This is a genomic window from Christiangramia sabulilitoris (genome assembly GCF_007050985.1).
In the GTDB taxonomy this organism is placed as follows: Bacteria; Bacteroidota; Bacteroidia; order Flavobacteriales; family Flavobacteriaceae; genus Christiangramia; species Christiangramia sabulilitoris.
Window position 1 is genome coordinate 1268774 of sequence record NZ_VHSF01000001.1, and the last position, 115343, is coordinate 1384116.

Sequence of the window (115343 nt, forward strand, 5' to 3'; positions counted from 1 at the left end):
ATATACCGCAATAGAAGAGGTTTTAAATGAAATAAAAATTGAAGATATTCAGGGAAGTATCTATGCGATCGCGGGTAATTTAAAAGCGCTTTCAAAAAATAAGAGATTTCTGGATTATGATCTAAACCGAATGTGGACCTCAGCCCGCATGGACAAAAGGTCCTACGAAAAGAAGATTTACCGGGAAGATGAGGAACAACTTGAAATTCAAAAAATTCTTGACGAAATTATTCAAGAACAACATGCCCAGCTATATTTTATAGATCTGCATACCACTTCCAGTGATACTCTTCCATTTATAACCATCAACGATAGCCTCATTAACCGCAGGTTTTCAAGACTTTTCCCGGTTCCTGTAATTCTTGGGATAGAAGAATACCTGGAGGGACCATTATTAAGCCATATCAATAAAATGGGTTATGTTTCCCTGGGATTCGAATCTGGACAACATGCATCTAAACAGGCTATAACCAATGCCCGGGCTTTTATAAGACTGGCCCTGCATTTTGCCGGGGTATACAGCTTCGAAAATAGTGAAGAGGATTTTAGAAGCCTGCGTATATCTGCGAAAGAGAATGAGCATTTTTATGAAATCGTGTATCGCTACAATATTTTAAAAAATGAACATTTTAAAATGAAACCCGGTTTTTCCAGTTTTGAAGTTCATCAAAAAGGTACATTACTAGCAACTAGCGATGACAGGGATATTTATCTTTCTAAAAAGGCCACCCTATTTATGCCGTTGTACCAGAAAAAAGGAGAAGATGGCTATTATCTAATCCGGAAAATTAATCCCATTTTCTTGAGCTTGTCTGCCTGGTGCAGAAAGATCCAGGCAGATGGAGTTTTGGCTGTTTTACCCGGTGTTAAATGGGCAGATGCAAATAGATCTGAATTGCTTATAGATCTTAAGATTGCCAGGTTTCTGGCCAAGCCAATCTTCCATTTATTGGGCTATCGGAGTAAAGAAACTGGTCCTCATTTTTTAAAAATATCCAGCCGGGACAGAGTATCTAAAACCTGGTTATACGAAGACCAGTACTGGTACAAAAAAAACCCTTTCCGTTGAGAAAGGGTTTATGAGTTTCAATCTAAAAACAGATTAATTGCTGGAAGATCTTTGTTCAGGATTTTCAGAACCCCTCCATTTATTGTTGGAACGATCTATATCTGCCATTAACTGAGAAGCATCGATCTCAATACTTTCAATTTTTGATTTAGCAACCGGGATCTCCAACTCATATTCAGGGAATCCCCAGGCCCAGTCTTTAACCACGGTTCTGTTCGATCCTTCTTTCGCAGGTTTTTCCCACCTCATCATTTGTAATGGAATATAAAATGTTTCAGAAGTTCCATCCTTATAAGTTACATTAATATCTAAAGGCATTGGCATTAACGCTTTTCTTTGTAAGCCAACCTGGGTAGTTTCCTCCTCACCTTCAACAGAATCTATGGCGTAATCTATGGTATTCGTAGTCTGCGTCCAATCTTGCAGATACCAATCCAGCTCGGCCCCTGAAACCTTTTCTGCTATCCTGATAAAATCATTAGGGGTTGGATGTTTGAACTTCCATTCGTCATAGTATCTTTTAAGGGTCTTAGCTAAGTTTTCCTCTCCAATGATATACCCTAATTGTGCCAGGAATACTGCTCCTTTAGAGTATGCAGATGCTCCGTATAGGGCATTCATGGCATATCTGTCTGCATGGGTGGTTTGGGGTTGTTCCTTGCCAGATCCGGCTAAATAATTGTAACCCCTGTAAGATCCCTTGTGTGGATTTTCAGCATTGGTACCAAGCACAATATTTTCAGCTTCAGAAGAAATGTAGGAAGTAAAACCTTCATCCATCCATTCGTGAATACTCTCATTGGTCGCTAAAAGGTGCTGAAACCAGGCATGAGCCATTTCATGTGCCGTCACCCCTACCAGGCTGCCGAAAGATCGTTCTCCGGTGATCAATGTAAGCATGGCATACTCCATTCCACCATCACCACCCTGTACTACTGAATATTGATCCCATGGATATGGTCCAATATGTTCATTGAAATAAGCCAGTAATTCTGCAGTTTTAGGTTGTAGATTTTTCCAGTTTTCTTTGATGTCTTTGTTATCCTTGTAAAAGAAATGAAGAACAGTACCATCTTCTGCGGTAAGTTTATCATGGATATATTCAGGATCTGCAGCCCAGGTAAAATCATGAACCTGCGGGGCTACAAAATGCCAGGTAAGTTTATCACCTTTGATCTTAACCCTGGTACCTTCTTTTTGGTAACCATGACCAATCTCCTGCGGGTTCTGAAGGTATCCCGTGCTCGCAACAGTATAATCTTTATCAATGGTTAATTTTACATCAAAATCTCCCCATACCCCGTGAAATTCGCGGGCGATATAAGGATCTGCATGCCACCCCTGAAAATCATATTCGGCTAATTTTGGATACCACTGGCTCATGGAAAGCGCAACTCCTTCAGTATTATTTCTACCAGATCTTCTTATCTGCTCCGGTACCTGACCTTCGAACGTCATATTGAAGGTGGTTTTTTCTCCGGGAAGAATTGGCTGCGCCAGTTCTACTTCTAATACTGTTCCTGCTACCTCATAGGTTAAATTTTCACCGTTCTGAGTGAGCGAATTTACCTTTAAATAACCCTGTTGTGCCGGTGAAAGCCCCGTGATCCTGCTAACGATCTCGGGATTTTCTTTAGTTCCCTTATTCATGGTCATCCTGCCATCGGGATCTGGAACACTTTCCAGGCGCGCGTTCATTTCGCTATCTGGCTGAAAGGCATTGAAAAAGAGGTGATAAAATACTCTGTTTAGGGTATCTGGAGAATTGTTGGTATAAACCAGTTCCTGAGTACCGGTATATTTAAAGTTCTCAACATTCATATCTACTTCCATGGCATAATCTACATGTTGCTGCCAGTAAGAAGTATTGTTCTGGGCCTGTATAAACCCTGTTGTAATTAATAAAAGGCTAAAAAATATTTTTTTCATTTTAATTGCTTTTTGAGATTTGGTCGGCTAAAATTAATGCGTTGTACAGGTTGGCCATTTTTCCTGAGGTTGAAAGGTTCTGGAATTTTTTGGTATTTGAATTGTCCCCGGCTACGATCACTGTTGCGTTAGTAGTTAAACCGCTGTCCATGATCACCTGCTTAACCTGGGCCGCACTTAATTTAGGATAATATCCTCTTATAATTGCTGCAATACCTGCAACTGCCGGAGAAGCCATAGAAGTACCCTGTAAATATTCATACTCATCATTTGGAGTGGTAGACCATATTTTGGTACCTGGAGCGAAAACATCTACGTTGGTTTTTCCGTAATTTGAAAAATCTGCCACCAATCCTGCACCGTACTCATAATTTAATGCCCCTACAGTAAGAAAATTATCTGCGATTTCCTGAGTATTTACGGGATCCTGATCATTTGGGTAAACTCTTTTAGTATCGAGGTCCAGGCCTTCATTACCGGCAGCATTTACAATTAGCACATCATTTTTAGCAGCATATTTAATCGCATCTATAACCCATTCAGGGTTAGTAGAGAAATATTTTCCAAAACTGGTATTGATCACTTTCGCACCATTATCTACGGCATACCTAATTGCAAGGGCAATATCTTTATCGTATTCATCACCATCTGGCACCGCTCTAACCGCCATAATTCGTGCATTGCTCGCGATTCCTTTTAAACCGATGTTATTGCTGCGGTCTGCGGCAATTATTCCGGCTACATGGGTTCCATGTTTTGCATTTTTCTTTTTATCTGAGCTGGGTCCCGAAACCTGGTTATTACCATAGTTTACATCTGTAATATCATAAGGATCATCCCCGGTTTTAGCACGGCCGTTCAGGTCCAGGTTAAAATGGGTGGTTAACCTGTCTTTGTAGTAATCTATAGCCTCCTGCAGTTCGCTAATAGCTTCCGGTATATTTTCATTTATATTATACTGGATCTGGGAGAGTATGGATTTATACTGTTTCATTTCCTGAGTTTCAGCCTTAAATTCTGAAAGCTCTTCCTTGGTATAATCCTCTTTACCTAATTCGCTGGAGATAGCATTATGTGCAGTCAAAATCTGCTCTTTGATCTGCAGGTACTGGTCACGGGTTTGAACAGATTCCTGGTACTCCTTTTCGTATTCGGCTTTTGCCGCTTTATACAGGTTGTATTCCGCACGATCTGCTGTACTTACACTGCTATCAGACTTACCTTCATATTTAGGTTTAAGTCTTTTATAGATACGGGTGTATTCCATGTTTTCTGCTACGGCATCGCCAAGAAAATTCCATCCGTGGATATCATCTATATAACCGTTCTTATCATCATCTTTTCCATTGCCTGGAATTTCATCAGAATTGGTCCAGATCACCCCTTTCAGGTCTTCATGATCAATATCAACCCCGCTGTCCACAACTCCAACGATCACCGGAGAGGGCTGGTTGTTTTTGATTATTTCGGCATAAGCCCGGTTTACGCTCATTCCCGGAATAGTATCTAAAATAAGGTCCCGGTTGGTCCAGTCCTTTAATTCTGAATCTGAGAGATCCCTTACTTTTAAAGGGATGGAATCTATTTGTTTTACGGGTGTAGAAACAATTTTTGGGGCCGTACTGCTACATCCGGTAATAATTCCGGCAGCAAGCAGCGATAGAAATGGTTTAAAAAAAGGTATTTTCATATTTGGATTTAGTTAAATATTTCAGCGAAAGTATGGGTTTTGTCAAGTCTCACCCCTTTCTCTGTATGTTTTAAGGTTATAATTTCATTATGAGCATCATGTTCCAGGAATAGGTAGTAGTTTTCGCTGGCCGCAGTCTCCAGGAAATTCTTTTTTTCCGGAAGGGTTAGCAACGGCCTGGTATCATAACCCATCACATAAGGTAAAGGAATATGACCGGCTGTGGGTAAAAGGTCGGCCATAAAAACCAGTTTCTTCCCTTTATAATCTATATGCGGGATCATTTGTTTATCTGTATGTCCATCTACAAATAATACGCCAAACCCCAGCTCCTTGTAGTTTTGTATACGATTATCTCCTTCTCTTTTCAGGAAGTTCAACTGTCCGCTTTCTTGCATGGGAAGGATATTTTCTTTTAGAAAAGATGCTTTTTCCCGGGCATTGGGTTTAACAGCCCATTCCCAGTGCTCTTTGTTGCTCCAGAACCTGGCATTTTTAAAAGCAGGCTCATAACCGGTCTTGTTCTTATTCCACTGAATACTTCCGCCACAATGATCAAAATGCAGGTGGGTCATAAAAACATCGGTGATATCATCTCTATGAAAACCATATTTTTTGAGGGATTTGTCAATGCTGTGATCGCCCCACTGATAATAATAACTAAAGAATTTTTCGCTTTGCTTGTCCCCCATTCCAGTATCTATTAGAATTAGCCGGTCGCCATCCTCAATTAGTAAACACCGGGCTGCGATATCTATCATATTATTGGAATCGGCAGGGTTTGTCCTGTTCCAGAGGCTTTTAGGGACCACTCCAAACATAGCGCCGCCATCAAGTTTAAAATTTCCGGCTTCTATTGGATATAGAGTCATGGTTAAAGTTTTTACAAATTCTCCGCAAAATAGAAAAAGTTAAAGCCTTTTCGAATTATTTTCATTTCATTTAACAGGATGTTACTATAGAAAGCCTTTATGTATAAAGCTTTCAGAATAAAACATTTTTAATATTTTTAGCTTTTATAAGTAAACTAAACGGTATGATAGAATTAGCAGGAATAGTGATTTTAGGTATTCTGGCCCAGTGGTTAGCATGGAGATTTAAAATTCCGGCTATCCTGCCGCTAATACTTATTGGACTCGCTGTAGGTCCTGTTTCGACCTTTTATACTGCAGACGGTTCAAAATTAATAGAACCAATATGGAATGGAGATTCGGGATTGTTTCCAGGTGATAGCCTGTTCTATTTTGTCTCCCTGGCAATTGGGATCATACTTTTTGAAGGTGGTTTGACCCTGCGAAAAGGTGAAATACTGAATGTAGGACCTGTTATTCTAAAACTTATCACTGTTGCGGTGATAGTAACCTTTTTTGGTGCCGGGATTGCTGCTCACTTTATTTTTGATCTAAGCTGGCAGATTAGTTTCTTGTTTGCAGCATTAATAATCGTAACCGGTCCAACGGTAATAACCCCAATCCTGCGAAATATTCCATTAAAAAAGGATGTTTCGGCTATTCTGAAATGGGAAGGTATCCTGATAGATCCAATTGGAGCTTTGGTTGCGGTACTGATGTTTGAATTTATTAGTGCCGGTACAGGTACAGAATTCACAGAAACAGCTCTGTTGGAATTCGGTAAGATTGTGCTGTTCGGATTTACTTTCGGATTTACTTTTGCCCATGCTCTCGCTTTTGCGATCAAGAAAAACGTGATCCCTCATTATCTATTAAATGTCTTAACCCTGGCTACGGTACTGGGAGTTTTTGTGCTGGCAGATCTGTTTGCTCACGAAAGCGGACTTCTGGCAGTAGTAGTGATGGGTATGGTTATGGGAAATATCAATCTACCTAACCTCAAGGAACTGCTTTATTTTAAAGAATCCTTGAGTGTCCTCCTTATCTCTATTTTGTTCATTCTTCTGGCGGCCAATATCAATGTAGAAGACCTGCTACTGGTATATGATATCAAAGCACTTATTTTATTTGCCATGGTGGTTTTAGTGATAAGACCTTTGGGTGTATTTGTTAGTAGTATAGGCTCTTCTTTAAAAACCAATGAAAAACTTTTTATCAGCTGGGTAGGCCCCAGAGGTATTGTGGCTGCGGGTATTGCTTCCCTTTTTGGGCTGGAACTGGCCAACCAGGGAGTGGCGGGTGCTGAATATATTACTCCGCTGGTATTTATGATCGTGCTGGGAACTGTATTGTTAAATGCGACTACGGCCCGTTTATTTGCTCAACTGGTAGGGGTCTTTTTAAAGAATTCTCAGGGTATCTTGATCGTTGGAGCATCAACAATTTCAAGATTGATTGGTTCATATCTCAAGAAGAATGAAAGACATGTCGTTTTAGTTGATAGTAATGGATCTAACATTAAAAAAGCAAGGGAACTTGGCTTGGATGCGATCCAGGAAAATGTATATTCAGACGATCTTATTAATAATATAGAACTTAGTGATGTGGGTTATTTAATGGCAATGACCGGGAATACGGAAGTAAACCTTAATGCTATTGAAAAATTCAGGAAGCATTTTGGTGAAAATGGATCTTTCAGGGTAGTTTCTTCAGACGAAATGTATGATCCCGAAAATAATCCCAAGGAAGGCCTGTTCTCACAGACAGATGATTATATCAAACTAACGAATCTCGCCAGAAAATATCCATCAATTCACGAGCTGGAATTAAACTCTAAAGAACATTATGAAGGCTTAATCGAGATCAGTAAAACAGATCCTGATATTATCCCGCTTTTTGTGAAGGATACCGAAGGAGAGCTGAGTATTATTCCTTCTAATAGTATGGAGGTGGAGATCGAAGAAGGCTATTTACTTGTATATCTGGGTAAGCAGATCGAAAATGGTGAAAGCGAGGAAAAAGAGAATATTGAAGAAAATATAAAACAGGACTAAGCCTGCTCTTTTTCCATTTTTTCAATTAGCTCATCTGTGATTTCCAGATTGTGATACACGTTCTGTACGTCATCGTCATCTTCAAATTTTTCTACAAGGTCGAGTATTTTTATGGCATCATCCACAGGTAACTCGACCGTATTTACAGGAATTCGTTGTACTTCTGAATTCTTCGGCTCTAGGTTGAGCTCTTCCAGCTTGGAAGACATGCTGCCAAAATCAGTGAATTCTGTATATATAGTAAGATAATCATCTTCCTTTTCAATCTTGCTGGCACCACCTTCTATAAGCTCCAGTTCAAATTCCTCCGGGTCCATTTCGATCTGCTCTTTTTCTAGGACAAACACTCCTTTTTTGTCGAAAAGAAACTCTAAAGACCCGTTAGTGCCCAGACTTCCCCCATTTTTTGAAAATATGGAGCGAACTGAAGCAACCGTTCGGTTGGTATTATCTGTCGTACACTCCACAAAAATAGCAATGCCGTTAGGGCCGTATCCTTCAAAGGTGACCGTTTCATAATTATCGGCATCTGCGCCACTGGCTTTTTTTATAGCTCTTTCTATAGTTTCCTTAGGCATGTTTACACCCTTGGCATTCTGAATGGCATTTCTAAGGGCAGGATTTGCTTCCGGATCTTCGCCACCTCCCTCTTTTATCGCCACTGTGATCTCCTTGATCGCCCTGGTGAATTGTTTGGCTCTCTTCTTATCCTGTGCTCCCTTTCTGTGCTTTATATTCGCCCATTTACTATGTCCGGCCATTTTTAGAAATAAGTTTATAGTTCGTAGTTCGGAGAATTCCGATTCTTTAGAAAAACAAATTTAAAAAAACTATAGAGAGACTTAAAATAGAAATCTAACTAACTGAAAGTTTATGGGTTAAGAAGTATATTGGTTATAAAGAACGTAAGAATGGGTTCTTTAATCTATAATAGTATGGAATATTTCAATTTTGAAAAACTCGAGGTTTATAATAAATCAATATTATTTACCGATTTAGTATACCGAATTACCAGAGGCTTTCCACGGGAAGAAATATATGGTTTGACCACTCAATTTAAAAGAGCAGCAAATTCAATTTCATCATATTGCTGAGGGTACTGGAGGTTCCATAAAGTTTTGCAGATTGCTTGTATCTCTTTCAATTCTTTGTGGGAATACGGAAAAATACAGGTACTGAAGATCAAACGCAAAAGCGTTCAAATTTGACTGAGATATCAAAAATGATATCGGGTCTTAAAAAATATCTTTTAAGAGAATAATCTATCTATGAATTCTGAACTAAAATCTCTGAACTACAACAATTAATCGTTCAGCTTAAGAACCGCCATAAATGCTTCCTGCGGAATCTCTACATTTCCAACCTGGCGCATACGCTTCTTACCTTTTTTCTGCTTTTCCAAAAGCTTTCTTTTACGAGAGATATCTCCACCATAACATTTAGCGGTAACATCTTTACGAAGAGCTTTAACGGTCTCTCTGGCGATGATCTTGGCTCCAATTGCAGCCTGGATAGGAATATCGAATTGCTGGCGGGGAATAAGCTCTTTTAGCTTCTCACACATTTTCTTACCTATATCGTAAGCATTGTCAACATGTAATAATGCTGAAAGTGCATCTACAGTATTACCATTCAATAAAACATCAACTTTTACCAGTTTAGACTGGCGCAAACCTATTGGAGAATAATCGAAAGAAGCATATCCTCTTGATACAGTTTTTAGTCTGTCATAAAAATCGAAAACGATCTCTGCCAAAGGCATGTCAAAAGAAAGTTCCACTCTTTCTGTGGTAAGATAAGTCTGGTTGGTGATCTCTCCCCTTTTTTCAATACAAAGTGACATTACATTACCAACATAATCGGCTTTTGTAATGATCGTAGCCTTTATAAAAGGTTCCTCCACGCGGTTCAAACTTGATGGCTCGGGAAGATCTGATGGATTGTTTACCAGGATCACATCATCGGGATTCTTATTGGTATAAGCGTGATAAGATACGTTAGGAACCGTAGTAATCACGGTCATATCGAATTCGCGTTCCAGTCTTTCCTGGATGATCTCTAAATGCAGCATTCCCAGGAATCCACAACGAAAACCAAATCCAAGCGCCGCAGAGCTTTCAGGAGTAAAAACCAGTGAAGCATCGTTTAGCTGAAGCTTCTCCATGGAAGCTCTCAACTCTTCATAATCTTCAGTATCCACAGGATAGATTCCAGCGAATACCATAGGCTTAACATCCTCGAAACCGGCAACGGCTTCAGTGGTAGGATTGACCGCACTGGTGATAGTATCACCTACTTTTACCTCACGGGCATCTTTAATACCGGTTATAAGATATCCAACATCGCCTGTTTTGATCTCTTTACGCGGAAATTGCTTTAAACGAAGTGTACCTACTTCATCTGCATCGTAGGTTTTATTGGTCGCTACGAACTTAATTTTTTCACCCTTTTTAATAGAACCATTGATAACCCTGAAATAGGTTTCAACTCCTCTAAAGGGATTGTAAACAGAGTCAAAGATCAGGGCTCTTAACGGCGCATCCACCTTTCCGCTTGGAGCCGGTACTCTGTGGATGATCGCATCCAGGATCTCTTTGATCCCAAGACCTGTTTTGGCACTGGCCGGGATTACTTCAGATGGGTCACAACCTAAAAGATCTACGATATCATCGGTAACTTCTTCCGGATTCGCACTTGGAAGATCCACTTTATTCAACACCGGAATGATCTCGAGATCATTCTCCAAAGCCAGGTATAGGTTTGAAATTGTCTGGGCCTGGATACTTTGTGCAGCATCCACTACCAGTAATGCCCCTTCACAGGCGGCGATTGAACGGGAAACTTCATAAGAAAAATCCACGTGTCCGGGAGTATCAATAAGATTCAGAGTATATTCTTCACCTTCATGCACATAGTCCATTTGTATGGCATGACTTTTTATGGTGATGCCGCGCTCACGTTCCAGATCCATGCTGTCCAACAGCTGTTCCTGTTTTTCCCTTTCAGTTACCGCACCGGTATAATCCAATAAGCGATCTGCTAGGGTACTTTTTCCGTGATCGATATGTGCAATTATGCAAAAATTCCGAATATTCTTCATCTTCAAGTTTTGAATCCATTTTCCACTGCAAAAAATCAGTGGAATTTAAGTGTACAAATATAATTGATTTAAAGGTCTTAAATAAAATTTCAAGTTTATGTTTATTTACTTGCGGAATCCACTATAGATATAGAAATTTAGTACCTATTTTTAAATCGTCTTAACCCTTAATTCTATTCGGTTTAGGCTTAAAAAACGTTAATGAAAGAGCATAATCCCGATACCGAGAAAAGTTCTAAATATGATCATCTGGAAAAGATGAATACCACAGAACTACTGGAAAATATCAATAAAGAAGACCAGACGATCGCCAAAAGTGTTGAAAAAGTGATTCCGAAGATCAGGGAATTAGTAGAGGTTATTGTTCCTAAAATCGAGCAGGGAGGAAGGCTGTTTTATATAGGTGCCGGTACCAGCGGTAGACTTGGAGTACTGGATGCTTCAGAATGCCCGCCTACCTTTGGGGTAAGTCCCGGAATTGTAATTGGATTGATCGCCGGCGGTGATACAGCGCTTAGAAATGCCGTGGAAAATGCTGAAGATCACACCACCCAAGCCTGGAAAGACCTTCAGGAATACGATATTTCAGAAAAAGACGTCCTGGTAGGGATTGCCGCATCAGGAACTACACCTTACGTGATTGGAGGGATAAAGCATGCCCGGAATCATAATATTGTTACCGGATGCATTACCTGTAGCTCTAACAGCCCACTGGCACAAGCTTCGGAATACCCGGTCGAGGTAATTACAGGACCTGAATTTGTCACCGGCAGTACCAGGATGAAAGCAGGAACTGCCCAGAAAATGGTACTTAACATGATCACAACCTCAGTAATGATCAAATTAGGCAGGGTAAAGGGCAATAAAATGGTGGATATGCAATTATCTAACGACAAACTCGTTGGCCGTGGTAGAAGGATGATCATGGAGGAATTAAAGATCGAAGATAAAGAGGCTGAGGGATTACTACTAAAATATAAAAGCGTTAGAAAGGCTATTGAAGCTTATAAAAACAAATTGCATTAATGAACAAACCCCAGGACTTTTGCAGATATTTTCTGAAACTTACAGGTATGCTCTGTCTTTTTTTAAGTCTGAATGCATGTAAATCCACCCAACCTGCAATAGTTAAATCTCCAGAAAAAGAAGCCATCGAAGAACCAGCTATAGTAGAAGAATCTGAAGTTAAAAAGAAACAGGAAAAATCAACTATTCAGGAATTTGCAATTCCACCGCTTGATATTGCAGAGTTCAGGGCAGCCTGGATCGCCACAGTGGCTAATATCAACTGGCCAAGTAAACCCGGCCTTAATTCTGAAATTCAGAAAAATGAAGCTCTGGAACTACTGGATTTTTTAGAAGAGCTGAACTTTAATGCGGTAATCCTGCAGGTTAGACCTCAGGCAGATGCCCTTTATCAAAGTGACCTTGAACCATGGTCTTATTTTCTTACCGGAAAAAGTGGAAAAGCACCGGAGCCCTTTTATGACCCGCTGGAATTCTGGATTGCCGAAGCACATAAGAGAGGAATAGAACTTCACGTCTGGTTAAATCCATATCGCGCCCATCATACCACTGGCAAAGAGATAGGGGAGAAGTCCATAATAAAGACCAATCCAGAACTGGTCAATGAATTAAAGAATGGTATGTGGTGGATGGATCCTGGGAGTGCGAAAGTACAGGATCACGCTGCTAAGGTAGTCCTTGATATTGTAAAAAGATATGATATAGATGCTGTTCATTTCGACGATTATTTCTATCCTTATGCTTCTTATAATGGGAAAAAGGATTTTCCGGATGCCCGCAGCTGGCAGAAATACCTGGATACCGGTGGTGATCTTTCCAGGTCTGACTGGAGGAGAAAGAACGTTAATGATTTTATTGATAGAATAGCCGGGGATATTAAAAGTGAGAAGGCCTATGTAAAATTTGGGATTAGTCCTTTTGGTATCTGGAGACCGGGTTTTCCAAAAGGCATCAGTGGGATGGACCAGTATGAAGAGCTATATGCCGATGCCAAATTATGGCTGAACAAAGGCTGGATAGATTATTTCACACCGCAATTATACTGGTCTACTAAGAAGATAGGGCAGAGTTTCCCGGTTTTATTAGGCTGGTGGGAGTCTGAAAATGTTGTGGGAAGACATGTTTGGCCGGGGATAAATATTGGGCTCGAAGCCGAAGCAGAGAATAAGGGAGAAATTGTATCACAGATCATGATCTCCAGGGGTATTCTTCAGGATGATCCGGGAACGGTACATTGGAATATAGGATTATTAAAGCAGAATTCAGAACTTACAATTGCCCTGAAAAAAGGACCTTATCAAAAAAATGCCCTTGTACCTCCAAGTCCATGGCTCGATGAGGAACTGCCAGAAGCTCCGGAAACTAAGCTGGATCTTGAAAAAGAAATCTTAAAGATAAGCTGGAACCATGATGATCCTACAGATATTTTCAGATGGGTGCTTTATTTTAAGTATTCCGGGGAAGAATGGGATTACAGGATCCTGAATTCTTATTCCAGGAATTCAGAATTATCCATACAAAAGCATGGAAAAAAATTAGAGAAAGTTGGGATGACTGCTGTGGATAGAACAGGAAATCAAAGTAATTTCAAATTCATCGACCTTTCAACCGTTAAAATGAATGAAAATACATTTTAAACAATTTGATCTGCAGTTAAGGGACACTTTCAAAATAAGTCACAGCTCCCGCGATTATCAGCCTACCCTGATCCTTGGATTAGAGGATGGTAAATTCACCGGCTATGGAGAGGCTGCTGCCACCAACTATTACGGGATCACCGTAAATAAAATGATCGCGGCAATTCAGAGAGTTTCCCATATTGTAGAACAAAATATACATAGGACACCAGAGGAGCTTTGGGAATTAACTTTTCCTCATTTAAAAAACGACCTGTTTGCCCAATGTGCCCTGGATATGGCGCTTCATGATCTTCACGGGAAAAGAAAAGGACTTCCGCTGTATAAATTGTGGCAATTGGATCATACCAGAATACCTGTCACTAATTACACAATTGGGTTGGATTCTGTAGAGAAGATGATTCAGAAGATCAATGATTTTCCCTGGCCAATTTATAAGATCAAACTTGGAACTCCAGATGACATCAGGATCATTAAAGAACTACGTAAATTTACCAACGCTGTATTCAGGGTAGATGCGAATGCTTCGTGGAAAGTAGAGGAGACGATTAAAAATAGCGGGGAATTGAAGAGGCTGAATGTAGAGTTTATTGAACAACCCCTGGATCCCGAAGATATTGAAGGCCTTCAGAAGGTATATAATAATTCTGTGCTGCCGCTAATTGCCGATGAAAGCTGCATCAGGGAAGAAAATGTGGAAAAATGTGCAAATTATTTCCACGGGGTCAATATTAAACTAACCAAGTGTGGAGGTATTACCCCGGCAAGAAGAATGATCTCGAAGGCGCGAGATTTAGGCCTAAAAGTAATGATAGGCTGCATGACCGAGTCCAGTGTGGGAATTTCAGCGATCGCCCATCTTGCTCCTTCCCTGGACTATGTAGACATGGATGGGGCGATGTTATTGAAAAAAGATATTGCTGAAGGAGTGAAAATAACCAAAGAAAAAGTAATTTTTCCAGACCGTAACGGGATGGGAGTTATACTAATAGATGATCAAAAAAATATTGAAAATGCAGACAAGATCTAAATCCTGGATAAAATTTATTTTAATCCTGAGTACAATTTTTGTGATCTCTTGTTCAGAAAAGACTGAAGACGATCAGGAAATCGAAACCCTGGTTGCCGGGGTTAAAAATGAATTTGCCCCAGATAAAAGAATAGCAATATTCGATATTGACTTCGAAAAGAAGGACGGTGCTTTTGAAATAAAAGGAGAAACCAATATCCCCGAAGCAAAAAACCGGCTACTTGAAAAATTAAAGGCCAGGAACATAAAATATTCTGAGAGTATAAGTGTGTTGCCAGATAGTAGTGTGGCCGGTGAACAATACGGGGTTATTTCGAATTCTGTGGCGAACCTCAGGGGAGAAGGCAAACATTCTGCAGAACTGGTTACCCAGGCGACATTGGGAACACCTGTGAAGATCTGGAAGCGCACTAAAGAATGGCTTTATGTGCAAACTCCAGACGGCTACCTGGCCTGGGTAGACCATGGTGGGATTACTGCCATGACCCGCGAGGAATTTGATATGTGGAAGTCTTCAGCAAAGGTGATCTATACAAATACCTATGGGCAGTCCTATAAAGAGGCATCAATTGAATCTAAACCGGTTTCAGACCTTGTAATTGGGGCTATTCTCGAACTGGAGGCCGAAAACTCTGACTTTTTTAAAGTAAGATATCCAGACGGCAGACCGGCTTTTATTTCCAAAAACGAAGCCGCGGTTTATTCAGACTGGCTTTCACAAATGGAAACCGGGCAGGCAGAACTGGTAACAACCGCCGAAAATTTAATGGGGTTGCCTTATCTCTGGGGTGGTACCTCTTCTAAAGGTGTTGATTGCAGCGGATTTACAAAAACTGTCTTTTTTATGAACGGGATGATCCTTCCCCGGGATGCTTCTCAACAGATAAGAGAAGGAAAATTAGTTGATTCCATAGGTCAGTTTGAAAAACTTGAGGTTGGAGATCTACTATTCTTTGGCAGACCGGCAACAGATTCAACTTCAGAGAAAGTGGTGCATGTGGGCATGTGGATAGGGAATAATGAATTTATACATGCTTCCGGAGATGTGCATATTAGCAGTATGGACACGGCTTCTGAGAATTTTGATGAATTTAATAAGAACAGGTATCTGCGAACAAAACGTATGCTTGGGCAAAACTCTAAGGGCTTAACCTATTTAAGCGAAAAGGACATTTATATGGTTTCAAATTCTAAGGATACGATAAGCAATTAATCCTAATATTTTGCTCTAAATATTTTATATCCAGCTCTATATTGTGAAAAAACTTGCTGAAAAGCCTATATATTCTATATTTGCTACGCTTTTGCCCAATTAACCCAAATCTTTCATGAAATTATCGAAGATCATCCCCCTGATATTCCTTATGTTTTCCCTCGTTATAAATGCACAGAGTGATCTTAAAGGGAATATTGAAAATATAAATAAAGAACCGGTAGCATTTGCCAATGTAATTCTTCTAAATGCCCAGGATTCCACAAGTGTATACAAGGGTACAATTTCTGAGGAGGACGGGAGCTTTCTGCTTGAAAACGTGGCAGACAGCACTTACCTGCTAAAAGTATCATTTGTAGGTTATGCTGAAAATTTGCGGCTAGTGAAAGTAAAAGGGGATACAAAACTTAAAACTATTAGTCTTGATGTAAGTTCAGACGCGCTGGATGAGGTAGTATTGAACGCCAGGAAGCCTACAGTGAGCCGGCAGGTGGATAGATTAATATTTGATGTGGAGAATTCTACCTTATCCACCGGGAATACCTATGAAATCCTTAAGAGAACTCCGGGTGTGATCGTTAGCCAGGGACAGTTACTGGTCAAGAACAATGCTGCCACTGTATACATCAATGACAGAAAGGTTTACCTTACGTCTCAGGAGTTGCAGCAGTTGCTGGAAGGTTTTTCGGCAGAAAATATCAAGTCTGTAGAAGTGATCACTAACCCTCCGGCGAGGTATGATGCTGAAGGAGGTGCGATCCTTAATATCAAAACTTCTAAGAACATCTCCATTGGTTACAAAGGAAGTTTTAACGCTTCCAATACCATCGCCGTCGTTCCCAAATATAACGTGGGAACCAGCCACTATTATAAAACCGATTGGTTGAATGTATACGCCAGTTATAATTACAGCCAGCGTGATCTTTTTAAAAGAGACGAAGGTTTTATTGAATTTTATAGACCTAACGGTAATGTGGACTCAAGGTGGCTAACAGATTTTGAAAAGGATACCGAAACCTATTCTCATAATATCAATTCAATTCTTGATTTCACCCTTAGTGAGGTAAGTACTTTAAGTTTAAGTGCAAATATCCAGGTAAGGCCAAAATCTGAAAATGATATAAATGGTCTGACCAATATTCTGGATAGTGCGAATTCCCTCGATTCATTATTTACTACAAACAGCAGTTTGAACAGTGAAACAGATAATATTCTTCTGGCGGCAACTTATAATACAAGCCTTGGCGAAAATGCTACGCTCTCTGCCGTGGCAAATTATATAAATTATGATAATCGCCAGAGACAGGATATCATGACGGAGTATTTTGAAGATAACGGAAACTTCCTCAGAGATAATTCATTTGAAACCCTTGCCGAGCAAAATAGCAATATATACACCGGGCAAATCGATATTAGCTCGCCAATTGGAGCTTCTAATTTAGAAACCGGGATCAAGTATGCCGGTCTTAGAACCAAAAGCGGACAGGATTATTTTGATACAAATACGGGAACCAGGCAGTTTTCTCCGGATTTATCAGATTTGCTGAATTATGAAGAAGATATCTATGCGGCTTATGCCAGCCTGACCAGGGATTGGGAAAAATGGGCTTTTAAACTTGGTATTCGTGGAGAGTACACCGATGTGCAGGGAAATTCTGAAAGCTTCGGACTGGTAAATTCGCAGGATTATTTTCAATTATTTCCCACTTTTTATCTAAGCTATAATGCTTCAGATGTGCATTCTTATGGTTTGGAATACAGCCGAAGGATCAACAGACCTAGATTTGAGAATTTAAATACCTTCAGGTATTTCCTGAATGAGAATAATTTCCAGGACGGAAATCCAGATCTGAATCCGGCAATTTCAAATATGGTCAAGTTCAGTTATGCCTACAAAAACAAGTTGTTTTTCGATATTTACTGGGACAGGGCAGAGGATGCAATTGGAAATTTACCTTTTCAGGATAACCTGAATAAGACTTTGCGCACCGTAAGTCTTAATATGAATTATTCAGAGCAGTATAGTTTTGATGTTAGCTATTATGATTATCTCACAGACTGGTGGATATTGTCTGGTTATGCATCCTTCTTTTATATGCAGGACGATTTTCCTGCACTCGAAAGTAGTGGACAGATAGTAAACAATGATGTTTTCAGCACTTATATTTCAGCAGGGAATTACCTTACTTTATCCAGGGATGGTACTTTTAGCGGGGATGTGACGGGAATGCTCCTGCCAGATTTTGTGGTTGGCTCTTACAACTTCGAGGAAGCTCAATTTGGACTTAATTTCGGTTTAAGAAAAACCTTCTTCAATTCCAGGTTGGTGGCCACGGTAAATGTGGATGATATTTTTAATAGTATGAACGTACCTATGCGTTCTGAATATCTAAATCAAAATAACTCCTTTTTCGCTATGCCTGAATCCAGAATGTTGAGATTTGGAGTAACCTATAAGTTTGGAAATTTCAAACTGGGCGATAATAAAAGGGCGATTACGGCTGAAGAAAGTGAGCGTTTAGGCTCATAAGATCAATAAATTAGCTGTGTGAAGAACTAATTTTCAGGCATTAGAATTATTTAGTAATTTTGCGACCTGAAAAACAGCAGCTTTGGCAAAAATTGGAAATATAGATGTAGGAGACTTCCCGTTGCTTTTGGCACCGATGGAAGATGTGAGTGATCCGCCATTCCGTGCACTTTGCAAGGAACAGGGAGCAGATGTGGTATATACAGAATTTATCTCTTCTGAAGGGCTTATTCGCGACGCCGCGAAAAGCACCATGAAACTTGATATTTACGAAAAAGAACGTCCGGTTGGAATCCAGATCTTTGGAGCCAACCTGGAATCCATGCTGCAATCTGTGGAGATCGTTGAGAAATCAGGGCCAGATATTATTGATATCAACTTTGGTTGCCCGGTAAAGAAAGTGGTTTCCAAAGGAGCAGGAGCTGGTATTCTTAAGGATATAGACCTTATGGTTTCGTTGACCAAGGCTATGGTAGAATACACCAAACTACCTATTACGGTGAAGACCAGGTTGGGATGGGATCACGATTCCATTAAGATCGTTGAAGTCGCAGAAAGACTCCAGGATGTAGGTTGCCAGGCCATATCCATTCATGGCAGGACCAGGGCGCAGATGTATAAAGGCGAAGCCGACTGGGCTCCAATCGCCGAGGTTAAGAATAATCCCCGTATGCATATTCCTGTATTTGGAAACGGAGATGTCGATTCACCTGAGCGCGCCGTAGAAATGCGCGATAAGTTCGGGCTTGATGGCGCTATGATTGGAAGAGCCAGCATAGGTTACCCATGGTTTTTCAGGGAAGTAAAACACTTTTTTAATACCGGCGAACATATGGCACCACCAACCCTGGAAGAACGGGTGGATGCAGCCAGAAGGCACCTGCAAATGGCTATCGACTGGAAGGGAGAGCGTTTAGGGGTTTTTGAAACCCGTCGTCATTATACCAATTACTTTAAAGGTATTCCGCACTTCAAGGAATATCGAATGAAGATGGTCACCAGCGATGATTCTATAGATGTATTCAAAGCATTTGATGAGGTAGAACGTGAATTTGCCGGTTACGAATTCGCTTAAGCGAGGGCTTTTTTACTTCTTCCGGCTGCGATATAAGATGCGATCAAGCCAAGGGTGAAAATCGTTATAAGGACTATCAAAATATTTTCCACCTTCATTTGTACAGGATAGGGAAGACTTGGTGTGATCATCACCAGGTCATAATTCATTTGTAGCAGGATAAGAATTATAGCGAAACTAAGGCCTATAACCCCGCCAAGACCGGTCATTAACATACCCTGAAGGAAAAAGATATTCTTGATCTGGTTAGGCGTAGCGCCAAGGCTGTAAAGTGTTTTAATATTCTCCCGCTTATCCAGGATCATTACGATAATAGAACCTACCACGTTAAAAAGGGCTATGGTTAATACCAAAGTAAAGATGAGGTAAACGAAGAGATTTTCAGAATTCAGCATCTTATTCAAAGCATCATTCAGCTCTGCCCGGGTTTTTATAATAGCATTACCTTCGAAAATAACATTGATTTTTTCTGCTACTTCCGCTAGGTCAGCTTCAGGGGTAAGTTTAAATTCAATAGCCGAAAATTCAGTTTCTTCCATATCCAGTAGTTCTCTGGCATAATTGATATGGGTAAATACATATTTATCGTCTAATTCTTCATTAACGCTGTAAATACCGCTTACAATAGCTTGTTTCGCCCTGAAAGCATCCTGAAGATTGGTCATGTTTATCGCAGCCTTCCCGGGTTTAGGCACCATGATCTTCAGAAGATTTTGATAATTAAAGGTACCTACATCCAGCAATCTTGAAAGACCGTTTCCGATGACTACCTGCGGTTCACTACTGGTAAGCCAGGTGCCGAATACGATCGCGCTGTCTATTTGATTTACCCGCCGGTAGTTTTCATCCACCCCTTTGATATAAGCAGGATTGGTTTTGGATTTGTAACTTAAAATGACCCTTTCTTCAATAATCTTACTAAAATTAATCACCTCAGGGATCTGTTGAATTTCGGCTAATTGTTCTTCAGATACATTCAGGACCTTTCCCTGTGCGGGAATAGCCTTTAGATCGGGATCAAATTCATTCGAAAAAGAAAGACTGAAATCTCTAAGTCCAGAAAACCCGCTCAGTACTATAAATAGGGAAAAGGCTCCGGCAAACACTCCAATCGCGGCAATGATCGTAATGATATTGATCGCATTGCTTTTGCTCTTGGTAAATAAATACCTTTTGGCGATATAGAGCGGGAACTTCAAATTAAGATTTTTTCCTCTTGTCTAAAAGATCGGGATTAGCCACAGGATCTTCTTTGCCTTTGATAGATTTTTCGATGCCATCGATATATTCGAGCGAATCATCTATGTAAAAGCTAAGATCGGGCATCTTTCTAAGCTGGTGCCTGGTACGCTGGGCGATCTCATGTTTGATCTGTGATTTATTCTCATTGATCTCTTCGATCACCTCTGCCTGGTGTTTCGAAGGGAAAATGCTTACATACGCTTTGGCGATAGAAAGGTCTGTAGTTACTCTAACTTTAGAAACAGAAACAAGAATTCCCGTTCTGCCGCTGTCTCTTAAAGAATTCTGTAGGACATCAGCCAGATCCTTCTGCAATAATCCACCTATCTTTTTTTGTCTGTTTGTTTCTTCCATGCTACAAAAGTAAAATTTTTAACTGTCATTTATCTTCATATAAATGAATTTGAATCATATATCATTATTTATTGATATTTGTTTTACTAATTTGAAGATACATGAGGAGAATAGAACATATAGGAATCGCGGTAAAAGACCTGGAAGCGGCCAATAAAACCTACAAAGCTGTTTTAGGAGCTGAACATTATAAGACTGAAACGGTGGAAAGCGAAGGAGTGTCTACTTCTTTTTTTAAAATTGGAGAAAGCAAGATAGAATTGCTGGCAGCTACACGAGCTGATAGTCCGGTGGCGAAATTTATTGAAAAGAGGGGAGAAGGGATACACCATATGGCCTTTTACGTAGATGATATTAAAGCTGAAATAGAACGACTTAAAGGAGAGGGATTTAGATTGCTTAACGAACAACCTAAACCCGGAGCCGATAATAAAATCGTTGCGTTTATGCATCCAAAAGATGCTAATGGCGTGCTGGTGGAGCTATGTCAGGAAAAATAGGAATATTTTTGTTTGGTGCATAAGTTGCAATTATCTAAATTTGCGCTCGCGATACCAATATGTATCCGGTCCCATAGCTCAGTTGGTTAGAGCACCTGACTCATAATCAGGTGGTCCCTGGTTCGAGCCCAGGTGGGACCACGAAGAAAAACCTGCTTTTTTAAGCAGGTTTTTTTTATTCTATTTAATGGGCGAGAAGTTTATCCTGAGCGGAGTCGAAGGAAGCCCAGGTGGGACCACAGGTAAACAGAAGCCTTGCAGAGATGCAGGGCTTTTTATTATGCTTAATATATGCTCCTTTAATTTATTAAAATCCTGAATTACGAAAGGCTTTAAAAGAAAGGTAATAATCACCCCTGAACGAAGCTGATAAATTTATGGAAAGGGTTCAACAATTGCTAAAATACTGCCGGTTTGAAAATAAGCTGTTATCTTACCTTAAATTCTATAGTGATTAGAAAAAAATTAAGGCTTATTTGTTGAATGGAAATCACTAATTCTATAAATTTGAGAAGTGATTGGTATTTAGACCAATAGGTTGGGTTACCAATAAATATCAGGCTCCTTTTTTTATTTGAAAAACTTTGATGCTATTTATTACGTATATTTTAGGAAAGTGAGACTTCTAAGCGATAACTTTCATCAGTAAAAAGATGCGCAATCGTGTTAAAATCTTACTTTAGCGCCATATACTATTGTAAAATATTGAAAATAAAGTCTTTGACTAAAAACGCTAACCGATTATCAATGAGGCAACTTAGAACTATATTGCTTGCGTTGACTCTAATTCTAGGGGTTTCGATTACGTCTTTTTCTCAAAAAAATGGCCCGCCGGCGCCTACTGAAAAGCGGCATAAAGGACCGCCTTGTGATCCCGGTACTTCCGGTAATGGTAGCGGTAACGGGCAGGGTGTTCCTCCGCCACCCGGGCTTTGTTTACCCATAGATGACTATGTCTATCTTTTAATGGCTGTGGGAGTGATGTACGGTTGTTATAAGGTGAGGAAGTTCGAGATTACCTAAGCTACTTCCGTAATCCTTTTTACATATTTTCCTATAACATCAAATTCCAGATTCACAATATCTCCTTCTTTGAGATTTTTAAATGTGGTGTGCTCATACGTGTAAGGTATAATAGCTACACTAAATTCGTCCTTTTTGGAATTCACTACCGTTAAACTAACCCCGTTAACCGTTATCGATCCTTTTTCTATAGTGATATTACCAATAGCAGGATCATATTTAAAAGTAAATTCCCAGCTGCCATTAGCCTCTATAATTCTTTTGCATGATGCTGTCTGGTCTACATGACCCTGGACTATATGTCCATCGAGCCGGTCTCCCAGCTTCATGCCGCGTTCAAGATTTACGGGATCTCCGGTTGCAAGGGAACCCAGGTTGGTTTTATCCAGTGTTTCCTTCACTGCGGTTATAGTATATTCGTCACCATTTATAGAAACTACGGTTAAACAGGTTCCATTATGAGCTATACTTTGATCTATCTTTAGTTCCGGCGTCATTTTTGCCTTTACCGTAATATCCAGATTACTACCCGATTTGCTAAGATTGGTGATTTTTCCTATTTCTTCTACGATCCCTGTGAACATTCCTTTCTATAATAATGGTTACATTTGTGTGTAAAATTAAAATATTATATCGGGAAACTTTATGAAACAGGCCGAAATGATCAAATTAGGAATTAGTATTGGTGATCTTAATGGAATTGGAAGTGAAATTGTACTTAAAACCTTTGATGATTCCAGGATGCTGGATTTTTGTACCCCGATTATCTTCGCGAATTCCAAGATCCTCAATTTCCTAAAAAAGCAATATAAATTATCTGTTCATCTCCAGGTAATCGACCATCCGGCCAACGCTGTGGATGGAAAAGTTAACGTAGTAAATGTCTGGAAGGAGAACGTAAATATTAATTTTGGTGAAGAAGATCCGGAGATTGGTAAATTCGCTTTCAGATCACTGGAAGCTGCAACAGCCTCACTGAAAAAAGATGAAATAGATGTCCTGGTGACAGCTCCTATTAATAAGGCTACCATCCAATCTGATAGTTTCAGCTTTCCGGGTCATACAGATTACCTGGCCAGGGAACTTGGCGGCGAAAGCCTGATGTTAATGATCACAGATAATTTGAAAGTAGGACTGTTAACAGATCATGTTGCCCTTAAAGATATCGCGAACGTTATTACCCCTGAATTGATCATTAAAAAGATCAAAATTATACAGGAAACCCTTAAAAGTGATTTCAGGGTTAGAAAGCCTAAAATTGCCGTTTTGGGTATTAACCCGCATAGTGGCGATAATGGACTCATAGGGAAAGAGGACGAAGAAGTTTTAAAACCTACCATCAAAAGACTAAGAGATAAAGGAGACCTGGTTTTTGGACCGTATGCGGCAGATAGTTTCTTTGGCACCAAGAACTACAAGAATTTTGATGCGGTGATCGCATCTTACCATGACCAGGGTCTTATCCCTTTTAAAACGCTATCCTTTGGGATGGGCGTGAATTTTACAGCCGGTCTTAATAGGGTAAGGACTTCGCCAGATCATGGTACAGCTTTCGAGATCGCGGGTAAAAATGAAGCGAATATCAATTCTTTTAAAGAAGCCGTTTTTAAGGGAATAGAAATCTTTAAAGCAAGAAAAGAATATAAAGATCTCACCGAAAATCAGCTGCAAAAACAGGGTAGGAAGATATAAACATAAATTTGTTTATAAAAAGAACATAATTAATTAATTTTTATATCTTTGCACCCGCCTTAACGGAAACGTGGGCACTCAAAACTGTGGAGAAATGAGGAATTTAGCAGAGTTTACGATTCCTTTTAAGGGATTAAAGCTTGGAAAGCACCAGTTTGAGTATGAGTTAGATAACAGGTTCTTTGAACATTTTGAGTACGAGGAATTCAATAAAGCCGGTGTTAAGATCGATTTGTTGTTCGAGAAGAAAAACACCATGATGGAGTTAACCTTCAGAGCAACCGGAACAGTAAACGTTAATTGCGATCTTACCAACGAGCCTTATGATCAACCTATAGAAAATGAATTGTTTCTGGTGATCAAATTTGGCGATGAATTCAACAATGAAGATGAAGATTTGCTCATTTTACCACATGGTGATTATGAAGTAAATATTCAGCAGTATATCTATGAATTGGTCGTACTTTCGGTGCCTCAAAAGAGGATACACCCGGGAGTGGAAGACGGTACATTAGAATCTGAAGTACTTGACAAACTGGAAGAACTTAGTTTGAAAAATCAGAAAAAGAAAAATGAGGACGATACAGATCCTCGCTGGGACAAATTAAAAAATTTACTAAACGAATAATTAATAGGAAGCCATGGCACATCCAAAGAGAAAAATCTCGAAAACCAGAAGAGATAAAAGAAGAACACATTATAAAGCTTCAGCTCCAAAAGTGGCTGTAGATTCTGTAACAGGTGAAGCACACCTTTATCACAGAGCTCACTGGCACGAAGGTAAACTTTATTACCGTGGTCAGGTATTAATAGATAATACTGAAGAAGTAGAGGCTTAGTCTACGCTTAGAGCTTCAATAAAATACAGGAACTCTCACATTGTGGGAGTTTTTTGTTTTTAGTTGATTAAGTCCTAAAAAGACCTTAATTTGCACGCCGGTTATATTTTAATTTAGTAATTTCCTGTAGATGGAAATGAGTGATAGAAGGCTGGCGATGGGTGAATTAAATCCAAATTTATGAGTAAAATCACAGCAGCAATTACAGCTGTAGGTGCTTACGTGCCTGAGGATGTTCTAACCAACAAAATGTTGGAAGAAATGGTAGATACAAATGACGAGTGGATCACCAGCAGGACAGGAATCAAAGAAAGACGTATACTAAAAGATCCTACAAAAGGAACTTCATATTTAGCAATCCAGGCAGCAAAAGATATTCTTCGAAAAACCAATCTGGATCCCAAAGAAATTGACCTTATTATAATGGCCACGGCCACTCCAGATATGCCCGTAGCTTCTACCGGTGTACATGTCGCCACGCAGATAGGTGCTACCAATGCTTTTTCTTATGATCTGCAGGCAGCATGTTCCAGTTTTTTATATGGAATGTCAACGGCTTCAGCTTATATAGAGTCCGGGAGATATAAGAAGGTACTTTTAATAGGTGCAGATAAAATGTCATCTATTATCGATTATACAGATCGTGCAACCTGTATTATATTTGGGGACGGGGCTGGCGCTGTTTTAATGGAGCCTAATACCGAAGGACTTGGACTGCAGGATGAATTATTACGCAGTGATTCCATAGGTAGAGAATCTTTGAAGATCGAAGCCGGTGGATCTATTACTCCGCCGACCGAAGAAACCGTTGCAAAAAAATTACATTTTGTTCAGCAGGATGGGAAAACGGTATTCAAATTTGCTGTTTCCAATATGGCCGGGGTGAGTGAAGAGATCATGAAAAGGAATGATCTAACCAACGAGGACGTGAACTGGCTGGTGGCACACCAGGCCAACAAGCGTATCATTGATGCAACTGCAAACCGCATGGGGCTGCATGATGAAAATAAGGTATTGATGAATATTCAGAGATATGGAAATACCACCTCTGCGACTTTACCGTTATTATTAAGTGATTACGAAAAGAATTTTAAGAAAGGAGATAATTTAATATTTGCCTCTTTTGGAGGTGGCTTCACATGGGGAGCTGCTTACCTTAAATGGGCTTATAACTCATAAAAACCAACATCAAATATTATGGATTTAAAGGAAATTCAGAACCTGATTAAATTTGTTGCCAAATCTGGTGCAAGCGAGGTGAAACTTGAAACTGGTGATGTTAAGATCACTATTAAAACAGGTTCAGACGATAAAGAAACTACCATAGTACAACAGGTTCCAATGGGAGGGCACCAAATGCCACAGCAAATGCCGGCCCAGCAACCACAGCAACAACAAACACCTACACAACAGGAAAGCGCTGCTCCGCAAAAGGAGTCTAAAGATTCCGGCGATGATGACTCGAAGTATATCACTGTGAAATCTCCAATTATTGGTACTTTCTATAGAAAGCCTTCTCCAGACAAACCGACATTTGCTGAGGTTGGAGATACAATTAAAGAGGGAGATGTACTTTGTATTATTGAAGCGATGAAACTTTTTAATGAGATAGAAAGTGAAGTTTCTGGTACGATTGTAAAAGTACTGGTAGACGATTCTTCTCCGGTAGAATTCGACCAGCCATTATTTTTGGTTGATCCTTCATAATTTACTGCCCGTTTTAACCACTGTGAGCCCTATTTGGGCTCCAGAACTTTAAAAGCAACTAGGTATGTTTAAAAAAATATTGATTGCAAACAGAGGGGAGATCGCATTGCGTGTTATCCGTACCTGTAAAGAAATGGGTATAAAAACAGTGGCGGTTTACTCTACTGCAGATGCTGAAAGCCTGCATGTAAGATTTGCAGATGAGGCCGTCTGTATAGGACCGGCACCGAGTAACCTTTCTTATTTAAAAATATCGAATATCATCGCTGCGGCTGAAATTACCAATGCAGATGCGATTCATCCCGGATACGGATTTTTATCTGAAAACGCTAAATTCTCCAAGATCTGTGAAGAGCATGACATCAAGTTCATTGGTGCTTCACCTGATATGATCAACAAAATGGGGGATAAGGCAACGGCAAAAGCTACCATGAGAGCTGCCGGAGTACCATGTGTTCCTGGTTCAGAAGGAATAATTAAAGATTACAAAGAATGTCTTAAGCTGGCCAAAGAGATCGGTTTCCCGGTAATGCTTAAAGCTACCGCCGGTGGTGGTGGTAAGGGAATGCGAGCAGTTTGGAAAGAAGCAGATCTTGAACCGGCATGGGAATCTGCCAGAAAAGAAGCAGATGCCTCTTTTGGTAATGACGGAATGTATATGGAGAAGCTTATTGAAGAGCCTCGCCACATCGAGATACAGATAGTAGGAGATAGCAGCGGTAAAGCCTGTCACCTTTCAGAAAGAGATTGTTCTGTTCAAAGACGTCACCAGAAACTTACCGAGGAAACTCCGTCGCCATTCATGACAGATACTTTGCGTAAGAAAATGGGAGACGCAGCTGTAAAAGCGGCAGAATATATTAAATATGAAGGAGCCGGTACGGTAGAATTCCTGGTAGACAAGCACAGGAACTTCTATTTTATGGAAATGAATACACGTATACAGGTGGAACATCCAATTACCGAGCAGGTAATAGATTACGATCTAATTCGTGAGCAGATACTTGTAGCGGCAGGAGTGCCGATTTCAGGAAAGAACTATTTCCCGCAATTACACTCTATAGAATGTAGAATCAATGCGGAAGATCCTTATCATAACTTCCGTCCATCTCCAGGTAAGATCACGAATCTGCATGCACCCGGAGGTCACGGTATTCGTATAGATACTCATGTTTACAGTGGCTATACTATTCCGCCAAACTATGACTCCATGATCGCGAAATTGATCACCACGGCTCAAACGAGAGAAGAGGCGATCAACAAAATGAAACGTGCACTAGATGAATTCGTAATTGAAGGGATCAAGACCACCATTCCTTTTCACAGGCAACTGATGGATCATCCAGATTATATAGAAGGTAATTATACCACTAAATTCATGGAGGATTTTAAAATGAAACCTCTGGATGCCTAATAAAATCAACCCCGGTTCTGCCGGGGTTTTTTATGCGCAATATTTTGTAATTTCAGCCGAAGAAATACTAACCTATGAATTTTTCTTTCTGGGAAACCGACTCCTGGTTCTCTGATATTGATTACTGTATTATTGGTAGTGGAATCACCGGGCTTAATTGTGCCCTGACTTTAAAGAAGGCGAAACCATCTTCCAAAATCCTAATCCTGGAAAAAGGAATCTTACCCGAAGGAGCCAGCACCAAGAACGCCGGATTTGCCTGTTTCGGGAGTATTTCTGAGATCCTGGACGATCTAAAGTCACATTCTGAAAGTGAAGTTGTAAAGCTTGTAGAAAAGCGTAAAAAAGGCCTTGAGCTGCTTCGGAAAAACCTAGGAGATGAAACCATAGATTTTCAGCAGAAAAAAGGATACGAATTATTTACCCTGGCAGATGAGGAGCTTTATGAGGAATGCTTACAAAGGATACCAGAGATCAATGAGCTTCTAAGACCTGTTTTTCCAGAAGATGTGTTTGAGGTGGCTGAAAATAATTTTGGTTTCAGGCAGATACAACCCAGACTGATCGTTAATAATTTCGAAGGCCAGATAGATACCGGTAAAATGATGAGTGCTCTGGTTAAGAAAGCCGGCGAAAGTGGCATCCGCATTCTTAATGCCATCACTGTAAAATCCTACAAAGAGACGGCTGAAGGCATTGAAATAATAACAGATAAATTCAATTTAAAAACTTCCAGCTTATTCATCGCGACGAATGGGTTTGCCTCCCGATTAGGCATAGAAGGCGTGAAACCTGCCCGGGCACAGGTGCTGGTGACCAAGCCTATCAACAATCTTCCTTTTGAAGGGACCTTTCACCTGGATAAGGGCTATTATTACTTCCGTAATATAGGAAACAGAGTGCTTTTTGGGGGTGGAAGAAATCTTGATTTCAAAGGGGAAGAAACAGATGAAGCCGGTCTGACAGACCTGATTCAGAATAGATTAAAGGAACTTCTAAAAACCTGTATCCTGCCCGACACCGAATTTGAAATTCAGCAGTCCTGGAGCGGGACCATGGGTGTTGGAGAACAGAAAAATCCTGTGGTAAAGCAGATCGCTGAAAATGTATATTGCGGCGTTCGTCTTGGTGGTATGGGCATCGCTATTGGAAGTTTAGTAGGAAAAGAACTGGCAGAACTGGCATTAAAATCATGATAAAAAAATTCTTCAAATTAATATTTAAGATTCTCCTGGGATTATTTCTATTCAGCATCATGATCGTAGTGATCTATAAATGGGTGCCGGTTCCCTTTACACCTTTGATGGTGATCAGGTACTTCGAAAATCCCGGGGAACCTGTTGAACATGACTGGGTGCCCATAGAAGATATATCGAGGCATCTGCAACTGGCTGTAATTGCGAGTGAAGACCAGAACTTTGCGAATCATAGCGGATTCGATTTTGAAGCCATACAAAAGGCGATGGATAATAATCGCAGTGGCAGGAAGATCCGTGGTGCATCCACGATCTCGCAACAGACCGCTAAAAATGTATTTCTTTGGCCCGGAAGGACCTGGTTTAGAAAAGGAGTGGAAGCTTATTTTACCTTTCTTATCGAGATGATCTGGAGCAAGGAAAGGATACTTGAAGTTTACCTGAATAGTATAGAAATGGGTAAGGGTGTTTATGGAGCACAGGCCGCTTCACAGCACTGGTTCAAAAAAGATGCTATAAAGCTCGGGCCTTATGAAGCCGCTGCGATTGCCGCCGTTTTGCCCAACCCCAGGGAATACCGGGCAAACCCTGCATCAAATTTCATTCAGAGAAGAAAGAACTGGATCGTGAGACAGATGCAGAATTACGGAAAATTCATGCTGGAATAATGGAAGGAGACAAGCGAAATGATTTAATAAAAGCCTGCTGGGAATATCTCCAAACCAGGATGTCTGTGGTGAAAAAAGCCATGGAAGGACTCAAGGAAGACCTGGAGAACGAATCCAAGAGCAGCGCCGGCGATAAATTTGAAACCGGCAGGGAGATGATCAATATTGAATGGAATAAGTTAAGCGTTCAGTTAAACGAATATGACCGGCTGGGAAATATTCTTAACAGGATCCAGGAGTATAAACCCAATGGCAATGTTGTTCTGGGAAGTATTGTGGTGACGAATGTTGCGAATTATTTTATTTCCATTCCGGCAGGAGAGATTTCCAGTGGAAAAGAGAAATTCTATGCTGTTGGTATCAAATCACCTATTGCCCGGTTACTACTTGGTAAAAAAGAAGGCGATAAAGCTAATTTTAACGGTCGTGATTTTGAAATTCTAAAGGTTATTTAAGCCTGTCTTCAATCAGTTTTTCAGGAACGCTTAAAGCGATGATTTCCCCGGGTTTGATATCCGTTTTGTGTTCAACAAGAATATCCTCGCCATTTAATTTCGCCTGAATAAGAAAATTTTCACCCTTAAAATAAGTATTCTTTACTTCAGCTTTAATAGGTGAACTTTTCACAATGCTAATGTCATGAGGATATAATACCACTCTTTTGCGGCTGGTCTCCTTATCTTTCAAGTTTTTCAGCATGATATGGTTCACATCACCAAAAAGGGCGGCGATATATTTATTGGGCGGATTTCGATATAAATCTTCAGGGCGGCCATCGGCATAGATGCTCCCGTTCTTTAAAACAAAAGTTCTATCGGCAAAAGATAAGGCATCTGTACTGTCATGGGTAGCGACTATGCAGGTTATGTTTTTCTCCTTGAGGTAGGCAAATAATTTTCTGCGTAGATTATTTTTTCTAAAGTGGTCTATATGGCTAAAAGGTTCATCTAGAAGGATGATCTCCGGCTCTTTAGCCAGGGCCCTGGCCAGGGCAATTCGCTGTTGCTGGCCACCGCTTAATAATTTTGCTTTTTTATCTGCCAGGTCTTCCATCTCAACCACTTCCAGCAATTCTTTAATACGTCGTTTCTTTTTTATAGGATAAAAATTGCTAAGATGTTTACCTACATTATCTGCCGCAGAGAGTGGAAGCATCAGGTCAAAATCCTGGGCCAGGTATTTTATAAAGGATTCCCCGGGCACCAGGTTGAAATTGGGCCCCAGCATTTCTTCTCCCTTCCAGGTAATCTTGCCATCTGTATGCAGAAGTCCATAAATGAGCTTAAGCAAAGTACTTTTACCACAACCGCTTTCCCCGATCACGGAAACATTTTCACCTTGTGCTATCTCAAAACTAATATTCTTAAGGACCGGTTCTTTATGATAAGCAAAGGATACTTTCTGAAGTTTCAGCATAGAGCAAAATAATATTCCGGCTCAAAGTAATAATATTTCCCGACGGAAAATAAAAATTTATATATTTAGCTATATCTCAACTCATTACTTCTTACCTCATGGAAAACACTATTCCTAAATCCAGGCCTGTTGCAGACAAGTCAGCATATCCCAGATTAACTTTAAAGGAAATAAAAGATGAAATTTGCAGTCACCTTTATCTTGAAAAGGGATTACTCTTTACTTTCTGGAATATGCTAAAAAGTCCTGCAAACACGTCAAATATTTATTTGTATGAGGATAGAAAGAAAGTACAGAATCCCTTTAGATATCTTATTATAGCCGTTGCCTTTGCGACTTTTATAACCTTATCTAATCCCGCATTTCAAAATTTTATTTCTGAAACCCAGGATGCCAATAAAGGTAAATACGAAAAACTTGAACAGGGAGTTGGAGTACCCGTCTGGGAAACGTTCAGAGAGGCACAGGATATCTATATATCTTACCAGAACCTGGTAGTGTTGCTGGCAATTCCATTTATTAGTCTCTTTACCTATCTGGTATTCAAAAGGAAGGGTTTCAATTTTGCCGAAAATATGGCGCTCAATTGCTTTATTTTTGGAACTATCTACTGGATATCTGGCATCACGAATTTGTTTTTATATTCTCTGGATGTCAAAATTTTAATGGCTTCCGGCTGGATAATAATGACAATCCTTGGGTGCTATTTCTATTTTAGAATATTCTCCATTAATATTTTCAAGGCGATATTAACCACAATAGGAAGTAATGTATTGTTGATGATCACAGGGGTAACTTTCCAGATCATCGTCTTTTTTATATTATTGATGCTATAAAAAAAGCGCGAACCTAAGCCCGCGCTATTAATTTTACCAGGATGAAATTTCTTATCCCTTAAGTTCTTTTTTTAGTTCATTAGGCAGTTTTTCATAACCCATATTATATAACGTAAAACCGAAAATATCGGCATACTCATCAATGATCATGCTTGTTGGCTTCCCTGCTCCGTGACCGGCCTTAGTTTCGATCCTGATCAAAACCGGTTCATCTCCTGCATGCTTTTCCTGCAATTCCGCAGCAAATTTGAATGAATGCGCAGGCACCACCCGGTCGTCATGGTCTCCGGTAGTCACAAGAGTGGCGGGATAGGCCACACCTTCCTTCACATTATGAACGGGTGAATATCCCTTCAGGTATTCAAACATTTCCTTGTTATCTTCAGCCGTTCCATAGTCATAAGCCCATCCGGCGCCTGCCGTGAATGTATGGTATCTCAGCATATCCATAACTCCCACCGCCGGCAGAGCTACCTTCATAAGATCTGGCCTCTGGGTCATGGTTGCCCCTACAAGTAGTCCACCGTTAGAGCCACCTCTTATCGCCAGGTGTTCGCTGGAAGTATAATTGTTCGCAATCAGGTACTCTGCTGCTGAAATGAAATCGTCAAAAACATTCTGCTTCTGCATTTTGGTACCGGCATCATGCCATTCTTTACCATATTCACCTCCACCGCGAAGGTTAGGTACAGCGTAAATTCCTCCCTGTTCCAGCCACACGCTCATTGCGGTGCTGAATCCCGGGGTTAGGCTCACATTAAAGCCACCATACCCATATAACATCGTGGGGTTCTTCCCGTTCATTTCAGTCCCTTTCTTGTAGGTAATGATCATAGGAACCTTAGTTCCATCCTTTGATTCATAAAAGACCTGCTTGCTTTCATATACTTCAGGATCAAAATCGATATTTGGTTTATTGTAAACCTCTGAAGTACCATTTTCGATATCATACTTATAAATCGTACCCGAAGTCACATAGTTGGTAAAGGAATAATACAGCACCTTTTCGTCCTTTTTGGCGCCAAAACCACCGGCAGAACCAATTCCGGGTAGTTCTACATCTCTTATAAGCTTACCGTTATAATCATATTGCTTTACTTTAGAAATGGCGTCTACCATGTACTCTGCAAAGAAATATCCGCCACCATTAGAGGGGCTCAGAACATGCTCTGTTTCAGGAATAAGATCCTTCCAGTTCTCAGGTGCTGGATTCGATGCGTCTACCGTTACGATCCTTTTGTTAGGAGCATCAAGATTCGTTACTATAAATAACTTACTTCCCTGGTTATCTATGACGAAACTGTCTGAATCGAAATTGTCCAGGATCGTTACCAGTTCGGGATCTTTTTCACTTAGATCCATGAGGTATAATTCACCACCTGAGGTAGAATTTCGGGCAGAAATGATAAGAAATCTGTTATCTTCTGTGGTATACCCACCAACATATCTTCTTTTCTGTTCCGGGGTATTTCCAAAGATGACCTTATCCTCGCTTTGGGCAGTCCCCAGTTTATGGAAATATAATTTGTGCTGATCTGTCTTAGCTGATAGCTCACTTCCATCGGGTTTATCATAACTGGAATAATAAAAACCCTCGTTTCCTTTCCAGGAGAGTCCGCTGAATTTCACATCCCTGATCGTGTCTCCAAGGATCTCCTTGTTCTCAGCATTCATTACGATCACTTTTCTCCAGTCGCTCCCGCCTTCAGAGATGGCATAAGCCAGAGTTTTTCCATCTTCAGAAAAGCTAAGACCGCCTAGAGAGGTAGTGCCATCTTCACTGAATTTATTCGGATCAAGAAAAACCTCGGCTTCAGAGTTTTCATTCTTTTTACGATAGAGCACGCTCTGATTTTGTAATCCATCATTTTTATAAAAATAGATATGATCACCTTCAATAAAAGGAGCTCCTAATTTTTCATAATCCCAGAGCTGGGTAAGTCTTTTCTTCAGTTTATCGCGGTAAGGAATATTATCCAGGTAATTAAAGGTCACCTTGTTTTGTGCAGCCACCCAGTTGCCCGTTTCTTCGCTGCGATCATCTTCCAGCCAGCGATAAGGATCTTTAACATTGGTCCCGAAATAATCGGTGACGGTATCTACTTTTTTGGTTTCTGGATAATTCAAGGCGATTTCTTCGGTTTTTTTAGTGTTATCATTACAGGCAGCGATTAACCCGGCCGCAGCAACGATAGTAATCATTTTTTTCATAATGGTAGTTTGGATTTAGCCTAAAATAAGTATAAAAAATGCCTGAAAGTTACATTCCTTCAGGCATTTAAATCTATGATTATATTAAATATTTCTATACCAGTTTATTTTGAATGAGATATTCAGCGATCTGTATGGCATTGGTAGCAGCACCTTTGCGCAGATTATCTGCAACTATCCACATATTCAGAGTGTTTGGCTGAGAGTGATCCCGTCTTATCCTGCCAACAAAAACATCATCTTTTCCTTCAGCATATATGGGCATAGGATAAGTGTTTACCGCGGTATTATCCTGTACGGTCACTCCGGGAAATTCACTTAACAACTTCCTTACATCAGCTTCTTCAAAATCCTTGCTGAACTCAATATTTACTGATTCTGAATGCCCTCCAACCACAGGAATTCTAATCGCCGTTGCCGTTACATTTACAGAATCATCTCCAAGGATCTTTTTAGTTTCCAGGGTAAGTTTCATTTCTTCCTTGGTATAACCATTATCCTGAAAAACATCGCAATGCGGAAGAGCATTCCTGTGAATAGGATAAGGATAAGCCATTTCACCTTTTTCGCCGGCATATTCGTTTTCAAGCTGTTTTACTGCCTTGACTCCGGTACCGGTTATAGACTGATACGTGGATACTACTACCCTTTTAATATTATAAACATCATGTAATGGTTTTAAGGCCATTAAAAGCTGTATCGTAGAGCAGTTTGGATTCGCTATAATTTTATCGTTTCTATTCAGCAAACTTGCATTGATCTCAGGAATGACCAGTTTATTCTCGGGGTTCATTCTCCATGCTGAAGAGTTATCTATAACCGTGGTTCCTGCCGCCGCAAACTTCGGGGCCCATAACAACGAAGTCTCACCTCCCGCAGAAAATAAAGCAATTTCCGGTTTCATAGAAACTGCTGTTTCCAGGCTCACTACTGAATATTCATTATTTCCATATTTGACCTTCTTCCCTACAGATCTTTCGGAAGCGACAGGGATCAATTCGGTCAAAGGAAAATTCCTTTCTTCCAGTACTTTGAGCATAACATTACCTACCATCCCGGTGGCTCCTACAACAGCTACTTTCATAAGTGTAATTTAAATTATTGGTCCAAAAATATAGAGTTTAAACAGTCTTACCACATTTTTATGCAAATTTCACTAAATCATTGGTTTCGTTATTTTTGATATAACATCTTTAAAACTAAGCATTTTTGAAGGGAAAAAACCTGTAGATCCTGTGGTGGCTTTTATAACCCAGGATATTGCGGGCTTGCGGAGAAAAATCCGGGTGTATCCAGGTTTCTAAGAATACGAGCAATTTTTTAAGTCTCTGGTTATTGTAAAAAAAGACCCCGACTTGCATCGGGGTTTATGGTTAAAAATGAATAGTGTAGCGGTAAGCGTACGTCTTTATGGGTTTTGTTTTCTCAATTCGTCTCTTATCTCCAACAGAATTTCTTCCTGGGTTGGTCCTTTTGGTGCCGGAGCGTCTTCCACATTTTCTTTTTTCTTGGTTTTCTCGTAAGATCTTAGGACCAAAAATATAAAGAATCCAATAATGATAAAATAGATAATTGCCTGAATAAGATTTCCGTAGGTGATCACGGCCGCCTCGGCTTCTTTGGCCGCCTCCAGGTTGGCATACCTCTGGCCATCAAGGGCGATAAATTTTTGAGTAAAATCTATACCACCTGTGATAACACCTATAATAGGCATGATCACGTCGTTTACCACAGAAGTAACGATCTTGTTAAATGCCCCGCCAATAACTACCGCTGTGGCCAGCATTACGATGTCCTTCTGCATTAGGAAGGTCTTAAAATCTGAAAAAAAGCTCATTTTGATTTGTTAAAGTTAGTTGAGCTCTAATTTAGAAAAAAAAAGTTACTGGAGGTTTAAAGCTATTCCGGGATAACTTTTCTGGTTACCCTGCGTTGCACACCCGTAATAAGTTCATAAGAAATAGTACCCCCGGCTTCAGCGAATTTAACCGCGTGTTGAGGTCCGCCAAATACGATCACTTCATCACCTTCTTCACATTCAATACCGGTAACATCTATCATGATAATATCCATACAAACATTCCCTACGATGGGAGCGTATTTACCATTTACAATTACCCCGGCCTTTTGTTTGCCGTAGATCCTGTTGATCCCATCTGCATGGCCGATGGGAAGGGTGGCAATTCGCGATGGACCTTCTACTTTATAAACCCGGTTGTACCCTACGGTGGCTCCTTTATCCAGTTTTCGTATCTGTGAAATAATAGTTTTAAGGGTCACGACCGGTTTTAGTTGAGGATCTACGGTTTTGTCATTTCCAAAACCATACAGGCCAATTCCAGATCTAACCATGCTAAAGGCTGCTTTTGGATAATTGATGACCCCCGAGGTATTACATATATGAAGTATTGGCTCATAATTCAGATCGGCAACCAGTTCCCAGGTCATTTTCCTGAAAAGATCTATCTGGCCTACTGTAAAATCCCGTTCCTGCCAGTCATCACTCGCGGCAAGGTGGGAAAAAATAGAAGCGATCTTTATAGTGGAAGTATTTTTTATCAATTCCCTGATTTTGGGAATTTCGGGTTGGTCAAAACCAAGACGGTTCAGACCGGTATTGAATTTAATATGAACGGGATAGTTCTTTTGGTTTAATTTTTCTGCGGTGGAAATAAATGACCGCAGGATCTTCTCACTGTAAAGGTTGGGTTCCAGGCAGTGCTCTATGATCTCTTCAAAATGCGTGAATTGAGGATGAAGAACCAAAATTGGTTTGATGATCCCGTTTTCCCGAAGCCTGATTCCTTCTTCCACGTAGGCCACGGCAAAATAATCGGTACCCAATTCCTGTAGTTTTTTGGCGATCACTACAGAGTCGCTTCCGTAGGCATGAGCCTTTACTACCGATAAAAACTTAACGTCCTTATCTATTTTAGATCTTAAAAAATGATAATTATGAGCCAGGTTTCCAAGGTCGATCTCCAGAACGGTTTCTTTGGCTTCAGGCATTTTCTTCTTTTGGTTTAGATTTCAATTCTTCAGGGTCCTGCACATCGAGTTTTTTCACTCTTTCCTTAAGCATAGCCTTATAATATGCGGCGCGGCTTAAAGGTTCATATTCTTCATTTTCCCCAAGGAATACCAGGTCATCATTGATCGCTTTTCTATAGCTGAACTGCGCCAGGTTTCCTGTTCTGGTGCAAACTGCATGCACCTTGGTCACATATTCTGCGGTAGCCATAAGATTAGGCATTGGGCCAAAGGGGTTTCCTTTAAAATCCATATCCAGACCAGCAACGATCACCCTAACCCCACGGTTAGCCAGGTCATTACAAACCGTGACGATCTCATCATCAAAGAATTGTGCTTCATCGATACCAACCACATCACAACCGTCTGCCAGGATCCTGATATTGGAGGCTGAAGGCACCGGAGTGGAACGTATTTCATTGGAATCATGAGATACCACCATCTCTTCATCATACCTGGTATCTATCGCAGGTTTAAAGATCTCTACGTTCTGTTTGGCAAATTTCGCACGTTTGAGTCTTCGGATCAGTTCTTCGGTTTTACCGGAAAACATAGAGCCGCAAATAACCTCAATCCAGCCAAATTGCTCTTCGTGATTTACTGTATTTTCGAGAAACATTTTGTATTTTTCAAGTCGAAATGGGGAAATACCTCATTCGCATAAAGGTGGAACAAATTTATTAAAAATACAACCCTGGTAAAGGGGGAATCCTTAAAGTTATGAAATAATGAAGGCATATTTTTCCACAAAAATCGGGAATATTGGTGCCGGCCTGCTTCTAACTTATAATCGAAAAAATTAATTACAGATGAAAAAGAAAATTGAAGCAAATTTGATCAGCATTGCCGAAAAGATCCTTCAGGAAAAAGGCAATATGGACGCTGCTCAGCTTAAAGAAATGGCGAAAGATCTTTACGAGAAGCTTACCATTTTATCTTTTACAGAAAAGCATCTGGAAGAAGAACCAAAAAAGGCCAGGAAAAGTGAAGTTAAAAAAGAGCCTAAGTTTAAAGCTCAAAAAAATCTTTATGACGAATTCTATCCTGATGGAACTGAATATAATGAAGATTCTGATGCTATTACCGAGCCGAATACAGAAAAGATCAAGGATATAGTAGCGCAGATGCCTCCGGAATCTGAAAATGTAGATTTGATCATGGAAAGTATTAATGCCGCTCCCCCGGCTCCGGAAAGGACCAGTCCTAAGAAAGATAAATCTGATTTTAGAAATATCGGCGTAGATTATGACAATCTTCCCGATTTTGAGCCGGTTAATAATGTGGAAAAAGCGAATAAACCAAAATCACTTAATGACCGTCTTAAAAAAGGTATCAATATTGGCTTAAATGAACGTCTGGCTTATATCAAGCACTTGTTCGATGGTAATACGGCAGATTATAACCGGGTTCTTTCTCAGTTAAATACCTTCAGCAGCCTCGAAGAGGCCAGTAAATTTATAGAATTGGTTGTAAAACCTGATTATAATCACTGGGAGGGAAAAGAGGAACATGAAGAAAGATTTATCGCGCATATCGAAAACAAGTTCGACAAATAGCAGCATTTAATCTATGGGAAAATTGTTTCTGGTACCAACACCAATTGGTAACCTGGAGGATATTACTTTCAGGGCAATAAAAGTTCTGAAGGAGGTTGACCTTATTCTAGCAGAAGATACCCGCAACAGCGGTAAATTATTAAAACATTTCGAGATCAATACCCCTATGCAAAGCCATCATATGCATAATGAGCATAAGACGGTAGATCATGTGGTTTCCAGGATTCAGTCAGGAGAAACCATTGCATTGATTAGTGATGCCGGTACGCCGGCGATCTCAGATCCGGGATTTTTGCTAACCCGGGCCTGTGTGGAAGCAGGGTTGGAGGTAGATTGTCTTCCCGGGGCCACAGCGTTTGTGCCCGCCCTGGTAAATAGCGGACTACCTAATGACAAATTCATTTTTGAAGGTTTTCTTCCTGTTAAAAAAGGAAGACAAACCCGGTTGAAAATCCTTGCAGAAGAAAACCGTACTATGATCTTTTATGAATCTCCTCATAAGCTTATAAAGACATTAGGCAATTTTGTAGAATATTTTGGAGGAGAACGAAAGGTATCTGTATCGCGTGAGATCACGAAAATGCATGAAGAAACCATTAGGGGTACTGCCGCTGAGGTTTTGAAACATTATACAGATCGTCCGCCTAAAGGAGAGATCGTGGTCATTGTAGAGGGAAAATCCTGATATTTTGAAAGACCTTTTATGCGAAATAAGGGATTGCAGGGTTTGTGCAGAACATCTGCCACTTGGTCCCAGGCCAATCATAGAGGCCAGTGAAAAATCAAAGATTATCCTTATTAGCCAGGCCCCCGGAAGAGTGGTCCATGAGTCTGGAATCGCCTGGAAAGATCAAAGCGGAAAGAAATTGAGAGAGTGGCTGGGGGTGGATGATGATACTTTTTATGATACCTCAAATTTTGCGATCTTACCGATGGGATTTTGCTATCCGGGGAAGGCAAAAACAGGGGATTTGCCTCCGAGGAAAGAATGTGCCCCGCTATGGCATGACCAGGTTTGGAATCAACTTTCAAACACTAAATTAAAGATCCTGATAGGTTCTTATGCCGCAAATTATTACCTGGGAAAAAAGGAAAATCTTACTCAAAAAGTGCAGAATTTTGAAGAGTTTCTACCTGAGTACTGGACATTGCCCCACCCGTCTCCGGTGAATAGATTCTGGAGAATGAATAATCCCTGGTTTGAAGACGAAGTCGTACCCCGACTACAGAATAAAATTGCTGAAATTTTAAGTTGAGGAATTAAAATCCTGTAACTTGTTTTTGCTAATTTCGGCATCCAAAAATAATTTATCAGATCTATGCGCTGGACCTTAAAACCCAAACCCGACCCTATTACTGTAAATGCCCTGGCAGACAAATTAGGAGTAGGTGTGCCGGTTGCAAAACTTCTTGTTCAGAGGGGGATTACCACTTTCGAAGAAGCTAAGAAGTTCTTCCGGCCAGACCTTAAGCTATTGCACGATCCTTTCCTGATGAAGGATATGGAGAAAGCAGTAGACCGCATAGAACTAGCCATTAAGAATGAAGAAAATATCATGGTCTACGGGGATTATGATGTGGATGGTACGACCAGTGTTGCCTTGATGTCTTCTTACCTGAAATTCAGGTATCCAAATGTGGCAACTTATATTCCAGATCGTTATGAAGAAGGATATGGTGTGTCCTACAAAGGGATAGATTATGCTGCAGATAATGATATAAGTTTAATTATTGCTCTCGATTGTGGAATTAAGGCCATTGATAAGGTGGCATATGCTAAGGACAAAGGGGTCGATTTTGTCATCTGTGATCACCACAGGCCCGGGAGCGGGATTCCCGACGCTGTAGCAGTACTGGACCCTAAAAGGGAAGATTGCAATTATCCCTATGACGAACTTTGTGGTTGTGGTGTAGGTTTTAAACTTATCCAGGCGATCACTCAAAAAAATAATGAACCCGAGGAAACATTATTGCCTTACCTGGATCTCGTAGCTACCGCAATAGGAGCAGATATAGTGCCTATCACCGGGGAAAACAGGATACTTGCCTATCATGGTTTACATGTTATAAATGTGGCGCCGAGAAAAGGTATCAAAAGTTTACTGGGGGACAAGAAGAATGTAAGTATCACCGATGTTGTTTTTATCGTGGCTCCAAGGATCAATGCTGCTGGAAGAATGAAACACGGCTTGCATGCGGTAAATCTCCTTACGGAAGAGGATGAGGAAATTTCAAAAAAATATACTGAGGAGATCGAAGTCTATAATACAGACCGCAGAAGTGCCGACAAAACTATTACCGAAGAGGCAAAGCGGCAGATCATAGAACAAAAAGAGGAGCAGAGATTAACTACAGTGGTTTATGATGAGAACTGGCATAAGGGAGTTATCGGGATCGTAGCTTCCAGGTTGACCGAAACCTGGTACAGGCCAACGCTGGTATTTACCCGGAGTGGAGAGCGACTGGCGGCTTCGGCAAGGTCTGTAAAAGGATTCGATGTGTATGAAGCACTGGAAGGATGTAAAGATCATATAGAGCAGTTTGGAGGCCATAAATACGCCGCCGGCCTTACTTTGCTGGAATCTGAATATCTTAATTTTAAGAATAAGTTTGAACAGGTAGTTGCTGAAACAATAGACCGGAACCTCTTAACGCCGGAGATCACTATTGATGAAGAATTGAATTTAAAGGATATCACTCCTAAATTCTACAGGATACTTAAACAATTTGCGCCATTTGGTCCCGGCAATATGTCCCCGGTTTTTATGACCCGCGGTTTGACCGATACCGGTTTTGGGAAATGTGTGGGAGAAGATAAAACCCATCTTAAATGCCAGGTGAAACAGGAAGGCTCAAAGGTCACTTTTGATGTAATAGGATTCAATCTGGGAGATAAACTGGATCTAATAAAAGAGGGTAAAAAATTTGACGCGGTTTACAGTCTCGATGAAAATACCTGGAACGGGAACACCAAAATCCAGCTGAAATTAAAGGATATCAGGGAAAGTATTTAATCCTCAAGCTTCTTAAGGCTTAACTTTTCACCGTCGAATTCGGCATAAGTGTAAAAATTGATCCAGTCACCGGTATTCACGTAGCTGGATTTTCCATTAAGCTCAATTTCCAGGGGGAGATGACGATGTCCAAACAGGAAATAATCATAATGCTTTTCCTGCAGTTTTCTTCGGCAATACTGAATAAGCCATTCCTTTTCTTCGCCAAGAAATTCCTGATCTTCATCCCCGGAGATCATTTTATTCTTTACAGAAAAATATTGCGCCAGGGGTACTCCAAGGTCCGGATGCAGCCATCTATAAAGCCATTTTGACAAAGGATTTGTGAATACTTTCTTCATCCTTTTGTAACCTTTATCTCCCGGGCCCAGGCCATCACCATGGCCAATAAGAAAAGTCTTGTTATTGAACTGGAATTCTTTAGGTTGATGAAAAACGGGAATATTTAGCTCGGTTTCAAAATAATCGTTCATCCAGAGGTCATGATTGCCCACGAAAAAATAGACGGGGATGCCGCTGTCTTTAATTTCAGCAAGTTTCCCCAGGGTTCTTACAAAACCTTTTGGAACAACGTGCTTATATTCAAACCAGAAGTCAAAAAGGTCTCCTAAAAGAAAAATAGCCGCTGCATCTTTTTTGATTTCATCCAACCACTTCACAAAAATAAGTTCCCTTTCACGGCTTTCCTCCATAGTAGGAGCGCCAAGGTGATTATCACTGGAAAAATAGATCTTTTTGCCTTTCGGGATATCCATAGATGATTTGTTCGGGGTAAAGATATAAGATTTCTCGCGTTGGTTGAAATGTCAGTTATTTTTTACAAAATTTAGTCATCGTCAACTTATTTAATGGTCCTGAAGAAAGACGAATTATTTGCAGAAAATAAGGCTCGGTAAATATTTCATTTCGAACAGAGAGAAAGGTTTAATTAAAATATGGTTCACTAAAGAGATCTCTCAGATAAATAAAAAGCGACACTTATTTCGGCAGGCTCAGAGCAACAATTAAATAAATTCAACTGCCTGCTGCGACTTAAAACTGTATACTGATATTTGCGCAAGGGATAGCAGCGGTTAGCTCCCGCATTTGCGGGACTATAAGCGCATAGCCCGACCCGTTAGGGTTGCGGCCTAATTATTATCACTAGCGTACCATTCTGCAAAAGAAGTCTCTGTCTCCTGAAGTTTCAAAGAATGAAGATTGATGTGTGTGGGTAAATGCTTTTTGATCTTTTTAGCAAAATCTATGACCATATTCTCGCTGGTAGGCTGATATTCAACGAGGATCACATGGTGGCCACGATCTTTTAATTCTTTGGCCAGCTCAACGTGGGGAGTATTTTTATTGAAGACCGTAGCGTGGTCGAATACATCCACGATCTCAGATTTCACGATCTTTTTTAGATCACCAAAATCTATCACCATCCCGAATTTTACATGATCATGATCTGTAATTGGCTGTCCAATCACGGTAACACTGAGTTTATAACTATGACCATGTACATTGCGGCATTTCCCATCATAGCCATAAAGGGCATGACCGGTTTCGAAGGTGAATTGCTTGGTGATTCTAATGTTACTCATTCCAACTAATTTTGCTGCAAAGATAATTGAAATTTTCAGCTTGAATTTTTAACTTTTTTGAATTGAAATATAATTTACATTTGCGAAATTTCTCCAGGCAATGACTACTTGTATCCCTGAACTGTATGACCAATTAGAATTTACTGAAAATCCGCTTTATGAGAGGATTATTGGTGAAATTATTGACAAGAAGTATAGTATCATCGATGACTTTTTCGACCTTGAAGAAGTTCAGCTTTTGCGGTCGTCACTATTGCAGAAATATGAGGAAGATGATTTTAAGAAGGCTGCCATTGGCAACCGTACCAATGAGGTAATTGCCAGGTCTGTGCGTGGTGATTTTATTCTCTGGATCAATGAAGCCAATGCAGGCCCGGCAGAAAATGTGTTCTTTAATAAGATAAATTCCCTGGTAGACTATTTAAATAAGACCTGTTTTATGGGTATTTTACATAAGGAGTTTCACTACGCGGTTTATCCAGAAGGAACCTTTTATAAGAGACACCTGGACACATTCCAGAATGACGGTAGAAGAAAACTTTCCATGGTTTGTTATTTGAATCATGAAGACTGGAAACCTGAAAATGGCGGGGAACTGGCTATTTATTTAAATAAGGATACGGGGGAAGAGCAGGTGACGGTATATCCCTATCCCGGGAGAGTGGTCATTTTTGAAAGCCAGGAGCTAGAGCACGAGGTGAAACCGGTTAAAACACCAAGGTTAAGTATAACCGGATGGTTAAAAACGCGCTAAATTATTTCCTGAATTTTTTATAAGCGACCACTGCTATAAGAACTATGGCCAGGATCAACCAGAAGCCCATGCCGCTTATAAAACTGAAAAATTCCCAGGTATCCTTGTCCATTAGTTCTTAAATTTTCTGGAATTTCTAACTTTCCAGCGATGTCTTGCGTAATAGAAAAGCGCCAGTAAAATGAGAATAGCGAGAAGATACCAAAAGTTTTCTGTGATGAATTCTTCCAGAGTCCATCCCCATTCCTGCACTTCGCTGGGATCTTTATCTTTTGGTAAATGTTCCTGCATCATGGTTTTGCTTTCAAATTCTTTCTCATGATCACCGCTACAATGATTCCTATGAGCAGTCCTGCCATAAGGTATATATTTTCGCCGATAAAATTTCCTATCGAATAACCAAATTCATAGGCTTCAGTATTTTGAGTAGCGAGGAATAAGCTTGTGATTTTCATCTTTTATTTTTTAAATTTTGCCAGTGCTTCTTTTGTAAAGTCAGACAGTACCAACTCTCCCGAAATAGAAGCCCTTTCGTCTAGAAGTTCATTCCAGTGATCTGTACCTTTCCAAAGGATCTTTTTCATTTCCATTAATGCCTTTGGGTTATAAGATGCAAGTTTAGAAGTAAAGAGATCAAGTTCCTTATCCAGGTCTGCAATAGTTTCAAATACCCGGGCATATAATCCTTTTTCTTTAGCCCAGTAGGCATTCTTCCATTCATGGGCGGCCAGGGTCATTTCAGCGAACGCATCCACACCCATTTTACGTTCTACGGCTGGAGCAATTACAAAAGGGCCAATGCCAATGCTAAGTTCAGAAAGTTTGACTGCAGCAGCATCTGTTGCCATCGCGTAATCACAGGCAGATACCAGCCCAACACCGCCGCCAACAGTTTTGCCCTGAACGCGGCCTACGATTAGTTTTTTACACTTTCGCATGGCATTGATAACCTTAGCGAAACCGGAGAAAAACTCTTTTCCGGTTTGCAGATCTTCAATTTCTATAAGCTCGTTGAACGAAGCGCCGGCACAAAAAGCCTTTTCTCCTTCAGATCTAAGGAGGATGATATTTACGCTGTCGTCTTCAGACAATTTATTGATCTCTTTCTCCAGTCGGTCCAAAAGCACCGATGGAAACGAGTTACTAGCCGGGTGACCAAATTCTATCGTAGCGATCTTGTTCGAGATTTGGGTATACAGGCTTCCGTTTTCGCGGCTGGTTGTCATAAAATTCAGGTTTTCATCAAAGTTAATGATAATGATGAATAATAAAACCTGAAGTTACGGTTCTAAACCTCTTTCAGGAGATATTTTCTTCGGAAATATATGACCAGGGTAGTACTTCTTATAAGCATCCAGACAAAAAATGCGATCCAGATACCGTACAGCTGCAACCCAAAGTAATCTGAAATGAGAAGCACAGGCGTGAAACCCAGGAAGGTGGCGGCCAAAAGCACGTTGCGAAGGTATTTGGCCTCCCCAAGGCCTTTAAAGATCCCATCGAACATAAAAGCGATGGCATTTACCGGCTGCATTAGCAGTACGATCCAGAATACTGAAGAAAATAAAGCAAGAACACTCGCTTCTTTATTGAAAAGCAGACCGATCTGTTCATAAAATAATGCGCAAACGGCCATTAAAATCAGCGCAATTAGTACTGCATATTTACTTATCTTTTTACTTAGTTCCCACAAATTTTTATAATCGAGTGCACCTAATAGCTTCCCGCCAATGGCATTCCCTGCATTAGCGTATCCATCTATAAAAAAGCTGAAAAACAACCAGATATTCATTAATATACTTTGAGCGGCGATATAATTTTTACCGTAGTCTGTGGCATAGGCATTTGCCAGGTAAATGGCAAAGTTCAGCGCTGCAGTCCTGATGAACAGGTTGGCAGCCATTAGTAACAGCCCTTTCATTCTGGGATTTATGGTAAAACTCAGTTTTAAATGGAATGGTGTTTTTTTAAAGAAAAACCATAAAGCCATGATGAGCATGGTGGCCTGAGCGGCCAGGGAAGCATAGGCGGCACCTTTGAGATGCAATGCAGGTATTAAGCCTTCAATTCCGTAAACTAGTACATAATCCAGGAAAACGTTCACTGCTGCACCGGTAAGACTACACTTCATAGCCCATAATGTATTCTGTAGACCTCTAAAGACTCCGAAGATGGCAAAGGTGACCAGCGTAAGAGGATAACCCAACGCCCTGATCTGGTAATAGTCTTCTGAATATTGCAGGATTAGACCATCAGCATTGTAGGCGCTAAATATTGCCCTGGCAAAATAGGCCGTGGAAACATAGATTACGAGGCTAAAAAGAAAGTTAAAGAATATAGCCTGGGGGATAAGCGTTTTCACGGCATGCAACCTGTTAGCCCCTAAATGTTGAGAAACGATCGCAGAGATCGCTGTTTTGGTCTGGGCAACAATCCAGATAATAGCTGAAAGGAAGGAACCTACGATCCCTGCTGCCGCTAATGCCTCGATCGAATTTTCATCTACATTGCCTATGACCGCAATATCGGTTAGAGAGATCAATGGTTCAGCAATACCCGCAATTATGGCCGGGATGGCAATTTTGTTGATATTCCTGAAGCTAATCGAGTTGTTCAATGGTGAAACGGGTGAAGGGCAAATATAAAGGCCAGGACATTAAAAAAGCAATTCGTAACAATAAAATGGATGTTCGCTTTGCTTTGGGAAGTAAATATTACCCAGGCGCTGATACCCCCTGTCTTCATAAAACCTTTGGTTTCTTGAATTCCGGCTGAAGGTGTCCAGTCTTACAGATTCAAAATTATGAGTACGGGCATAGGTCTCAGCAAAATCCATAAGTTTTCGAGCATATCCTTTTCCCCAGTGATCAGGATGGGTTGCCAGCCGATGTATATAAAGACTGTTTTCTGTTTTACTTCGCCAGTCTACATGCTCATATTCCTTGTCCTTATCTGGGGTGATAACAATAATTCCCACAATTTTCTGACCTGTGAGCAGGACATATAATTCGTCTTTGCGAATATCTTCCCTGAGTCTTTCTAATGAAGGATAATGCTGGTTCCATTGGAAAATACCCTTATTAATCATTGCTTCAGCACAAGCTTCCGTCAATAATTTGATGTTGGGCAATTCTTTTTTAGCTGCTTTACGGATCATTTTAAAGTAGAAAAATAAACATTTCCAGATTTAATAAAAATTATTACATTTGCTCCCAGTCGGGGGATTAGCTCAGCTGGCTAGAGCGTTTGGCTGGCAGCCAAAAGGTCATCGGTTCGACTCCGATATTCTCCACAAGAAACCACTGCATCGCAGTGGTTTTTTTATTTAGGAAGGTCATCGGTTCCCCCGACGCTTCGGGGCGATATTCTCCACAAGAAACCACTGTATCGCAGTGGTTTTTTTTATTTAAGAAGGTCATCTGGTTCCCCCGACGCTTCGGGGCGATATGTTCTACATAGACCATTGCGTCGCATCTGTTCTTATTTAGGAAGGTATTCAGATCCTTCAAAGCTTCAGGGAGAATGATACTTCACCATAATTTAATGCCTAATCATCTTCAGTTTCACCATATTCATCCCAGAGCACTTTTGAATCTGTCTTCAGAAAATCTATAGTTTTAGATATCACATGTTTGAATTCCTTTGGTAATTCCTGCTCATTCCAGGGATGACTTATTCCAAAAACATGATCTGCATTTTCTACCAGTAATAATTTAGGAGCCGGGCTCCATTCAAAAAGATTTCCAGCCTCTCCAATAGATACACTGGTATCACTGCTCCCGTGGGCAATAAGGTGTGGTATTTGCAGTTTTTTGGCAGCTTTTTTAATATTTAGTCTTTCCTTATTTTCCTTATAGGATTTATAGAATTGGTAGTGGTGGGGCAGTTTACGGCCGGTCCTTGTATTTAAAATATAACGCACGCCTTTTTTCTCCCAGGCTTCCAGTTCTTTTCCCTCAGGAAAACGCGAACCATAATCTGAAACCGATGCCAGCGTAATGATCTTAGTGATCCTTTTTTCTTCTGCAGCCTTGATCAAAACGATGCCGCCTCCACGTGAATGACCTATAAGACTAATTTCATCGGGTTTTATTTGTTGCGCAAATTTAAAATCGGGCATCAGTATCCAATCCAATACCGATTGCAGATCATCCAGTTCTATGATAAAATTGTTATCCCCGAATGCTTCAATATCTCTGAATTCGGTTAAATTTTCAGGATCTGTTCCATTATGACTGAAATTGAACTTAACAAACATGAAACCGGCCTCCGCAATTTTCTCTCCCATGACTTCCCAGGCGCCCCAATCCTTGAAGCCTTTGTATCCGTGGGTAAAAATCACGATCGGTTTTGGTTTACCGTCATCTTTAAAAATAAGATCTGCCACAATTGGCTTATTGTGTTTACCTTCTATGACGAGGTTTAATTCTTTAGAAACTTCCATAACTTTTCTTTATTTCCTTTTCAACAAATGGAATATCCGGATCACAGATCTCCATTATCAATTTTTTTAATTCTGCCTGGAACAGGTCCAGGGTCTCTTCGGTGATCATTGAATCCTTATTTCTACTGCCTTCTTCTTTTTTAGCAAACTTTAAAAAACCCGATTTCAGATTTTTGAAAGAAACGATTCCTGCCTCAGCCGGGAATTTAAGGTCTTTCTGCAGTGCAATCAAGCTGGTATAAGTTAAAACCTGAAAACTTTTGGAGTAATTGTCATAATCTTTTGTTATTTCACTCCAGTCGCTAACCGTGAGATGTCTGGATTCCACCTTTCCGGTCTTATAATCTATAATACGGGGTATCCCATTTGATCTTTCAAAGCGATCTACTTTCCCGCGAAGATAGACTGAAAATGGTAATTCTTTTATAGGAAGAGCAACCTTAAGGTCTTGTTCGATCTGAATAATTTGAATTTCTTCACCGGCCTTTAAACGCTTTAATTCGAACCTAAGGAAATTGTGCAGATACCTTTTCGCTACTTCAAATATTAAAAGGTTCTTTCCCTTTTCCAGCGGAAGTTTACTATAAGTCTCTGAAAATTCCCTGGAGATCTGAGCATCTGCCTGCTTTATAAAACTTTTTATGATCTCCTCATTGATCAACTGGCCTTCGAAACCCTTATAAAGGTTTTCAAGAGCATTATGAACCACTGTACCCAGCGTATTGAAGGCAACCGTTTCTTCCACCTCCTCCTGGTCTCTTACGCCTAAGACATATTGATGGTAGAAATCAAGAGGGTTCCTCACGTAGGTAGTAAGAGCCGAAGGCGAAAAACCCGATCCTGCCAGAGCCTTTAAGCGATCCAGCATAGCCGGCGTTTTTTTTATCTCCCTGAGTTTATTTTTTACCTGTGGAACTTTAGGCCCTACCAGTATCTTTTTAAGTTCGTGTTGAGGTTGCTTTTCAATTTCCAGTTGAGTAAGAAACCTGCTCTTTTCTCCTGAATTAAGTCCATCTGCCTCAGTATTATAAAGTAGATAGACATTTTTAGCTCTTTGCAGTAATCTGTAAAAGTGATAAGTATAAACCGCATCCTTCTCACGATAGGTAGGTAATTTATATTCCTGTTTAAGATCATATGGTATAAAAGAGTTATCAGATTTCCCTGCGGGAAGTACCCCTTCATTAAGAGAGGTGATAATCACCGTTTCAAAATCCAGGGCTCTTGATTCAAGCATTCCCATTAACTGCAATCCTTTAAAAGGTTTTCCCTGAAAATCGAGGGTTTCTGTAGATAATAGTTCCTTATAGAAATTGTACAGGGATTTGATGGATTTCAGGTGAGGATACAGATCGTTAAGATTTTCCAGCTTATTGAAAAGTACATGAAAATGATATAGAAATTCAAGGCCTATTTTATCTTCTTCCTGTTTAAGATACTTCTTTAGGATCTGGATTAATTCATGAAAATCTGAAATTAATCGCGAAACTGAATCATTCTTGGGGTCGAAGCAGGCCTTGATAATCGCCTTTTGATTTTCTGAAAAGCCCGAAATTATAGATTCGTATTTAAGATATACTAGGTTTTCTGTATTGATCTTTGCCAGGAGATCTTCCGCCTCTCGATTTAAGAGGGGATGTAATGAGGGATGATTTAAAATAGAAATAACGTCCTTATAATAATATTCTTTATTATCATTTAGGTGAACCTGGAACAAATTTTCAAATAAAGAATTCAAGGGCGCATTTTTGACTGGGAAGCCCATCGTGATGTTAAGCTCATTAATTTCTGAAGGCAGCGAATTTAGAACAGGAAGTAAAAGTTCTTCTTCTCCAAGTACCACTGCTGTATTTTCCAACTTTTCCTGCGGCAGTGAGGTAAGGATCTCTCCAATATATTTAGCCTGGCCTATATTTTTTGGTACCCCAATAAATTGGATATTTTTTTTGGTGGAATAATTTTCTGTGAAATATTCATAGGACCTGTTTTGATAGAATTCCCAGTCCTTTAAATATTCCCTTATAAAGATAGAAGCGGCATGATCTGCATCCTCATAAAAGATTTTATCCATATCCCAGTAAACTTCGGCACATTTCTTAGCCAGCATGGCCTGGATGATATGTTGTTCAGCGGCATTAAGGGCATTAAAACCTATGAATAAGTGCTTACGGCTATTTTCAGAGATATATTGCGGGATGTTCTGCGCAGCCCTGCGATATATAAGTCCCTGGTAACCCTGTTCTTTCCGGGTTAGACTTTGGGATAATTCCTCATAGTACGCTGGAAGGTTTTTCCAGAACTTTAGATATCGCTTAATGAGTTCGGTCTTTTCTTCCTGAACGTACCAATGGGTAAGGTCCTGTATTCCGGAGAGGTAATCAAAGAAAGGCTTATGGTCTATTAAGTACCTGTCTATTTCGTTAAAATCCTGGATCAGGCTTTGGGCCCAGGTCACGAATGTTTCAAAGTCTTCGATATCATCCTGCGGGGTCAATCTTTTATACACCTCGTAAAACTCAAAAAGGCTGATAGTGTTGTCGATGGTCTGCAATCCCGATATTTTCTCTGTGAATTCCTCTACACTATAAATAGTTGGGGCAAAAATGTTCTTTTCAGAAATTTCAGCTAACTCCTTTATTAGATATGAACCGGCTCTTTTACTGGGGAGAATGAAAACGATCTCTGAAAGGGGAGTGGTGGACTGCTGAAGCTTCAGCAGGACTTCGCGTATAAATGATTTCATACGCCTAAAATAAAAAAACGCCCCGCAATGCGGAGCGTTTTCTTGTATGATTTATTAGGAATTAATTCCTATTCTTCAGAAGATTCTTTCATCTCTCTGTCTTTGTCTAAAGAGATTTCAACACGTCTGTTCTGTTGTCTTCCTTTTGCAGTACTGTTAGTTGCAATTGGCTGAGTTTCACCGTATCCTTCAGAAGTTAATCTCTTAGAAGGTACACCATTCTCTTCTAACCATTTAGCTACAGAAGCAGCACGCTCCTTAGAAAGCTTCATGTTGTAAGAATCGCTACCAGTACTATCTGTATGTCCTTCAACGTGGAAGATAGTAGTAGAGTACTCATTCATGATGTCTACGATAGACTGAAGAGCTTCTTCAGATTCTTTTCTGATAGTTGCTTTATTAAGATCGAATAATACAGTTTTAGAGTATTCGTTCAATTCAGTAATTACTTCAGCAGTTGGCTCTGGACATCCGTTAGATGAAGCAGGACCAGCTTCTTCTGGACAATCATCGTCTTTATCAAGGATTCCGTCACCGTCAGTATCAGGCCAAGGGCATCCGTTGTTTTCAGCTGGACCAGCTTCTTCAGGACACTCATCATCACCATCTCTTACACCGTCACCGTCAGCATCAGGACAACCGTTTAATTCAGCAAGACCTGCAACTTCTGGACAGTCATCATCAGGATCGGCTATACCGTCACCGTCAGTATCAGGACATCCGTCAAATTCTGCAAGACCAGCTTTATCTGGACATGCATCCTGACGATCTTCGATTCCGTCACCGTCAGTATCAGGACAACCGTTGAATTCAGCTAGACCTGGAGTTTCAGGACATTCGTCATCTTTATCATAAATTCCGTCACCGTCAGTATCTTTTCCTCCGAAGATGAATTTGATACCGGCTGTGTGTTGAAAATGCTTAGCGCTTTCCGGCTCGAATGCATGCTTATATTTTGACTCTAGAGATAAAGCGATGTTATCTGAAAACCAGAAGTTTAATCCTACTTTACCATTAAGGGTTGCAGCATCTGCGTTTGCGATATCGTCACCATCCTGGTCACCAATCCAAACATAACCACCACCAATACCAACAACAGGATCAATCCATCCGTCGTTTAGCATTGCTCTCAGGCTATAATCAGCACTTAGATCTAAAGAGTAATAGGCTAGATCACCTACGCTTCTATCACCATACTTATCGATCTGGTTGATAGAACCACTCAATTCACCAACAAAACCTGCTCCGATATATCTGGAAACAGAAAGTTTTGAGACCGCAGGAAGGATATTCCAGTGATCACCAGTATTAAAGTATTCGTCGAACATACCGCCGCGAGGAGCATCCTCTCCAACCGGATAGAAATCGACTGCATTGGTACCAATACCAATTGCCCATGGGTTGTTAGCATCCTGTGCCTTAACCGAAGAAAAGCCAAATATCAGTAAGGTGGCCAACACAATTTTGTTAAGATGTTTCATATTTAATTGTTTAGTTTTAAGTGTTAATTGTGAACAAAAGTATATTCTTAATGTATATTAACAAAGGTAAAAATAATAAAGTTTTCTTAATTACAGCGCGATTCCAAAGGATTTCTAAGACTTCTGATAACTGAATATCAATTAATTTACTAATAAATTAGTGACTTTAAAATCGCTTTTTTCTGTTTTAAATTACCCCAAGATCTTTCCCGACTTTTTCAAAAGCCTTGATTGCTTTATCCAGATGCGCTTTATCATGAGCAGCAGATAGTTGCACTCTTATCCTTGCTTTTCCCTTAGGAACTACCGGATAAAAGAAGCCAATCACATAAATTCCTTCTTCGAGCAATTTGTCTGCCATATCCTGTGAAAGCTTGGCATCATGCAACATTACCGGTACTATTGCAGACTCTCCATCAATAATTTCAAAGCCTGCATCCTTAATGCCTTTTTTAAAGTATTCTGTATTTTCCTTTAATTTTTTTCTAAGGCTGTTATCGGTCTTTAGCATATCAAAAACCTTAATAGAAGCTCCCACAATTGCCGGGGCCAGAGAGTTGGAAAAAAGGTAAGGTCTGGATCTTTGTCTTAATATTTCTATTATCTCTTTTTTTGCAGTTGTGTACCCACCCATGGCACCTCCAAGAGCTTTCCCCAGGGTACCGGTGATAATATCCACCCTGTCCAGGACACCTTTTTCTTCTAATGTTCCAATTCCCTGCTCTCCTATGAAACCTGTAGCGTGGCATTCATCGATCATTACCATCGCGTCGTATTTATCGGCGAGATCACAAATTTTATCCAGGGGAGCTACCAGGCCGTCCATAGAAAATACTCCGTCTGTGACGATAAGTATATGACGTGCGCCGTTCTCTTTGGCTTCCTTCAATTTATTCTCGAGATCTGCCATATCGCCGTTCTGGTAACGGTACCTGGCAGCCTTACATAGTCGTACCCCGTCAATGATCGAGGCATGATTCAATGAATCTGATATGATCGCATCTTCCTTGGTTAATAAAGGCTCAAAGATCCCGCCGTTAGCATCAAAACAGGCCGCGTATAAAATTGTGTCTTCTGTACCATAAAAATCAGATATCTTTTGCTCCAGTTCTTTATGTATATCCTGGGTTCCGCAGATAAAACGGACACTGGACATACCAAATCCGTGAGAATCCAATGTGTCTTTAGCAGCCTGAATAACTTCCGGATGTGAGGACAATCCCAGGTAATTATTCGCACAAAAATTGATCACCTCTTCTCCTGAAGCTATTTTAATAACTGCATCCTGCGGACTTGTTATAATTCGTTCTCTTTTATAAAGACCCGCGTCCTTAATTTCTTCAATTTCTTTTTCTAAATGTTCTTTTATAGCTCCGTACATAATTCAATGTTGTTATTTAAAAAATAATGGTGGCACAATAACTATCCTGGACAGGATAAAGCAAACCGGTTGCACCAAATGCATCACAAATTTATAATTCTTTTATACATTTTTGATGATAATAGGCTTATTCGTGTAGATCAATAAACATTTATCAATTTCATAGCCCATATCGCGCAGGGCATTAGCATATTCTGAAACCTGCCTGGTGTGTGTATCTACAAATCCACCTGTCTTGTAATCTAAGACGCTTACTTTACCAGCCTGAATATTTATCCGGTCTGGTCGCAGCCTTTTACCTGAAGTGGTGATGATTTCCTTTTCGTTTAAATTCTGAACTCCCCGGGCAAAATATTTTGCCAACTCGGGATGCATAATAATATCTGCAATAAGACCTTTGATTTCCTGCCTGGAGTCTTCTGTAATGAGGCCATAATTTACGGCCCAGTCTATGGCCGAATCCAAATTAGAAGCATCATTGATTCTGGCCAGAATTTCGTGTGCGATCTCTCCCTTTTCGATCGCTTCCTGTTGCCTGGAATCCCAAAGACTACCAGACCTGGTCACAATGTTTACCGCCTGGTTTCGTGTGTTTGAGGAATAATAGCGGGAAGGCTCTATGCTGGAATTTTCAGAAATTTTGCCCGGAAATATATTATTAGAATCTCCAAATTCATAAGTGAAACCGTCATTCCACTTTTCTGCAGATCTCAGGTAATCGCATAAAATATCAGATACATTAGCAGACTTTTTAGGTTTTTCATTGAAATTGGAAATTATATAAAGCTGTTGTGCTGCCCTGGTACAGGCGACGTATAAAACGTTTAACGTATCCAATTCATTTTTATAAAGAAGTTCCTGGTATTTGTTCGCAGCATTCTCATTCCAGTTTAGCATCTTTTGAGATGCGCTTACATATGCAATGGGGATATGTTCGTCATTTATTTCCAGCCAAAGGTTGTCATTCCTCGTGTCCTGCAGGTCTGAATTCGCGAATGGGTAAATCACTACCGGGAATTCCAGGCCTTTAGATTTATGGATCGTCATGATCTGTACCGCATCATCTGCATCTGGTATCACAATGCTTAAGCTGTCCTTTTTCTGATCCCATTTAATAAGAAAATCATTGAGGCCATTGGATGTCTTTTGCGCAGTTTCAAATACAAAATCCAGGAAGAACTGTATATATGCATTAGAATCCTCAACCAGATGAAATGATCTTATAATATATTCCACAGATTCATACAGGGAAAGCTTTTTCAAGGCATTAAGATCGAATTCAAGACCATACTCTCCCAACCATTCCAAGAATGCCGCCCCGTTATTTGGTAAAAATTCCACCAGGGTTTGATGCGTTGAAGCTTCATCCAGAAACCTTTCAGATAGATAATCAAAGATGCTCAGTTTTAACTGATCATCCTGCGAATTAAGAGAATAGGAAAGAACGTCCACGATGAACCTGACTTCCGGTGATTGGGATAATAAAAGGGTTTCAGAAGAAATAACAGAAACAGAATTTTCACTTAAAAATTCTGCAATGGCGACTCCTTCACTACGTTTTCTGGTAAGTATGCAAAGGTCTTTTCGCCGGAATCCCTTTTTATCCAGATCATATATTGTTTCCAGAATCTTTTTTGGGTATATCTCAAATTCTTCTTCGCGGTTATCGGCTTCAATAAATTGAATATTTACGTATCCAAAATCACCTTTTTTAGGATTCTGGGCAGAATTTTTAAAAAGGTCTGCATATTCAGGATAGTTAAGCGATAGTGCGGCGAATTTGAAAAAGCTGTTGTTGAAGTTTACTACCTCAGAGCCACTTCTGAAATTATCGGGTAAGTTTACCACATTCTGGGCGGTTTGAAACGGGACGGTTTTTAAATTGCTAAGATCTATTAACTGCTCGGCCCTCCCGCCGCGCCACCTGTAAATACTTTGTTTTGCATCTCCCACGATAGTGAGTCCTCCCGGCTCTGCAGAATCCAGTTTATTTCCAACCAGGGGAATCAGGTTTTCCCATTGCATGGTAGAAGTATCCTGGAATTCATCTATAAAATAATGCTGATAGCGTTCCCCGAGGCGTTCGTAAATAAAAGGAACCGGCTGGTCTTTCACCTGTTCGCTGATCCTGGGATTGAATTCTGAAATAAGAACAAGGTTGCGGTCTTTCTTTATAAGCTCGACTTCGCGGTTGATCTCGTTTAGAAGCGAGAGCTGTACAAGGTTCTTTTTTACCTCTCTGAAAAATTCAATATTAAAATAGGCTCGTTTCGTCGTCTCAAATAATTCTGCGATCTCTGGCTGAAGGCTATCCATTATAGATTTACCTGCATCATCGAGAGATTTATTATAAAGGGGAGCCTCGGCAATTTGCAGAGCCCAGTTCGTGGAATAATTAATGTTCTGATCGCCATTCTTTATTTTTTTAAAATAACCCGGAACAGATCCTCTGCTGAACCATTTTTCATCTACTGCGTTCGTTTGGATAAGTTCAAAAAAATAATCTGAGGAAACTTTTAGAGTTTCTTCTGCGGCTTTGATATCGGCATTAAGTTTTCTGCCAAATTTCTCAAAATCCTCTAAAGTTTTTGTCTTTAGCGTTTGAACCGCCTTTTGGTGGTTCTCATTTATCAACAGTCTCGCGATCTGGAAAAGATCCCGACTTATATCCCAGCTTTTATCGTCATCTGTTTTCGACAGGGTATAATCGATTAAAACCCGGGTTAGTTTTTTATCTTTTCCTGCTTTACCTATAAGGCTTTCCACCGCTTCCATCAAAACTTCATCTGCACTTAATTCTACCTCAAAATTCATTGGGATTCCCAGATCCCTGGCGAAGGTGCGCAGTACTCTATGGGTAAATCCATCTATGGTAGAAATTTCAAAAGCTGCATAGTTGTGAATGATACTTTTTAAAATTTCCCTGGATCTACTTCTTATCTCCACCTCAGAAATGCCTGTTTCTTTGGAAATTGCCATTAGCATCGCATTTTCTGAAGAATCATCTTCTTCCCTGGAAAATTCTGCCAGGCTATCGATAATCCTTTTCTTCATCTCACCAACAGCTTTATTGGTAAAGGTAATGGCGAGTATATTTTTATACCGGTCCCTTTTAGGAGATGTAAAAAGAAGACTAAGGTATTCTTTCACAAGGGTAAAGGTCTTGCCAGATCCGGCAGAAGCATTATAAATATTGAAGGAATTTTTCAATGGGGCTATGATTATTAGGTTTAGCGGTAATGGGAAACTTTAAAAGTAAAATAAAAATGAGTTTCACATCTGCAATGCTTTTAAGTATTTTATAACACGAAATAATTTCCATTAAATGCCCTAATAGCTAAATTTGGGACAGTTTAAGTACTAATCACTAAAAAATCAGATAATTATGTCTTTTGAGTTACCAAAATTAAAATATGCTTTTGATGCATTGGAACCACATATTGATGCTAAAACTATGGAAATCCACCATGGAAAACATCATGCGGGTTATACTAAAAAATTAAACGACGCCATTGAGGGAACGGATATGGAGGGTAAAAATATCGAGAACATTCTTAAAAATCTTGATATGTCCAATAAAGCTGTTCGAAATAACGGTGGTGGATTTTATAACCACAGCTTATTCTGGGAAATCATGTCTCCGGAAGGCGGTGGTAAACCTGAAGGTGAATTGGCCGAAGCTATCAATAGCGCTTTTGGATCTTTTGAGGCATTCAAAGAAGAATTCTCAAATGCTGCAGCAGGCCAGTTTGGATCTGGATGGGCGTGGCTATGTGTTCATGAAGGTGGTAAGGTAGAAGTATGTTCTACTCCAAACCAGGATAATCCAATCATGCCGGAGGTAGGATGTGGAGGAACTCCAATTTTAGGTCTGGATGTTTGGGAGCATGCATATTACCTGAACTATCAAAATAAGCGTCCGGAATATATCGATGCATTTTTCAATGTTATAGACTGGACAGAAGTTTCCAGCCGTTACGCGAAAGCAAAATAATTTTATTTGCAACATATACTAAAGGCCGCTTTATGCGGCCTTTTTTTTTGTGATGATCACGATATTTCAATTTACAGCATAAAAAAAGGCGGAATAAATTCCACCTTTTTTTGCCCCAAATCTACCATGAACTTAACCTACTTATGCTATGGTAGGTTGAATATAAAACGAATTTTTGTAGCAGCTTTAATTATTAGACGAACTACCTGTAAAATAGTTAAAATACTATAAAACAGTATTTTATGATTTATTTCCATAAAAAAAGGCGGAATAAAAATTCCACCTTTTTTTGCCCCAAATCTACCATGAACTTAACCTACTTATGCTATGGTAGGTTGAATATAAAACGAATTTTTGTAGCAGTTTTAATTATTAGACGAACTACCAGTATAATTGTTAAACGGCTATAAAAGAGTATTTTACACTTATTTCCATAAAAAAAGGCGGAATAAAAATTCCACCTTTTTTTGCCCCAAATCTACCATGAACTTAACCTACTTATGCTATGGTATAGTGAAGATAAAACGAATATCTGAATCAATTTTATTTATTAGACAAACTACCTGTAAATTAGTTAAACTGCTGAAATACAGATTTTTGTAGTATTTTTTAACTTTACGTTTTAAATTGTTGACATAAAAAAAGGCGGAATAAAAATTCCACCTTTTTTTGCCCCAAATCTACCATGAACTTAACCTACTTATGCTATGGTATCTTAAAGATAAGAAGAAATTTCAGGGAAAATTAATTTTTTAGATGAACTACCGGTTAAATGGTTAAGATACTGAAAATCAATATATTGATAGTTTTCGAGTAATCTAATACAACATTATAGTGACCGGCGGGACATAAAAAAAGGCGGAATGAATTCCACCTTTTTTTGCCCCAAATCTACCATGAACTTAACCTACTTATGTTATGGTGATACTAATGTATATAGAATTATAGGCTATACAAAGAATAATAGACCAAGTGCAGAAATATCTGTTAAAGTGTAAACTTTAGTAAGCCCTGTCCGTTTTGCCTTCGTAAAAATTCATAAAAGCGCGATTCACAACCCTGTTCCCTCCTGCAGTTGGATAATCACCGGTAAAATACCAGTCGCCAAGATTTTTCGGACATGCTTTATGCAAGTTATCAACCGTTTGGTAAATAACCTTTACCTCTGCCTTCACATCTTTATCGCAAAGCAACTCAGAAATCTTATCTGAGATCTGCTCATTGGTAAATGGTTCATAGATCTCCTTGACAAAATTCTGTACTTCGCTATCACGCAGATCTACCTGGTCTCTACATTTTTTGTAGACTTTCTCGATAATGTCGTATTTGCCGCAATCCCTCAAAAGGTCCAGCGCTGCCCTAAAAGCTACCAGATCTTCCAGCCGGGCCATGTCAATACCATAACAATCTGGATATCTTATTTGTGGAGCAGAGGATACCACCACAATCTTTTTAGGTTTTAGCCTGTCCATCATTTTTATGATACTTTTCTTGAGGGTAGTTCCCCTAACAATACTATCATCGATAATGACCAGGTTATCATCCGGTTTTACCACTCCGTAGGTTACATCATACACATGGGCAACAAGATCGTCGCGGCTACTGTCTTCAGTGATGAAGGTTCTCAGCTTAACATCCTTTATAGCGATCTTTTCTGTTCTTAGTCGATGAGATAGGATCTCTTGCAGCCTTGCATCGGTTAAAGTTTCCTTTTCGTCGAGGATGGCTTCATTTTTTTGTTTGTTCAATTCATCCTGGGCAGCTTCTACCATTCCGTAGAAGGATGTTTCCGCAGTATTAGGAATAAAGGAAAAAACAGTCTTTAAAGTATCGTGTTCTATAGACTTTAAAACATCTGGCATTAAAAGGCGCCCCAGCATTTTACGCTCCTGGTATATTTCTGCATCGCTGCCTCGAGAAAAATAAATACGCTCAAAAGAACAGGCCTTCCTTTCCAGAGGTTCAATAATCTCAGTGATAGAGACCTCCCCGTTCTTTTTAGTAATGATAGCATTTCCCGGAGGTAATTCATGCACGTCATTAAAGTCTACGTTGAAAACCGTTTGAATAACCGGTCTTTCTGAGGCAACCACGACCACTTCATCATCCTTATAATAATAGGCAGGTCTTATCCCCGCAGGATCACGTAATACAAAAGAATCACCATGACCAATTAAGCCGGCCATAGCATACCCACCATCCCAGTTCTTGGAAGATTTCTTCAGGATCTTCGCGACATTTAATTTTTCTGCAATTATAGGTGAGGCTTCAACTTTGGAGTATCCTTCGTTTTTCAGCTTTTTGTAAAGTTTTCTAACTTCAGAATCTAAAAAATGACCAATCTTCTCCATTACGGTCACCGTATCTGCTCGCTCTTTAGGATGCTGCCCGAGTTCGACCAGATTATTGAACAGCTTATTTACATTGGTCATGTTGAAGTTTCCGGCAACAATCAGGTTTCTGTGCATCCAGTTATTCTGTCTCAAAAAAGGATGTACACTTTCGATACTGTTCTTGCCAAAAGTCCCGTATCTCACGTGGCCAAGAAAAACCTCGCCCAGGTAAGGGATATATCTTTTTTGCAAATCTGTATTGTCTGCATACTCAGGATTTGCTTTTATTTCATCATTGATCCTTTGATTTATCTGTTCAAAAATATCCTGAATTGGCTGAGCCTGGTTGGAACGCACCCGGCTTATATAACGCTCCCCGGGAATTGTATTGAGTTTGATACTTGCAAAACCGGCACCATCCTGCCCACGGTTATGTTGTTTCTCCATGAGGAGATACATCTTGTTTACTCCATAAAATGCGGTACCGTATTTTTCTTTATAATAGTCAAGAGGTTTTAAAAGCCTAATATGCGCAATTCCACATTCGTGTTTTATAGCATCACTCATAAGTTGTATTCTTAGGTATTTGTTGTGTTTGTCACAAAAAAAGCCCTGTAATTACAGGGCGTTATATTAATCAAGTTGTGTTTCGAATTGAGTTAATTTCCTGAACTCGTCAAGTCTCTTGTTTACTTCATCACCGGTTAGCGTTTGCATTCTTTCAGTTCCAAATTTCTCTACGCAGAAGGAGGCCAGGTTGGAACCATAGATGATGGCACTCTTCATATTTTCAAAAGAGATATTTCCTGTTCTGGCTAAGTATCCAATAAATCCGCCGGCAAATGTATCACCTGCTCCAGTAGGATCAAAGACTTCTTCCAAAGGAAGCGCCGGGGCAAAAAACACCTGGTCCTTGTGAAATAACAAGGCTCCGTGTTCACCTTTTTTAATCACAACATATTTTGGACCCATTTCCTCGATTTTTCTGGCGGCCTTAACCAAAGAATATTCACCGGATAGTTGCCTGGCTTCCTCATCATTGATCGTTATCACATCTACTCTGGCAATAACTTTCATTAGATCTTCCAGGGTATTGTCCATCCAGAAATTCATGGTATCCAGAACAACCAGTTTTGGATTTTTTACCTGATCCAGAACACTTAACTGTACTAAAGGATGCAGGTTACCCAGCATTACAAATTCTGAGTCCTTATGCGAATCTGGCACCACCGGTTTAAAATCTGCCAGTACATTTAACTGGGTGTCCAGGGTGTCTCTGGTATTCAGATCGTTATGATACTTTCCGCTCCAGAAGAAGGTCTTGCCTCCTTTAACAACTTCCAGTCCTTCTATATTTACATTGTTCTTTTCTAGCAGGTCAAGATATTCCTTTGGGAAATCTTCACCAACAACAGATACCACGGCACTTTCCACATCAAAGTTTGATGCCGAAAGACCGATGTAGGTAGCAGCACCACCAAGGATCTTGTCAGTTTTTCCAAAAGGAGTTTCAATAGCATCAAAGGCTACGGTTCCAACAATAAGTAATTTGCTCATAATAGATTTTAAAATTACGCTGCAAATATACAGTTTGTTTTTCAAGGTATAAACCTCAATTTCTCTACGAAATGTTAAGCTTTGTATCCTACATCTTCCGGAAGATTATTTCTTTTTGAGGCGCTAACCGCCAGGGCATCGCAACGCTCATTCTGGGGGTGGTCATTGTGCCCCTTGATCCACTGAAACTGTACTTCGTGTTTTCTAAGCTCTTTTAGAAGTTCTTTCCAGAGATCACTGTTCTTCCTGTTGATAAAGTTCTTTTTCTCCCAGCCATACAGCCAGCCCTTATTGACGGCATCTGCCACATATCTGGAATCTGTAAAAACCTTTACTGGCGTTCCGGGATTTTTTAATTGTTTCAGTGCGACAATAACCGCGAGTAGTTCCATGCGATTATTAGTGGTTTTTTTATAGCCATAGGAAAATTCCTTTCTGTAAGGTTTTCCAACCCATTCCATAACGATACCATAACCGCCGGGTCCCGGATTGCCACGAGCGGCACCATCGGTGTAAATATGAACTTTTGGTGTCTGCACTAATTATTTTTTTCGAGGATTTGCTGAATTACCTCCGGGAAGTGGCGGTATTCAAGCTCATGTATTTTACTGGCAAGGCTTTCTGCGGTGTCATTTTCATCTACGGGTGTAGTAGCCTGAAAAATAATCTGCCCATCATCATATTTTTCGTTGACATAGTGAATACTAATCCCGCTTTCCTTCTCTTTGTCTGCAATTACAGCTTCGTGGACCTTAGATCCATACATTCCTTTTCCTCCAAATTTTGGCAGAAGGGCTGGATGTATATTGATTACCCGGTCTGGAAATTCTTTGATGATCTTGGAAGGGAACAACCAGAGGAATCCGGCCAGAACGATCAGGTCGGGATTAATGTCTTTAATAATGTTCAAAACATCGTTGCTTTGGTAAAAAGCTTCCTTATCAAAAAGTAAGGCTTTCACGTTATGATTATGGGCTTTTTTCAAGGCACCTGCAGATCTGCGATTAGAAAATACCGCTACGACCTCTGTATTATCTGACTTTTGGAAGAATTTGATGATATTTTCGGCATTAGTACCGGAACCTGAGGCAAAAATTATAATCTTATTATTTCTTGCATTCTCTTTCTTACTCAAAATAAGGCTGTTAACATTTATTAGGATGTAAAATTAAAGGCTTTCAACGAATTTTATGTAAATTACCGCCACATTTTTAGAGTAAAAATCGGTTTTAAAATAAAGTTTTTTATTTTTGCCACCTAATCAAAATTAAAATAAAAAATTATGTCAGACATTGCATCAAGAGTAAAAGCTATTATCGTTGACAAATTGGGAGTTGACGAGAATGAAGTTGTAAACGAAGCCAGCTTCACCAACGACTTGGGTGCTGATTCACTAGACACAGTAGAATTGATTATGGAGTTTGAGAAGGAATTTGACATTCAGATCCCAGACGATCAGGCAGAAAACATTGCTACTGTAGGTCAGGCAATTTCATATATCGAAGACGCTAAGAAATAAAATCAACACACCATATGGAGTTAAAGCGAGTAGTAGTTACAGGCCTTGGTGCCTTAACCCCAATTGGTAACAATTTAGAGGAATATTGGGATGGACTAAAAAACGGTAAAAGTGGTAGCGCGCCTATCACTTATTTTGATACCGAAAAGTTCAAAACTAAATTCGCTTGCGAACTCAAAAATTTCAATCCCCTCGATCATTTTGACCGTAAAGAGGCAAGAAAACTTGATAGATTTGCTCAGTATGCCATGGTGGCTGCAGACGAAGCTATAGAAGATTCTGGCCTTGACCTGGATGCTGTAGATAAATACCGCGTTGGTGTTATCTGGGGTGCAGGTATTGGTGGATTAGAAACCTTTCAGAATGAGGTAATCAATTATGCTGAAGGTGACGGTTCTCCCAGATTCAATCCCTTTTTTATTCCAAAGATGATTGCAGATATTGCTCCTGGTAATATTTCTATCAAACATGGATTTATGGGGGCGAATTATACCACAGTATCTGCGTGTGCCTCCTCGGCTAATGCAATGATAGATGCCCTGAACAATATTCGGTTGGGCCACTGTGATGTAATTGTATCTGGAGGATCTGAAGCTGCGGTTACTATCGCTGGGATGGGTGGATTCAATGCAATGCATGCCCTGTCTACCAGAAATGATAGTCCCGAAACTGCTTCGAGACCATTTGATTCTACCCGTGATGGGTTTGTGCTGGGTGAAGGTGGAGGTGCTCTTATCTTAGAAGAATATGAGCATGCCAAAGCCCGTGGTGCAAAAATCTATGCCGAGGTGTTAGGTGGAGGATTATCTTCAGACGCTTACCACATGACGGCGCCGCATCCTGAAGGAGACGGAGTTGTAGCGGTCATGAAAAACTGCCTTAAGAACGCCAACTTGAAACCAGAAGATGTTGATGCGATCAACACTCATGGAACATCTACTCCTCTTGGAGATGTGGCAGAACTTAAAGCGATTACCAAAGTTTTTGGGGATCATGCCAAGAATATCAATATCAACTCGACCAAATCGATGACCGGTCATTTACTTGGTGCCGCAGGAGCGATAGAAGCAATAGCTGCTATACTTTCCATGAAGCACGGTTTAGTGCCGCCAACGATTAATCATGAGCATATTGATGAAAACATTGATCCACAGCTTAACCTTACCCTGAACAAAGCTCAAAAGAGAGATGTCAAGGTAGTGATGAGTAATACCTTTGGATTTGGCGGGCATAATGCCTGCGTGGTGTTTAAGAAACTTGACGAATAAACGATGAGCGTTATTCGTAACATATTAAATTCCCGTTCTGGACAAGGCGGGAATTTTTTTAATATACTTACTCAAATACTTGGATTTAAACCTAAATCCATTACTTACTATAAAAAAGCTTTTACCCACCGTTCCTTAAACCGAAAGGACGAAGAAGGGAATGCCATTAATTTTGAGCGCATGGAATTCCTAGGGGATGCTATGTTAAGTGCCGTGGTGGCTTCGCATCTTTATAAAGCTGTTCCGGGTGGCAACGAGGGTTATCTTACCAAGATGAGATCTAAGGTGGTAAGCCGTAAGCACCTGAATGAGCTTGGGAAAGACCTTGGACTTATAAAGCATGTTCAAACCAATATTCCCAAAGACCAGTTTGGGGTAAATATTCATGGGAATTTATTTGAAGCTCTGGTAGGCGCTATATATCTTGATCGTGGATATAAATATTGTAAGCGTTTTATTTACGAACGGGTAATTGATCCTTACGTAGACATTGAGCAGCTTGAAGGTAAGGTGATCAGCTATAAAAGCCTGGTGATAGAATGGTGCCAGAAGGAAAAGAAAGAGTTTGATTACGAGGTTTATGAAGACACCGGGAATGATGAATTAAAACATTTTGCGGTTAAACTAAGGATCAACAACCGGGTGGTGGCAAAAGCCAGGGCTACCTCCAAAAAGAAAGCCGAGGAAAAAGCATCGAAAAGAGCCTATTATGCCCTTCAGAATAAGATCGATTAAATTTTAAGGAATTGTCGCAAACTACAACGTTTTCGTAGAAAATTGTGAATTTTAGGGCCTTTAAATCTTCATTTTGTTAATCAAATAGTATCTTTAACCTTAAAGTGATAGTTTATGCAATCGCATAAAATTCTGGAAGTTGAAGATGATAACTTTAATTTAATCGCCATTTATTCCTCTTTGGAAGGATATAAGCTGGCGTATTTTTTAAATAAGCATCTTAAAATAAAACTCGAAAGAGAACCGCGGGATATAGACTTTAATCACACAGAATATGATGCTTTTTATGCATTGTTTTCTCATAAGGACCCCAATTCATATTATAGCCTTGACCTTGTTTGTAATAAATTTAAAGGGAAGCCAAAAAAGATCCTGAGTTCGGGATCGCTTTTCGCAGAGGAAGAATTGAGTCCGCAGGAAGTATATCTTATTCCTGAATATGATAAAGTGGATTATTTCCTTAAAATAAGTGAAGAGATCCAGCCCAGAGAATTTATGAAAGTACTTAACAAGATCGGGCAAATTCCCGGTGTTCAGGCTGCTTATGCAATTGATGTTGATAATCTGAAATCCAAACAAAATCTAATTTTCGAATAATGCCTACCAACAAGAAAACAAAAATAGTCGCTACACTGGGCCCTGCAACCAGTAGTAAAGATGTCTTAAGAAAAATGTTGCAGGAAGGTGTAAATGTATTCCGAATCAATTTCTCCCATGCCGATTACGAGGATGTAAAGGAGAGAATCCAGATGATTCGTGAATTAAATGAAGAAGATGGATTTAATGCAGCTATCCTGGGAGATCTTCAGGGTCCTAAACTAAGAGTTGGGGTCATGAAAGAGGAGGTGGTTGTTAGCGAAGGTGATGAGATCGTTTTTGCGACCGGAGAAGAATTTAAAGGAACTGCAGAAAGGGTTTATATGAATTACGATTCGTTTCCCAGGGATGTAAAAGCAGGTGAAAGGATACTTCTTGATGATGGAAAATTAATCTTCGAGGTGGTTACTACCAATAAGAAGAATGAGGTAAAGACCAAAGTGATCCAGGGAGGACCGTTGAAGTCCAAAAAAGGAGTAAACCTGCCAAATACAAATATCTCTCTTCCTGCTTTAACTGAAAAGGATGTTAGAGATGCCATCTTCGCCTGTGAAATAGGAGTAGACTGGATGGCCTTATCCTTTGTAAGACATGCTGAAGATCTTATCGAGCTTCAGAATCTTATTAAAGAGCATTCAGAATACAAGATCCCAATCGTTGCCAAAATTGAGAAACCAGAAGGGGTAGAGAACATAGATAAGATCGTTGCTTATTGCGACGGATTAATGGTTGCACGTGGAGATTTGGGTGTAGAAATTCCTGCGCAGGAAGTTCCTTTAATTCAGAAGAAACTTGTTTTAACGGCCAAAAAAGCCAGAATACCGGTAATTATTGCTACCCAGATGATGGAAACCATGATCACCAGTCTTACCCCTACCCGGGCAGAGGTAAATGATGTGGCGAATTCTGTAATGGACGGTGCAGATGCGGTGATGTTGAGTGGTGAAACTTCTGTTGGACAGTATCCGGTACAGGTAATCCAGAAAATGTCGCAGATCCTGGAAAGTGTAGAAAATTCTCCTTTGATCAAGGTTCCGCATGAACCTCCACACGTTAAGACAAAAAGATATATCACCAAGGCGGTTTGTTATCATGCAGCGCATATGGCTAACGAGATCAAAGCCAAGGCTATTTGTACACTTACCAATAGTGGATATACAGCTTTCCAGATCTCTGCATGGAGACCGGAGGCTCATATTTTAGTATTTACATCCAACAGAAGGATACTTAATCAATTAAGCCTGCTGTGGGGAGTTAAAGCTTTTTATTATGATAAGTTTGTAAGTACAGATGAAACCATCGATGATATTAACGATATGGCGAAAAAATATAAATTCGTGGAAGTTGGCGATTTCGCTATCAATCTTGCGGCTATGCCTATTACCGCAAAAGGGATGGTAAATACCTTAAGAGTATCTGAAATAGAATAGTACAATTAAATTTAAGTATAATAAACCGGGGACATATCAAAGGATATATTCCCGGTTTTTTTAATGGTGAAAATAACGGTCACCAATATCAAGATCTTCGCGTACTAAAATATCGGTTATCCTGCGATAAGTATCTCCATACTGCTTGTGCTTGAAAGAGATCTTTAAAGTGTCTTCGGTAAGTTTCAGGACCTTAAAATATTTGTAATCCTTCTCTGTATTTAAAAGTTTAGGTATGTCCGGACTGCTTATTTTTATAAATGAATTTCCTTCCGGACCTTTTTTAAAATTCCATTTCCCGGTCAAATTAGGGCCGCAGTCTCTGGTATCTTCATTATTGTCCTGTACAAGATGGTCTACCTTAAAGGTCTGGCGGTAGGCCATAAAACAAGGCCCCATATTCATGCGGATATCATCATTATAACGCCGGGCTATCTTCCAGGTTTTCGTACTGTCCCCATGTAAAAGCTGGTTGGCATTATCTGGAAGATGAAATGGTTTTTGGGAATCGCTGCAAGAAATAAAAGTAAACGCAAGCTGGAGAAAAAATAAACGGTATTTCATGAAAATTTAAAACCTGAACTTTAATTGTACAGAGATCTCTTTATCGATCTCTTTTGAAACTGCTTTTTCTGTATTTAAATTAGATAAACTGATTCCCAGAAGTCTTACTGAATTCTTCATTTTCTCCTGATATAATAGCTCTTTTGCAATTTCCAGGATCAGTTCTTTGCGGGCAATATAATAATTTACGGTCTTACTGCGCGTTTGGAGGGTGAAATCACTGTACTTTATTTTAAGAGTAACGGTTTTTCCGGCCACTTTACTTTTTTCGAGTCGACGTTCAATCTCTTCTGCTATATTTTTGAGTTTTTCGAGCATAAAAACTTCAGAAGAGATATTCTCATTAAAGGTTCTTTCTGCGCCCAGGGATTTTCTTGTTCGGTGAGGTTTGACTTCACTGTGGTGAATGCCGCGTACCACATTATAGAAATGCGAACCGCTTTTTCCAAAATGTTCGCTCAGGTATTCCTCGGTCTTTTCTTTGAGGTCCTTTCCGCTGAAAATACCCAGCCGATACATTTTTTCTGCTGTCACCTTTCCCACCCCGTAAAACTTCCTGATATCGAGGTCTTCAAGGAACTGTAAAACTTCTTCCGGAGGTACTGTTTTTTGTCCGTTAGGTTTGTTCACATCACTGGCGACCTTGGCTATAAACTTATTGATAGAAATTCCCGCAGAAGCATTCAGGCCGGTCTTTTCCTTTATCCTGTTACGAATCTGTTTTGCGATAAGCGTGGCGCTGGGAAGACCCTTTTTATTTTCAGTAACGTCTAAATAGGCCTCATCCAGAGACAAAGGTTCAACCAGGTCTGTATATTCATAGAACACTTCTCTTATCTGCCCGGAGATCTCCTTATATCTCTCAAAACGTGGTTTTACAAAGATAAGGTCAGGACAGTTCCTTTTTGCAATGACGCTGCTCATTGCACTGCGCACACCAAACTTTCTGGCTTCATAACTAGCAGCACTCACTACTCCTCTTTGAGAACTACCTCCAACCGCTACGGGTTTACCCCGAAGTTCCGGGTCATCTAGTTGTTCTACTGAAGCGTAAAAAGCATCCATATCGATATGGATAATTTTGCGAAGTTTTTCCACCTTGTAAATTTAGTGAAACTAATTTTCTGCTATATCTGTGGTAGCAAAATATGCATGCTGGTTTTCAAAAACATAAAACTTATCTTTGATAGAGAAGATATTCACGGCAATGGAACATAAAACGGCAATTATTCTGGGAGCTACCGGTTTAACAGGAAGTATACTGTTAGATAAGCTGCTTCGGGATGAAAGATATAGAAAAATAAAAGTATTTACCCGGAACCATGTAGCCCAGAAACATGAAAAGATCGAGGAGTACCTTATCGATCTTTTTGAACTTCATCAATTTAGTGAACTATTTCAGGGTGATGAGGTATACTGCTGTATAGGGACCACCCAGAGTAAAACACCAGACAGAGAAATGTACCGGAAGGTTGATTACTGTATCCCGGCCACAGCGGCAAAATTAGCACGTAAGAACAACATTAATACTTTCCAGGTGATCTCGGCTATGGGGGCAGATGAGCACAGCAGGATCTTTTATAACCGTGTTAAAGGCGAGATGGAAGGTGCAGTCATGGAACAGGGAATATTGAATACCTATATTTTACAACCTTCTCTAATTAGCGGAGACCGGGAGGAAAGGCGCCCTTTTGAATTTATTTTGAAGAAGATTATGAGTGTTGGTGATCATTTACTGGTTGGAAATTTGAAAAAATACAGAAGTATTCATCCTGAAACTATTGCAAATGCCATGATCATCCTTGCTAACAGGGAATATCAAAGCGGAAGAATTCAGAATGATGAGATTAAAAAAATAGCAGATAGTTAACTTGATAATGATAGAAATAGAAAGAAAGTTTTTAGTAAAGTCTGAGGATTTCAAGAAGGAGGCTTATAAAAAGACCTTTTTTGTTCAGGCCTATTTGAATACAGACCCGGAAAGGACAATTAGAATAAGGATTACAGACGATCATGCTTTCATGACCATTAAAGGCAGATCTACAGAAAACGGACTTAGCAGATTTGAATGGGAAAAGGAAATACCGGTGAGCGAAGCTAAGGAGTTACTTAAATTATGTGAGCCGGGAAAGATCGAAAAATATCGTTATCTCATTAAGCAGAACGATCATCTGTATGAGGTTGATGAATTCCTTGGAGATAACCAGGATCTTATCCTTGCAGAGGTGGAACTTCAGCAGGAAGAGGAAGAATTTTCCAGGCCACAATGGCTAGGCGAAGAAGTTACCGGAGATATAAATTATTATAATTCTAATTTAATTAATAACCCTTATAAGAATTGGAAACAATGAGAAATGTATTAATACTGATAGGTGCTTTGTTTGTTATAGGCTGTGGGGATGAATCTAAACAGGAAAATACAGATTTAATCAGTGCTGAGGTTAAGAAAGAAACACCAGATAAAGAGGATATCGCCTCTCTGGAAGCGCGGTTAAAAAAGGAGGGATACCAGACTTTTAGTTATAAATCTGGGGATACCACCTATTTAATGCAGCAATATTTTATGGTATTTTTAAAATCGGGTACCACCCGAAGTCAGGATTCAACAGAAGCTGCTGAATTGCAAAAGAAACATCTGGAGCACCTCTCGAGGCTTTATGAAGATGGATATACCAGCCTTACAGGACCTATGGGGGATGATGGTGACATAAGAGGAATTGTTGTTTTTAATACGGCAACTCAGAAAGAGGCAGATAGTCTGGCCAGGCTGGACCCTATGGTGAAGGCAGGCAGGCTGGAAGTCGAAGTGCATCCCTGGTGGGTTGCTAAGGGCGGCAAATTAAAATAAATATTATGGCTACACATGTATTACCAGATCTAAAGTATACCGGGCACGAAAAGAATAAGCTAACTCTGCATCTGTTTTTTCAGATTATGGGAAAGATAAGAATGAGTTTTGCGCCCAGGAAAAATCACTGGTGGTACATAACCCTGTATGTGAATGAAAAAGGCTTTACCACCGGCCCGATTTCTATAAATGAAGGCTTTGATAGCTTTTCTATCACGATGAATATTCCTGAGCATAGGGTGGAAGTATTCCATAGTGCCGGCGATCTAAGGTCTTTTCGCCTGGAAAAGAATTTAAGTGTGGCAGATTTTTATAACTACCTGTGTAGTATTCTGAAAGAACTTGATATTGTGGTAGGTATTAAAGCCGAACCTTATGAATTAAATATGAAGAAAAGGTTTTCAGAAATTGTAGAATATGAACATTACCATAAAAAATATACAAATACCTATTGGAAAACTTTTCTATGGATAAGTTCAGTATTTAAGGAATTTAGCGGAAGGTTTTATGGTAAAACCTGTCCTGTCCATTTATACTGGCATTCTATGGACCTTGCCGTAACCAGGTTTTCCGGGAAAAAGGCGCCAGCAATGGATGCAGATGCCAGTATTCCCAATAAAGATGCCTATAGCCATGAATGTATAAGCTTTGGATTCTGGGCCGGAGATGAAAATATGCCCGAACCTGCTTTCTATTCCTATACCTTCCCATCACCCGAGGGTCTTGAAGAACAAAAATTAGAGCCGGAAAGTGCAAATTGGATCATGAATAATGGAAGTCCCATGGCAGTACTCACCTATGCAGAGCTTCAAAAACAGGATGAACCGAAAAAGGTTTTACTGGAATTTCTGGAATCTGCTTACCAGGCAGGTGCCTGGCTGGCAGGATGGGATATTGAGCATTTCAATGTACCCGGTTTAAAAGAGCTTTAGACAGATTCGATCATATTTTTGATCTCCTCTTTCGGCAAAACTCCAGATTTTCGCCACATTTGATTTCCATTCTTAAAAAGGATCATGGTGGGAACTCCGCGAACCTGATATCTCGAGGCCAGTGTCTGGTTCTTATCAACATCTATTTTAACAATTTTCACTTTATCACCAAGATCTTCCTTCACCTGTTTGAGGATTGGAGCCAGGGATTTGCAAGGTCCGCACCAATCAGCATAGAAATCTATGAGCACAGGTGTTTCGCTATTAATTATTTCGTTGAAGCTACTTTTCATAGGTACTGAATTTTGAATTCTAAAGATAATAATTAGCCATGAGGATAATATTTAAAGGCTGGTTAAAAAGTACCGGTAATCCCTATTCTTCCCAGGCCTACATTCATTTTCCAGCTGATGGGCTTCTTTTTCTCATAACCATAATCCCGTTCAAAACTTAAATACTTATCTATAGTGTCTACCACAACCACACTAATGGCGAGGCTCAGCCCAACATCTGTAAGCCAGTGAGCACCATCCCAGAGTCGGGAAACCGGGGAGATCAATCCAACACCAATTAAACCGGCCCGTAAGAAAGGATTTTCGAATTGTTTGGATAAGGCATATAAAGTGGTAAAAGCAAGAATGGTATGCCCAGAAGGGAAAGAATGAAAATCACCTTCATTGCTGAATGGTTTAAAACTACCTTTTCCTTCCCCGGCTCCTGGCCGGGCGCGACCTACAACAGTTTTGGAGATAGACTGAATTATGCCGGAAGCTGTGGCAGCAGAAATCATTAATACCCCAGTCTTCCTGATTTTTTCATTTTTGGTAAATAGCCCGGTGAGGTAAACCGCTCCGGTAATACCGTAATTATTCTGTGGACTACCAAAATACCAGCCAAAATCACGCACCACTCCAGGTACATCTTCTTTCTGATCTATAAAGTAATCACTGGTTTCCTCATCAAATATATAAAGAAAGGCAGTTCCTGCAACTACAGCTCCCGCAGTAATAAAATCGTCTTTCTGCCATTTCAATGGCGCAGTATAGGTTCTTTTAATTCCACCCAAAGCGCTGGAGCCATCATACTTTAAAAGCTCCCATGTAGTCGGGATGCTGTCCTGCTCAACCAGGCCCTGGGCTAGTAACGGGCGCGATAAAACAAGACTTAGAATTAAGAATATGCAGAGCAGTAATTTTTCTTTCATATTAGATATTCAGGCAAATATTTGGGACGATGGGTCATTTCGAGCCCACGTCTGTAGATTTTTGTTATATCCAATTCATCATTGTCAGGCATCCAGACCCTTTTTTATAATTATCACTAAAATAAAGTGATTTGAGAATTTTACTTGCCCAATATTGATCTCTCCCAAATCCACATGTGAGAAATCACAGAAAGCAGTTTACTTCTTTTCGTTTTCGCTGTATAATCCCATGGTAAGTTCTCCATTTTTGTTCATGGCAGCGCGGTACATGCCAGAGGTATTGAATTCCATAGCCACATTCCCCTGGTGATCTATCGCAATGATACCTCCATTTCCGCCAAGTTCAGGCAATTTTTTCTGAATGACTTCCTGTGCCGCTTCCTGCAGAGTAACACCTTTGTACTCCATCATTGCTGAAATATCATAAGCAACCACACCCCTGATAAAGAACTCTCCCCAGCCGGTGCTGGAAACCGCACAGGTTTTATTGTTGGCATAAGTGCCTGCGCCAATAATCGGGGCGTCTCCAATGCGATTATATTTCTTGTTGGTCATCCCTCCGGTGGAGGTGCCGGCAGCCAGGTTTCCATATTTGTCCAGGGCAGCGCATCCTACTGTTCCAAATTTCTCGTCTTTGATAAATGGATCGTAAAAAGCAGTTTTGTTATTTTTTTCTTGCTCACGATCCCTTACCCTTTCCATGGATTTGTAGCGGTTTTCGGTATAGAAATATTCAGGATCTACGATCTCCAGACCCTGTTCCTCTGCAAATTGCTCTGCTCCCTTACCTGCCAGCATCACGTGTTCTGAATTTACCATCACCTCATAGGCCAGGTTTATTGGGTTTTTTACGTTAGTTACCCCGGCGACCGCACCGGCATTTAAAGTTTTACCTTCCATAATGGAGGCATCCAGTTCATTTTTTCCTTCATTGGTAAAAACAGCTCCTTTAGCCGAATTGAACAACGGGCTGTCTTCCATGATATTGATGGTTCTTTGCACGGCTTCTAGGGCTGTGCCACCATTTGCAAGAATTTCATGCCCGGTTCTTATGGCTTCCTCCAGTTTTATCTTATACGCCTGTTCCAGCGAGTCGCTCATATTTTCCTTCTTTATATTACCGGCGCCGCCATGCAGAACAATTCCAAAATCAGGCAGGCTATCCTCCTGAGTGGCAATCTCCGGTTGATTCGCAGATAAATCCCGGTTTTCTTTACATGCAAGCAATAAAAGTAGGCTGAATAGGTAAAATATGTTTTTCATGTTGGATTTTTTGAAACCTGAAGGTACTAAAAAGTTTAAATTTAACTGCGCCAGCGATAGAAGTGGAAAGCCCGCAGGAGCCTTTAGGCGACGAGGACTTGCAACAGATAGCGCGGTACCCTTATTTAAGGGTAGGCGCCCCCATAGATATTAAGATTATACTTGGACTTTTCTAAAAAGTAATGATTAATTTTAGTGAAAATTAGAATATATGCCGGTTAATGAGCCTTTTAATTTAAACAAATGGATTGAACAGAATCGTGATTCTTTGAAACCTCCTGTGGGAAACAGGAATCTTTATAAGGAATCTGGAGATTATATCGTGATGGTCGTAGCAGGCCCAAATGCCCGCAAAGATTACCATTATAATGAAACCGAGGAGCTGTTCTATCAACTGGAGGGTAATATAAAGGTTCATATACAGGAAGATGGCAAGAAGAAAACCATGCATTTAGGTCCCGGTGATATGTATTTGCACCCGGGAAAGATGCCGCATTCGCCAGAAAGAGGAGAGAATTCAATAGGACTGGTGGTAGAGCGAAAGCGAATAGGAGAATCTGGCAAGGACGGGTTATTATGGTTCTGTGATAATTGCAATCATAAATTATACGAGGTGTACTTCCCGCTGCAGGATATTGAAACCGATTTTTTAAAACATTTCAGGCACTTCTACAATAGTGAGGAACTACGAACCTGCGATAATTGCGGGGAGGTCATGCCGGTTGATCCAAGATTCATTTCTAAAGAGGAATAGCGGTTTATTTTTCCTATTTTCGCAACAACTACACAAATTAATCGATAAAAACGCAAATTAATGAGCAAAATTGCTGAAGAATTCGGGATTAAACAAGCCCTGAAAGATTTAGGATTGAACGAGATCAATAATGGTACTTCCACCGGAACCGATTGGTTTAGTAATGGAGAAATTCTTGAATCATATTCCCCTGTGGACGGTGCTTTAATTGGTAAAGTAAAAGCCACAACAAAAGAAGATTATGAAAAAGTGATCACTACCGCTGAAAAAGGTTTTAAAGAATGGAGAACCTGGACGGCACCACAGCGTGGCGAAGTAGTGAGACAATTTAATGACGAGTTAAGAAGATTAAAAGAGCCACTGGGTAAACTTGTTTCTTACGAGATGGGAAAATCTTACCAGGAAGGTCTTGGAGAAGTTCAGGAAATGATAGATATCTGTGATTTTGCGGTTGGACTTTCGCGCCAGTTATATGGTTTGACCATGCATAGCGAACGCCCGGGACACAGAATGTATGAGCAATACCATCCCCTTGGAGTGGTTGGAATCATTTCTGCATTTAATTTCCCGGTAGCGGTCTGGGCCTGGAATACGGCTCTGGCCTGGGTATGTGGTGATGCCTGCATCTGGAAGGGATCTGAAAAAACCCCGCTTACTTCTGTTGCCTGCCAGAATATTGCAGAAAGAGTATTTAAAGAGAATGATGTGCCGGCAGGGGTTTCCTGTTTGATCTCCGGCGACTATAAGGTTGGCCAAATGATGACCACAGATGATCGTGTGCCTTTGATCTCTGCAACCGGATCTATAAGAATGGGTAAAATCGTAGCCCAGGCTGTAGCAGCCAGACTTGGTAAGACGCTTCTGGAGTTAGGCGGAAATAATGCAATTATCGTTACCCCAGATGCTAATATTAAAAATACAGTAATTGGAGCTGTTTTTGGAGCTGTAGGTACCTGCGGGCAACGATGTACCTCTACCAGAAGGTTGATTGTACACGAAGATATTTACGATAAGGTAAAAGATGCTATCGTGAACGCATACAAACAAATAAGAATTGGAAATCCGCTTGATGAGAATAACCATGTAGGACCACTTATAGATAAAGATGCCGTGAAAAATTACCAGGCTGCTCTAGATAAGGTAGTTGAAGAAGGTGGAAAAATACTGGTTGAAGGTGGAGTGCTTGAAGGTGAAGGTTACGAAAGTGGATGCTACGTAAAACCTGCCATCGCTGAAGCTGAAAATCATTTCGAGATCGTTCAGCACGAGACTTTCGCGCCGGTACTTTATATCATGAAATATTCAGGAGATGTAAGTGATGCATTAAAACTTCAAAACGGAGTTAAACAGGGACTATCTTCTGCGATCATGACCAATAACCTTAGGGAGGCTGAAAGGTTCCTGTCTGCAGAAGGTTCAGATTGCGGTATTGCCAACGTAAATATTGGTACATCGGGAGCTGAAATCGGCGGAGCCTTTGGTGGCGAAAAAGAAACCGGCGGAGGTCGCGAAAGTGGATCTGATGCCTGGAAGGTTTATATGAGAAGACAAACCAATACCATTAATTATACAACCGAATTACCGCTGGCACAGGGAATCAAATTTGACCTGTAATCCAGTTTTTTTGAGTGTTAATCAAAGCCCCGGAACTATCCGGGGCTTTTTTTATTTTCTGATTATCATGTTACTACGTTAAATTGGACTTAAATAGGCCGAAGAGATTTGTCCTGAGGGATAACATTCTTTATTTTCGGCAAAGATTAAAATTTAAGAAAATGAACGAGATTTCCAGAGAACAGGCCGAGGAAGAGCTTTCCAGAAGGACCGAGAAATTTGAAAAGGATGATGTAAAAAAGGTTATTGATAAAGAAGAGAAGATCCTCGATAAATTTGAGAATAAAGGGAAATTAAAAAGATATTTTGATGATGCAATGCTGTTGTTTTCTTTGGTAAAGGATTATGCCAGCGGTGAATACAGGGAAATCCCATTCAATATAGTCGCTGCTGCAGGTGCAGCACTGCTATATGTGTTATCACCTATAGATCTTATTCCTGATTTTATCCCGATTGTAGGATATCTTGATGATGCTGCCGTAGTAGCATTTTGCCTTAACCTGATGGAGAAAGACCTGGTTACCTATAAAATATGGAAAGATAGCAGGACCAGTAATGCTTAAATATCTAACATAAAAAAACCCGCTACATTAAATAGCGGGTTTTTTTATGTTTTTATTTCAATATTAGAACCTGTATCCAATATTGAATCCGGCATTGAATTCTATCGCAGAAAACCTGTCTTTAACCTCATCGCTAAAGTTTCTGCCCACATTAACAAAGGGACCTAAAACGAAAGTGTCGTTAAAATTCCATTTATAACCTGACCCTATACCTATAATAAAAGAATTCATATCTGTTACCACATTGTTATTTGGTGCTGGCTCCTGGAGGTTACCGGCATCCTCTGTAAATTCACCAGTACGATACTTAAAAAAGGGATTAATATATAGTCCGGATGCATCATACTCATCCCCGAAATAATAATTATAACCTAACTTAAAACTATTGGTATCAAATTTACGGCTGCCTTTTTCTGAATGATAATTTATCCGGTCATTAATAAGCACCACTCCCTCAATAGACTGGTGATCATCTATAAATCTTTCATAACCAAATTCTACAGAGGCTATCGCGATGGTATTAATGATATTCAATTTTATTTCATTTTGTTTATCTCCACTTTGAGAATATCCCACTTTAAAAGTGGCAATAAGGATCAGGGCAAATAATATTTTTTTCATAAGAATTTGTTAGTCAGTTTGTTCAATTTAAAAGGTACATCAAAAAACCCTGCGGTGATATAGCAGGGTTTTATTATATGTTCTAATATAAAGTAAATTATTAAACCACTCCGTTGGCTTCCACCCATTTAAATTTATGTTGATCCTGAGGGATGGAAATCCTGTCGGCAATCCTGATCATCCTATCGGGCAGGGCCATTAGATAATCACGGGCTTTTTCAGCTTCATCTGTTAACGCACGCATTTTATCTATTTCCCAGTAATCATTGAGTTTTTTCAGAATGTCGATATAGTCGTAAGTCGTATAAACACCCAGCCTTTGAGCGGCATTTGAGAAATTCTCAAAAGCTGCAGCTATATCATCTCCAGATTCCCTGATGAATTGTGCCGGCATAACGATCTTCTTTTTCATCATATCATGGAAGGCCAGCATCATCTCGCTGGGATCATGCTCAAAAATAGTTTTTACAAATTCCCTGTAAGCCATGTAGTGTCTCATCTCGTCACCGGCGATGATATTACACATTTTGCTCAGCATTTTGTTTCCTTTTTTCTTTGCCAGCTGTCCTACACGCTTATGGGAGATATTCGTGGCCAGTTCCTGGAAACTTGTGTAGATGAAATTACGATATGGATCCCTGCCCGTACCAATATCAAATCCATCATTGATAAGGTGTTGGGTGGTTTTCTCTATCTCCTTCATATCCACCCTTCCAGAAAGATAAAGATATTTGTTCAGCGTATCACCATGCCGGTTTTCTTCCCCGGTCCAGTGGCGAACCCATTTCGCCCAGCCATTCTGCTCTCCTCTTTGTGCCCCATGTTGCTCAACACCTTCCATATCCATTAGCCAGGATTCATAGGTAGGTAAAGCTTCTTCGGTAACCATATCTGCAACCAGGACCACCCAGAAGTCATAACCAAGTTCCTTGGCTTCTTCTCTAATCTGGTGTACGTCTTCAAAACCTGATTCATCCTGAAGATTAGGCAGCAGGTCTGTAGGTTGCCATATTTCTTCTACGGGGATCAGGTATTTTTCGATAAAACCCTGCACAGATTTCTCCACCGTCTGCATTACTTCTAATCGTATATTGTTTAAGGCCATTTATTTTTCTTATTGTTATTATTCTTAAAGATGTTAATTCTCAAAAACCAGGCTTATCCTTAAAATACGATAAACATGCAGTCTTTCAAAATTCTGTTTTTGAAACTATTGGAATCAAATACTGATCAAATATAGGAATAGTCTTTTACAGCACGTAACAATTTAAGGCTAATTTCTACCTTGTTCATCAGGGTAAAAAGTATATACGGGATCGCTTTGATAGACCTCCTTGGTAGCTACATCTATAGCCGATACAGGTCCCTTAAAGGCAGCACCCGTATCCACGTTCCAGATATTTGCTTTATTTACCGGTGTGGTTTTACCTATTCTGGTTACCGGGGTGTGACCAATATAAATTTCTTCAAAATGTTTCAGTCGTTGGGGATAGTAATCATCTTCCGGCTGCAGGTTTGGGTTCATAGCCATAGCCATTTCCCATAAGGTCCTGTCCCAATAAAACCCGGTATCATAATATTCATATTCAGGTCCGTGGAGATTGGTAAAACCGGCGTGAACATATAACCGGCCATCATTATCTTTATAATAATTCACCATTTCACTGAAAAATTTCTTGTGCCTATCCTTAGCTTCTTCGTCAAATTTACGATAAGCATTCAGGCTTGACTGGCCTCCGTGCTCCAGCCATTTTTCATTCATTTCTCCTGTTTTAAGCCATTTATGAGCCAGATCATCATGATTGCCTCTTATGAAAACACAGGAATTTTGCCTGGCCAGCTCTATGAGATAGTTCACCGTATTTGCTGAATCACTCCAGCCATCGACATAATCTCCTAAAAAGATCAGTTCGTCACTTGGACACAGGTCGATTCTTTCAAGTAGTTGGATCAATGCTTTTAAACCACCATGCAAATCTCCCAGCACTAGTTTTCTCGCCATATTAATTGTATTTCACCTTTCTTAAAATTCGCATACTTTCTTTATAAGAATGATACACTTCTTTACTGAAGGCCTTAAGATAAGGTTTGGCTTCCTCGAGTTTGGTTAAAGCTTCGGTAAAATTATTTAAATAACATAATAAATATGTGGAAGGCAGGTTCTTTAAGTCTTTCTTTTCCACCGCATTCAGTTCATATCCTTTTTTCAGTTTATTTATAAGGGCTTTATTGGTGTTATAAATATGATAAAGGGTTTTCCGGTCGAATTTAGGAGGCACGAAAAGAAGTTCACTGTTAATATCATAATTGCCATTATCACGAAACTTAATAACCACTTCCTCTAATGGATAATACTGAAACTGGTCATGTAATCCTAAATGCACGTATTCTATGATTTTAAACTGGTCGTTATCCTGTTCTATACTTACTTCGTCCAGATCTGAATAGAATAATTTTACCTGTTCATTGATCAGTTCAATATCCACGCGGGAGAAATAAATTTCATTTTTAATTCTTTTTTCCTTCCCGGCCCAGCAGACCACGAAATATTCTTTGAATACCTTGTATCTTGGATTATAATCCCTTCTCTTTTTCATGAAATCGAAAACACCGTCCAGGGTATATTCAATATTATTGTGTGAGTGATTTTCTATGGATGAAACAATCGCTGAATTTACGTCCTTGATCTCGATATCGAAAACTTTGGGCATACTGATGCTTCCGTCTCTCAAAAACACAGAGCCACCATAATATTTCCAAATGTTTTTCCGGAAAGAACAGATCTTTCCATAATTAGGCCTTATCGTTACCAACCCTACCACCAGGTTATCAGAGAGGTGTGGAAAAGGAATGTTTTCATAAGAAATGACCGGTGGATTGCTGAGGTATGCGTTTACCAGGTTCTGGATCTTGCTGTCATCAAAAAAGTCTATGCCTACGATTTTACTGTCTTCGTCTTCAACTCCAATGACTATGTAAGAATTATTCTCGGGATTGGAATTAGATAAAGCACAGATATGTTTCAGGAATTTTGCCTTGCCTTCCTTTTCGCCAATGTTCAACTGTCTCTTTTTATCATAGAAGCTGTTCTCATCATTGTGAGCAAGCAGGTTTTTGATAAGCAGGCGTTTGTTGATCATTTTTTTATGCTTTAAGCTTAAGGCTCTAAGCTTTATCCACAATAGTACTTGATGCCTGGGCCGTTGGCATTACTGTAAGATCTGCGATATTCACGTGATAAGGCCTGGTGACCACGAAATGTATGATATCTGCGATATCCTGTGGTTGTAATGCTTTGAATCCCTGGTAGACTTTTTCTGCCTTATCTGAATCTCCCTTAAATCTTACTTTACTAAATTCGGTCTGGGTGAGTCCGGGGTTTACAGCGCCTACACGAATTCCATTGCCATTAAGGTCTATTCTCATGCCCTGGTTGATAGCATCTACGGCATATTTACTGGCGCAGTATACATTACCATTCGGATAGACCTCTTTACCGGCAGTTGAGCCGATATTAATGATGTGTCCCGATTGTCTTTCCAGCATTCCGGGAATTACAGCCTTACTTACATATAGAAGACCTTTTACGTTAATATCCAGCATGGCATCCCAGTCATCTATATTTCCTGACTGTATGGGATCAAGGCCATGAGCATTGCCCGCATTGTTCACCAGGATATCGATCTTTTTGAATTCTTCGGGAAGGGAACCAATTTTCTTTAGAACATCCTCGTGGTTCCTCACATCAAAGTTGAGGATATGTACCGAAGTTTCTACAGATAGCTCGTTTTGCAGTTGTTCCAGTCTGTCATTTCTTCTACCACATAAAACGAGTTTGAACCCGTCAAGGGCAAACCTGATCGCCGTAGATTTTCCTATACCGCTCGTAGCGCCGGTTATTATGGCAGTTTTCATAAACTTTTATTTTATTTCTAATGTAAGAAAGTCCGGAGTATTTGTAGATATCAGACTATTAATACATGGTTAAGTTCCGTTAAATTTCGTTAAATAAAAAGGCAAACATAAAATGTTGCATAAACATTGACGTTATCCTGCCTGAACCAATAAAATCTATCTATGAAATATTTGAAAAATGTAACCTTGAAAGGTTTGATGATGGCAACTTTCATATCCCTTGGCTTAACAAGTTGTAGTGATGATGACACCAATCCCGGCGATGGAACCTCAAATCTTACCGTTAGAATGACCGATGCTCCGGGTGATTATGATGCCGTCTTTGTTGATGTACAGGATATTGAGATTCATGTAGATGCTGAAAGTGAAACCCAGGTGGAAACCGATGTAGATGGTGACGGCTGGATAAGTGTGGGCGATGTTAATGCTGGGATTTATGATCTTCTGGAATTAACCGGTGGTGTATCACAGTTACTGGCAGATACTGAGGTTCCTGCCGGCTATGTTAGCCAGATGCGCCTTGTCTTGGGAACAGAAAATTCTGTGGTGGTTGACGGAGTTAAAAAACCCTTGAATACTCCCAGTGCACAACAATCTGGACTAAAATTACAATTGAACCAGGAATTTATTGCTGGTGAAAACTATGCTTTCCTGCTGGATTTTGATGTAGATAAATCTATTGTAACCACAGGAAATGGCAGTTATAATTTAAAACCGGTAATTAGACTCTCTGCCGAAGCCAATGCAGGAGCAGTAGTAGGTAAGGTTGTGATGCCGGTGGATATTCAGGTAGCCGTTCAAAGCCTGGTAGTATTAACCGATGGCAATGTAACCATCTCTGCTTATACAGATGCCGATGGTAATTTTTCCCTGAATGGAGTTCCGGCTGGAATTTATAGCTTACAGGTCATTCCAGATGCAGATGCCAATTTAAATACTTATGCAATTGGTACCGTTGAAGTAAAACGTAACGAAACTACAGATCTTGGAGAACTGAATTTATAGATTTTCTGAAGATCAAATAATTACTAAAAGGCAGCACCTAACGGGGTTGCCTTTTTATTTTAACCTTTTTTTAACGACTCCAAATCCAATAAATTTTCAATTTGCGACGCTTACAACTAGTGCGTATATTCACGACATCAAAATCTGAAAATCATGTTGGAAAACGATTCATCTGTTGATATCGCCAGTATTAACGAGAAAATTGAAAAGGAAAGTGCTTTTGTAGATGTGCTCACCCGCGAAATGAATAAAGTTATCGTAGGGCAAAAACACATGGTAGAACGTTTGCTTATAGGATTGCTTGGCCAGGGACATATTCTTTTGGAAGGTGTGCCGGGACTGGCGAAAACCCTGGCAATTAACACTCTGTCGCAGGCCGTTCACGGTAGTTTTAGCCGGGTACAGTTTACACCAGATCTGTTGCCCGCAGATGTTATAGGGACTATGATCTATAATATGAAGGTGAACGATTTCAGTATTAAAAAGGGACCTATATTCGCAAATTTCGTACTGGCAGATGAGATCAACCGGGCTCCGGCAAAAGTGCAATCGGCGTTACTGGAAGCTATGCAGGAGAAGCAGGTAACCATTGGTGATGAAACCTTCAAATTAGATAAGCCATTCCTGGTAATGGCCACCCAGAACCCGGTAGAACAGGAAGGTACTTACCCGTTACCGGAAGCCCAGGTAGACAGATTTATGTTAAAAACTGTGATCGATTATCCTCAAATGGCAGAGGAGCAAATGATCATCAGGGCGAACCTCAAAGAAAGTTTTGAAAAAGTTAACCAGGTGGTAAGTCTTGAGCAGATCCTTAGAGCCCAGGAAGCCGTAAGGGAGGTTTATATGGACGAAAAGATCGAGAAATATATTCTTGATATCGTTTTTGCCACTAGGAATCCTGAAAAATATAACCTGGAAGACATTAAACCGCTTATAAGTTTTGGTGCTTCCCCGCGAGGTAGTATTAACCTGGCCGTGGCCTCAAAATGCTATGCATTTATCAAGCGCCGGGGTTATGTGGTGCCCGAGGATGTTCGCGCTGTAGTGCACGATGTATTGCGCCACAGGATAGGAATTACCTATGAGGCTGAAGCTGAAAATATTACTTCAGTAGATCTTATCAATAAGATCGTGAATGAAATAGAAGTGCCATAACAATGAACAGTTATCAATTAGCAGTATTTGTTTATTGATCATTGAAGATTGTTTATTAGAAATATGGATACAAAGGAACTCCTTAAAAAAGTTAGAAAAATAGAGATAAAAACCCGCAGGCTGAGCGATCATGTCTTCGGCGGGGAATATCATTCTACTTTTAAAGGCCGGGGGATGACCTTTAGTGAAGTAAGACAGTACCAGTTTGGAGATGATGTAAGAAGTATAGACTGGAATGTAACCGCGCGTTATAACGAACCTTTTGTAAAGGTCTTTGAGGAAGAAAGGGAATTAACCATGATGTTGCTGGTAGATATATCCGGATCTGAAATGTTCGGTACCCAGGAGCAATTTAAAAAGGACGTGATCACTGAGATCGCGGCCACCCTTGCATTTTCAGCAACCCAGAACAATGATAAGATAGGTCTGATGCTATTTTCAGACCGAATAGAATTATATATTCCACCCAAAAAAGGCAGGTCGCACGTACTGCGTATCATCAGGGAGCTATTGGAGTTCAAACCGGAAGGCAGGAATACCGATATTGCTGGAGCCTTGAGATACCTGTCTAATGTCATTAAAAAGAAAGCCATTGTTTTCCTGCTTTCAGATTTTATGGCAGATGATTATCAGCATACCTTAAAAATTGTTTCCGGAAAGCATGATGTCACCGGGATCAGGGTTTTTGATAAGATGGAAGAAACCATTCCCAACCTGGGAATTGTCCAGATGCAGGATGAGGAAACGGGTGAATACATTGCCGTAGATACAGGTTCCAGGGCAGTAAGAAGGGCTTATTCCAAATATTACCAGGAGCGTCTTGATTATTTTCACCAGAGCTTTTCGGTAAGTGGTGCCGGCACGATAAATAATCGTACCGATGATAGTTATGTAAAAAAATTATTGGGCTATTTTAAAAGAAGGGCTTAAAAGTAAATGTTCAGAAAAACCAAAAACATATATTCAAATTCAAAAAACTCCGTTGGGCTGGGATTTCTGTTTTTGTTATGCTCAATTTTATTTCCAGTTGAAGTGAACGCTCAGGAGGTATCTGCTACGGTAGATTCTACGACCATTAAAATAGGTGAGCAGATAAAATATAAAATCGAAGTAAACACCTCTGCAGAAGACCTGGTTGTTTTTCCAGAAGGAAATACTTTTTCACCATTGGAGGTTGTGGAATCCCCAGAGGTAGATACAGTTCGGGAAAATGGCAATTACAGGCTGCTGAAGGAATATTTTCTAACCCAGTTCGATTCAGGAAAATATATAATTCCGCGGCAGGAAGTAATTATAAAAAGCACTTCCTTTTTTACCGATTCTATCCCTGTACAGGTCAATGATGTACTGGTGGATACGACCAAACAAAAATTATATCCAATCAAACCTTCAGTTGAGGTGCCTCCGCGATTTAGTATCCCGGAATGGATTTGGTGGTTGTTGGGAATATTCCTCCTCGCAGGTTTGGTGGCATTCCTTGTTATTAGAAAGAAAAAGAAAGATGCAAAGGAACCGGAATTACCTCCTTATGAAGAGGCAATGGCCGAACTTGAAAAGCTGGATAAAGCTCATTATCTTGAAAGAAGAGAGATCAAGGAATATTATTCCCAGCTCAGTTTTGCGGTAAGAAAATATCTGGACCGCAAGATCTATGACCACGGTCTGGAAAGAACCACCGGGGAATTAATTATGTATCTCGAAGATCAGAAAAAGCAGGGGAAATTAAAGCTTACTGATGAAACCATCAGGGATTTTGAAAGGATCCTCAAAAGGGCAGATCTCGCGAAATTTGCCAGGTCCAAGCCCGATATTATCACCGCAAAAGAAGACAGGTCCAAAACCCAGCATGTCATTGATGACCTTAGAGCTTCTGTACCTGAACCTACCGAGGAAGAATTATTGCAGGATGAAGCTTTCAGGGAGGAGCAATTGAGAAAAAGAAAGAAAAGAAGGATCATCTTAGGGGTTGCTGCGGGGATCGCAGTGATCATAATTGGGATAACCGCTTTGATTGCTACCAAGGGTTATACTTACGTAAAAGATACCTACCTGGGCCATCCAACGAAAGAATTGCTGGAAGGTGAATGGATAAGAAGTGAATATGGGAATCCTTCAGTTGCGGTAACCACTCCCGAAGTGCTGGTACGGGGCGAGATCGATATGCCCAGGGATGTGGAACAAATGATGGTAGGCTCTGAGACTTTTATCTACGGAAGTTTCCTGAGTAATTTCTATGTTACGCTAAATACGATCAAATTCCAGGGAGAGGTAAAGTTCGATGCGCAGAAAGCTATTGACGGCATTTATGCTAATCTTGAAGCACAGGGCGCCCGGAATATTATCATGAAACAGGAGGATTTTACTACGGTAAACGGTACTGAGGGTGTAAAGATCTTTGGAACCCTGGAAGCTCAAAATCCTGTGACCGGAGAATCTATACCTAATGAATACGAGATCCTGAATTTTGCTGAAAGAGGAGGTTTTGAGCAAATTATGGTCATCTATAACGAAAATGACGAATACGCCAGGGAAATTACTCAGCGCATCATCAACTCTGTAGAGATAAAAAATATAAACGAATAATGTTTGCTAATTTCACATTCGAAAATCCGGAATTCTTCTGGTTGTTCCTGCTGCTTCCGCCGGCTATAGCCTGGTATTTCTGGAAGAGGAATAAGCAAACGGCTGAATTAAAAATTTCATCTACAAAAGGTTTTAAGGCAAGATCTGGTTTACTTCCAAAATTAAGACCGCTTTTGTTCATACTGCGTTTGCTCGCGCTTTCCTTTATCATCATCGCTATGGCGAGACCAAGAACGGTTGATATTTCTACAGAAACCAGTAGTTCGCAGGGAATAGATATTGTAATGGCCATAGATGTCTCAGCGAGTATGCTGGCCCGGGATCTGCAACCAAACCGCCTCGATGCTTTAAAAGCGGTGGCTGAAGAATTCGTGGAAGGAAGGCCGGGGGACCGGATTGGTCTCGTAGCCTATGCCGGTGAAAGTTTTACCAAAACACCCATCACCAGCGATAAATCTATCGTTTTAAAAGCCTTGGAAGATATCGAGTATAATAACGTTCTGGAGAATGGTACGGCCATAGGCTCCGGTCTGGCGACTGCGGTTAATAGGTTAAAAGACAGTCAGGCTGAAAGTAAGGTTATTATCCTGCTTACAGATGGGGTTAATAATTCCGGGTTTATAGACCCCAATACTGCGAGTGAACTAGCCGTGGAGTTTGGTATCAAGGTTTATACTATCGGGGTGGGAAGCAATGGAATGGCACTTTCGCCGGTAGCGATGTCTCCAAGCGGGAGAATGCAGTTTGGAAGAGTGCAGGTAGAGATCGATGAAGACCTGTTAAAAGATATTGCAGCTGCTACCGGTGGTCAGTATTTCAGGGCTACAGATAATAAAAAATTGGAAGCCATTTACGAGGAGATAGATTCACTGGAGAAAACAGAAATAGAAGAATTTCGTTATTATAATTATGATGAAAAATACAGGCCGCTGGTTTTACTGGCCGGAGGATTACTTTTATTTGAAATATTATTAAGACTCACTTTATTCAGAGGATTTATATAAGATGGTGGTACTGGAACAAGAAATATGGTTTTGGCTTTTACTGGTGATCCCGGTGATCATCTTGTTATTTCTTATCCTGATTCTCTGGCAAAACAAAACCCGGAAAAAATTTGCCAGCAGCACTTTAATGCAGCACCTGGCACCAAATAGATCCCGGTCTAAACCCATACTAAAATTAGTACTAATATTACTTGCTTTCGCCAGCCTGGTGGTCGCGATGGTAAACCCGAAAATGGGTACTAAACTAAAGACGGTCAAAAGAGAAGGGGTAGACATCGTTTTCGCCATAGACGTTTCCAAAAGCATGGATGCTGAGGATATTGCCCCTAGTAGAATAGAAAAAGCCAAACAACTGGTTAGCCAGGTTCTTAATAATCTTGGCAGCGACCGGATAGGTTTAATTGCATATGCCGGCGGGGCATACCCGCAATTACCAATTACTACAGATTATTCTGCAGCGAAAATGTTTCTGCAGGCTTTGAATACAGATATGATCTCTTCCCAGGGAACCGCCATTAGTGACGCCATAGAACTCGCTACCACCTATTATGACGATGCCCAGCAAACCAACCGTGTCCTTTTTATTATCAGCGATGGGGAAGACCATGAAGGTAATGTTGAGGAGATCACCGAGCAGGCTTCAGAAATGGGAATCCGTATTTTCACCATTGGAGTAGGGACAGAAAAAGGTGGTCCTATCCCAATTAAGAGAAACGGGGTGATCCAGAATTATAAAAAAGATAACCAGGGAGAAACGGTAATTACTAAACTGAATCCTGAAACCTTAAAAGAAATAGCGAATTCTGCCAAAGGCAGCTATATAGAGGGTAATGTTACCAGTGAAGTCACTGAAAAAGTTACCTCTGAACTTCAGGATATTGAGAAAACAGAGTTTGAAGCGAAACAGTTTGCCGACTTTGAATCTCACTTTCAGTTGTTTCTGGGAATTGCTTTGGCATTATTATTTCTTGATATCTTTGTATTGGAACGCAGTACCGCCTGGTTGCAAAAATTAAATCTTTTCAATGAACGTAAGAAGAAAGGAGTAAAAGATGAAACCTTATAAAGCTTTAAAAGTTTGTATTGCTGGTGTTTTTGGCCTTTTCTGGGTTCTAAATATGAATGCACAGGAAAAACCTGAAAAACTGGCCAGGGAATCTAACAGGTATATTGCCGATGCCCAGGATGCCTTAGCCGAAGATGATTTTGCAGTCGCGGAGGCTTACTATCGTAAGGCTATAGCTACAGACCCTTCCAATACAACTGCCAAGTATAATATGGGGAATCTGTATTATACTAAAGAAAAGTCCTTAAATGCTGAGGACAGGCTTAAAGAAGCTGCCGAAATTGCTCAGACCAAAACTCAGAAACACCGCATTTTTCATAATCTGGGTAATTCCTATATGCAGCAAAAGAATTATCAGGCTGCAGTAGATGCTTTTAAAAATGCCCTTCGTAATGATCCTACAGACGAAGAAACCAGGTATAATCTTGCTTTAGCTAAAAAAATGCTGGAAAAAGAACAGCAAAATGAGCAGGGGGATCAGGATCAAAAAAAGCAGGATCAGGAAAATAAGGATCAGAATCAGGATCAGCAGAATAGAGACCAGAACCAGGATGGTGAAGGGGGTGAAGATGAAAAGGAAGATCAAAAGCCTAAGGACCAGGGCGATAACGAAAAAGATAAAAAAGAGGGAGATCAGAACGAAGATAAGCAGAAGGATAAGGGAGATGAGCAGAAAGAAGATCAGCAAAAAGGTGATAAGGAGAAACAGCAACAGCAAAGACCTACCCAGGGACAATTATCTCCACAGCAAATCCAAAGTCTTCTTGAAGCTATGAATAATGAAGAAAAGAAAGTGCAGGATAAGATTAATGCTCAGAAAGCCAAAGGAGTAAAAGTAAAAACTGAAAAAGATTGGTAACATTTTTGAGGGTCTTGCGACAAAAAAGATTGAGTTTACAGGAGGGAAAAAGATGAAATTGAAGTATTTAATTTTAAGTTTTTTATTATGTGCCACCGGTATCATACAGGCCCAGGTAAGATTTGAGGCCAAGGTGAGCAGGGAAAAGCTGGGAATTAATGAACGGCTCAGGGTTGATTTCGAAATGAATGAAGATGGAGATAATTTTGAACCACCTTCATTTGAAGGTTTTACGGTTGTAGGCGGGCCTAACCAAAAAGTGAGTCAGAGCTTCTTTAACGGGAAAATGGAATATTCTAAAACCTATAGCTTTTACCTTCAGCCTAAAAAAACCGGGAAGCTAACCATTGGCCAGGCCGAGATCATTATTGACGAAAAGGTTTATAAAACCTCTCCGTTGCGTGTAGAAATTACCTCTGCCGTAGATAAGCCAACAGATGGTGACAATACAGAATTAATCGCCGAGGATAACCTGCATCTGGTCGCCGAGGTTTCCAACGCTAATCCATATCTTAATGAAGCACTTACGGTGGTTTATAAACTGTATGTAAGTCCGCGGGTGAGTGTAAGTAACTGGCGCGAACTGGATAGTCCGAAGTATAATGACTTCTGGAGTCAGAGTATAGATATTCAGCAATTAAGAGTGGAAAACGGTGAATATGATGGCGAACCTTACCGCTATGTGACCTTAAGAAAAACCATTTTGTACCCTCAGAAGACCGGGGAGTTAAATATAGAACCGCTTACACTTTCCATTGCGGTGGATGTTCCAAGTGAAAGAAGAGATATTTTTGGTAGCAGGATCTATAAAACGGTTAACAAAACCGTGGCCGCAAGTAATAAAAAGATCAAGGTCAAGGCTTTACCCGATGGTAAACCTGCAGATTTTACCGGGGCCGTGGGGAAATTTAGTTTTAATGTTACCACCAGTAAAAATGAGCTGAATGCCGGAGAAAGTTTTCAGGCAAAAGTTGAGGTGAGAGGAAACGGAAATTTAAAATTATTCGATCTTCCTGAGCTTACCGCGCCTCCATCGCTGGAAATGTATGATCCTGAACGACGTGAAAATGTGAATACCAATCTTGGTGGGATGCAGGGAAGTATTTCCCAAACCTATACCGTAGTACCCACCAAAAAAGGGAAATACCCAATCCCCGCCCTTAATTTCTCCTATTTTGATCCATCTACAGAGACCTATAAATCACAAGCTTCTGAGGAAATCCTGATCAACGTAAACAGTGGTCCCTTAGCAGGCAATGAGCCTTCTGGTATGTCTTCCAGCAACAAACAACCATTGTCTATAGAGGGCAATCAGTTCAGGTATATAAAACTGGATACAAATCTAAAACCAATTGGCAGCGGTGATTTCCTAGGGTCGGTGGCTTTCTGGAGTGCCCTGGTACTTCCGCTGGCGGCTATCCCTCTGTTTATTTTATTCGGAAAGAAAAGGGAAGAAAGAGCTAACGACATAAGAGGAAACAGGATTAGAAAAGCAGACAGGCTTGCCCGGAAATACCTTTCTGAAGCTAAAAAGAACCTTGGAGATCAAAAGGAGTTTTATTTGTCTCTGGAAAAATCCATGCATAACTATCTTAAGGCAAAGCTGCACATTCAAACCAGCGAAATGAGTAAAGAAAGGATCAATGCATTTTTAAAGGAAAAAGGAGCAGATGATCAAACCATCACTGAATTTATTTCCTTGCTGGAAAGTTGTGAATTTGCAAGATATACTCCTGCATCTTCAGATGCTATGCAGCAGGATTATGAGAAAGCGGTTAGTGTTATTTCAACCCTGGATAAACAATTATAGTGATGAGAAAGTTAATCTTAATTTGTTTTCTATTTATTAGCTTCTCAGGATTTTCCCAAAATGATGATATTTTTGAGGAAGCGAATACTGCCTACCAGCAGGGGAATTATCAGGAAGCTGTAAAGGGCTATGAAGCGATCCTTGCGAATGGTGAAACTTCTGCAGAGTTATATTTCAATCTTGGGAATGCTCATTATAAACTTAACCATGTAGCCCCGAGCATTTATTATTATGAAAAGGCGCTGCAGCTGGATCCTACAGATGAGGATATTCAAAATAATATCGAATTTGCCAGGAATATGGCTATAGATGATATAGAATCTATCGAGAAAACAGGATTTGACCAGTGGTTGATTAGCTTCACTTCATTTTTCAACTATACTACCTGGGCGGTTATGGCGATCATATTTTCAATATGCTTTGTTAGCCTCTTTTTGTTGTATTATTTCTCCGGGCGACCCCTGTATAAAAGGTTATTTTTCGGAGGTGCAATGCTTTCAGCTCTATTAAGTGTATTATCTGTAATATTTGCTTTTCAGCAGCAGGATTTTATTCAGGATAATCAATATGCAATTATTTTTAAGGAAGAAATTGAAGTCAGGGATGAGCCTAACTTAAGAGGTGAGGCCAGCTATGAACTTCACGAGGGTACCAAAGCCAGGGTTCTGGAAGATTACCAGGAATGGTCCAGAATTGAGCTTGCTAATGGCGCCCAGGGATGGGTAAAGAGTGCAGATATCAGGATGCTATAAGATCGTTCTATATTAGATTTAATATACGATATGGATGATTTATTGAGTTTCTAATTAAATATCTTATTTTTGCCTTCTGTGAAAAATTTTGCATACATACTTTCTTTTGTATTTATTAGTTTTCTGTTCACGCCTAGCATCATCGCTTTAGTAGACAGTTCTATAGATATTTCCATTGCCTATAATGTCAATGAGGAAGAAAGTTCTTCAAAGAATCAGATTACATTTGAGTATACAATTGAAGAAATGGATTCAAATTATGAAAGCATTCATTTCTTGCAGACCAGAGGGACAGACGGACATTATTATAAAGAGAATGTTTATGATGTCTTTCTTAGTGTTACTTCTCCCCCTCCAAAAAGAGCATAATACTGCAGATTTAAGCGATCATTCTGTGATCTATGGTGTTTCCGAAATTCCGGATTAGCCTTTCCCAATTTTTAAAATTTAATAGCAGGTTCGAATGTGTTGAGCCTGGATAATAATATTGTATTATGTTTAAACATCTTAATAAAGATTTTCCGGCAAGTATTGTCGTGTTTTTTGTCGCTCTACCTTTATGTCTGGGTATCGCTCTAGCCAGTGGAGCGCCACTTTTTTCAGGTTTAATTGCCGGGATTGTTGGTGGTATTGTAGTTGGATCTCTTAGTGGCTCCAGCCTTGGGGTAAGTGGTCCTGCAGCAGGTCTTGCTGCAATTGTGCTAGCTGCTTTAGCAACACTTAGTTACCAGGATTTTTTACTGGCTGTAGTTCTCGCCGGAATCCTCCAGATCCTTTTTGGGGTTCTTAAAGCCGGTATTATAGGTTATTACTTTCCCTCTTCGGTTATAAAAGGAATGCTTACCGGTATCGGGATCATAATTATTCTAAAACAAATCCCGCACTTTTTTGGTTATGATAGTGATCCGCTGGGAGATTGGGCCTTTTTTCAGGTAGATGGAGAGAATACTTTTTCAGAGATCTTTAATATCGTAAATAATATTAGCCCAGGGGCAACGATCATAGCGTTTATAGGTATGGCCATACTTGTATTATGGGAAAAAGTATTATCTAAAAAAGGTAAGATCTTTAAATTGATCCAGGGACCTTTGGTTGCCGTTGCAGTAGGGATCATTTATTTCCTTTTAACCAGGGATTCAGAAAATTTATCTATCTCCCAGGAACACCTTGTTAATGTTCCAGTTCCAGATAGTTTTGATTCCTTCGTGGGGCAGTTTACCTTTCCATCCTTTAAAATGATAGGAACTTCCCAGATCTGGATCACCGCCTTTACCATGGCTCTGGTTGCCAGTCTGGAAACCCTTCTTTGCGTGGAAGCAACAGATAAGCTGGACCCTCATAGAAGAACAACTCCAACTAACCGTGAGCTATTTGCCCAGGGAACCGGAAATGTGGTTTCAGGATTAATCGGGGGTCTGCCAATTACCCAGGTAATTGTAAGAAGTTCGGCGAACATACAGTCTGGAGGACAAACCAAGCTTTCGGCTATTATGCATGGTTTCTTATTATTGATCTCGGTAATAATTATTCCTCGTGTTTTGAATTATATTCCGCTATCAGTATTAGCAGCTATATTATTCCTGGTTGGATATAAACTGGCCAAGCCGAAATTATTCGTACAAATGTACCAGGCAGGATGGAAGCAATTTGTTCCATTTACCGTGACCGTAGTAGGTATTGTTTTTGGAGACCTTTTAATAGGTATTAGCCTTGGTCTTATTGTAGGGATCTTTGTGATTCTTATTAAGAGCTACCAGAATTCTTATTTTCTACATATTGAAAATATTGACAATGGCGGAAAAACCGTTAAAATGAGACTTGCTGAGGAAGTTACTTTTATAAATAAAGGTGCGATTTTGAAGGAATTGAATAATCTTGAAGAAAACTCTTATTTAATCCTTGATACCAGACAAACCAGATACCTTGATAATGATATTATCGAAATCCTGGATGATTTTAAAATTAAAGCTGAAGAACGAAATATCGATATCAAATTAGTTTCTGAAAGAGGTATCGTGGAAAATCCTGACAGCTATCAGCAGTTTTTTAATTTAGATAAGAAACCAGCTTAAACCAATAAACATATCAAATCGATGTGATTTGCACATCGATTTGAATTAAACAACCATAATTATGATCAAAGAAATAATAAACAAAGAAAAACAGGATTCCTTAACTCCAGATGCTGTACTACAAAACCTGATGGACGGTAATAAAAGATTTACCGGGAAGAAAATGGAGGCGAGGGATTATTCTTCTCAGATAGAGAAAACCAGTGGTGGACAGTGGCCTCAGGCCGTGGTTCTTGGATGTATAGATTCCAGGGTTGCCGTAGAAACGGTCTTTGACCAGGGAATTGGAGATATTTTTGTAGCCAGGGTTGCGGGTAATTTTGAAAATACAGATATTCTAGGAAGCATGGAGTATTCCTGTAAGGTCGCCGGTAGTAAATTAGTACTTGTACTTGGCCATGAAGGTTGTGGAGCGGTAAAAGCTGCCTGTGACAATGTGGAATTGGGCAATATTACTCACCTACTCAGCAATATTAAACCGGCTGTGGAAGCCACGAAAACAGAGGGTGAAAGAAACTCTCAAAATGATTCTTTCGTTGCTGATGTAGTAGAGAATAATGTTAGACTCACTATGGACAGGATAAGAGAAAAATCTCCTATTCTAAAGGAAATGGAAGAGAATGGAGAAATAAAGATCGTAGGAGGAGTTTATTCTATTTCTACCGGGAAAGTAAGCCTTTTATAGAATTTTACAGGCATAACAATTTTTAGAATCAAAAGATCCGGGGAGGTGACTTTTTAGTTATGTTCCCGGATTTTCTATTTGGTAGAATAACGGTCGTCTTCGCCATCATTCAAAAGATCTTTTTCTTTCACTTGTTTGATGATAGAAGGTAAGATCACCGGGGCTATTACTGCCACAGGATCATATAAGATGGATTCCTGTAAGGTCTGGCTTTCCACTATTTCGATACGCTCGTTCGTGGCATTAAAGAACATTATAATAACACTGGCGATAAAAGCCATTTTCAATAATCCGAATACCCCGCCTAACAGCTTATTCACGATTCCCAGGGCGGCAAAAGCTGCGATTTTGGTCAGCATTTTCCCCACCAGGGAGACAAGAACTACTATGATCACGAAAGTGACTGCAAAACTGATGAGATTAATGTATTGAGGTTGCCAGTCGACTCTTAAGGAAAGGAAATCTCCGAAGAAATGGGAGAGGTGTATTGCGCCGTAAATTCCGGCTATGATCCCTACCAGCGAAGCAAGCTCTGCAAGCAAACCTCGAAAAAAGCCCCGTACCAGCCCATATAATAGCACCAGGCTTAAAATAATATCCACAGTATTCATAAATCAAATATAATAATTATTAAATCTAGATGGTATCTTTGCGGCATGGCAAGAGACGAACAATTAAAAGAAAGATGGGAGAGAGTCCAGAAAAAACTTTCAGACCAGTTTGCAGACGGGGAGTTAATGGAGCTGGATGCTATAATATACCTTATTGGAGTACAGGAATTAGGACAGCCACACCGGCGTTTCAAGAAAGATCATAAACTGGATCTGATGCATATCGCTATTTGTACGTTGCTGGAACCTTACGGATATTACGAATTCGACTTTTTTGATGATGATGGCTGGCCGCATTTTAAAGTAAAGGAGCAATTGCCCACCCTAAAAGCCGGGGAACAGTCTGTCCTTATGAAAGAAGCCATCGTACAATATTTTATGGAAAAAGAATATATCTCTTAAATGAACTGGCGGGCACTTTTACTCGCGTTTCCTTATGATAGCGGTCCGGTTTACCAGGAAACAATGGCCGGCAGACTGCCTGTAGAGCCATTTAATACTTATAGTAATATTCTTTTTCTCTGCATAGTCATTTACTATTCGCTAAAAGTCTATAAAGACTATAATAATCACCGGTTTCTGGCCTGGAGCATTCCGGTCCTCTTTTTAGGTTTTATTGGTGGGACCGTATATCATGCCACCCGGAGCCATGATATCTGGATGTATATGGATTGGCTGCCTATCGTTTTACTTTGCCTGGCAGTTTCGGTGTATTATACCATTAAGCTAAAAATGACCCGGAAAAGCAGAACGACCCTGATCCTTGTCGTTCTTTTCCTGGTCTTCGGAATCAGAATGCTGCCGCTTCCAAGGGGGTTGGAAACTTCCATAGGTTATATCGCCACGGCCATCGGGTTACTGTTGCCCCTCGTTACTTATTTCTATACCACGAAACTACACAATTGGGGATATGTACTTCTGGCTTTTCTTAGTTTTGGTTTTGCCATCGGGTTCAGGATCCTGGACGGATTTTATTATATAATTCCAATGGGAACCCATTGGTTATGGCATGTATTTGGAGCCTTATCGGTCTTTTTCCTGATAAAGTATATCTATAAGGATAAGCTGCCGGTACAACAAGCCGGGCTTGAGATTAAACCGAATAAGCCTTTAAAAGAAGAGGTTTAGGTTTAAATTTTATTAAATTTGCGCTTCCGAAACGAAATCACCTATGATCGATAAAATTAAAGAGCATATCGCTGATGTTGAAAGCTTTAATGCTAAAACGAAAGACGAGATCGAAGCTTTTCGAATTAAATATCTTGGTAAAAAGGGATTGCTGAACGAATTTTTTGCGGAATTCAGGAATGTTCCTAATGAGGAAAAGAAAGCTTTTGGGCAGGCAATAAATGAATTAAAGACGGCTGCACAGGAGAAAGTAAATGCTTTAAAAGAGGAGCTGGAGAATAATGAAGAAGAAAAAGGTGTTTACGGTGATCTCACGCGACCGGCAGAGCCTGTGGAGATCGGTTCCCGTCATCCAATTTCCCTGGTAAAAAACCAGATTACCGAGATATTTTCAAATATTGGTTTCAATGTTTCTGAAGGACCGGAAATGGAAGATGACTGGCATAATTTTACCGCCCTGAATCTTCCAGAGTATCACCCCGCAAGAGACATGCAGGATACTTTCTTTATACAAACAGACCCGGATATTTTACTAAGAACCCATACATCTTCGGTACAGGTGAGGTATATGGAGGAGAATAAGCCGCCCATCAGGACCATTTCTCCGGGAAGGGTTTTTAGGAATGAGGCTATTTCTGCAAGATCACACTGTATTTTTCACCAGGTGGAAGGACTATATATAGATAAGAACGTATCGTTTGCAGATATGAAACAGACCATCCTGTATTTTACTAAGCAGCTGTTCGGGAAATCCAAGATAAGGCTCAGACCTTCATATTTTCCGTTTACCGAACCAAGCGCCGAGGTTGATGTCTATTGGGGACTGGAAACCGAAACCGATTACAGGATTACCAAAGGTACCGGTTGGCTGGAAATCATGGGTTGCGGTATGGTAGATCCAAATGTTCTGAGAAATTGTAATATAGATCCTCAGGAATATTCCGGATTTGCTTTCGGGATGGGAATTGAAAGGATCGCCATGTTGCTATACCAGATAGAAGATATACGTATGTTCTATGAAAACGATCTTCGTTTCCTGGAACAGTTTAAATCTGCCCTTTAGTGAATAATAAAGTTCTTCTTATTCTCGCAGCAGTAATCATAGGCATCATCATATATGTCACTTTTGTTGTTGCCTTGATCAAGGTTACCCTGGGCTTAATATTATTAGCTATTGCCCTGGCGATACTTTGGATCTTCTGGCTAAAAATAAAGAAGAAAGCGAAAGATAAGTTTTGAAAAAAGATATTGAAATACCCGAAGTTAAGGATGTTCATCTGGCCGCGGTCAAGGTTTTTAATGAACAGTTTGAGACTTATGAATGGAACGTATACCTCATAAACAATTCTAACGATCCATTAGAGATGGTTTTAATTGTTTCTAAAGGGTATGATAAGAAAAGAGAAACCTCATTAATGCGGCATAAAATAGAGGTGCTCCCGGCCAGGAATTTTGCTAAAATCGAATATTTGCAGGATGAGGTTCTTCAGCTTAATAACGAGTTTAAAGTAACTTATTTTGAGGGTTCGAAGATGATGGAGAAAACTTTCGTGTTTAGAGCAAATAGTATAAAAGAAAAAGATCTTACGAAGATCCCCGTGATCCCTGAAAAAGGAATTTTGGCAAAATAGATCTGTGGGATATCCTACAAAATTGAAAGAGCCTCTGAGTAATTCCAGAGGCTTTTTAATTGATATCAATGTGATTTGTTAGAATTTATTATTTAGATCTTCGAACTCTCCCAGTACTTCTCCGCCACTGTGAACCCGAACTTCTCCAGATACATAAATCTTTGAATCGTTCCCTACGAATTCAAGGGTTCCACCACTGTTTATATGAAGATCTCCATGTATCTCCATTACACCTTCTATTTTAAATTTGCTGTTGGAGTTTATTATAAGATTTTCAGTAGATTTTTTATTTCCAAGCTTAAAGTTACCAGACATATTTAAAATAGCGTCACTGCTTAGGTTGGCACTACTTTCAATAAGCATATCCCCGCAGAAGTTCAATATTCCATTCACATTAAGGTGTTTCAGGTTCATCAATCCACTGTAAGAGAATTCTTTTCCAGAGGCTATATTTAAATTTTTATCTCCGGCGTAAGCATTATATTCTGAACAATTCAGGAAACCGGCAGATTGTATTTCATCAGCCTGAGGAGCTACGATCTTCAGGATCTTCAAACCGCGGCCTGAAGCTACGTAAATATATTCTCCTTTGGCCTGAACAAAGTTTGCACTTCCCTGAATTTCAGCAATACCTTCGGCCAGGGGATTCAACCTCTCATTAAGTTTTATGATATCAAGGCCCGCACCACCATTGGCCATATAGATGAAGTTGTTGTCGGTAGAAACAGCATTGGTAACCTGGTCGCTCGTGCTAATTGCAGTAGCGTCAGGATGTACCTTTAATGGAAGGCTGGCAATTTTTGTGCCGGCTTCGAAATTGTAAATTCCTACTCCTTCAGTGCCTTCAGATACCAATACATTATCACCAAACCACGCGATAGTCCTTTTAGATTCCGGGGTAAGGGCAGCCGTTGGTATTCTGGAATTCTCGACGAGTCCACCATTAATACCAAGGCTTAAAAGACCAGCTTCACCACTTAATACGGCCAGGATATTGTTTTTATATGCTGCAGATCTAAGGTCGCCATAGTCCAGAAAAGACTTATTGTCAAAAGGGGTAAGATAGCCGGGATACGTGAAATTCCCTACTCCTCCCGCATCTCCGCTAATAATGATCGCTTCACCATTTACTACGAGAATATGAACACCGGCATTACCGGGATTGCTGTAATCTATCTGGAAATCTCCTGAAAACCGACCGTTTTGAACAGCTACAAACCCCTGAATGCTGCGGTTACCGGCACCATCATTTGCTTCTCTAGCCGAGGCTCCCGTGAAAACCAGGTAGCCCTTATTGTCCATATATAATGAATTAATATCGGCAATATCGGTTTTCATTCTGCTAACCAGCACCGGGTGGTATTTATCGCTTACGTCTATAATATCTATACCGCCAAGATAAATTGCGCCTTCTTTGTTATACGAAACATAGGCGAAGTCACCTTTTACATCTACATGGGTTGCGCGTAAGGATTCGCCATTGACCACAGGAGGTTCTATAAAAGCGATTTGTTCTATACCAAAGGCAGAGGCCGATTCTTCTCCCCTGTGACTATTGATATTTGCTATTCCTATAACCCCGGTCTCATCAAAATTGATCGCTGAATCAAGTTCTGATTCATCATTAGAGGTGTTGTAATCTTTATCCAGGCTTTCTGGAATAGAATCGTCATTTTCACAAGAGGTGAAAATTAAGGCTGTAAAAAGGCCTAATCCTAGTAATCTTTTAAACATAAATAGTTAGTATTTCGGGAAGTAAAATTAGCAATTGGTTTCAGAAGAAAAACATAAATTAATCAGTGAGCCCTGGTTTTCGATGAAGAGTAAGAAAAAACTGATAACGGATATTTTTAAAATAAAAAAGACCGGTTTTTAGCCGGTCTTTAAAACTTTTAATGGGATTTTATTTTTTGATAATGTTCGATACATCCTCGAATGTTCCCTGGATGATGGCTTTCTTATGTACTTTAGATTTACCATTTACCTGTAGACTGCTTTCCTCTCCCAGGAATTGTAAAGTGGCTCCTTTACCTAAGGTAAGATCACCTTCGATAAGTACATCTCCTTCTATTACAAAGTGCCCACCATAAAGTACGGTTACATCACCTTTAACATGCATTTCTCCACCAAAATTGAATACCCCGGCATAATTGATTTTTACATCTTCACTGGTTTCAACAGTTCCGCAGATATTTAACTGGTCGTTTAATTCAATATTATTCACACTAACTTCTCCATGGTAAGATTGTGGAGTTTCCTCCAGGACCATAATGCTGTCGCCACCATCATAATGATGATAGGTGTCACAATCGGCTAAGGCACCTTTGAAGAATTGAGGCAAATGTAAATTAGCGCTTAAACCATCTTCTGGTTCATTCCGCATAGGGATGTGAAGTTTGTTAGGGTCGTGTTTTTTTTCTTTTAAAGAATTCTGAATTTCAACAACTTCCTGAGGATCCTCAGCAGTTGCATCAGATTGACAACCTGTAAAAGCCAGTCCAAGAGACAGGCTTAAAATCAGCAGATTTTTTTTCATGATAATTTGGTTCATTAGATTTGGAAAAGTAAATATACTGCTAAAATCTTTAACATTCCAAGATATATCGTTGAAATGTTTAATTGTCAGTTCTTTGAAGATGATGTTGTAGGAAAAAACTTATATTTAATCCAGCTTGTCAACTAGTTTCTTGAAGACCTGCTTAGGATTCTTACCCTCATAGAGAATGGCATAAACAGCATTGATTATCGGGGTTTTGGCACCTTTTTCTTTATTGATCTTATAGGCACTTTCCGTAGCATAGTAGCCCTCTGCGATCATACTCATTTCCATCTGCGCACTTTTCACGGTATATCCTTTACCTATCATATTACCAAACATACGGTTACGGCTAAATACAGAATAACCGGTCACCAGAAGATCTCCCAGGTAAGCAGAGTCATTAATATTCCTCTTCATTTTATGGACCTTCTTGATGAATTTCTTCATTTCTCTAATGGCGTTACTCATAAGTACGCTTTGAAAATTATCCCCGTAGCCTAACCCGTGTGCAATACCCGCGGCGATCGCATAGATATTTTTCAGAACAGCAGCATATTCTGTTCCTATTACATCATCACTAATTTTGCAGGTGATGTAATCACTACCTAAAAAGCCGGCGACGATTTGGGCTTTCTTTTCATCCTGGCAGGCAACAGTAAGATAGGAGAGTCTTTCCAACGCAACTTCTTCTGCATGGCAGGGACCTGTAAGAACCCCGATGTTTTCCATGGGAACATCGAAATATTCATTAAAATGTTCTCCCACGATCAGGCTGGTTTCGGGAACTATCCCTTTAATTGCTGAAAAAACCACCTTATCATGCAAAGGTATTTTTAGATTGTCTAGTTCGCGCTTTAGAAATGCTGAAGGAATAGCAAATATTATAAAATCTGATACCTCCACCACTTCATTTATATCATTGCTAAGATTAAGTTGATCTACATTGAATTCCACAGAACTTAAATAATTCGGGTTATGGTCCTGTTTCTTAATGTGCTCCAGGGCATAAACGCTGCGCATATACCAGTTCACCTCACTAAGGTTTTCACTTAACATCTTTACAATTGCGGTAGCCCAACTACCACCACCAATAACGCCAAAACTAGGAGCTTTATCCATATACATTAAATTCTCGGCTTCAAAAATAAGCAAAATTAGATGTATTTAAAGGTTTTCTCTGTTTTTAGGTTTTTTTATTGCGAATTCCATAATAATCTGATATTTCAACTTTAACAGAAGAATAGCTTTAGAAGGTGCAATCTACTCTGAATGCTATCGTTATTAATATGTTCTAAAAGGTAAGTATTCCCTTTAGAGCGTCTTAGTTTTTTTGGTTGGTTATTTAGTTGAAAAAACCGCTTCCACAGAGGCGGTTTTTTTAATTAAGGTTCAGATTAATTTTGGAAAACTTTAGGATTAGAAAGACCTTCTAACTTCCTTCACTTTTGTACATTTAATTAACTAACTACAAATCAATAATATGGGATTATTTTCTTTTATTAAAGAAGCAGGAAAAAAGATTTTCGGGAAGGAAAAATCAAATACCACCGAAGTTGAAACTGTAGATCACAAGCAGGAAAATGAAAAAGCAGCCAGGAAACTTGAGGAAACCATTGCAGACCTGAATTTAAAGGCTGAAAATCTAAAAATAAACATAGAAAATGACATGGCAGTGGTCTCCGGTAAAGCAATGGACCAGGCGACCAGAGAGAAAATAATACTGGTGATTGGAAATACTGAAGGTATTGCCCAGGTTGATGACCGGATGGATGTAATTAACTCAGAGCCTGAAGCTGTTTTCCATACTGTAGAAAGAGGTGATAGCTTAAGTAAGATTTCAAAAGCTCATTACGGGGATGCGAATCAATACCCGCTCATCTTCGAGGCTAATAAGCCAATGTTGCAGGATCCCGATAAGATTTACCCGGGGCAGGTTTTAAGAATTCCGCCACTAGACGAAAAAAGAAAATAAAAAAAAGACTGTTTAAGAATTTTGAGGATGTTAAATTGAGAGCAGACGACGTTCTAAAGCTTGTAGTTCCACGATGAAAAAAGTAGGATCAATCAGCTAAAAGGAAGATTCAAAATAGGTTTTTAAACAGTCTTTTTACTTTTTATAAAAATTCATCAGATCGATGAATTTCCAGACTTCCCGGTCCAGCAAGGGCCTGATATTTTTACCCTCTTTTATCGCGTTTCTAATAAATGTAGATGAGATCTCCACGATAGGAGCATTTATTTTCGTGATTTTAGGATTATCAGTTAATTCAGATTTAACTTCTCCTGAAGATATCCTGGGATAGACATATATCTCGTGATTTTCAAGGATAACTTCATGATTTTTCCATTTATGGAAGCTTTTCAGGTTGTCCTCACCCATAATTAAACAGAAATCGTTCGTAGGAAATTTTTCCTGGAGATGCGCCAGGGTGTTAACAGTATAATTAGGCTGGGACAAACCAAATTCTATATTACTTGGTTTTAGTTTATGATAATTTTCGCAGGCCTTATAAACCATCTCCAGCCGGTGATTATTATCCAGCAGGCTGCTTTTTTTCTTGTGTGGATTATGTGGTGTAACCACCAGCCAGACTTCATCCAGGTCTGAAAATTCAGCCATATGATTGGCGATAATCAGGTGGCCGGTATGAATAGGATTAAAAGTTCCGAAAAACAAACCTACCTTCCTGTTCATTCTTCTGGTTTTTCAGCACCAACATAATTAGAAACCAGGCTATAAGCCTCTTTTAAAGCGGTGCCTAAATGATTATTTTCTATTATAAAGTCGAATTGCGGGGCCGTAGCCAGTTCAATAGAAGCCTTCGCTACCCGCATATTGATCTTATCGTCACTCTCGGTCTTCCTCTTTTTCAATCGTATCTTAAGCTCTTCTATACTGGGCGGTTTTACAAATACAGCAAGCGTTCTGTCTGGATAAATGTTCTTAATATCAAGGCCTCCAACCACATCGATGTCAAAGATCACATGCTTACCTTTATTCCAGATACGTTCTACTTCGCTTTTTAAGGTGCCGTAGAAATTGTCACGGTAAACTTCCTCCCATTCCAGGAATTCATCGTTTTTGATCTTCTGCTTGAAATCTTTTAAAGACAGGAAGTAATAATCCTGGCCATCCACCTCGTTTCCTCGTGGTTCCCTGGAAGTAGCAGAAATGGAAAAATCCAGTTTCAATTCCTGGTGCTTTAATAAGTGACGTACTATCGTAGTCTTACCCGATCCCGAGGGAGCAGAAAATACGATAAGTTTTCCTTCGCTCATTTAGAGTACGTTTAGAATTTGTTCTTTAATCTTTTCCAGTTCATCCTTCATTTGCACCACCATTTGCTGCATGGGTGCATAATTGGATTTACTCCCAATCGTATTTATCTCCCGTCCTATTTCCTGGGATATAAAGGCAAGTTTTCTTCCGTTGGAATCATCACTGTCTAAAGTCTTTTGAAAATAATCCAGGTGATTATCCAGTCTTACTTTTTCCTCGGTAATATCAAATTTCTCAATATAATAAACGATCTCCTGCTCAAAACGATTTTCATCGGCCTGTTCTTTGATCTCTTCAATTCCCTTTCTTAACCTTTCCCGAACTGCATCTACCCGGTCTGGATCTATCCTGATGACATCTTCCAGGAGTTGCCTGATGTTGGCAATTCTTAGCGAAAGGTCATTTTCCAGCGCTTTACCTTCGTCAGACCTGAATTTGTTGATCTCGGTTAAAGCTTCCTTAACAGCAGTCTCGATCACTTCAAATTCTTCCTCATCAATTTCATCACGCTCGGTCTTTAGAGAATCTGGCATTTTTACGGCCATTTTCAATAATTCCACTTCGCTAACATTAACGATCTCTCTAAGCTGTTGCATATAGTTCCTCACCACCGGAGCATTCACATTGGTAGAAGTTTGTTCTCCCGTGTATTCCACATAAATGGAAAGGTCAACTTTCCCGCGCCCCAGGGAATTAGAAATGATATTCCGAAGATCTAATTCTTTTTCACGGTATTGAGAAGGAATGCGGGCATTCAGGTCAAAATTTTTACTATTCAGAGATTTTAACTCTACTGTGATTTTTTTGTTGGGAATTTGTGTAACGCTTTTCCCGAAGCCTGTCATAGATTGGATCATGCCTGAATTTTAAAAGCTTGCGCAAAGATAATCAATTCTATAGCATCTCCAATTGAATCACCTATCGATGCAGAATTAAAACTAATGGTTTACAGCAACGATTCAATAAAGTTTACTGCCCGCTGTTCGTGGTAATAATAGGCATTGTTGGTTACGAAACCAACATGACCACCATAGGCTGGAACCTCAAGATGAAGATATTCTGAATCTTTGGCGGCATTATATGGGTAACATTTCTCTGAAAGAAAGCTGTCGTTCCCGGCATTGATCATAAGAGTTGGTACATTAATTCCATCCAGGAAATTTTTGGCACTGGCTTCACGGTAATATTCTGAAGCATCTTTAAATCCATGGGCCCGTGAAGTATACAAATCATCTATATCTCTCAGGGACTTACAGGCCGAAATGTCTTTTTTGCTGATCCTCTCCGGAAATTTTTCTGCCCGGTCATAGAGATGTTGTTTTAGGTTTAGCTCAAACCTCTTCGAATAGACAAAATTCCGCATTTTATTGATAGCCCCCAGGGATCCGGCAAGATCGCAGGGGACAGAAATACCCACTGCTCCAATAATCTGCTCCGGGCGGCTTCGGTTTTCTCCCAGATACTTCATGAGCATATTGCCCCCAAGACTAAACCCGACGAGGGCTATTTTATCATACCTGTCCAGGGATAAAACATGAGTCATTACCTGCGCAAGGTCATCGCTGGCCCCGGCATGATAGCTGCGGAAACGACGGTTTAGATCCTCACTGCATCCCCGAAAATTCATAGCTAGAATATCCCAGTTATTATCATTAAATGCTTTGACCATTCCCTTCATATAAGGCCTGTCGGTTTTACCAGCAAGACCGTGCAGCAGGATGACCAAATTGTTTGGATCATCTTTTTGTTTCAGGATCCAGTCCAGGTCCAGAAAGTCACCGTCGCTGGTTTCTATGCGTTCCCTTTTATATCCTGGCAGATCCACCTTTCTTAATGTTGCGGCATATATAGTAGAAGCATCTCCATTCTTAAATATTCCCGGAGGACTATAATTTCCCTTGACAATCGGCATCTTCCAATTTTAATATAAACTTAGGTAAAATAGCTTATGCACGCATAATAATTATTGGTAGTTTTGAAGAAATTGAAGAACATGTACCATAAAAAATTCGAAATAAGATGGAGTGACCTGGATGCGAACAGGCACCTGGCAAACTCAGCCTTTATAAATTTTATGAGTCATACCAGGATGAGTTTTTTAACTGAAAATGGTTTTGGCCAGAAGCAATTATCCCACTATAATCTTGGACCTATTGTTTTTTACGAACATGTGTATTATTTCAAAGAAATCTTTGCCGGTGAACCGGTAACTGTTACCCTGGAATTAAGCGGTATGTCTGAGAATGGAATGTATTTCGAATTTACTCATAAGATATATGATCATTCTGGAAATCACTGTGCTTCCTGCGAAATGATGGGATCCTGGATAGATCTTGAGGAACGCAAACTTACCACCTTGCCTCAGGAATTGTTCAATAAACTAGACGGGAGTTTGAAGTCAAAAGACTTCAGGATCTTATCTAAAGAAGACACCAGAAAGTTTGGCAAACGCCCCCAGAATCTTACACCTGAAGAATTGGAGAAGATCTAATCTCACTAATTCTGCGGGTTTTTAAATAGTTGATTATTTTATGTCTGGCATGTAAGATACTGTTTAAGGTTTTATCTTTCTGATAATCAGTATCTTTATATTTTGAATTTCCCTTTTCTTCCTGCGCTTATGCTTAATCGTTAATCTCAGGAATATGAAAATTTTTCAATTTACCTTTAAGTTGCTGGGGCAGGCTTTGGCTGTTCTAATTCTTCTTCAAAGTTGCAGTATTTACCGGTCTCAAAATATTAGCCTGGACCAGGCGGCTGAAACCAGCCGGAAAGTGAGAGTGAAATCGCAGGGAGAAAAAATCACTTTAAAAAGAATAGAAATTAGTGGTGATGCAGTGTATGGCTATGCCCGTGAAAATTCAAGTGCCTCTAAAAAGCTGCAGGATTTTGGTATAATTGGCCGTGAAAGTGGTAATTTCTATCGTTTCAATCTGGAAAATTTGAAGATCGATGCAATCCAGGCAAAAAATTATACTACATCTACTCTGGCCACGATTGGTCTTGCAGCAGTGGCTGCTTTTGTGGTAATAGCAATACTGGCAGCAGGATCAAGTGCAGTGGGGCCGGGGTTCTATTAAATTATGAGCTTAGGCTTTTATTTTTGTTTTCTTTATGCTTACCATATAAACTCCTATAAATACCAGTGCCGCAGCGATACCTTTGACCGGGGTTAACTTGTCTGCACCTACCGAGATCGCAAAGCTTATGGCAATTAATGGCTGTAAATATATAAATGCACTTATTGTAGAAGGAGAAAGTTGTTTTAGCGCATATATATTTAATAGGTAGGTCATAAATGTTGTACCCAGCACGACAAATCCCATTTTCCAGATAGCATCAATTGGAAGTACCGCCCAGTCCACCTCCATAAACTCGTTCAGGGTTACCGGGAGATTAATAAAAACAGCAATAAGGAAAAGCCATTTCATCAGGGTAATTGAATGATATTTTTTAGTAAGTGGCTTGACCAGAATAAGGTAAAGACCATAGGAGAACGCATTTATTATAAAAAGAATATTTCCCAATGGGATATTAGGAGCATTAAAATTCTCTCCTTTACTGAAAAGTACGAGGACTATCGCCCCGGCCATTCCTACAATGATACCTAAAGTTTTTAGCAGGGTGATCTTTTCCTTTATGAGGATGGCTGCTAGGATAAGTACCATTACCGGCGAAAGCGTGATGATCACCGAGCTGTTAATAGGTGTGGAAAGACTAAGGCCCTTAAAAAAGAAAAGCATATTGATCACCATGCCAAATACGGCACATCCCAGAATTCTGGGCCAGTCTGAATTGGCGATCTTTTCCTTTGGAGCAAAAATACTGATGATCCAGAATAGAATAGCGGCGCCGGTAACCCTAAGCAAAATAAAACCGAAAGGTTCAATATATAAAGGCATAAGACCTTTAGCAATTGTGTGGTTAACCCCGTAAATCGCGCTGGCAGTAAATGCCGCTATGATGGCCAGCATCCTTTTCTTATCCATTGATAGAATCTTTCGCCTGTGCTACGGTCTTTTTTGAATTCCCAATAAATATCCTATCCTCATTAATGATCACTGGTCGTTTTAAAAATGTATAATGTTCCAGGATGAGGTTCCTGTAATCATCTTCAGAAAGCTCCTTATTTTTAAGCTCTCTCTCTTTGTAAAGCATGGCTCTTTTACTGAAAAGTGATTCATAACTCCCAGAAAGTTTATGCATCTGCGTCAATTGTTCCGCTGATATTTTTTCGGATTTAATATCCTGAAGTTCGAAAGAACCGGGGAGTTTCAATTCATTTAAAATTCGTTTACAAGTGTCACAGGTAGACAGATAATATACTTTTTTCATAACCGGTATTTTATTTTTGCTGTGATGATGGATCTTCTTTAATCTTTAAAAACTGAGCAACTTCAGACTTCTGGTAGGTCATCACGAAATGCCCGTCAGAATAAGGCGCAATATCATATGCGTTATAGTAAAGGGTAATTTGCGATTCATTTATACCTATATTTTCTGGTAGGTGAAATTCGTCATTTTCGAAGAGTAATCCCGTGCTGTTTATATTTTCATCTAACGGAATTCCCTGTTTTTCCCGAAAGTCCTTTTCCACAAAATCTTCAAATTCTGTTGAAAAAAGTTTTGTATTGTTGAGGATCTCACCAGTTTCGGGATCGAAATTCACAAAATTTGTACTTCGGTACCCATGAGCACCACCGGTAAACATATCTGTATTGAATTGTATGGAAATTATTGCAGAAGACCGGTAATGTACTTTTCCATGTATGGTAGCTTCCCAGGCCAACTCATGGTCTGGAAACTCCTCTGCAGCTTCTTTGTAATCCTCGATAAAATTTGCTGCTAGTTTTTCAGCATCATCGGTATTTCTATCATCCTGGAAGTCCAAAGTTCTTACTATAAAATCTTCGATCTTAGTATTTATTTTTTCCGCAGCTCCATTACCATTTTCAGCGACCGGGAAACTAAGGCTTATAAAAGTGCAGTCTCCCTTTTCAGGATCACAATCATCTAACTTCTTTTCAATGGTTTTAGAAGTAAAAGAAAGGCTCTCAGGTTTTGCACTTTCATTTCCGTTTTTCTCATCGGCACAGGAAGTACCCATTAATACCATCAAAAATATGGTCAAAATTCTTTTCACAATATATAGCTGTTAAATACCGAGATAAAGGTAAAGGCAATTTTGTGATTGCCCAACGTGCCCGCTACATTTGTTTTTCAAATTTATAGATGATTATCTTACGGGATGATTAAAATTAAAACTGGACAATCCGGTTGTAAATTGCAGGATTAACCAGGATAAAATCAACAATATGAGATTCAATACAAAAACCATACATGGAGGACAGGAGCAAACAGACCCTGCCTATGGATCTGTGATGCCTCCAATATATCAAACCAGCACATATGCCCAGAGTACCCCTGGAGGTCATAAGGGATATGAATATTCCCGAAGCGGAAATCCCACCCGGACCGCCCTGGAAAAATCTCTGGCAAATCTTGAAAATGGGAATTATGGACTCGCTTTTGGATCTGGTCTGGCCGCCATCGATGCTGTCTTGAAGTTATTCGAACCCGGTGATGAGATCATTTCTACCAATGATTTGTATGGAGGGTCGTACCGGTTGTTTACCCGGATTTTTGAAAAGATGGGGATCAAATTTCATTTTGTAGGAATGCAGGAGGCTGGGGATATAGAAAATTATATCACGCCAAATACAAAACTAATCTGGCTGGAAACTCCTTCTAATCCTATGATGAATATTACAGATATCGAGGCTGTTACCAGGATCGCTAAAAAGCATGGAGTCCTGGTGGCAGCAGACAATACCTTTGCCTCGCCATATTTGCAAAGACCTCTGGACCTGGGTGCAGATATAGTTATGCATAGTGCTACAAAATACCTGGGTGGACACAGTGACGTGGTTCTGGGAGGATTAGTGGTACGAGATAAAGTGCTTTACCAAAAGCTGTATTTTATCCAAAAGGCAAGCGGAGCCATACCCGGTCCTCAGGATTGTTTTCTGGTGCTGCGCGGAATTAAGACGCTTCATCTTAGAATGCAGCGACATTGTGAGAATGGGGAAGCTGTGGCAAAATTCCTTAGGTCTCATCCCGGAATAGACCAGGTTTACTGGCCCGGTTTTGATGATCATCCTAATCACGACATAGCTAAAAGGCAAATGAGCGGTTTTGGAGGAATGCTTTCATTTACAACTAAAGAAGGTTCTCTTAACAGTGCCACTAAAATTGTTGAAAAACTTAAGATCTTCACTCTTGCTGAATCACTTGGTGGTGTTGAATCCCTTGCGGGTCATCCTGCAAGTATGACTCATGCCTCTATTCCCAGAGAAGAAAGACAAAAGACTGGCGTCGTTGACTCGTTGATCAGGTTAAGTGTGGGAGTAGAAGATATAGAAGATCTCCTGGAAGACCTAAAGCAGGCGATCGGCTAAAAATTGGTTCATATTTGATAAATTGCGCTCCCGGACGCTAATCCGGTAATATTTAACTCAATCATGAAAAAAAGCTTACTTATTTTCTTCCTGTGTATCATAGGAATGAATAACACGATTTTTGCCCAGACTTTAAATTCCCCTGACGGTCAACTGGAAATGAACTTTTCCCTGCTGGAAGATGGAACCCCGGTTTATGATCTTAGCTATAAAGGTAATAAGGTCATCACGACCAGTAAACTGGGACTCGACCTAAAAGATGAAAAAGATCTTTTAGCAGATTTTAAAATTCAGAAGACCGAAAGAACAACCTTCGATAAAACCTGGACACCGGTTTGGGGAGAAACCAGGCAGATCAGGAATCACTATAATGAACTTGAGGTTCATCTCTTTCAACCGGCCACAGATAGAAACCTGGTTGTGAAATTCAGGCTATTTAATGACGGGTTGGGGTTCAGGTATGAGTTTCCAGAGCAAAAGAGTCTCGTCTATTTTGTCATCGAAGAAGAGCGAACTCAATTTGCCATGACCGGAGATCATACTGCATTCTGGATTCCCGGAGATTATGATTCCCAGGAATATGATTATACCGAGTCCAGGCTTTCTGAAATAAGAGACAAATTTGACGTGGCACTTACAGATAATGCTTCTCAGGAGCAGTTTTCCAAAACAGGCGTGCAGACCTCGCTTATGATGAAAACAGATGAGAATATCTATATAAATCTCCATGAAGCCGCATTAAAAGAATATTCGTTAATGAACCTTAACCTCGACGATGAAAAAATGATCTTTGAATCCTGGTTAACGCCAGATGCTATTGGTAATAAGGCTTATATTCAGGCTCCCGCGGTGTCTCCATGGAGGACGATCATGGTTAGTGATGATGCCAGGGACATACTTTCATCTAATATGAACCTAAACCTTAATGAGCCGAATAAACTCGATGATACTTCCTGGATAAAACCAATGAAATATATTGGTGTGTGGTGGGAGATGATCACGGGAAAAAGTAGTTGGAATTATACAGATGAGCTTCCCTCGGTAAAACTTGGAGAAACAGATTATTCTAAAACCAAACCTAACGGTAAGCATGCAGCTAATACCGGGCATGTAAAAGAATATATAGATTTCGCGGCCGAGCATGGTTTTGACGGAGTTCTGGTTGAAGGTTGGAATGAAGGCTGGGAAGACTGGTTTGGAAATTCTAAAGATTATGTTTTTGATTTTGTTACTCCATATCCAGATTTTGATGTGGAAGCTATTCATGAATATGCGCAAAGTAAAGGAGTTAAAATGATCATGCATCACGAGACTTCTGGAGCGATCAGAAATTACGAGCGTCATATGGATACAGCATATCAGTTCATGAATAAATATGATTATCCGGCGGTTAAAAGTGGATATGTTGGAGATATTATTCCCCGGGGAGAATATCATTATGGACAGTGGGCGATAAATCATTTTCTATATGCGGTGAAAAAGGCAGCAGATTATAAGGTGATGGTGAATGCGCATGAAGCTGTTCGGCCTACAGGATTAAGAAGAACGTATCCTAACCTCATTGGGAATGAATCTGCCAGGGGAACAGAGTTTCAGGCATTTGGAGGTTCCAAACCAAATCATGTGACCATCCTTCCCTTTACGAGATTGATTGGAGGTCCTATGGATTATACCCCCGGAATTTTCGAAATGGATATAAGTAAATTAAATCCAGATAATAATTCTCATGTGAACAGCACCATTGCAAATCAGCTGGCCCTTTATGTTACAATGTACAGTCCTTTGCAGATGGCGGCAGATCTTCCGGAACATTATATGCGTTTTCCAGATGCTTTCCAGTTTATTAAAGATGTCGCCTTAGACTGGGATGAAAGTATTTATCTGGAGGCAGAACCAGGTGATTATATTACCGTAGCCAGGAAAGAAAAAGGTAGCGGAAATTGGTTCCTGGGGAATGTGAACGGTAATGAGGCCAGAATTTCGAAGATCAAATTCGATTTTCTTGAAAAAGGGAAAGAATATATAGCAACCATATATTCAGATGCTGCAGATGCCCACTATAAGACCAATCCGCAAGCCTATGAGATCAAAAAATACAGAGTGAATAATAAATCTTCTTTATCACAAAAATCTGTACCGGGTGGTGGATACGCGATTAGCATCATGGAAGCTGATAAAACCGAATTGAAGAATTTAAAAAAACTGTAATAAATATAAAGGCCTGAACCATTGATGTTTATTTGATGGTTTCAGGCTTTTTCTTTAATTTCAAGCTATTCTTCATTCAAACTGAAAAGGATCATATCCTATGCTTAAAAAGTCTGTTTTTTTACTGCTAATCTTTTTTGCCGTAAAGTCTCATTCGCAGCGTTATCGCGATTATGAGATAGGTCCTATGGTAAATTATGAACATACTTCTTTGTATGCATCGCAGGGTGTTTTTCCAGGCGGGGTTGGAGATGATAAAAGTATATCCGGGTTTGAGCCAAGCTACGCAGCAGGTGTTTATTATATTTATTATTTCAAACCTAAATTTGGTCTGGGAACAGAACTTTATTTTCAGAGGACAACCTCTTCAGACCTCGAGAGCGGCGAATACTATAATTCCCTGACCTTTATGCCTTATGTCAATTTTGATCCTTTCAGGCAGATAAGCAACTGGTATTTTGGAGCCGGATTCGGTGCGGCGTTTATTCAGGAATCGCCAGATTATGGAGCAAGGGTTAAAGAAGAAGATATCAGGGTTATTACGGTACCCGTAAAAATTTCCACCTCTTACCGCATTCGAAACCATATTACTTTCGAACTTGGAGCTCAGACAGAAATCCTCGAAGTTGTAAATGATAACGTGAGGAGGATGGCTGTTTTCTTCGGAATAAAAGTACCTCTTAACCGCCTTAACCGTTATTACTATCGTTAGCAGGAACTAAAATATCCCTCTGAATACGGTGATTAAATTTTCTACCTCCTCTATGGTGTTGTAATGTACCAGGCTTACCCTAACCACACCATTTTTGTCTTCAAGATCCAGAGCCTGTATCAGCTTTTTTGCATAAAAATCACCGAACCTTATTCCAATACCGTGCTGGTCCACCTTTTCTACTATCTCATCACTTTTAAAGTCTCTGTGAATAAAGGAGATGGTAGGTACCCTAAGTATGGCATCTGCACTTGAAATCCCTATGATCTGAATTTCCGGAATTCCTTTGAGATAAGATAGGAGTAGTGCCGCGATCTTTTCTTCATGAGCCCCTATGAGTTCATAGGCAGAGGATAATCTGCCCGAAAAGCTTAGGTCATCCCCGTTAAAATGATGCCTGTACATTTCTTCGTAATAATCAATGATGCCCTGGAGGCCATAGGTGAGTTCAAAATTGAAATTTCCCGGCTGTAATTTATAGGGAACAGACTCTTTTCCTATAAAATAGTGATTGAGGGAATCAAGCTTGCTAAGCTCATTATATTTTCCAAACATCACTGCCAGGTGCGGGCCATACGTCTTATACCAGCTGAAAGTATAGAAATCTGCGTCCAGATCACGCACATCTACTTTTCTATGCGGTGCAAATGCCACCCCATCTACACAGATAAGAGCTCCGGCTTCATGTACGGCCGAGGCAATTTTCTTTATTGGGTTTATAGTGCCCAGAACGTTAGAAGTATGCGTTACCGCCACCAATCTGGTGCGATTGGTCATTAATTTTTTCAGTTCTGATATTTCAAGTTCCAGGCTTTTCCGGTTCACCTGCCAGATTTTTATATTAAAACCTTTTTCCTGCAGATCTTTCCATGGAGAAACATTGGCCTCGTGATCTGTATCTGTGACTATGATCTCATCGCCCTCCTGCCATTGTTGACTAATGGTTAGGCTTAAAATTCTTAGCAACATAGTGGTGGAAGAACCAATTACGATCTCTTCATCCCGGGAAGCGTTAACAAGAGCGGCTATTCCTGTGGTAACCTGCTTTAGTTTTTCGCCTGCCTCTGCAGATATCTTATTTGAAGCGCCCAATTGAACATTATAGTTTAGCATATATTCACTAATGCGATCTATAACCTTGCCCAAAACCTGGGATCCACCCGCATTATCCATAAAAGTAAAACCTTTGCCAAGTGCCGGGAATTGTGTTCGGGTAAAATCCAGGTCTAATGTTTTATTCCTAACCTCTGTTTTCATGGATAATTAAAATTTAAGTGCGGGATCAATTTTACCGGCCAAGGTAATAATTTTCTATTTTCTTATTTTCTATTTTTAACTATTGAAAATCAGTCTTATACGAAAAAAGTTATAAATTTAAACTCCACTAAAATTAAGCGTCATGTTGAGAAAAAAGTATTTTCACGTAGCGCTCCAAATCATCTTTTGCTATTGTTTATTAATTAATCTTACTTCCTGTGCGCCAGATGAAAGGGCGAGTACAGATGCTGATCTTTTAAAATTAGATCTTAAGACTGCGAATGCATCCGGGGAAAAAGTAAATCACTATTACGGTACTACCAGGCCATTTGGCAAGGGAGTGGTACGTAGTGTGGTTACTTTGGATAGTGAAGATAATCCCGTTGCAATGGGGGTAATTTTTTCTGAAAAAGCCCTGTTACATCCGGGTACAGAAGATGTAAACATCACTCTGGACCTCCACCCCAAAGCCAGGGGTATGGTGGTGGACCACATAGATTTTGGATACCATCCCCATGGTCACGCC

The 115343-nt window shown here is 40.0% G+C and carries 115 protein-coding genes and 2 tRNA genes (2 of these 117 running past the window's edge); 65 read left to right on the forward strand and 52 right to left on the reverse strand.

From position 1 onward, the window contains the following. Positions 1 to 1069: the 3' portion of a succinylglutamate desuccinylase/aspartoacylase family protein gene (locus FGM01_RS05790; RefSeq protein ID WP_166435195.1), read on the forward strand. 104 nt of this gene lie to the left of the window's left edge; only the last 1069 of its 1173 coding nucleotides appear in the window; its start codon lies off the left edge, out of view; the stop codon is at positions 1067 to 1069. Positions 1070 to 1102: 33 nt separating this feature from the next. Here the strand turns inward: FGM01_RS05790 and FGM01_RS05795 are convergent, their stop codons facing one another. Genes FGM01_RS05795 through FGM01_RS05805 form a run of 3 tightly spaced genes read right to left on the reverse strand, consistent with a single transcriptional unit; the run spans position 1103 to position 5560 of the window. Further along, positions 1103 to 2998: a M1 family metallopeptidase gene (locus FGM01_RS05795; protein WP_143410173.1), complete on the reverse strand. Its 1896-nt coding sequence runs from the start codon at positions 2996 to 2998 to the stop codon at positions 1103 to 1105. 1 nt (position 2999) lies between these two features. Continuing rightward, positions 3000 to 4688: a S8 family peptidase gene (locus FGM01_RS05800; RefSeq protein ID WP_143410174.1), complete on the reverse strand. Its 1689-nt coding sequence runs from the start codon at positions 4686 to 4688 to the stop codon at positions 3000 to 3002. An 8-nt stretch (positions 4689 to 4696) separates the two neighbouring features. After that, positions 4697 to 5560, reverse strand: a complete 864-nt coding sequence (locus FGM01_RS05805; protein WP_143410175.1) for an MBL fold metallo-hydrolase — start codon at positions 5558 to 5560, stop codon at positions 4697 to 4699. Positions 5561 to 5724: 164 nt separating this feature from the next. Here FGM01_RS05805 and FGM01_RS05810 point away from each other — a divergent pair, with 164 nt between their 5' ends. Beyond that, positions 5725 to 7593 (forward strand): cation:proton antiporter, encoded by a 1869-nt coding sequence (locus FGM01_RS05810; protein WP_143410176.1) that lies wholly within the window; start codon positions 5725 to 5727, stop codon positions 7591 to 7593. Here the strand turns inward: FGM01_RS05810 and FGM01_RS05815 are convergent. Further along, on the reverse strand, positions 7590 to 8354 hold the full coding sequence (locus FGM01_RS05815; protein WP_143410177.1) for a YebC/PmpR family DNA-binding transcriptional regulator: 765 nt from the start codon (positions 8352 to 8354) through the stop codon (positions 7590 to 7592). The two genes, FGM01_RS05810 and FGM01_RS05815, sit on opposite strands and share 4 nt — an antisense overlap. A gap of 174 nt (positions 8355 to 8528) precedes the next feature. Here FGM01_RS05815 and FGM01_RS05820 point away from each other — a divergent pair, with 174 nt between their 5' ends. Further along, positions 8529 to 8687: a four helix bundle protein gene (locus FGM01_RS05820; protein ID WP_143410352.1), complete on the forward strand. Its 159-nt coding sequence runs from the start codon at positions 8529 to 8531 to the stop codon at positions 8685 to 8687. 209 nt (positions 8688 to 8896) lie between these two features. Here the strand turns inward: FGM01_RS05820 and lepA are convergent, their stop codons facing one another. Beyond that, entirely contained in the window at positions 8897 to 10693 is a 1797-nt protein-coding gene (lepA, locus tag FGM01_RS05825) for a translation elongation factor 4 (protein ID WP_143410178.1), read from the reverse strand. A 201-nt stretch (positions 10694 to 10894) separates the two neighbouring features. Between lepA and murQ the strand changes: the two genes are divergently transcribed. The 6 genes from murQ (at position 10895) to dusB (ending at position 19204) form a co-directional block, all read left to right on the forward strand. Continuing rightward, positions 10895 to 11719, forward strand: coding sequence for an N-acetylmuramic acid 6-phosphate etherase (murQ, locus tag FGM01_RS05830; RefSeq protein WP_143410179.1), 825 nt, complete (start codon positions 10895 to 10897; stop codon positions 11717 to 11719). Further along, on the forward strand, positions 11719 to 13356 hold the full coding sequence (locus FGM01_RS05835; protein ID WP_143410180.1) for a glycoside hydrolase family 10-like protein: 1638 nt from the start codon (positions 11719 to 11721) through the stop codon (positions 13354 to 13356). Before murQ ends, FGM01_RS05835 begins: the two co-directional genes overlap by 1 nt. Then, complete coding sequence (locus FGM01_RS05840; RefSeq protein WP_143410181.1) at positions 13340 to 14386, forward strand: dipeptide epimerase; 1047 nt, start codon at positions 13340 to 13342, stop codon at positions 14384 to 14386. Before FGM01_RS05835 ends, FGM01_RS05840 begins: the two co-directional genes overlap by 17 nt. Continuing rightward, positions 14370 to 15599: a C40 family peptidase gene (locus FGM01_RS05845; RefSeq protein WP_143410182.1), complete on the forward strand. Its 1230-nt coding sequence runs from the start codon at positions 14370 to 14372 to the stop codon at positions 15597 to 15599. The genes FGM01_RS05840 and FGM01_RS05845 overlap by 17 nt, the downstream gene beginning before the upstream one ends. Before the next feature lie 115 nt (positions 15600 to 15714). Then, positions 15715 to 18129 carry an outer membrane beta-barrel family protein gene (locus FGM01_RS05850; protein WP_143410183.1) on the forward strand — a complete coding sequence of 805 codons (2415 nt, stop codon included), beginning with the start codon at positions 15715 to 15717 and terminating at the stop codon, positions 18127 to 18129. Between the two features lie 82 nt (positions 18130 to 18211). After that, positions 18212 to 19204, forward strand: a complete 993-nt coding sequence (gene dusB / locus FGM01_RS05855) for a tRNA dihydrouridine synthase DusB (protein WP_143410184.1) — start codon at positions 18212 to 18214, stop codon at positions 19202 to 19204. Here the strand turns inward: dusB and FGM01_RS05860 are convergent. Both FGM01_RS05860 and rbfA read right to left on the reverse strand, forming a co-directional pair. Further along, positions 19201 to 20403: an ABC transporter permease gene (locus tag FGM01_RS05860; RefSeq protein WP_143410185.1), complete on the reverse strand. Its 1203-nt coding sequence runs from the start codon at positions 20401 to 20403 to the stop codon at positions 19201 to 19203. The two genes, dusB and FGM01_RS05860, sit on opposite strands and share 4 nt — an antisense overlap. Position 20404: 1 nt before the next feature. Continuing rightward, entirely contained in the window at positions 20405 to 20800 is a 396-nt protein-coding gene (rbfA, locus tag FGM01_RS05865; RefSeq protein ID WP_143410186.1) for a 30S ribosome-binding factor RbfA, read from the reverse strand. Between the two features lie 101 nt (positions 20801 to 20901). Here rbfA and mce point away from each other — a divergent pair, with 101 nt between their 5' ends. The 3 genes from mce (at position 20902) to FGM01_RS05880 (ending at position 22323) form a co-directional block, all read left to right on the forward strand. After that, a complete protein-coding gene (gene mce / locus FGM01_RS05870) occupies positions 20902 to 21300 on the forward strand; it encodes a methylmalonyl-CoA epimerase (RefSeq protein ID WP_143410187.1) in 399 nt (132 codons plus the stop codon). Between the two features lie 67 nt (positions 21301 to 21367). Next, a tRNA-Ile gene (locus FGM01_RS05875) sits at positions 21368 to 21441 on the forward strand. A 606-nt stretch (positions 21442 to 22047) separates the two neighbouring features. Further along, positions 22048 to 22323, forward strand: a complete 276-nt coding sequence (locus FGM01_RS05880) for a hypothetical protein (protein ID WP_143410188.1) — start codon at positions 22048 to 22050, stop codon at positions 22321 to 22323. Here FGM01_RS05880 and FGM01_RS05885 read toward each other — a convergent pair. After that, on the reverse strand, positions 22320 to 22907 hold the full coding sequence (locus FGM01_RS05885) for a riboflavin synthase (RefSeq protein WP_143410189.1): 588 nt from the start codon (positions 22905 to 22907) through the stop codon (positions 22320 to 22322). The two genes, FGM01_RS05880 and FGM01_RS05885, sit on opposite strands and share 4 nt — an antisense overlap. Positions 22908 to 22968: 61 nt before the next feature. On the opposite strand from FGM01_RS05885, the gene pdxA reads away from it, so the two are divergent. From pdxA to FGM01_RS05930, 9 genes are all read left to right on the forward strand, one after another. Further along, on the forward strand, positions 22969 to 24015 hold the full coding sequence (gene pdxA, locus FGM01_RS05890; protein ID WP_143410190.1) for a 4-hydroxythreonine-4-phosphate dehydrogenase PdxA: 1047 nt from the start codon (positions 22969 to 22971) through the stop codon (positions 24013 to 24015). 94 nt (positions 24016 to 24109) lie between these two features. Then, on the forward strand, positions 24110 to 24643 hold the full coding sequence (locus FGM01_RS05895; protein WP_143410191.1) for a YceD family protein: 534 nt from the start codon (positions 24110 to 24112) through the stop codon (positions 24641 to 24643). Positions 24644 to 24656: 13 nt separating this feature from the next. Further along, positions 24657 to 24854, forward strand: coding sequence for a 50S ribosomal protein L32 (gene rpmF / locus FGM01_RS05900; protein WP_026932948.1), 198 nt, complete (start codon positions 24657 to 24659; stop codon positions 24852 to 24854). A gap of 180 nt (positions 24855 to 25034) precedes the next feature. After that, entirely contained in the window at positions 25035 to 26033 is a 999-nt protein-coding gene (locus FGM01_RS05905) for a beta-ketoacyl-ACP synthase III (RefSeq protein WP_143410192.1), read from the forward strand. A gap of 18 nt (positions 26034 to 26051) precedes the next feature. After that, positions 26052 to 26561: an acetyl-CoA carboxylase biotin carboxyl carrier protein gene (gene accB, locus FGM01_RS05910; RefSeq protein WP_143410193.1), complete on the forward strand. Its 510-nt coding sequence runs from the start codon at positions 26052 to 26054 to the stop codon at positions 26559 to 26561. A 64-nt stretch (positions 26562 to 26625) separates the two neighbouring features. Then, complete coding sequence (gene accC, locus FGM01_RS05915; protein ID WP_143410194.1) at positions 26626 to 27975, forward strand: acetyl-CoA carboxylase biotin carboxylase subunit; 1350 nt, start codon at positions 26626 to 26628, stop codon at positions 27973 to 27975. A gap of 74 nt (positions 27976 to 28049) precedes the next feature. Beyond that, entirely contained in the window at positions 28050 to 29171 is a 1122-nt protein-coding gene (locus FGM01_RS05920; RefSeq protein WP_143410195.1) for an NAD(P)/FAD-dependent oxidoreductase, read from the forward strand. Continuing rightward, a complete protein-coding gene (gene mtgA, locus FGM01_RS05925; protein ID WP_143410196.1) occupies positions 29168 to 29839 on the forward strand; it encodes a monofunctional biosynthetic peptidoglycan transglycosylase in 672 nt (223 codons plus the stop codon). Before FGM01_RS05920 ends, mtgA begins: the two co-directional genes overlap by 4 nt. Further along, the gene (locus FGM01_RS05930) at positions 29839 to 30294 is read left to right on the forward strand and encodes a GreA/GreB family elongation factor (protein ID WP_143410197.1); all 456 of its coding nucleotides are present in this window, start codon (positions 29839 to 29841) and stop codon (positions 30292 to 30294) included. Before mtgA ends, FGM01_RS05930 begins: the two co-directional genes overlap by 1 nt. On the opposite strand, the gene FGM01_RS05935 is transcribed toward FGM01_RS05930, so the two are convergent. Beyond that, positions 30287 to 31255, reverse strand: a complete 969-nt coding sequence (locus tag FGM01_RS05935) for an ABC transporter ATP-binding protein (protein WP_143410198.1) — start codon at positions 31253 to 31255, stop codon at positions 30287 to 30289. The genes FGM01_RS05930 and FGM01_RS05935 overlap by 8 nt on opposite strands. Before the next feature lie 98 nt (positions 31256 to 31353). On the opposite strand from FGM01_RS05935, the gene FGM01_RS05940 reads away from it, so the two are divergent. Further along, positions 31354 to 32091 (forward strand): DUF3667 domain-containing protein, encoded by a 738-nt coding sequence (locus FGM01_RS05940; RefSeq protein ID WP_143410199.1) that lies wholly within the window; start codon positions 31354 to 31356, stop codon positions 32089 to 32091. Between the two features lie 51 nt (positions 32092 to 32142). On the opposite strand, the gene FGM01_RS05945 is transcribed toward FGM01_RS05940, so the two are convergent. From FGM01_RS05945 to FGM01_RS05965, 5 genes are all read right to left on the reverse strand, one after another. Then, positions 32143 to 34302 (reverse strand): prolyl oligopeptidase family serine peptidase, encoded by a 2160-nt coding sequence (locus FGM01_RS05945; RefSeq protein WP_143410200.1) that lies wholly within the window; start codon positions 34300 to 34302, stop codon positions 32143 to 32145. Between the two features lie 94 nt (positions 34303 to 34396). Beyond that, a complete protein-coding gene (locus FGM01_RS05950) occupies positions 34397 to 35386 on the reverse strand; it encodes an aspartate-semialdehyde dehydrogenase (protein ID WP_143410201.1) in 990 nt (329 codons plus the stop codon). 324 nt (positions 35387 to 35710) lie between these two features. After that, positions 35711 to 36139: a large conductance mechanosensitive channel protein MscL gene (gene mscL / locus FGM01_RS05955; RefSeq protein WP_143410202.1), complete on the reverse strand. Its 429-nt coding sequence runs from the start codon at positions 36137 to 36139 to the stop codon at positions 35711 to 35713. 62 nt (positions 36140 to 36201) lie between these two features. Continuing rightward, positions 36202 to 37311 (reverse strand): alanine racemase, encoded by a 1110-nt coding sequence (gene alr, locus FGM01_RS05960; protein WP_143410203.1) that lies wholly within the window; start codon positions 37309 to 37311, stop codon positions 36202 to 36204. Beyond that, positions 37304 to 37951 (reverse strand): thymidine kinase, encoded by a 648-nt coding sequence (locus FGM01_RS05965; RefSeq protein WP_143410204.1) that lies wholly within the window; start codon positions 37949 to 37951, stop codon positions 37304 to 37306. Before FGM01_RS05965 ends, alr begins: the two co-directional genes overlap by 8 nt. Before the next feature lie 190 nt (positions 37952 to 38141). On the opposite strand from FGM01_RS05965, the gene FGM01_RS05970 reads away from it, so the two are divergent. From FGM01_RS05970 to recJ, 4 genes are all read left to right on the forward strand, one after another. After that, the gene (locus FGM01_RS05970; RefSeq protein ID WP_143410205.1) at positions 38142 to 38888 is read left to right on the forward strand and encodes a hypothetical protein; all 747 of its coding nucleotides are present in this window, start codon (positions 38142 to 38144) and stop codon (positions 38886 to 38888) included. Between the two features lie 13 nt (positions 38889 to 38901). Next, complete coding sequence (gene rsmI / locus FGM01_RS05975) at positions 38902 to 39573, forward strand: 16S rRNA (cytidine(1402)-2'-O)-methyltransferase (RefSeq protein WP_143410206.1); 672 nt, start codon at positions 38902 to 38904, stop codon at positions 39571 to 39573. A gap of 4 nt (positions 39574 to 39577) precedes the next feature. Continuing rightward, a complete protein-coding gene (locus FGM01_RS05980; protein WP_143410207.1) occupies positions 39578 to 40144 on the forward strand; it encodes a uracil-DNA glycosylase family protein in 567 nt (188 codons plus the stop codon). 63 nt (positions 40145 to 40207) lie between these two features. Continuing rightward, positions 40208 to 41902 (forward strand): single-stranded-DNA-specific exonuclease RecJ, encoded by a 1695-nt coding sequence (gene recJ, locus FGM01_RS05985; RefSeq protein ID WP_143410208.1) that lies wholly within the window; start codon positions 40208 to 40210, stop codon positions 41900 to 41902. Here the strand turns inward: recJ and FGM01_RS05990 are convergent. Both FGM01_RS05990 and FGM01_RS05995 read right to left on the reverse strand, forming a co-directional pair. Continuing rightward, positions 41899 to 42657: a UDP-2,3-diacylglucosamine diphosphatase gene (locus FGM01_RS05990; RefSeq protein ID WP_143410209.1), complete on the reverse strand. Its 759-nt coding sequence runs from the start codon at positions 42655 to 42657 to the stop codon at positions 41899 to 41901. The genes recJ and FGM01_RS05990 overlap by 4 nt on opposite strands. A 375-nt stretch (positions 42658 to 43032) precedes the next feature. Then, on the reverse strand, positions 43033 to 43485 hold the full coding sequence (locus tag FGM01_RS05995; RefSeq protein ID WP_143410210.1) for a 6-pyruvoyl trahydropterin synthase family protein: 453 nt from the start codon (positions 43483 to 43485) through the stop codon (positions 43033 to 43035). A gap of 100 nt (positions 43486 to 43585) precedes the next feature. On the opposite strand from FGM01_RS05995, the gene FGM01_RS06000 reads away from it, so the two are divergent. Continuing rightward, complete coding sequence (locus FGM01_RS06000) at positions 43586 to 44239, forward strand: 2OG-Fe(II) oxygenase (RefSeq protein WP_143410211.1); 654 nt, start codon at positions 43586 to 43588, stop codon at positions 44237 to 44239. A 111-nt stretch (positions 44240 to 44350) separates the two neighbouring features. Here FGM01_RS06000 and FGM01_RS06005 read toward each other — a convergent pair whose 3' ends face one another. The 5 genes from FGM01_RS06005 to FGM01_RS06020 form a co-directional block, all read right to left on the reverse strand. Then, entirely contained in the window at positions 44351 to 44533 is a 183-nt protein-coding gene (locus FGM01_RS06005) for a hypothetical protein (RefSeq protein ID WP_143410212.1), read from the reverse strand. Continuing rightward, entirely contained in the window at positions 44530 to 44694 is a 165-nt protein-coding gene (locus tag FGM01_RS14525; RefSeq protein WP_166435196.1) for a hypothetical protein, read from the reverse strand. The genes FGM01_RS06005 and FGM01_RS14525 overlap by 4 nt, the downstream gene beginning before the upstream one ends. Before the next feature lie 3 nt (positions 44695 to 44697). Then, positions 44698 to 45465: an enoyl-CoA hydratase/isomerase family protein gene (locus FGM01_RS06010; protein WP_143410213.1), complete on the reverse strand. Its 768-nt coding sequence runs from the start codon at positions 45463 to 45465 to the stop codon at positions 44698 to 44700. Between the two features lie 62 nt (positions 45466 to 45527). Continuing rightward, positions 45528 to 46856, reverse strand: a complete 1329-nt coding sequence (locus FGM01_RS06015) for an MATE family efflux transporter (protein WP_143410214.1) — start codon at positions 46854 to 46856, stop codon at positions 45528 to 45530. A gap of 39 nt (positions 46857 to 46895) precedes the next feature. Then, the gene (locus tag FGM01_RS06020) at positions 46896 to 47396 is read right to left on the reverse strand and encodes a GNAT family N-acetyltransferase (protein ID WP_143410215.1); all 501 of its coding nucleotides are present in this window, start codon (positions 47394 to 47396) and stop codon (positions 46896 to 46898) included. 61 nt (positions 47397 to 47457) lie between these two features. On the opposite strand from FGM01_RS06020, the gene FGM01_RS06025 reads away from it, so the two are divergent. Continuing rightward, positions 47458 to 47531: transfer RNA gene (locus FGM01_RS06025), tRNA-Ala, on the forward strand. A gap of 255 nt (positions 47532 to 47786) precedes the next feature. Here FGM01_RS06025 and FGM01_RS06030 read toward each other — a convergent pair. From FGM01_RS06030 to FGM01_RS06050, 5 genes are all read right to left on the reverse strand, one after another. Then, complete coding sequence (locus FGM01_RS06030; protein ID WP_143410216.1) at positions 47787 to 48683, reverse strand: alpha/beta hydrolase family protein; 897 nt, start codon at positions 48681 to 48683, stop codon at positions 47787 to 47789. Beyond that, the gene (locus FGM01_RS06035; RefSeq protein ID WP_143410217.1) at positions 48670 to 51426 is read right to left on the reverse strand and encodes a PD-(D/E)XK nuclease family protein; all 2757 of its coding nucleotides are present in this window, start codon (positions 51424 to 51426) and stop codon (positions 48670 to 48672) included. The genes FGM01_RS06030 and FGM01_RS06035 overlap by 14 nt, the downstream gene beginning before the upstream one ends. A gap of 68 nt (positions 51427 to 51494) precedes the next feature. Further along, entirely contained in the window at positions 51495 to 52907 is a 1413-nt protein-coding gene (locus FGM01_RS06040) for an OmpA family protein (protein ID WP_143410218.1), read from the reverse strand. 187 nt (positions 52908 to 53094) lie between these two features. Next, the gene (gene kbl, locus FGM01_RS06045) at positions 53095 to 54288 is read right to left on the reverse strand and encodes a glycine C-acetyltransferase (protein WP_143410219.1); all 1194 of its coding nucleotides are present in this window, start codon (positions 54286 to 54288) and stop codon (positions 53095 to 53097) included. Positions 54289 to 54390: 102 nt separating this feature from the next. After that, the gene (locus FGM01_RS06050; protein WP_143410220.1) at positions 54391 to 57498 is read right to left on the reverse strand and encodes a UvrD-helicase domain-containing protein; all 3108 of its coding nucleotides are present in this window, start codon (positions 57496 to 57498) and stop codon (positions 54391 to 54393) included. Positions 57499 to 57673: 175 nt separating this feature from the next. Between FGM01_RS06050 and FGM01_RS06055 the strand changes: the two genes are divergently transcribed. Next, positions 57674 to 58282, forward strand: coding sequence for a superoxide dismutase (locus tag FGM01_RS06055; RefSeq protein WP_143410221.1), 609 nt, complete (start codon positions 57674 to 57676; stop codon positions 58280 to 58282). A 1001-nt stretch (positions 58283 to 59283) separates the two neighbouring features. On the opposite strand, the gene FGM01_RS06060 is transcribed toward FGM01_RS06055, so the two are convergent. The 4 genes from FGM01_RS06060 to purN form a co-directional block, all read right to left on the reverse strand. Then, positions 59284 to 61182 (reverse strand): amidophosphoribosyltransferase, encoded by a 1899-nt coding sequence (locus tag FGM01_RS06060; RefSeq protein ID WP_143410222.1) that lies wholly within the window; start codon positions 61180 to 61182, stop codon positions 59284 to 59286. A gap of 66 nt (positions 61183 to 61248) precedes the next feature. Next, positions 61249 to 62172 (reverse strand): PfkB family carbohydrate kinase, encoded by a 924-nt coding sequence (locus FGM01_RS06065; protein ID WP_143410223.1) that lies wholly within the window; start codon positions 62170 to 62172, stop codon positions 61249 to 61251. 74 nt (positions 62173 to 62246) lie between these two features. Beyond that, positions 62247 to 62711: a ribonuclease HI gene (rnhA, locus tag FGM01_RS06070; protein WP_143410224.1), complete on the reverse strand. Its 465-nt coding sequence runs from the start codon at positions 62709 to 62711 to the stop codon at positions 62247 to 62249. After that, on the reverse strand, positions 62711 to 63307 hold the full coding sequence (purN, locus tag FGM01_RS06075) for a phosphoribosylglycinamide formyltransferase (RefSeq protein WP_143410225.1): 597 nt from the start codon (positions 63305 to 63307) through the stop codon (positions 62711 to 62713). Before purN ends, rnhA begins: the two co-directional genes overlap by 1 nt. Positions 63308 to 63454: 147 nt before the next feature. Here purN and FGM01_RS06080 point away from each other — a divergent pair, with 147 nt between their 5' ends. The 5 genes from FGM01_RS06080 (at position 63455) to pyk (ending at position 67721) form a co-directional block, all read left to right on the forward strand. After that, complete coding sequence (locus tag FGM01_RS06080) at positions 63455 to 63691, forward strand: acyl carrier protein (protein WP_013069791.1); 237 nt, start codon at positions 63455 to 63457, stop codon at positions 63689 to 63691. A gap of 14 nt (positions 63692 to 63705) precedes the next feature. After that, positions 63706 to 64959, forward strand: a complete 1254-nt coding sequence (fabF, locus tag FGM01_RS06085; RefSeq protein ID WP_143410226.1) for a beta-ketoacyl-ACP synthase II — start codon at positions 63706 to 63708, stop codon at positions 64957 to 64959. A gap of 3 nt (positions 64960 to 64962) precedes the next feature. After that, the gene (rnc, locus tag FGM01_RS06090; protein ID WP_143410227.1) at positions 64963 to 65694 is read left to right on the forward strand and encodes a ribonuclease III; all 732 of its coding nucleotides are present in this window, start codon (positions 64963 to 64965) and stop codon (positions 65692 to 65694) included. Between the two features lie 114 nt (positions 65695 to 65808). Further along, positions 65809 to 66291: an IPExxxVDY family protein gene (locus tag FGM01_RS06095; protein WP_143410228.1), complete on the forward strand. Its 483-nt coding sequence runs from the start codon at positions 65809 to 65811 to the stop codon at positions 66289 to 66291. Then, complete coding sequence (pyk, locus tag FGM01_RS06100) at positions 66291 to 67721, forward strand: pyruvate kinase (protein WP_143410229.1); 1431 nt, start codon at positions 66291 to 66293, stop codon at positions 67719 to 67721. Before FGM01_RS06095 ends, pyk begins: the two co-directional genes overlap by 1 nt. A 60-nt stretch (positions 67722 to 67781) precedes the next feature. Here pyk and FGM01_RS06105 read toward each other — a convergent pair whose 3' ends face one another. After that, positions 67782 to 68285 (reverse strand): lipocalin-like domain-containing protein, encoded by a 504-nt coding sequence (locus FGM01_RS06105; protein WP_143410230.1) that lies wholly within the window; start codon positions 68283 to 68285, stop codon positions 67782 to 67784. A gap of 6 nt (positions 68286 to 68291) precedes the next feature. Beyond that, complete coding sequence (gene dinB / locus FGM01_RS06110; RefSeq protein WP_143410231.1) at positions 68292 to 69383, reverse strand: DNA polymerase IV; 1092 nt, start codon at positions 69381 to 69383, stop codon at positions 68292 to 68294. An 85-nt stretch (positions 69384 to 69468) separates the two neighbouring features. On the opposite strand from dinB, the gene FGM01_RS06115 reads away from it, so the two are divergent. From FGM01_RS06115 to FGM01_RS06130, 4 genes are read left to right on the forward strand one after another with little or no spacing between them, the layout of a single operon-like run. After that, on the forward strand, positions 69469 to 70155 hold the full coding sequence (locus tag FGM01_RS06115) for an NAD(P)H-binding protein (protein ID WP_341478028.1): 687 nt from the start codon (positions 69469 to 69471) through the stop codon (positions 70153 to 70155). 7 nt (positions 70156 to 70162) lie between these two features. Further along, positions 70163 to 70636: a CYTH domain-containing protein gene (locus tag FGM01_RS06120; protein ID WP_208012705.1), complete on the forward strand. Its 474-nt coding sequence runs from the start codon at positions 70163 to 70165 to the stop codon at positions 70634 to 70636. Further along, entirely contained in the window at positions 70633 to 71133 is a 501-nt protein-coding gene (locus tag FGM01_RS06125) for a YciI family protein (protein ID WP_143410232.1), read from the forward strand. Before FGM01_RS06120 ends, FGM01_RS06125 begins: the two co-directional genes overlap by 4 nt. A gap of 5 nt (positions 71134 to 71138) precedes the next feature. Continuing rightward, a complete protein-coding gene (locus FGM01_RS06130; RefSeq protein ID WP_243735765.1) occupies positions 71139 to 72065 on the forward strand; it encodes a DUF5996 family protein in 927 nt (308 codons plus the stop codon). Here FGM01_RS06130 and trxA read toward each other — a convergent pair. The 3 genes from trxA to FGM01_RS06145 all read right to left on the reverse strand — a co-directional run bounded on the left by trxA (position 72062) and on the right by FGM01_RS06145 (position 74532). Further along, positions 72062 to 72358: a thioredoxin gene (gene trxA / locus FGM01_RS06135; RefSeq protein WP_143410234.1), complete on the reverse strand. Its 297-nt coding sequence runs from the start codon at positions 72356 to 72358 to the stop codon at positions 72062 to 72064. The two genes, FGM01_RS06130 and trxA, sit on opposite strands and share 4 nt — an antisense overlap. A 62-nt stretch (positions 72359 to 72420) precedes the next feature. Further along, positions 72421 to 73269, reverse strand: a complete 849-nt coding sequence (locus FGM01_RS06140; RefSeq protein WP_143410235.1) for a phosphatase PAP2 family protein — start codon at positions 73267 to 73269, stop codon at positions 72421 to 72423. Between the two features lie 198 nt (positions 73270 to 73467). Beyond that, positions 73468 to 74532, reverse strand: coding sequence for an isoaspartyl peptidase/L-asparaginase family protein (locus FGM01_RS06145; protein WP_143410236.1), 1065 nt, complete (start codon positions 74530 to 74532; stop codon positions 73468 to 73470). A gap of 211 nt (positions 74533 to 74743) precedes the next feature. On the opposite strand from FGM01_RS06145, the gene FGM01_RS06150 reads away from it, so the two are divergent. The 3 genes from FGM01_RS06150 to FGM01_RS06160 all read left to right on the forward strand — a co-directional run bounded on the left by FGM01_RS06150 (position 74744) and on the right by FGM01_RS06160 (position 77463). Beyond that, complete coding sequence (locus tag FGM01_RS06150; RefSeq protein ID WP_143410237.1) at positions 74744 to 75286, forward strand: 3-hydroxyanthranilate 3,4-dioxygenase; 543 nt, start codon at positions 74744 to 74746, stop codon at positions 75284 to 75286. Between the two features lie 60 nt (positions 75287 to 75346). Beyond that, the gene (amaB, locus tag FGM01_RS06155; protein ID WP_143410238.1) at positions 75347 to 76900 is read left to right on the forward strand and encodes an L-piperidine-6-carboxylate dehydrogenase; all 1554 of its coding nucleotides are present in this window, start codon (positions 75347 to 75349) and stop codon (positions 76898 to 76900) included. Positions 76901 to 77061: 161 nt separating this feature from the next. Continuing rightward, positions 77062 to 77463, forward strand: coding sequence for a YkvA family protein (locus FGM01_RS06160; protein ID WP_143410239.1), 402 nt, complete (start codon positions 77062 to 77064; stop codon positions 77461 to 77463). 63 nt (positions 77464 to 77526) lie between these two features. Here FGM01_RS06160 and FGM01_RS06165 read toward each other — a convergent pair whose 3' ends face one another. The 5 genes from FGM01_RS06165 to FGM01_RS06185 form a co-directional block, all read right to left on the reverse strand. Beyond that, on the reverse strand, positions 77527 to 78084 hold the full coding sequence (locus tag FGM01_RS06165) for a DUF3575 domain-containing protein (protein WP_143410240.1): 558 nt from the start codon (positions 78082 to 78084) through the stop codon (positions 77527 to 77529). 100 nt (positions 78085 to 78184) lie between these two features. Beyond that, entirely contained in the window at positions 78185 to 79189 is a 1005-nt protein-coding gene (locus tag FGM01_RS06170) for an acyl-ACP desaturase (RefSeq protein WP_143410241.1), read from the reverse strand. A 168-nt stretch (positions 79190 to 79357) separates the two neighbouring features. After that, on the reverse strand, positions 79358 to 80086 hold the full coding sequence (locus tag FGM01_RS06175) for a metallophosphoesterase (RefSeq protein ID WP_143410242.1): 729 nt from the start codon (positions 80084 to 80086) through the stop codon (positions 79358 to 79360). Between the two features lies 1 nt (position 80087). Further along, a complete protein-coding gene (locus FGM01_RS06180; RefSeq protein ID WP_143410243.1) occupies positions 80088 to 81224 on the reverse strand; it encodes an ATP-binding protein in 1137 nt (378 codons plus the stop codon). Positions 81225 to 81249: 25 nt separating this feature from the next. Further along, the gene (locus tag FGM01_RS06185; RefSeq protein WP_143410244.1) at positions 81250 to 81999 is read right to left on the reverse strand and encodes an SDR family NAD(P)-dependent oxidoreductase; all 750 of its coding nucleotides are present in this window, start codon (positions 81997 to 81999) and stop codon (positions 81250 to 81252) included. A gap of 162 nt (positions 82000 to 82161) precedes the next feature. On the opposite strand from FGM01_RS06185, the gene FGM01_RS06190 reads away from it, so the two are divergent. From FGM01_RS06190 to FGM01_RS06245, 12 genes are all read left to right on the forward strand, one after another. Further along, positions 82162 to 83004 carry a DUF4382 domain-containing protein gene (locus FGM01_RS06190; RefSeq protein WP_143410245.1) on the forward strand — a complete coding sequence of 281 codons (843 nt, stop codon included), beginning with the start codon at positions 82162 to 82164 and terminating at the stop codon, positions 83002 to 83004. Between the two features lie 153 nt (positions 83005 to 83157). Next, a complete protein-coding gene (locus FGM01_RS06195; RefSeq protein WP_143410246.1) occupies positions 83158 to 84162 on the forward strand; it encodes an AAA family ATPase in 1005 nt (334 codons plus the stop codon). Positions 84163 to 84225: 63 nt separating this feature from the next. Next, the gene (locus tag FGM01_RS06200; RefSeq protein WP_143410247.1) at positions 84226 to 85092 is read left to right on the forward strand and encodes a DUF58 domain-containing protein; all 867 of its coding nucleotides are present in this window, start codon (positions 84226 to 84228) and stop codon (positions 85090 to 85092) included. Positions 85093 to 85194: 102 nt separating this feature from the next. Then, on the forward strand, positions 85195 to 86745 hold the full coding sequence (locus FGM01_RS06205; protein WP_243735766.1) for a BatD family protein: 1551 nt from the start codon (positions 85195 to 85197) through the stop codon (positions 86743 to 86745). Next, positions 86745 to 87749 carry a vWA domain-containing protein gene (locus FGM01_RS06210; protein ID WP_143410249.1) on the forward strand — a complete coding sequence of 335 codons (1005 nt, stop codon included), beginning with the start codon at positions 86745 to 86747 and terminating at the stop codon, positions 87747 to 87749. Before FGM01_RS06205 ends, FGM01_RS06210 begins: the two co-directional genes overlap by 1 nt. A 1-nt stretch (position 87750) precedes the next feature. Next, positions 87751 to 88815, forward strand: a complete 1065-nt coding sequence (locus FGM01_RS06215; RefSeq protein ID WP_143410250.1) for a VWA domain-containing protein — start codon at positions 87751 to 87753, stop codon at positions 88813 to 88815. Further along, entirely contained in the window at positions 88802 to 89674 is an 873-nt protein-coding gene (locus FGM01_RS06220) for a tetratricopeptide repeat protein (RefSeq protein ID WP_143410251.1), read from the forward strand. The genes FGM01_RS06215 and FGM01_RS06220 overlap by 14 nt, the downstream gene beginning before the upstream one ends. Before the next feature lie 52 nt (positions 89675 to 89726). After that, a complete protein-coding gene (locus tag FGM01_RS06225) occupies positions 89727 to 91484 on the forward strand; it encodes a BatD family protein (protein ID WP_143410252.1) in 1758 nt (585 codons plus the stop codon). Between the two features lie 2 nt (positions 91485 to 91486). Continuing rightward, positions 91487 to 92236: an SH3 domain-containing protein gene (locus FGM01_RS06230; protein WP_143410253.1), complete on the forward strand. Its 750-nt coding sequence runs from the start codon at positions 91487 to 91489 to the stop codon at positions 92234 to 92236. Between the two features lie 78 nt (positions 92237 to 92314). Next, complete coding sequence (locus FGM01_RS06235; protein ID WP_143410254.1) at positions 92315 to 92605, forward strand: hypothetical protein; 291 nt, start codon at positions 92315 to 92317, stop codon at positions 92603 to 92605. A gap of 125 nt (positions 92606 to 92730) precedes the next feature. Beyond that, complete coding sequence (locus FGM01_RS06240; RefSeq protein WP_143410255.1) at positions 92731 to 94308, forward strand: SulP family inorganic anion transporter; 1578 nt, start codon at positions 92731 to 92733, stop codon at positions 94306 to 94308. A 61-nt stretch (positions 94309 to 94369) separates the two neighbouring features. Continuing rightward, positions 94370 to 94993, forward strand: a complete 624-nt coding sequence (locus FGM01_RS06245) for a carbonic anhydrase family protein (protein ID WP_143410256.1) — start codon at positions 94370 to 94372, stop codon at positions 94991 to 94993. A gap of 74 nt (positions 94994 to 95067) precedes the next feature. On the opposite strand, the gene FGM01_RS06250 is transcribed toward FGM01_RS06245, so the two are convergent. After that, a complete protein-coding gene (locus FGM01_RS06250) occupies positions 95068 to 95604 on the reverse strand; it encodes a CvpA family protein (protein ID WP_143410257.1) in 537 nt (178 codons plus the stop codon). A 45-nt stretch (positions 95605 to 95649) separates the two neighbouring features. On the opposite strand from FGM01_RS06250, the gene FGM01_RS06255 reads away from it, so the two are divergent. From FGM01_RS06255 to FGM01_RS06270, 5 genes are read left to right on the forward strand one after another with little or no spacing between them, the layout of a single operon-like run. Beyond that, positions 95650 to 96006, forward strand: coding sequence for a hypothetical protein (locus FGM01_RS06255; protein WP_143410258.1), 357 nt, complete (start codon positions 95650 to 95652; stop codon positions 96004 to 96006). Further along, the gene (locus FGM01_RS06260; protein ID WP_143410259.1) at positions 96007 to 96732 is read left to right on the forward strand and encodes a ceramidase; all 726 of its coding nucleotides are present in this window, start codon (positions 96007 to 96009) and stop codon (positions 96730 to 96732) included. It abuts the gene before it with no gap. 43 nt (positions 96733 to 96775) lie between these two features. Next, on the forward strand, positions 96776 to 97795 hold the full coding sequence (gene pheS / locus FGM01_RS06265; protein WP_143410260.1) for a phenylalanine--tRNA ligase subunit alpha: 1020 nt from the start codon (positions 96776 to 96778) through the stop codon (positions 97793 to 97795). Then, entirely contained in the window at positions 97795 to 97971 is a 177-nt protein-coding gene (locus FGM01_RS14530; RefSeq protein ID WP_166435197.1) for a hypothetical protein, read from the forward strand. Before pheS ends, FGM01_RS14530 begins: the two co-directional genes overlap by 1 nt. After that, positions 97968 to 98363, forward strand: a complete 396-nt coding sequence (locus tag FGM01_RS06270) for a hypothetical protein (protein WP_143410261.1) — start codon at positions 97968 to 97970, stop codon at positions 98361 to 98363. The genes FGM01_RS14530 and FGM01_RS06270 overlap by 4 nt, the downstream gene beginning before the upstream one ends. Before the next feature lie 78 nt (positions 98364 to 98441). Here the strand turns inward: FGM01_RS06270 and FGM01_RS06275 are convergent, their stop codons facing one another. The 3 genes from FGM01_RS06275 to FGM01_RS06285 form a co-directional block, all read right to left on the reverse strand. After that, positions 98442 to 100097, reverse strand: a complete 1656-nt coding sequence (locus FGM01_RS06275) for an LVIVD repeat-containing protein (RefSeq protein ID WP_143410262.1) — start codon at positions 100095 to 100097, stop codon at positions 98442 to 98444. A 169-nt stretch (positions 100098 to 100266) separates the two neighbouring features. After that, positions 100267 to 100899 (reverse strand): hypothetical protein, encoded by a 633-nt coding sequence (locus FGM01_RS06280; RefSeq protein WP_143410263.1) that lies wholly within the window; start codon positions 100897 to 100899, stop codon positions 100267 to 100269. Positions 100900 to 101025: 126 nt separating this feature from the next. Then, positions 101026 to 102021, reverse strand: coding sequence for an NAD(P)H-dependent glycerol-3-phosphate dehydrogenase (locus tag FGM01_RS06285; RefSeq protein ID WP_143410355.1), 996 nt, complete (start codon positions 102019 to 102021; stop codon positions 101026 to 101028). A 361-nt stretch (positions 102022 to 102382) separates the two neighbouring features. On the opposite strand from FGM01_RS06285, the gene lysM reads away from it, so the two are divergent. Further along, positions 102383 to 102874 carry a peptidoglycan-binding protein LysM gene (lysM, locus tag FGM01_RS06290; protein ID WP_143410264.1) on the forward strand — a complete coding sequence of 164 codons (492 nt, stop codon included), beginning with the start codon at positions 102383 to 102385 and terminating at the stop codon, positions 102872 to 102874. 135 nt (positions 102875 to 103009) lie between these two features. Here lysM and nadD read toward each other — a convergent pair whose 3' ends face one another. The 4 genes from nadD to FGM01_RS06310 form a co-directional block, all read right to left on the reverse strand. After that, positions 103010 to 103597 carry a nicotinate (nicotinamide) nucleotide adenylyltransferase gene (gene nadD, locus FGM01_RS06295; protein ID WP_143410265.1) on the reverse strand — a complete coding sequence of 196 codons (588 nt, stop codon included), beginning with the start codon at positions 103595 to 103597 and terminating at the stop codon, positions 103010 to 103012. Continuing rightward, a complete protein-coding gene (gene gmk, locus FGM01_RS06300; protein ID WP_143410266.1) occupies positions 103594 to 104181 on the reverse strand; it encodes a guanylate kinase in 588 nt (195 codons plus the stop codon). The genes nadD and gmk overlap by 4 nt, the downstream gene beginning before the upstream one ends. Continuing rightward, complete coding sequence (locus tag FGM01_RS06305; protein WP_143410267.1) at positions 104182 to 105039, reverse strand: YicC/YloC family endoribonuclease; 858 nt, start codon at positions 105037 to 105039, stop codon at positions 104182 to 104184. A gap of 89 nt (positions 105040 to 105128) precedes the next feature. Further along, positions 105129 to 106094, reverse strand: a complete 966-nt coding sequence (locus tag FGM01_RS06310) for a YheT family hydrolase (protein WP_143410268.1) — start codon at positions 106092 to 106094, stop codon at positions 105129 to 105131. Between the two features lie 63 nt (positions 106095 to 106157). Here FGM01_RS06310 and FGM01_RS06315 point away from each other — a divergent pair, with 63 nt between their 5' ends. Together FGM01_RS06315 and FGM01_RS06320 are read left to right on the forward strand one after the other, a co-directional pair. Beyond that, positions 106158 to 106673 carry an acyl-CoA thioesterase gene (locus tag FGM01_RS06315; protein ID WP_262710778.1) on the forward strand — a complete coding sequence of 172 codons (516 nt, stop codon included), beginning with the start codon at positions 106158 to 106160 and terminating at the stop codon, positions 106671 to 106673. 154 nt (positions 106674 to 106827) lie between these two features. Next, complete coding sequence (locus FGM01_RS06320; RefSeq protein ID WP_143410270.1) at positions 106828 to 107262, forward strand: hypothetical protein; 435 nt, start codon at positions 106828 to 106830, stop codon at positions 107260 to 107262. A gap of 9 nt (positions 107263 to 107271) precedes the next feature. Here the strand turns inward: FGM01_RS06320 and FGM01_RS06325 are convergent, their stop codons facing one another. From FGM01_RS06325 to FGM01_RS06335, 3 genes are read right to left on the reverse strand one after another with little or no spacing between them, the layout of a single operon-like run. After that, positions 107272 to 108171, reverse strand: a complete 900-nt coding sequence (locus FGM01_RS06325; protein WP_143410271.1) for a DMT family transporter — start codon at positions 108169 to 108171, stop codon at positions 107272 to 107274. Further along, positions 108164 to 108517: an arsenate reductase family protein gene (locus FGM01_RS06330; protein ID WP_143410272.1), complete on the reverse strand. Its 354-nt coding sequence runs from the start codon at positions 108515 to 108517 to the stop codon at positions 108164 to 108166. The genes FGM01_RS06325 and FGM01_RS06330 overlap by 8 nt, the downstream gene beginning before the upstream one ends. A 10-nt stretch (positions 108518 to 108527) precedes the next feature. Beyond that, entirely contained in the window at positions 108528 to 109325 is a 798-nt protein-coding gene (locus tag FGM01_RS06335; protein WP_143410273.1) for a DUF3298 and DUF4163 domain-containing protein, read from the reverse strand. A gap of 148 nt (positions 109326 to 109473) precedes the next feature. On the opposite strand from FGM01_RS06335, the gene FGM01_RS06340 reads away from it, so the two are divergent. From FGM01_RS06340 to FGM01_RS06350, 3 genes are all read left to right on the forward strand, one after another. Beyond that, positions 109474 to 110640, forward strand: a complete 1167-nt coding sequence (locus tag FGM01_RS06340; RefSeq protein ID WP_262710780.1) for a cystathionine gamma-synthase — start codon at positions 109474 to 109476, stop codon at positions 110638 to 110640. A gap of 63 nt (positions 110641 to 110703) precedes the next feature. Next, positions 110704 to 112848: a glycoside hydrolase family 97 protein gene (locus FGM01_RS06345; RefSeq protein ID WP_143410275.1), complete on the forward strand. Its 2145-nt coding sequence runs from the start codon at positions 110704 to 110706 to the stop codon at positions 112846 to 112848. A gap of 100 nt (positions 112849 to 112948) precedes the next feature. Then, positions 112949 to 113560, forward strand: coding sequence for an outer membrane beta-barrel protein (locus FGM01_RS06350; RefSeq protein WP_143410276.1), 612 nt, complete (start codon positions 112949 to 112951; stop codon positions 113558 to 113560). Between the two features lie 6 nt (positions 113561 to 113566). Here the strand turns inward: FGM01_RS06350 and FGM01_RS06355 are convergent, their stop codons facing one another. Then, complete coding sequence (locus FGM01_RS06355; RefSeq protein WP_143410277.1) at positions 113567 to 114817, reverse strand: cysteine desulfurase-like protein; 1251 nt, start codon at positions 114815 to 114817, stop codon at positions 113567 to 113569. Between the two features lie 142 nt (positions 114818 to 114959). On the opposite strand from FGM01_RS06355, the gene FGM01_RS06360 reads away from it, so the two are divergent. Beyond that, positions 114960 to 115343 carry the beginning of a hypothetical protein gene (locus FGM01_RS06360; protein WP_143410278.1) on the forward strand. It continues 438 nt past the right edge of the window, so the window shows 384 of its 822 coding nt (coding positions 1-384); its start codon is at positions 114960 to 114962; the stop codon falls past the right edge of the window.

Coding starts and splice junctions, on each gene's coding strand:
- FGM01_RS05795 (WP_143410173.1), bottom strand. CDS start 2,998: ATGAAAAAAATATTTTTTAGCCTTTTATTAATTACAACAGGGTTTATA.
- FGM01_RS05800 (WP_143410174.1), bottom strand. CDS start 4,688: ATGAAAATACCTTTTTTTAAACCATTTCTATCGCTGCTTGCTGCCGGA.
- FGM01_RS05805 (WP_143410175.1), bottom strand. CDS start 5,560: ATGACTCTATATCCAATAGAAGCCGGAAATTTTAAACTTGATGGCGGC.
- FGM01_RS05810 (WP_143410176.1), top strand. CDS start 5,725: ATGATAGAATTAGCAGGAATAGTGATTTTAGGTATTCTGGCCCAGTGG.
- FGM01_RS05815 (WP_143410177.1), bottom strand. CDS start 8,354: ATGGCCGGACATAGTAAATGGGCGAATATAAAGCACAGAAAGGGAGCA.
- FGM01_RS05820 (WP_143410352.1), top strand. CDS start 8,529: ATGGAATATTTCAATTTTGAAAAACTCGAGGTTTATAATAAATCAATA.
- lepA (WP_143410178.1), bottom strand. CDS start 10,693: ATGAAGAATATTCGGAATTTTTGCATAATTGCACATATCGATCACGGA.
- murQ (WP_143410179.1), top strand. CDS start 10,895: ATGAAAGAGCATAATCCCGATACCGAGAAAAGTTCTAAATATGATCAT.
- FGM01_RS05835 (WP_143410180.1), top strand. CDS start 11,719: ATGAACAAACCCCAGGACTTTTGCAGATATTTTCTGAAACTTACAGGT.
- FGM01_RS05840 (WP_143410181.1), top strand. CDS start 13,340: ATGAAAATACATTTTAAACAATTTGATCTGCAGTTAAGGGACACTTTC.
- FGM01_RS05845 (WP_143410182.1), top strand. CDS start 14,370: ATGCAGACAAGATCTAAATCCTGGATAAAATTTATTTTAATCCTGAGT.
- FGM01_RS05850 (WP_143410183.1), top strand. CDS start 15,715: ATGAAATTATCGAAGATCATCCCCCTGATATTCCTTATGTTTTCCCTC.
- rbfA (WP_143410186.1), bottom strand. CDS start 20,800: ATGGAAGAAACAAACAGACAAAAAAAGATAGGTGGATTATTGCAGAAG.
- mce (WP_143410187.1), top strand. CDS start 20,902: ATGAGGAGAATAGAACATATAGGAATCGCGGTAAAAGACCTGGAAGCG.
- FGM01_RS05880 (WP_143410188.1), top strand. CDS start 22,048: ATGAGGCAACTTAGAACTATATTGCTTGCGTTGACTCTAATTCTAGGG.
- FGM01_RS05885 (WP_143410189.1), bottom strand. CDS start 22,907: ATGTTCACAGGGATCGTAGAAGAAATAGGAAAAATCACCAATCTTAGC.
- pdxA (WP_143410190.1), top strand. CDS start 22,969: ATGAAACAGGCCGAAATGATCAAATTAGGAATTAGTATTGGTGATCTT.
- FGM01_RS05895 (WP_143410191.1), top strand. CDS start 24,110: ATGAGGAATTTAGCAGAGTTTACGATTCCTTTTAAGGGATTAAAGCTT.
- rpmF (WP_026932948.1), top strand. CDS start 24,657: ATGGCACATCCAAAGAGAAAAATCTCGAAAACCAGAAGAGATAAAAGA.
- FGM01_RS05905 (WP_143410192.1), top strand. CDS start 25,035: ATGAGTAAAATCACAGCAGCAATTACAGCTGTAGGTGCTTACGTGCCT.
- accB (WP_143410193.1), top strand. CDS start 26,052: ATGGATTTAAAGGAAATTCAGAACCTGATTAAATTTGTTGCCAAATCT.
- accC (WP_143410194.1), top strand. CDS start 26,626: ATGTTTAAAAAAATATTGATTGCAAACAGAGGGGAGATCGCATTGCGT.
- FGM01_RS05920 (WP_143410195.1), top strand. CDS start 28,050: ATGAATTTTTCTTTCTGGGAAACCGACTCCTGGTTCTCTGATATTGAT.
- mtgA (WP_143410196.1), top strand. CDS start 29,168: ATGATAAAAAAATTCTTCAAATTAATATTTAAGATTCTCCTGGGATTA.
- FGM01_RS05930 (WP_143410197.1), top strand. CDS start 29,839: ATGGAAGGAGACAAGCGAAATGATTTAATAAAAGCCTGCTGGGAATAT.
- FGM01_RS05935 (WP_143410198.1), bottom strand. CDS start 31,255: ATGCTGAAACTTCAGAAAGTATCCTTTGCTTATCATAAAGAACCGGTC.
- FGM01_RS05940 (WP_143410199.1), top strand. CDS start 31,354: ATGGAAAACACTATTCCTAAATCCAGGCCTGTTGCAGACAAGTCAGCA.
- FGM01_RS05945 (WP_143410200.1), bottom strand. CDS start 34,302: ATGAAAAAAATGATTACTATCGTTGCTGCGGCCGGGTTAATCGCTGCC.
- FGM01_RS05950 (WP_143410201.1), bottom strand. CDS start 35,386: ATGAAAGTAGCTGTTGTAGGAGCCACCGGGATGGTAGGTAATGTTATG.
- mscL (WP_143410202.1), bottom strand. CDS start 36,139: ATGAGCTTTTTTTCAGATTTTAAGACCTTCCTAATGCAGAAGGACATC.
- alr (WP_143410203.1), bottom strand. CDS start 37,311: ATGCCTGAAGCCAAAGAAACCGTTCTGGAGATCGACCTTGGAAACCTG.
- FGM01_RS05965 (WP_143410204.1), bottom strand. CDS start 37,951: ATGTTTCTCGAAAATACAGTAAATCACGAAGAGCAATTTGGCTGGATT.
- FGM01_RS05970 (WP_143410205.1), top strand. CDS start 38,142: ATGAAAAAGAAAATTGAAGCAAATTTGATCAGCATTGCCGAAAAGATC.
- rsmI (WP_143410206.1), top strand. CDS start 38,902: ATGGGAAAATTGTTTCTGGTACCAACACCAATTGGTAACCTGGAGGAT.
- recJ (WP_143410208.1), top strand. CDS start 40,208: ATGCGCTGGACCTTAAAACCCAAACCCGACCCTATTACTGTAAATGCC.
- FGM01_RS05990 (WP_143410209.1), bottom strand. CDS start 42,657: ATGGATATCCCGAAAGGCAAAAAGATCTATTTTTCCAGTGATAATCAC.
- FGM01_RS05995 (WP_143410210.1), bottom strand. CDS start 43,485: ATGAGTAACATTAGAATCACCAAGCAATTCACCTTCGAAACCGGTCAT.
- FGM01_RS06000 (WP_143410211.1), top strand. CDS start 43,586: ATGACTACTTGTATCCCTGAACTGTATGACCAATTAGAATTTACTGAA.
- FGM01_RS06005 (WP_143410212.1), bottom strand. CDS start 44,533: ATGATGCAGGAACATTTACCAAAAGATAAAGATCCCAGCGAAGTGCAG.
- FGM01_RS14525 (WP_166435196.1), bottom strand. CDS start 44,694: ATGAAAATCACAAGCTTATTCCTCGCTACTCAAAATACTGAAGCCTAT.
- FGM01_RS06010 (WP_143410213.1), bottom strand. CDS start 45,465: ATGACAACCAGCCGCGAAAACGGAAGCCTGTATACCCAAATCTCGAAC.
- FGM01_RS06020 (WP_143410215.1), bottom strand. CDS start 47,396: ATGATCCGTAAAGCAGCTAAAAAAGAATTGCCCAACATCAAATTATTG.
- FGM01_RS06030 (WP_143410216.1), bottom strand. CDS start 48,683: ATGGAAGTTTCTAAAGAATTAAACCTCGTCATAGAAGGTAAACACAAT.
- FGM01_RS06035 (WP_143410217.1), bottom strand. CDS start 51,426: ATGAAATCATTTATACGCGAAGTCCTGCTGAAGCTTCAGCAGTCCACC.
- FGM01_RS06040 (WP_143410218.1), bottom strand. CDS start 52,907: ATGAAACATCTTAACAAAATTGTGTTGGCCACCTTACTGATATTTGGC.
- kbl (WP_143410219.1), bottom strand. CDS start 54,288: ATGTACGGAGCTATAAAAGAACATTTAGAAAAAGAAATTGAAGAAATT.
- FGM01_RS06055 (WP_143410221.1), top strand. CDS start 57,674: ATGTCTTTTGAGTTACCAAAATTAAAATATGCTTTTGATGCATTGGAA.
- FGM01_RS06060 (WP_143410222.1), bottom strand. CDS start 61,182: ATGAGTGATGCTATAAAACACGAATGTGGAATTGCGCATATTAGGCTT.
- FGM01_RS06065 (WP_143410223.1), bottom strand. CDS start 62,172: ATGAGCAAATTACTTATTGTTGGAACCGTAGCCTTTGATGCTATTGAA.
- FGM01_RS06080 (WP_013069791.1), top strand. CDS start 63,455: ATGTCAGACATTGCATCAAGAGTAAAAGCTATTATCGTTGACAAATTG.
- fabF (WP_143410226.1), top strand. CDS start 63,706: ATGGAGTTAAAGCGAGTAGTAGTTACAGGCCTTGGTGCCTTAACCCCA.
- rnc (WP_143410227.1), top strand. CDS start 64,963: ATGAGCGTTATTCGTAACATATTAAATTCCCGTTCTGGACAAGGCGGG.
- FGM01_RS06095 (WP_143410228.1), top strand. CDS start 65,809: ATGCAATCGCATAAAATTCTGGAAGTTGAAGATGATAACTTTAATTTA.
- pyk (WP_143410229.1), top strand. CDS start 66,291: ATGCCTACCAACAAGAAAACAAAAATAGTCGCTACACTGGGCCCTGCA.
- FGM01_RS06105 (WP_143410230.1), bottom strand. CDS start 68,285: ATGAAATACCGTTTATTTTTTCTCCAGCTTGCGTTTACTTTTATTTCT.
- FGM01_RS06120 (WP_208012705.1), top strand. CDS start 70,163: ATGATAGAAATAGAAAGAAAGTTTTTAGTAAAGTCTGAGGATTTCAAG.
- FGM01_RS06125 (WP_143410232.1), top strand. CDS start 70,633: ATGAGAAATGTATTAATACTGATAGGTGCTTTGTTTGTTATAGGCTGT.
- FGM01_RS06130 (WP_243735765.1), top strand. CDS start 71,139: ATGGCTACACATGTATTACCAGATCTAAAGTATACCGGGCACGAAAAG.
- trxA (WP_143410234.1), bottom strand. CDS start 72,358: ATGAAAAGTAGCTTCAACGAAATAATTAATAGCGAAACACCTGTGCTC.
- FGM01_RS06140 (WP_143410235.1), bottom strand. CDS start 73,269: ATGAAAGAAAAATTACTGCTCTGCATATTCTTAATTCTAAGTCTTGTT.
- FGM01_RS06145 (WP_143410236.1), bottom strand. CDS start 74,532: ATGAAAAACATATTTTACCTATTCAGCCTACTTTTATTGCTTGCATGT.
- FGM01_RS06150 (WP_143410237.1), top strand. CDS start 74,744: ATGCCGGTTAATGAGCCTTTTAATTTAAACAAATGGATTGAACAGAAT.
- amaB (WP_143410238.1), top strand. CDS start 75,347: ATGAGCAAAATTGCTGAAGAATTCGGGATTAAACAAGCCCTGAAAGAT.
- FGM01_RS06160 (WP_143410239.1), top strand. CDS start 77,062: ATGAACGAGATTTCCAGAGAACAGGCCGAGGAAGAGCTTTCCAGAAGG.
- FGM01_RS06165 (WP_143410240.1), bottom strand. CDS start 78,084: ATGAAAAAAATATTATTTGCCCTGATCCTTATTGCCACTTTTAAAGTG.
- FGM01_RS06170 (WP_143410241.1), bottom strand. CDS start 79,189: ATGGCCTTAAACAATATACGATTAGAAGTAATGCAGACGGTGGAGAAA.
- FGM01_RS06175 (WP_143410242.1), bottom strand. CDS start 80,086: ATGGCGAGAAAACTAGTGCTGGGAGATTTGCATGGTGGTTTAAAAGCA.
- FGM01_RS06180 (WP_143410243.1), bottom strand. CDS start 81,224: ATGATCAACAAACGCCTGCTTATCAAAAACCTGCTTGCTCACAATGAT.
- FGM01_RS06185 (WP_143410244.1), bottom strand. CDS start 81,999: ATGAAAACTGCCATAATAACCGGCGCTACGAGCGGTATAGGAAAATCT.
- FGM01_RS06190 (WP_143410245.1), top strand. CDS start 82,162: ATGAAATATTTGAAAAATGTAACCTTGAAAGGTTTGATGATGGCAACT.
- FGM01_RS06195 (WP_143410246.1), top strand. CDS start 83,158: ATGTTGGAAAACGATTCATCTGTTGATATCGCCAGTATTAACGAGAAA.
- FGM01_RS06200 (WP_143410247.1), top strand. CDS start 84,226: ATGGATACAAAGGAACTCCTTAAAAAAGTTAGAAAAATAGAGATAAAA.
- FGM01_RS06210 (WP_143410249.1), top strand. CDS start 86,745: ATGTTTGCTAATTTCACATTCGAAAATCCGGAATTCTTCTGGTTGTTC.
- FGM01_RS06215 (WP_143410250.1), top strand. CDS start 87,751: ATGGTGGTACTGGAACAAGAAATATGGTTTTGGCTTTTACTGGTGATC.
- FGM01_RS06220 (WP_143410251.1), top strand. CDS start 88,802: ATGAAACCTTATAAAGCTTTAAAAGTTTGTATTGCTGGTGTTTTTGGC.
- FGM01_RS06225 (WP_143410252.1), top strand. CDS start 89,727: ATGAAATTGAAGTATTTAATTTTAAGTTTTTTATTATGTGCCACCGGT.
- FGM01_RS06230 (WP_143410253.1), top strand. CDS start 91,487: ATGAGAAAGTTAATCTTAATTTGTTTTCTATTTATTAGCTTCTCAGGA.
- FGM01_RS06240 (WP_143410255.1), top strand. CDS start 92,731: ATGTTTAAACATCTTAATAAAGATTTTCCGGCAAGTATTGTCGTGTTT.
- FGM01_RS06245 (WP_143410256.1), top strand. CDS start 94,370: ATGATCAAAGAAATAATAAACAAAGAAAAACAGGATTCCTTAACTCCA.
- FGM01_RS06250 (WP_143410257.1), bottom strand. CDS start 95,604: ATGAATACTGTGGATATTATTTTAAGCCTGGTGCTATTATATGGGCTG.
- FGM01_RS06255 (WP_143410258.1), top strand. CDS start 95,650: ATGGCAAGAGACGAACAATTAAAAGAAAGATGGGAGAGAGTCCAGAAA.
- FGM01_RS06260 (WP_143410259.1), top strand. CDS start 96,007: ATGAACTGGCGGGCACTTTTACTCGCGTTTCCTTATGATAGCGGTCCG.
- pheS (WP_143410260.1), top strand. CDS start 96,776: ATGATCGATAAAATTAAAGAGCATATCGCTGATGTTGAAAGCTTTAAT.
- FGM01_RS06275 (WP_143410262.1), bottom strand. CDS start 100,097: ATGTTTAAAAGATTACTAGGATTAGGCCTTTTTACAGCCTTAATTTTC.
- FGM01_RS06280 (WP_143410263.1), bottom strand. CDS start 100,899: ATGAAAAAAAATCTGCTGATTTTAAGCCTGTCTCTTGGACTGGCTTTT.
- FGM01_RS06285 (WP_143410355.1), bottom strand. CDS start 102,021: ATGGATAAAGCTCCTAGTTTTGGCGTTATTGGTGGTGGTAGTTGGGCT.
- lysM (WP_143410264.1), top strand. CDS start 102,383: ATGGGATTATTTTCTTTTATTAAAGAAGCAGGAAAAAAGATTTTCGGG.
- nadD (WP_143410265.1), bottom strand. CDS start 103,597: ATGAACAGGAAGGTAGGTTTGTTTTTCGGAACTTTTAATCCTATTCAT.
- gmk (WP_143410266.1), bottom strand. CDS start 104,181: ATGAGCGAAGGAAAACTTATCGTATTTTCTGCTCCCTCGGGATCGGGT.
- FGM01_RS06305 (WP_143410267.1), bottom strand. CDS start 105,039: ATGATCCAATCTATGACAGGCTTCGGGAAAAGCGTTACACAAATTCCC.
- FGM01_RS06310 (WP_143410268.1), bottom strand. CDS start 106,094: ATGCCGATTGTCAAGGGAAATTATAGTCCTCCGGGAATATTTAAGAAT.
- FGM01_RS06320 (WP_143410270.1), top strand. CDS start 106,828: ATGAAAATTTTTCAATTTACCTTTAAGTTGCTGGGGCAGGCTTTGGCT.
- FGM01_RS06325 (WP_143410271.1), bottom strand. CDS start 108,171: ATGGATAAGAAAAGGATGCTGGCCATCATAGCGGCATTTACTGCCAGC.
- FGM01_RS06330 (WP_143410272.1), bottom strand. CDS start 108,517: ATGAAAAAAGTATATTATCTGTCTACCTGTGACACTTGTAAACGAATT.
- FGM01_RS06345 (WP_143410275.1), top strand. CDS start 110,704: ATGAAAAAAAGCTTACTTATTTTCTTCCTGTGTATCATAGGAATGAAT.
- FGM01_RS06350 (WP_143410276.1), top strand. CDS start 112,949: ATGCTTAAAAAGTCTGTTTTTTTACTGCTAATCTTTTTTGCCGTAAAG.
- FGM01_RS06355 (WP_143410277.1), bottom strand. CDS start 114,817: ATGAAAACAGAGGTTAGGAATAAAACATTAGACCTGGATTTTACCCGA.